Origin of the sequence: Staphylococcus sp. CWZ226, assembly GCF_018986355.1 — a bacterium.
In the GTDB taxonomy this organism is placed as follows: Bacteria; Bacillota; Bacilli; order Staphylococcales; family Staphylococcaceae; genus Staphylococcus; species Staphylococcus simulans.
The window spans coordinates 1-115,343 of sequence record NZ_JAHMSB010000007.1; the positions used below are offsets into that span (position 1 = coordinate 1).

Consider the following 115,343-nt stretch of genomic DNA (forward strand, 5'->3'; position numbering starts at 1 on the left):
GCTTACATAAGAGTCCGTGAGGACTTCTATTATAAAGATTTTTATACATATTTTCGAAAATTTCATAAAAAAAATAAACTACCGTTACACTTTTTCAAGTTATAACGGTAGTTTGTCTACGGTCTGAAGCTAAGTAAGTGACAGCTTACTTAGCTCTTTATATCGCATTTATATAATATAACAGTATCACAATACAAGTCGATAAAAATATAAAATAATTTTTACATATTAATATGGGCGTCAGTTTGAACATATGGTTAAAATAGCTTCGAAGTGGTAAAACTCAATGCGTTAAGTTTCTTTATTGAATCTTAAGTTGATAAAATTGGGATGTAACATTTTTGGAATACTGAATAATTTTTTGTTTGTGAAGGTAAGAGAGATGGAGGAATGGAAATGAGCAAAAAATTTATTAACGCATCAATCTATAAACATGATGATGCCTCTGAAATCTTAGTAGAGAACGGCAAGTTTGTGGCGTTCGGTAATGATTTAGGCGATGCTGATGAAGTCATCGATTTACAAGGGCGTTTAGTGCTACCACCTTATGTAGATTCACACTTGCATTTAGATTACTACTTTACAGGACAAGATCCTAAAATCAAAAACGAATCAGGTACGCTATTTGAAGCGATTGATTTATGGAATGATTATAAAAAAGGTACGACAAAAGAAGAAATGAAAGCACGTATGCGTAAAGCAGTCAATGATGTCGCAAGTTACGGAACACAATATATCCATGCACAAACAGACTGTACAGACCCTAACTTAACAGGGATTAAAGCGGCAATTGAAGTCAGAGACGAATTGAAAGACAATATCACGATTCAAGTGGTCGCATTCCCACAAAATGGTATGTATTCATTCGAAGAAGACGGTAAAACAGGTCGCGACTTAGTAGAAGAAGCATTGAAACTAGGTGCTGACTGTGTCGGAGGTATTCCACATAACGAATGGAGTCCTGAAGACGGTGCAGAATCAGTGAAAGAAATCGTACGTCTTGCGATTAAATATGACAAATTGATTGATGTACACTGTGATGAAACAGATGATGCAGAAGCACGTTATCTTGAACAATTGAACGCAGAAGCAATGAAACAAGGCTATGGCCCTTATACGACAGCTTCTCACACTTGTTCATTCGGTTCAGCAGATGATGCGTATGCATTCCGTATGATGGGCTTATTCCGTCAATCTGGCTTGAACTTTGTTTCATGCCCAACAGAGAACTTATTCTTACAAGGACGTCAAGATACGTATCCTAAACGCCGTGGTTTAACACGCGTAAAAGAATTTGTAGATAACGACATTAACGTCGCATTTGGTCAAGACTCTATCGTAGACCTATGGTATCCAGCAGGTTCAGGTAACTTGATGAATATTTTAGATAACGGTCTGCATGCGACACAATTAATGCGTGAACAAGACTTCCCACGCAACTTTGATTTAATCACTTACAACGGTGCACAATTAATGCGCATTGAAGATGAATACGGTTTAGATGAAGGTAAACCTGCTAACTTTATCGTAGTAGATGCGCCAACAGTATTTGAAGCACAAAGACGTCGCTCAGACTGCCTAGCGTCTGTACGTCATGGTGAATACTTGTTCAAGAAAGCATTACCTAAATATGAAACAGAACTAGATGTTACACGTAAAACAAAATAGATTCGAAAAAATGAGCGGAACCTGTGAGATTCCGCTCATTTTTACATATAGAATGATTATTTACGTCGTTTCACAATAATATAGATGATTGCAGTCAGTAATATGACACCGCCAATCATGACAAGCGCACCTAAAATCAAAGTACCCCAGTGCGTTACTGGCTCAACTTCAACAGAAGGTGCATGATAACCTTTAAGGAATTTTCTAGGATAGTCTACTTTTAATTGTTCATCTTCAATAATTTTCAAGTCATATTTAGCTTTGTCTTTAGGCACCAGATCATATAAATCTTTTTTTACTTCATACGTCTTACCATCAATTTCATGTTCACCTTTAGAGATAACTTTACGGTATTCATAGTTTTTGAAAGCTTCTTCCGTTAAAGCATTCGCAAGCTTTTGGCGTGCATGTTTCGCAGCTTCATTAGGATAAGGTTGTACATTCATAACGACTGTGTTGATACGTAGTTCTTTTTGTTTGGCTGTTAATACTAAATTGTAGCCATTTTCACTCGTACCTGTTTTTAGACCGTCAGCATTTACAATTTTTAATGCATCTGGACCATGCGGTAACGATAAGTTTGTATTTTTTAGTGTTTTACCATACTGTTTGTCGGTTTCTAACTTTGAGTAATTGAGTACCTCAGGATACTGTTTCAAGATTGCTTGAGAAAGTATTGCCATGTCTTGTGCTGTACTTTGAGAAGTTGTTTCACTTTTATAAGCCTTTGGGATAAATTGATGAATCAATTGGTTATTCGCACCACTTGGATTAGTAAAATGTGTATGATGCATCCCTAATTGTTTCGCTTTGTGGTTCATGCGGTCTGTGAATTTAGAAATATCACCATCCACATGGTGTGCAAGTACTAATGTCGCAGCGTTACTAGACTCTAACATGGCTTGTTTCAACAATTGGTCTACAGTATAGGTTTGTTTAGTTTTTAAAGGAAATGTCGTCAAATTCGGGAGTTGAGACATTTGTTCATAAGTCGGTGTGATTTTAACTTTATCTGACAGGTGAGCGTCACCTTGTTTGATGTCTTCTAATATTAAGTATATGGTCATCAACTTTGTGGTAGAAGCAGGGTCGATGTTACGTGTGCCGTGATAATCATACAAAATTTGTCCCTGTTCGGTAGTCACATAGGCACTTTTAGGATCAAACTGTTTTTGAATCGTTTGATGGTTTTCTTTCGCAACGTCTATTGGCGTCTGTTCAGCGTGAGCGGTAGGTGCAATCAGTATATTCATTAAGAACATAACTGACACAATGATGCTTATAACTCTTTTCACAATGTATGGCCATCCTTTTATAAGATAATATACTCTTACGTTACTATAAGAGAATACTGTATTCAACAAGATTTAAATAAGATTTATTAATAAAGCATAAACTTAATAAAACTACACTTCTAACTCTTTTATAAACAAGTCAAGAAGTGTAGTTAATATGATGATTAACCTAAAGTATAGAACGGATTATCCGAAACATTCGGACCGCCTTTTAAAATCGCACGGTTTAATTCAATGACTTCACCATTATGGTTTAACGTAAATTCACCTTTAATAATAATTTGGTTATCTTTGCCGATTGAGATTTCTGTGTGTTCGTGATGTTCATTTGGTTTACCGTCTTTACGATGATATTCCAACGCACCGCTTGGACAACGTTCTACGACTTCTGCGATTTGATCAGCTGTCGCATTCGCAGGGTCAATCCAAGGGCGTTTCTTTGTATCAAAAACTTGTGGTAATCCTTTCACACATTCAGCTGCATGGATACAACGCGCAGGTTCAAAAGAGACATCAATTGTTTCACTAGTATAAGTCTTTCTCATTTTATCACTCCTCATATTATGCCAAATACTTAAGTTCAATATAGCACACAAATAAGTTGTTTAAAATTAATATAACCCGTTATACTATTAATAATAACAATCAGTATTGTAAGATAAGTTAATATTCTTGCTTTTAAGAGGTGCACAAGGTAATATCGAATTAATAAAAAGAGGGAAGTGATTTCAATGACAGAAGTAAAACACGGACACAATAAATTTTATGTAGGCCAAGATGAAAATAACTATCAAGCACAGATGACATATGTCCCAACAGGTCCAGACTTATTTATTATTGATCATACAGAAGTATCAGAAGCATTACGCGGCCAACGTGTAGGCTATGCGATGGTAGAAGCAGCAGTCAATTATGCGAGAGAAAATAATATGAAAATCGTTCCATTATGTCCATTTGCGAAAAGTGTCTTTGATAAAACACCAGAATATGCGGATGTATTAAAGAGCTAACACATTCTATACACACGACTTATGATAACAAGCAGACTTCTTCTTTAGAGAGGTCTGTTTTTTTGTCTTAATCATTGAATATAAAAAAATGAAAGCGTCGACATTTTGAGTAAACCAGTTTATGATATGGATGAGAATGATAAATGGGTTTACTAATTTATGTAAAGGACTGAACAACAATGAACAACAACTTAGTATTTAATACCTTAGTATTTCAAGCAAAAATTAACAGTGGTTTGAAGCAAGTTGAACTTTTTGATGATATTTTATCTTTAGGTTTCAACAAAATTGAACCTAGAAGAGAGTACTTCGTAGACATCGACAAAGAAATTCCTGAGATGCGCAAAGCAGCAGAAAGTAAAAACATTACGTTATTTTATAGCGTGCCCGACTATATATTTTTAGATGACGGTGAATTAAACCCTAAAATTTTCGAATATTTTGAAGAAGCTAAACGTCTTAATGTGGTTAATGTAAAGATGTCGATTGGAAATTATCGACATTTTAGTCAATTAAAACAACTGAATTTTATTAATGATCAACCATTTAACTTTACGGTTGAAAATGATCAAACACAACAGTCAGGAACGATTAATAAGATTAATCAATTCTTACAAGATGCTAAAAAAGCTAAATTAAATATAGGTTATACATTTGATTTGGGTAATTTCCGATATGTTCAAGAAAGTGAAGTTGATGCGGCTGACATACTAGGATCATATGTTACTTATATTCACTTGAAAAACCTAGCAGAACAAAATGGTAACTTTATCGTTACATCCTTAGATAAAGGTATTATTGATTGGAAATCAGTATTTGAAAAACTACCAACAGGGCTACCAATAGGTCTTGAATATCCTTCAAGCGATGTTAATGAAGTATTAAGAGACAAGCAGTCAATTGAAGTGTTAGAAAATGAAAGAAAGTAGCGATAGTTGCTGAAAAGTTTGCTTATGCAAGTATGAGTTCATCACAATCGCATTCTTTACATGCAAAACATCATTGATATTTCAAAAGACAAATAAAAGCTGAGACAAAGTATGCTTTAATACATGTCTCAGCTTTTCATTTATTTATTATAGCTTTTCAATATGTCCTTGAATGACGCTCGCATGTCCTGTGTGTGCAGTACCTTCTTTACGTTCAATATCTCGTTTTTCTAGACTATGGATTTTAACAGGAAGGTCTTCAAGATAACCTTTGATTTCATCTACTTCATAAAGCATGGCTTTGTTTGGTGGGCCACCTGTTTTATTTTCGAGTTGTTCTGTTGAATAAAGTTCAAAGTAACTATGACCTTCTGATTTTAAAGGTTTGATTAAGTTATTGAACATCCCGCGTTTACCTTCTGGAGGAACATGTCCGAAGATATTCACGCTATAATCATAGGCATTTTCTGCAGTTAAATCAGACGCAGTGATATCACCATAGTTCGCATCGACTGTAACACCTGCTTCTTCCGCAAGTTTTAATTCTTTCTCAATGCCGACTTTAGATAAATCATACGTTGTGACATCATAGCCTAATGTCGCAAGATAAACTGCGTTACGTCCTTCACCTTCAGCTAACATCAATACTTTCTTTGGTGTATCTACTTTTTCTAAAAAGACGCTTTTAACATATTGATTCGCTTCTTTACCATAAATATATGTGTCGTAATCAAATTTTTCATCCCAATGATTCATGGTGATGCCTCCTCTCTTTAACCTCAGTACTAGTCTAAAAAGATTAAAAGATTTAGGCAATCAAAACGAACTGAGTGTTCATTTATCTATCTCAGAAATAAAATTTATGAAAAGTTAAAGTTGTAGTCTGTGTTTTTTAATACCGAAATGGTTTAAAGTAACTTTTTTAGTTGTTTTTAATTATCTTTTTTCACATTAAAAAAGATAATACGAAAAATTTTGTTATATTTTTAATGTACCATGTTATAATTTATGAGGAATAGAGGTGAGGGATATGAGGAAGAACATCCTGTGGTTGTTTCCTGTAGTGATACTAGGATGGTTTTGGAAACGTCTCTTAAAACAACGCCATCAAGCATTTTCAGAAGTGGATATTGAAACACCTGAAGATGTAAAAGAGACGCAAGGGATGAATGATGAAGAAATTTAGTTGAAGGGAGTCATCTAAATAGTGCTTGAAAAAATCAGATATAAATTAACTAGACAATTTATGATTCGTGACATTATTAAAGAACTAGGGACTATTATTTTTAAATGCAGTCACGAAAATTTCATCTATTTTAATACACGCAACTTTTCGATTACTTTAGACGAACAAGAAATTACGTTCGACATCTTATCACATCAAAAAAATGAATTAATCGTCGCAATTAAAAGCGACTTTATTACACATGCTGAACCTGCACAAACGATAAAATTCTATTACGGTCAAAAAGCCCTATGGCTGACACGTGCACCGGAATTAAGACGTACATACTATATGGATCACGGTATTTTCGAACTGATTGTTAATCAATCTATTACGATTAAACCAGTTAAAACAGGCTTCAAGTTTGTGAACGAAGCTTTACCTATCGCGTTAACAAGCGCAGGTCCTGACACAATTGAAGTTTCGAGTTCAACACCCATAGACAGTGTGTTTTTAATTAACGATCAAAATATGAAAGTACTAGATCTTAGAGATAACAAGATTAACTACACGTATATCCAAGATCGTTTGAAAAAAGAAAATTATAAAGTACATGTGATACAAGGGACGACGATGTATCCAGCTAAAATTGAATCTCCAGAAGTCGTGCATCATTACTTTATGGAATATGACTGGACGGATGAACAACTCTCGATTGATCGTATGTATTACGCAGTAGACCAAGTTTATATGACACAGTTAATGAACACAGAAGACATCAACCTGTCATTCTTCATCAAAGGCAGCTTTGATGAGACGGATAAAATCCGAGTAGGTTTAATTGATGTCGATTACGAAAACGCAGTTTACTTACCAACACAAGTGATGATGGGTAATAAAGTCACAGTTAAATTAGCTTTAGATCATTTAGAAACAACGATTAAGAAGAAATTATTTATTGAGATTAATGGTCATTGTTATTTACTACAAGGTAAAACAAGACCGTTTGATGCCTTACATCAAATCGATCATGAAATTTACCAGCTTCAAATCCGCAATCGATACGGTTTAACCATTACACACCGTAAACCTAAATTTAAATTAGGGATTAATCAAGTGGCAGAAGAGAGTTTGAATATGTACTTCCAGCCACATCCGCTATATCAACATTGCAGATATTATTTAACCTTTGAAGAACGTATCTCAGGCAATCAATATCATTTACCGATTGCGAGAGGCGTTTATGATATCTCAATTGATTATGACCAATTGAATACGCTATTGACTGAAAATAAATCGATTATCGATGTCTTCATCACAATTTATGATGAAGATACATTAATCAGAAAAGAAAAAATCAAATACCGTCAAGGGGTCTATAAGAAAGACGGCATCCATACGTTAAAAACAGTAGAAGAGAATGGTCTCACGACGTTCTTTATGTTGACATTGACGCCATTTAAAAACATTAAATTTGAAACGTTTACGATGACAGAACGTCAACTTCAAATTTTAAATAACCATAATCATAAAGATCCGAATATCTGGATGGTCGGAGAACGTACGGATACAGCACAAGAAAGCGGCATTCAGCTCTTTGAGTGGCTCTATGAACATGCGGAAGCGGATGTTTATTACGTCATTGATGGCGAATCTAAAGACTATGAAAAAATCAAAGATATGGAGAATGTCTTAGTCTTTGGTTCAGATGAACATTTACGTATCGCCCCACAAGCGAAAGTGGTCATGAGTACACATGATATTGAAAATATTATGCCATATAAAGCAGCACCACAATTCTTCGGTTATGATGAAACGATTAAAATCTTCTTACAACACGGAGTTCTCGGTAGAAAGAATGTCGAATATCATAAGAAGTTCTATGATGACCCATTCGATTTATTCAATGTCTCTAGCCATCATGAGAAATACGATATCGTAGTTGATGAAATGGGCTATGAACCTGAAGAAATCGCAGTGACTGGCTTAGCACGTTATGATAGATTGCCGCTAGAACCTAAACCACAAATGAAGAAAGTCTTAATTATGCCGACATGGCGTGATTGGTTGAACAGTAATGAAGCCTTTGAAAAAAGTGAATACTTAAGACGTTATATCAGTTTCTTGAACAATCCTGAATTAAAAACTTTAAGTGAACAATATGGTGTAGAAATCAACTTCTACCCGCACTATAGAGCACAACAATTCTTCCAAGATTACTTAAGTGAACGTGAATTGAAACATGTGAACTTTATAGAGCTTGGGACGAAAACTGTTCAAGACTTATTGATTGAACATGATTTACTGATTACAGACTTCAGTACAGTCAGCACGGACTTTAACTATATGGATAAACCTGTGATTTTCTATCACTTTGATGTGAACAAGTTCTTTAGAAAAGGCATTCTAAGACCGATTAATGAAACCTTTATCGGTGATATTACGTATTCAGAAAATGAATTAATCAGTAAAATTACCGACAAAGTAAAACACAATGAACCGCAACACTATGACCGCAGCTTGATTTTCGACCATATCGATCATCAGAACTGTGCACGTATCTATCACAGTATTTGCGAGGAACTTAAAAAACAAGACGCTCAAAATGCGAGTCATATAAAATCATAGTATTTTAAACAACAGCCTGTATTGTATGTCGCAATATAGGCTGTTTGTATTGAATTGAACTCTACAAACGAAATCAGAGATGATATGATGAAAGAGATAAAAAGGTGGCACATTTGCGTAAGCGAGTCTGTCAACGTAAGGGGATTAAGCACTCATGAAGAAAGTTTCAATTAAAGATGTCGCAAAAGAAGCAGGTGTATCCTTAACAACGGTTTCGCACATTTTAAATCATAAACAAGAACGCTTTTCGCAAGCGACAATTGATAAAGTGTTAACAGCTAAAGATAAATTAGGTTATATTCCAAATAAAAATGCTCAACAATTAAGAGGACATACGATTAAATTAATCGGGGTTTTAGTCCCCAGTTTAACGAACCCTTTCTTCTCAGCGATTATGCAGAGTATGGAACAACATAAGCCGGACTATGTGGATTTATTCTTCTTAAGTACTTCAGGTGACCATCTAGAACATAACATCAAGCATTTAGTTGAAAGAGGCATGGACGGTTTAGTCATTGCGCGATTAATCGATCAACCTGAAAGTATGAACAATTATTTAGAGAGACACAATGTTCCTTATGTCGTGTTAGACCAAAGTGAAGATAATGGATATACCGATATCATCCGAACAGATGAACAGACAGGCGGTGCTTTAGCGGCAGCACATCTTATTGATTTAAATCATCAACATATTGCCATTGTACAACCGTATGAAATGATGTCGAATATGCAGGCACGTGTGAAAGGTTTTGAAGATTATTGCGAATCCCATGATGTTCAAAAACCGTTGAAGATAGAAACAGAACTATCACCTTCAGGCGGTAAACAAATCGTTGATCAAATCATCGACAGTCAAGTGACTGCGGTTTTTGCGATTAACGATGAAATGGCCATCGGAATCATACGAGGTCTAAAAGAACGTGGTAAAGCTGTACCTGAAGAGATTTCAGTCGTAGGTTATGACAACATCAGTTTTTCACAATATATGACACCGGCATTAACGACAGTAGCCCAACCCATTGCGTTAATTGGGGAAACAGCACTGAGATTAATCGTGAAGAAAATTACGGAGACTGATCAAGGGGTTGAACGTATTGAATTGCCGAATGAACTCGTGGTCAGAGAAACAACACAACAATTAAATCAATAATCATCCATCAAAGACGGGGCGCTTATTCCTTGATAAGTGTACTCGTTTTTTATTGTGTCGAAAATCTTAAATCTATATGAAAACGTATACAAAATAAATGAAAAGTGCTAGTATGTGAGTAAAGTAAAACGTTTTACTAAATCCACTTAGAAAAAAATAGAGGTGTTATTCATGAATCTAGTCGCTTTACTTATTGGTTTAGGTCCATTGCTTGGTTGGGGTTTATTCCCGACGATTGCGTCAAAGTTCGGAGGTAAACCAGTCCATCAAATTATCGGAACGACGGTAGGGACATTAATCTTTGCGTTAGTCTTTGCGGGATTGACAGCCCAACACTTCCCGACAGGTATGAACTTAATGTTTGCGTTGCTTTCTGGGGCAGGTTGGTGTTTCGGCCAAATTTTAACATTCAAAGCCTTTGAACTTATCGGTTCTTCAAGAGCAATGCCAGTCACAACAGCTTTCCAATTGCTTGGTGCTTCATTATGGGGTGTCTTTGCGTTAGGTAACTGGCCAGGACTAAGCAATAAAATTATCGGTTTTGTGGCGTTAATTGTGATTTTAATCGGTGCACGTATGACAGTATGGAGTGAACATCCTGAGGAACAAAACAGCGGTAACTTAAAGAAAGCAGTAGTTATCTTGCTGATTGGTGAAATTGGATATTGGCTATATTCAGCTGCACCACAAGCGACAGATATCGGAGGAAAAGCAGCCTTCTTACCTCAAGCTATGGGTATGGTTCTCGTCGCAGTAATCTATGGTTTAACAATGATGAAGAAAGACAATCCATTTAAGAATAAGATTACATGGCTTCAAATCATTTCAGGTTTCTTCTTCGCATTTGCGGCGTTAACTTACTTAATTTCAGCACAACCAGATATGAACGGTCTTGCGACAGGCTTTATTTTATCTCAAACGTCAGTGGTTCTTGCGACGTTAACAGGTATTTATTTCTTAAATCAACGTAAGACGAAGAAAGAAATGTTGATTACGATGGTTGGTTTAGTGTTAATTTTAGCTGCCGCAACAGTCACAGTCTTTATTAAATAATTTTGGAGGGAATAGAAATGAAGAAAACCCCTGTATTAAATAGTCATGTTTCACAAGCCATTGCGACAATCGGCCACTTTGATTTATTAACCATTAATGATGCGGGTATGCCGATTCCAAATGATGCACGTAGAATTGATTTAGCGGTCACAAAAGAGTTGCCACGCTTTATTGATGTGCTAGAAACAGTCTTAACAGAAATGAAAATTCAAAAAATCTATTTAGCTGAAGAAATTAAAACACATAACCCAGCGCAGCTAAAACAAATTAAAGCACTGTTAGAGGATGATGTAGAGATTGAATTTATTCCACATACAGAAATGAAAGCCTACTTAAGTCATCCATTAAATAAAGGCAATATACGTACAGGTGAAATCACACCATTTTCAAATATTATTTTAGAATCTAATGTGACATTTTAAGCGAGGAGAGATACAGTATGACGAATAAAGTAGTAATTTTAGGTTCAACGAATGTGGATCAGTTCTTAACTGTTGAGCGTTATGCGAAACCTGGTGAAACCTTGCATGTCAAAGAAGGACAAAAGAAATATGGCGGGGGTAAAGGTGCGAATCAAGCGATTGCGACAGCACGTATGAACGCAGATACCACGTTTATTTCAAAAGTCGGTAAAGATGGTTTAGCTGACTTTATGTTTGAAGGTTTCAAAGAAGCAGGAATGAATACCGAGTATATTACAGAATCAGAAACAGCAGATACGGGACAAGCATTTATTACAGTAGATAAAGACGGCAGTAATACCATCTACGTCTATGGCGGTGCGAATATGGATATTACACCTGAAGATGTGGCACAAGCTGAAGCAGTGATTAAAGAAGCGGATTATGTAGTGGCACAATTAGAAGTCCCTATACCGGCGATTATCCGTGCGTTTGAAATTGCGCGTAAGCATGGTATTACAACGATTTTAAATCCAGCACCAGCGAGTGAATTGCCTGAAGAATTATTAGGACTGATAGATGTGATTATTCCGAATGAGTTTGAAGCAGAAATCTTATCTGGTATTCCAGTGACGGATGAAAAATCAATGGCTCAAAACGCAGACTATTTCTTAAGTTTAGGAATTAAAGTCGTATTAATTACTATCGGTGCACAAGGTACGTATTACGCAGTCAAAGGCAACTCTGGCTTAGTCAAAGCATATAAAGTTGATGTTGTGGATACAACAGCAGCCGGAGATACTTTTATCGGCGCATTTGTCAGTGCGTTTGACGTGAAACAAATGAATTTAGAAACTGCGATTGATTTTGCGAATAAAGCAGCATCTTATACAGTTCAAAAAGCAGGGGCGCAAATCTCTATCCCATTCGCAAAAGACATTGAATATTAAACGAATTTCAAAAACCTATCCATATATGCGAGGATAGGTTTTTTTCATTGTCTGAGATTAATCTTATGCATGATGAGGGAGATCCAACTGATTAAAAGCACAGGCAGTAACGTTAAATTCAAAGCTTCGATATTCAAGATATGAAACAGCGTATGGATGTCGACTTCTAATTTAATTCTAGATAATGACTGTGTCATTACTTGATAGAGGGTGAGATAGACTAATAACCATTGGATGAAATATTCAACGACAGTTAAGGTCCATACATCATTGAACCAACGTTTGATGAAATAACGAAGTAAGAAAAATTCAATAATTCCACTTGTTAAAATCATTAAGAGTCCCGTTATGAATAAATCATTACCCAAGTCAATGACAGCACTTATTAATAAGATAATAGATACACCTAGCAGTAAAGCAATAAAAGCGGTAAAGATTAAGAGTGTACTTAAGAGTGCTGTTTGTAGGAATGCGTTTTTCTTTTTACCGAGATTAGCCAAATAATCAATAGCTAAAAACATGATAAGTACTAAGATGATGTTAAATAGCGTCATAGATGTCACGTCCTTTGATTAATGAAGTTAAAAAATAATATTTGCGGTAGATATCCGATTGTGAGAAAATTAAATAGATAAACTATACTAATTATATAATGGAGAACAACTTATGGAAAATCAATTTACACAACATTATAAGGGAAGTTGGCTTAAGTTTTCACTCTTATCCATCTTGATGATGCTAGGTGGCGGGTTGTTTGCGGGGCCTTTTTATTTAATGGTCAGAAATCATCCCCTTCAAGAAGTCATTCTACTTCCTGTCCCATTTATATTTTCAATATTAATTCTCTTTTGGTATGTACATAACAGAGAGCACCTTCCGTTAAGTTCAGTCGGTATTTACCGTACATATGCTTTTAGAAAGCTAGGTATCGGAGGCTTATTCGGCTTTATCGTCTTCTCTGTAGTGATTTTAATTTTAGTGTTATTTGGAAATATTTCAATTGTCGGTAATACGCTGAATCAAACGGTGTTATTAGGTATCGGTTTAGCATTTATTGGATTTTGTATTCAAGCAAGCGCAGAAGAACTTTTGATGCGTGGATATCTCCAAACACGTTTAACACAGCGATATGGTGATCGTTTTGCGATTGTGTGTTCAGCAGTGGTCTTTACCTTACTCCATGGGATGAACCCTAATATTTCCATTGTCGGTGTGACGAATATATTCTTAGTCGGTATTGTCTTGTCTTTAATCTACAGAATCGACGGTACGATTTGGACAGTTGCTGGGTTCCATATTATATGGAACTTCGTACAAGGTTGTATTTATGGGATTAATGTCAGTGGAAATGAACTGAATTTCAGTTTGTTTAAAACGAAATATCATACGGATAACATACTGACTGGCGGTACGATGGGTATCGAAGGCAGTATTATTTTGACAGTGTTGTTTATCGTGCTGATTATTAATTTGGCGAAGCGGCTCAAAGTAAACTTTTAACTTAATACAAATGAAATTAGTCTTTATCATCCTCTTTCATGTGAGTATCTCATTAATGAAAGAGGATTTTTTTATATTTATTTTTAAAAGAAATCCTTTAGTGACAAGGCTTTAAAGCGTATTGATATGAAGCAAATCAAAAAATTTAAAAAAAGTTGAGCTTAGGGGTTTACAAATTTTAAAACACCACTTATAATTTAGTTAAGTTAACTAAACTAATTAAATAAAACAAGGAAAAGGTAGGCGGTTATTATGCTTAAAAATAAATCGAAAAAATTTAAAATAGGAATTACACTTTTAATTATTGGAGCAGCGATGTACGGTGTTGCAGCACTTATTGGATTCTTACCGATTGCGTTAAAACTTAAAGGAATTATTATCGGCAGTGTCTTAGTATTTGGAGAAGTTAATATTTTAGTATCAATCGTATTGCTTGGTAAACAAGTCGTTAAAAAATACAAAAGCAAATTAAACCCGAAAAACTGGTTCAAGAAAAAAGAAACTGTAGTCACAGAAGCAACTGAAGTGAACGTTGAGAACGCAACAGAAGCCCCTTATAATGAAACACAAGCAGATCAAACAACAGTTATTGAATTAAAAACAGTGAAAAAAGGAAGTCGTAAACATGACACAATCAAACCTAACGCAAATTGAACATGTCGCTCAGGAAATCACCAAAATTAACGAAGAGATTGCGATAGAATACATGCAGCAAGAACGAGAGTATTCACATTTTAAATTAAACAATCAGCAACATGTGATTATGACCATCTTAGTAGAAAACCAAGATATGAAACCAAGTGAATTAGCACAACGTTTAGATGTCTCTAAAAGTGCCATCAGCCAACAACTTCAAAAGTTGAAACAAAAAGATTATATCTATCTGTATAAAGATGACCATGATAAACGTTCATCCATCATTGGTCTAGGTGAAAAAGGACTAGAATATAAAGAGAGTATTAATGATTATATTCATGATTTTAGTAAAAAATGCGCAGATACTTTCTCATATGAAGAGCTTGTAGAAATCAGAAACGCATTAATAAAGTTACAAAAAATCATTTAATTTATAGATTCTAAAAGGCAACTTCCAATTGGAGGTTGTCTTTTTTATTGGGGTGATATCTGAAAATTATGAATTCACATTGACAATTCCGACGGTCTCACTATAATTAAAATTATTCAACAACAGGAGGCAGACATCATGAAAACGATAGGTATTTCCGCAAATATATTAACGGATCAAGCAGGAATGTTTCCAGGCTATAAGCGTTGTTATGTCAATCAGGATTATATCCGCTCGATTGTGAAACAAGGCGCTGTGCCGATGGTTATTCCTATAACAGATAACGATGACATTATAGAAGCACAAATCAGACAAGTAGATGCTTTACTCTTAAGCGGGGGACAAGATGTCAGTCCGCAACTTTACAATGAAGACCCGCAAGACAAATTAGGCGAAACGCTACTTTCGAGAGATGTGTTTGATTTTAAATTGATAGAGAAAGCGAAAGAACGTTTTATACCAATTCTAGGGATTTGTCGTGGTGCCCAAGTCTTAAATGTTTTCCACGGTGGTTCTTTATTCCAAGATACGTCGTATCGTCAAATACAATCACTTAGACACTGGCAACCAACGAATCCGACTGAGAAGACACATGAAATCAAAGTCTTTCCGAACACACGTCTAAGTGCGTTATTTCCTGAAGGTCGATTCTATGTGAACTCTTTCCATCACCAAGTCGTTAATCAACTCGCAGAAGGCTTCAGAGTCATGGCACAATCTAATGATGGGGTGATTGAAGCCTTTGAATCAGAATCATATCCATATATGGTCGGTATTCAGTGGCACCCTGAAATGTTGTGGCATGAAAACAGTATGGATGCATTATTTAAAGATTTTGTGGATCAAATTGAAAGAAGATGACAAAAATACTACCTTTTCTAGAAAAATCAGAAGGTAGTATTTTTGTTTCTTTTAAATAGAGTATATTTTTATCTTTTAGAGTTGGTTATCAGTTATACTGAATTAAATATTTAAAAAAGGAGGTTTGAATCATTTTACAAGATAGCGCAATCAAAAGTAAAAAAGACGATAAATTGGGCCTAGATGAACACGTAAGAGATTTTATTGGAAAATATATCAATTCAGGATACAATGGTTCGATATTGTTAAATGGTAAGTGGGGAACCGGTAAAACTAGTTATCTTAATCTAATTCAAGAAAGTGTAAATAAAAATAATAAAAAGGAAAGAGATTTTATTTGGTTAGACTTTTGGGATGAAAGTAATTCGGATGACTTTTATAAATATATTTATCTAAAACTGATGCCTAAAAGATACAGGTTGTATAGCTTAATGCCTTTTATCATAATAATTATAATCGGATTAATACAAACATTAACTATGTATTTAAAAGCAACAACTCTTATACAAAATATTTGGGTATTCGTTTCTGTCGGATTTTATTTAGTTCTAACAGGATTATTCACATATTGGAAAGATAAACTTTCAATGACTCAAATGCTTAGACAAAGAATTTGTAAATATTTAGCCAAAAATAATAATGTAATTTTTATTATAGATGATTTTGACCGTATAGATGAAGGACAAAGAAATGAACTATATAGCAAACTATCAACTATCAACTCATTTGAAAATTCCTTAATTATTGTTGTTGGAGATTACTCTAAAATCGCTGATGAACAAAACATATTTATTCAAAAAATTTTGAATGAAATTACATCGATACCTTATGAAACAAACCCTAACTTTATATGGGAAGTTTTAGAGAGTCGTTTAAATAACATTATTCGACAAGATAATATTAAGCAAAGAGATACATTATTAATTAATGATGTGAAAGATAAATTTATTGAAGACCAACGAACATATAGAGAAGCGAAGCAGTTATTTAATATTTTTAAACATGAGTACGTCGAAAAGAGAAACTGTAAAGTTAATGTTGGAGAAATGATTTATTTATGTTATATTTATATTTTTTATAATAAAGAATATAAATATATTTCTAATAATATCAAAGATGTATATGAATGGAATTTAGAGTCACATAACAATAACAATCCTTCATTAGTAGACTTTTTTGAAAAAAACTGGCTAACTCAACAATATAGTGATATAAGATTTATTTATAATCTTTTCCATCAGAAGCATGATGGACTATTTAAATTTAGATCTATAAAAGAACAAATGCATTTCCCTTTATATCAAATTGAAAGAATAGAGAATTATAGTTCTATAGATTCAGAGTTGGTTTATGAATATTTTGAAAAAACCTTCAGTGAATCGAGAGACATAATAAATAAACTGAATGAAAAAGAGCTAAAAAGTTTTGCAATGATGATAAAAGATAGTTTAGTTCTAGACATAAAAAGTGATGCGAAAGTTTATATAGAGCTATTAAAAAAATTAGCTTATCCCTATTTCTTTATTGAAAAAGAAAAAAGAATGCTGTCATTGCCTTGGCAAGAATCATTACTAAGGAATGTGAGAGATTTACTTGACTTTAATTTTAAGATAAAACCATATCAGCAGTATGAAGAATATATTATTCCATTAGAATGGATAGATGTTTCACAAAAGTTAGAGTTATTAACTTTATTTGTACCACTTCGTGATGAAGATTCTAAAATAAAACAATCTGAATTGTTTGTGAAAACTATTCAAAATAATCATTTTAAAAGTGTTTTTGATTTAAATGTTCCTATTTACATTTATATGTTATATACAGGACACTATAACAATGTAAAGAGTCATATAAACATTGATGAAAAACTTGAAGAGATTTTTGAGTTGGATAATAGTGAGTTTTACCAATTTGTTATAAATAAGTTGGCAGGGAGTACTACTAAATTTACTGAAAATCACACTATTACAACGAAGTATTTGAACTTATCTAATATTGCATATAATAAAATATTCGAAGATAAATTTAGTGAACGCCTATCAGAATTGAATGATAAAAAAAGAGAAGAAATTGAAAATATAATGAAAAGTGAATGGGAAATTTAAACTCTCATCTTTTCTCTATTATTATTGATTAACCTTTTTCATTAGGGTAATTAAAATACAAAATAAGAAAGAGAAAGGAGCGTACACTATGGCGATACGTTGTATATATGTGACACCAGATCATGAAGTTATTGCGACAGACAAAGTTGAAGAAGTGCCAAAAGAAAGTGTGTTTACTTGGTATGATTGTATCCAGCCGACGAAAGAAGAAACGCATTTTCTCGCAACAACATTTGAATTGAATATTCAAGAGATTACAGCTTCTATATATACATTAAGACGGCCGAACCTCTACCATGATGCTCAAAATGATGTTGAACATTTATTGATGCATGCGATAGATGGAAAGGACTTTGAAGCGGAACCATTAGGGATTACGATAGATGGTAATCATGTGATTACGGTTCATGATGCTGAACTTCAAACGGTGACACAGTTGTTTGATGCTGTTAAGACAAATAAAGTAAAACGAGATGCTGGATTAATCGCATTGAAGTTATTGAAGGGGATTGTAGAGTCTTATTTCTCTTATGTCAATGCGATTGAAGATCAGGTGTTTTCTTTTCAATACGAAGAAGAGAATCGTAAACAACGACGTGCATTTATGAAGCAAGTGTATGAGATACGGTCTGAGATTATTAAGTTGAAGCGGATATTACTGCCGATGGAACAAATGGTCAATGCGATTCAGACATTAGATATTTATGACAGCGGTCAAGATAAAGCACGTTTGTATCATCAAATTTATAACCATTTGAAACATCAAAATGCAACATTAGAATCTTGTGAAGCATTGACGGATGATATTAAAGACAATAATCAGTCTTATCACTCAAGTCGTATTAATTCAGTGATTAATGTGCTGACAATTATTTCATCCATCTTCTTCCCGTTATCTTTCTTAGCGGGTTGGTATGGCATGAATTTCACAAACATGCCAGAGCTGCATGGTCAGTACAACTACTTTATTTTCATCGCATTTTCTATCATTATCGTAGTGGTATTGTTGTTAATCTTTAAGAAGAAAAAGTGGTTCTAACTATAAAATGCCTTTGAAGACATCATATTGTCCTCAAAGGCATTTTTAATATTGATAATGGTATCAGTCATTATTTAATCGCTTGATAAATGACGTCATCTACAATGATTTCTACATTATCGTGGTTGTGAAGGATAGACGCAGGTAAATCTTCTGTAGTTTCACCGTTAACGAGTCGTTGTATCGCATCGATTTTCTTATCTCCGAATGCGAGTAAGATAATACGTTTTGCGCGCATGATAGAAGAAAGGCCCATAGACAGTGCTTGTTTCGGTACATCTTCTGAGTGTTTGAAATGGACACTGTTCGCATGCATCGTAGAAGGTGTAAGGTCTACGACTCTTGTTTGGCTATTGAAAGACGTACCGGGTTCGTTGAAACCGATATGACCATTTTCACCGATACCTAAAATTTGGATGTCAGGTTGACCGACAGCTTTAAGCGCATCTTCGTAATGTTTTGCTTCTTGATCTAAGTCTTCAGCTACACCGCTCGGAATATAGATATTGTCTTCATTCCATTGTTCATTTTGGTTAAAGAAACGTTGATGCATGTATGCATAATAGCTATGCAGATCTTTTGGACCTGCACCAACGTATTCATCTAAGTTGAACGTTCTGACACCACTGACATCGACGTGATTCGCATTTAATAAATCTGAGAGTTGAGTATATAAATCTGTCATCGTCGAGCCTGTAGCTAGTCCTAAGACAGCGTCAGGGCGTGCTTTAATTTGTTTCAAGAATTCGATTGCGACATATTGACTGGCAAGTTGTTTATTTCTTAAGTTGTAGAGTTGCATTTCTAATCCTCCAAGTAGTATGACTATTCTTTTACGGCGTTAATAAAACGTTCTGTAATTTGTTTCGGACGTGTAATCGCACCGCCGACAACCGTACAGTGTACACCTAAATCACTGACTGCTTTATACATTTCTGGTGTAATCACATTACCTTCAGCGATGACTTTCGCATTTACTTGATCTAAGACTTCCCTTAAGAAAGCGAAGTTGTTTTCATATAGGATATGACCTTGAGTATAGTCTGTATATCCGCGTAATGTTGTACCTACGTAATCAAAGCCAAGCTCATCCGCATGTTTTGCTTCTTCAATTGTAGAGATATCAGCCATGATTTCAACGTTTGGTGCTTTTTCACGAATATATGCAACAAGTTCTTCTAACGTTTCTTTCGGACGTTCTTGTTTTGTCGCATCTAGCGCGATGACCTCACATTTACTTTCAATCAGTTCATCGACTTCTTTTGAAGTCGCAGTAATATATACTTTTGAACCTGGATAATCTCTTTTAACGATACCGATAACAGGTAACGGTACTTCTTCTTTAATTGCGATGATATCTTCTTTACTGTTTGCGCGAATACCGACTGCACCGGCTTGGTACGCAGCTAGTGCCATTTTTGACATAATAAATGATGAATGTAACGGTTCATCAGGCAAAGCCTGACAAGAAACGATTAAACCTTGTGGTAACATAAGCACACACTCCAAAATATTGTTAATTTGTAAATATAGTAGTTCAAAGGTTGTCGGTTAAGTTACTCATATCATAACACGATGAAATTTATATTCAATTCTTTACTATCGTTTGAAAAAGATTTTCATATATAATAGAGTAAATGTAATACCTTAAGGGGAGTGAAGAGGCATGAAGTTTGAAAATCGTGTTCAACGTAGCCGCCATTTACTGACTAAAATGGATAAGAAGATTATTGAGTTTATCCGTACCAATGAATTAGATGATCGTTTCTCAACGATTAATTCTTTAGCGCATGCGATAAGCACCTCTCCGGCTACTATTACTAGATTTAGTAATAAGTTGGAATATCATAATTTCCAAGATATGAAATTCAATTTGCAACATGAAAAATCAGAGAAAGTTGTGGAGAATGCACCTTTAGTTCAATTGATACACCGTTATCATCAAAATATTATTCAACAAACGGGAGAATTTATCTCAGAAGAGAAGATTAAACGGTTTGCGCATTACTTAAAGACCAGCAGACAAGTCAGTTATGCAGGACTCGGCAGTTCTGGTTTAACTGCGAGTGAGTTTTATTACCGTACGATGCGTATGGGCATTCGAGGTAATGTCTCAACGGATGCGCATCAAATGAAAATTTCAGCTTCATTATTATCTTCACAAGATATGTTTGTCGGTATTTCTAATAGCGGTGAAACTCAAGAGTTGGCAGATGCGGCTAAGATTGCACATGAACAAGGTGCCTTTGTGGCTGTGGTCACTAATTATAAAGGCAGTCTGATTACGAAACATGCAGACTTAGTTTTGATTACTTCTGCGAAGTCTAACGTCAATGATACACGCTTTATTAATACACAAACTGCGACTACATTCTTGATGGACATAATCTGTTACTTATTATTGAACAATGATTATATGAATCAACTTTATCAACGTACACGTCGCACAGTATTAGAGAAAGGTGAAGGCAAGTAAGGCTAACGGTTGTCTGCTGTAAGACATACGGAACACTAAATAAACCGCGTACTATCAAGGGTTTTAAGACATTCTGAGATAGTGCGCGGTTTTTCTTTAACCTTCGGTAATTGCGCCAAATAACGCAGCGTGATTTTCAGTTTTTGTTGTTTGGATAGGTGCGTGTCCATAGTTTGGTGGCAAGAATTGATTGATTTTAGGTTCAATGTATTGGATAAGATTTTCACCTTGTGAAGAGATACCGCCGCCGATTAAAATCAAGCCTGGATCATAAATGATTTGAATTTGAGCGATGCCTTCAGCGACATAAGTTGCCCATTCTTCTAAGATAGCTTGTGCCTGTTTATCATTTGTTTGTGCAAGTTCAAATAACTTCGGTACGTCAGTACCATATTGAAAATCTCGTTCTTGCATCAAAGCTTTGAGGGCTGACGTTGAAGCACGTTGTTCAAACGTTTTTTGATCAGTGTCTCGATATAATAAATAGCCGATTTCATTCGCACGATAACGTGCACCACCATAAACACCTAATTGTTGATTATAAAATGCACCGCCAATGCCTGTGCCTAAAGTTAAACAAAAAATATTATCCTCTTCATAATCATTGAGTGACAATTCTCCAAGTAGGGCTGCATCCACATCATTGTGTACGGTCATTGATGAATATAAGTCTTTTAAAGAACGACGAAAATTCGTACCATCAAAGTTTTTAATAGTTGGACCAGTATAAACAATTTCTCCTAATTCTGAATCGACAACACCTGCACTGGAAATGCCGATATGGGGTTTATTTAGCTTATGTTTAGTGATAAGTTCATGTGCTAATTGATACACTTCATCGATAATCAGTGTCTGCACATTATCGGGTGTTGAGATTTTCTTATAATCTTTAATTTCTTGATTTTCATTGATGAGGGCTGCCTTGATGTTTGTGCCTCCGATATCTATTGCGATCTGGTTCATAAGATGATTCCTCCTCTGCTTCCACTTCATTATATATAGAGCATACTTCAACTAGGAAGTGTAAATCCAATTTTGAAAATTATTTTCATTATTTTGTCCATATTTTGTTACAATCTTTCAAAACCAGTTGTGTAGGGTTATGATAGCGTTTACAATTGAAAGTGTAAATATAGTATAAACAAGGGACATTGTTGGATGTTTAGGATAGCTATTGTGCTATTAATACTTAACTTGGAGGATTTAGATATGGAAGAAAAATTAAAAGGCTTATATGCTGCGTTACTTGTTCCATTTGATGAACAAGGACAAGTGAAAGAAGAAGGCCTCAAACAAATAGCGAGAAACGCGATTGAACATGAAAAATTAGACGGTTTATATGTCAATGGCAGCTCTGGTGAAAACTTCTTAATCAACACAGAACAGAAAAAACAAATCTTCAGACTTGCGAAAGAAGCAGTCGGCGATGATGTGAAATTAATCGCACAAGTAGGCTCATTAGATTTAAATGAAGCGATTGAATTAGGTAAATACGCGACTGAACTTGGTTATGATGCCATTTCAGCAGTAACACCTTTCTATTATCCTTTCTCATTCGAAGAGATTAAACAATATTACTTCGATTTAATCGAAGCAACTCAAAATAATATGATTATTTATGCGATTCCTGATTTAACAGGTGTCAACATCAGTATCGAACAATTCGGTGAGTTGTTCAATCACGAGAAAATTGTTGGTGTGAAATATACTGCGCCAAACTTCTTCTTATTAGAACGTATCAGAAAAGCATATCCAGACAAACTAATCTTATCAGGGTTTGATGAAATGTTAGTTCAAGCTGCGATTTCAGGCGTGGATGGTGCCATCGGTTCTACTTATAATGTGAACGGTGTGCGTGCACGTCAAATCTTCGATTTAGCTAAAGAAGGCAAAATTGATGAAGCTTACCAAATTCAACATGATACAAATGACATTATTGAAGGTGTTTTAAGCATGGGATTATACCCAACACTTAAAGAGATCTTAAAATCACGTGGTATCGACGGCGGTGTGCCGAAACGTCCATTTGCGCCTTTCAATGAATCAAACAGAGAAGCGTTAAATAATCTTATTGATAAATACAACTTGTAATACCGACATAATACGTTAAGGGGTGTTGTTTATGCAACAAGTGGGTTTTGGCACATGGAACTGGGTAGCGGTCATTACCTATCTAGTAGTCATGTTAATAATTGGAGCGTACTTTACTAAGCGCGCAGGTCAAAGCACAGATAGTTTCTTTACAGCCAGTGGACGCCTTCCTTCGTGGGCCATCGGTTTCTCAATCTATGCAACGACGTTAAGTGCGATTACATTTATGTCTACACCAGAAAAAGCATTTTTAACTGACTGGTCGTATATCGCAGGGAATATCGCGATTGTCGCAATTATCCCGGCTTTAATCGCATTCTACGTACCGTTCTTCAAGAAGCTTCGCGTAACGTCAGCTTACGAATATCTTGAAGCACGTTTCGGACCAAGTGTCCGTGTTCTCGGTTCATTACTTTTCGTAGTGTTCCACTTAGGTCGTATCGCAATCGTTATTTACTTACCAACACTTGCGATTACAGCCGTTACAGACATTAATCCTTATTTAGTCGCAAGTTTAGTAGGGATTTTATGTATTCTTTATACTTTCCTCGGCGGTTTCGAAGGGGTGGTATGGAGTGACTTTATCCAAGGTGTTATCCTTTTAGGCGGTGCCCTCATGATTATCGTAATTGGTGCGATGGAAATCAAAGGCGGTTTCGGCACAATTCTTCATGATGCATTAGCTGAGAAAAAGTTATTGAGTGTAGATAACTGGAAGTTGAATACAACAGCGGCAGCCTTGCCGATCATCTTCCTAGGAAACATCTTTAACAACTTACATCAATATACAGCCAGTCAAGATGTAGTACAACGTTATCAAGCATCAGACTCTATTGATGAAACGAAAAAATCATTATGGATTAACGGTTTATTAGCGTTAATCTCAGCGCCGATCTTCTATGGTATGGGTACAATGATGTATTCATTCTATGAACACGAAGCAGCGTTACCACAAGATTTCAACACGTCTTCAGTGGTACCATTCTTTATCTTGACTCAAATGCCGCCATTTGTAGGTGGATTATTAATCGCAGCTATCTTTGCGGCAGCGCAATCTACGATTTCTTCAAGTTTGAACTCGATTTCTGCGTGTATTTCTGAAGATATTAAAGATCGTTTCTTCAGTAAAGGTACAGATAAAGGCAACGTTCGCTTTGCACGTTGGACAATCATTATCGCAGGTTTATTAAGCTATGGTATTGCGATTTACTTAATCGCTGCGGATTCTAACAACTTATGGGATTTATTCTTATTAGTTACTGGATTATTCGGTGTACCTTTAGCAGGTATCTTTGCGGTTGGTATCTTCACAAAACGTGCGAATACATTCGGTGTCTTAGTCGGATTATTCACAGGTGTTATTGTCGCTTACCTATTAAAAGGTATCGGTGGCGCGAACTCACCATTCTATGTATCAATTATTTCATTCTTCATCGCATTCTTATTCGGATACATTGTGAGTCTGTTCGTACCTGCTAAATATACGAAAGATATTACAGGTTTAACAATTTACGACAAAGATAAACCATCTACGTATATTTCCAAAACAAGACAATAAGCTGAAACAATCAAATAGATAAACAAAACAACCTTATATAAACATAAAAAAGTGATGCGTACACAAAGTATGCATCACTTTCTTTCGTTATAACTTAAACTTGAAAGATATTATTAAAGGCTTCAGCCATTGTAGGGTGTGTATAAATATTGTTGGCTAATACTTCTGCTGGGATGTTTTGATCAATCGCTAGTTTAACAAGGTTGATAATTTCCTCAGAGTTACGACAATACAGTGTCGCACCAAGTACTAAACCTGATTGTGCATCTATGACTGCTTTCAACATACCACGTGCATCATTATTTACTTTATGACGTGGGATATTCTTAACCGCAAGATTTGTTTCGTGTACTTCATAACCTGCAGCTTGTGCTTCATCTTTAGTCATACCGACACGAGAGAAAGGTGGGTTAATGAACATAGAATATGGTACCACGCCGCGATTTTCTGTCGTACGTTTACCTTCACCAAAGATATTGTCTTTAATAATTCTGAAGTCATCGAGTGAGATATATGTGAATTGTAAGCCACCAGTAACGTCACCTGCTGCATAAATGTTTGGTACAGCTGTTTGTAGGTGTTCGTTAACTTCTATTTCACCGCGTTTGCCGACTTCGATATCTGTATGGTCTAAACCAAGGTCTGAAGTATTTGGATGACGACCTGTCGCAAGTAAAACAGCATCTGCTTCAAATTCGCCTTGTGATGTATGCACAATTGTACTGCGTTCTTGATCTTCAAAGCGTTGTGTTTCTACATTATAGACAATGTTCACACCATCTTGAATCAAATCTTCTTCAATAAGTTCAACAATTTCACGGTCTTCTTTTGGCAACAATGTATCGTGATGTACAAACATTGTCACTTTAACGCCGAAGCGTGCGAAGAGTGACGCAAATTCTAATGCGATATAACCTGCACCGACAATCACTAAATGTTCAGGTTTAAATGGTAAGTCCATAATTCCTGCAGAATCATAAAGGTGTTTTGAGTCTCCAATACCTTCTATGTTTGGGATAACCGGTGTAGAACCTGTATTGATTAAAATATCTTCAGCAGTTAAGACATCTAATTCTTGTCCTGCTTCATCTAATAATACGATTTCTTTATTAGATTTAAATTGCGCTGTAGCATTAATCACATCAATCCCTGGTGTATCTGCCAACATGTGATAGTTTTTGTTATTTAATGCGTCTACAACTTCACGTTTACGATCAAACGCACTCGCAAAAGAACTGCCTTCTAAACTATCATGTATTAATGTTTTTGACGGAATACATCCGACGTTGATACATGTACCGCCATACATTTTCTGATCTTTCTCTATCATTGCGACGGCTTTACCTTCACTCGCCGCAAACTTAGCTAACGTTTTACCTGCTTTACCAAATCCAATAATCACTAAATCATAATGTGTCATGAAATTTTCCTCCAAATTCTTAAATTGCTGTTAATGTTTCACGTAAAACTTCTTCAATTGTGAAACCACGATAATACTGCATCAGCAGTTCGTGTTCCTTCGCATGATGTTTAGCCATAGTATTCCCGATTTTTCGAGAAATCTCACAATGACTGGCAGAATTTCCTGTAAAAAGACGACCTTGTGTCCGTTCAGCAGTAAATAATTGAAACAAATCTGCTAAATCAGCTTTGGCTGTTTTAACATTAGCTTGATAGCCACCATATTTACCGCGAACTGTATCAATATAGCCTTGTTCCACTAACTTTCCTGTCACACGCCGTAATTGTACGGGATTAATACAAACTAACTCAGACAAAGCTTTACTTGAGAAACGTTCATCTGCATGTTTCGTTAAGAAAGCCAGCACATGTACCGCAATATTAAATTCTAAGTTCACCGTGTTCACCTTCTTAATGTAACTATTATAATTACATTTAACAATATTTTGAGAGAAAAATAAACAGTTTTGCTCATAATGGTTTATCAATGGGGTAAGACAGGTAATTATTCATAATAATAAAGTGAGTTATTTGATAAATAACATAGAAGATTGTGTAATGGACAAAGATTGTCCACTTATAACTGTATATTGAACTGTAGGAGATGGTAAACATGGATAAATCAACAAGAGTCTTGAATATCTTCACACGTTTGTTGAATGGGGAAACAGTTAGAAAATCAGATCTCTCTGATTTTGGGAATGTTAGTACGAAGTCGATTCAAAGGGATATTAGAACGATTAATGATTTTTTCTATGAAAGTGAATATTGGAATAATAGAAATACTGAGGTAGTACATAAAAAGGGCGGTTATGAATTAGTCACGCATTCTAACAGTTTAAGTGGTTTAGCACTGTTAGGGCTTATGGTAAAAATTAAAAGCTTAACGCCTATCTTGCATGTAGATGTGTATAACTTATTCAGAAGAGAAATACAGGGCATGCGTATTGAAGATAGAAAAGTTTTAAGTGAAATGTTGGATCATTTTAATAATCGAGATGAAACATTTCCAGGTGAAACTCTAATGTTAATCGAAAAAGCGATTAGTCAAAAATACTTAGTATGGATGAAATTCAAAGGACGTAATATTGAAGTGAAACCATTATCAACGATGTACATGCATTATGACTATTGGTTTACTTATGAATATGAAAAAACAGTTTATACCGAGCGCGTTCGTCTGATTGAAAATTTTATGGTTTCCAATCATAAGTTTGATGAAGTCAAAAGCAAAGAACTCGTCACGGTTGAAATTGATGAATCGAAAATGGCGTTGTTCCGCCAACAATATAAGATTGTCGAGGTGCTAGACCGTACACAGGATGGAAAAATCATAGTGAAAGTCGCTTGTACGGAATTAGATGCATACTATATTGCTTATCAAATGGCACCTTTAGCACGCATTTTAGAACCTCAAAAGTACATTGATAGCTTTATTGAGCGTATTAATCAAATCAAAAGTTGCTATGAGTAAACAAAAACAAAGCTAAGTAAACGGTAAGCAAGAAAGTTTAATAAAATGAAGATTTAAAAGTTATTATTTTGGAAAAACAAAAAAGATTGCATTACTGGACAATAATTGACCACCTAGATGTGTATAGTAAGATTTATTAAGTTTTTATTAGGATTGATTGAAGTATACAGAAAGGTGGAACATTGATGAATTTACAAGAAAAAAGTTTTATTGAATCACAAATCGCAAGCAAAGCAAAACAACCTGCGATTGCTTATGTATTATGGTTTTTCTTTGGAAGCTTAGGAGGACACCGTTTCTATTTCGGTAAAACGGGATCAGCTATTGGGATGATTGCATTAACATTATTAACAGCTTGGTTTACATTTGGTATTCCAACATTGATTTGGGTGATTGTGGATGCGTTCTTAATTCCAGGTTGGGTTGAAGCAGATAAAACAAGAGTAAGAAGAGAAGCAGAGAACGAAATACAATTGATGCAAGGTAGCCATTCATAAGTTATCTTTTATGGACAAGACAGCTACATAAAAGAAAAAAATAGAGTCAGTAGACGAATACCCCCTTACACACGATAGAGTAAGGGGGTGTTTTTATATAAGTATGCTTGAAGAAAGACTCCATACTTGAATAACTAAATTGTTATTTTAGTGCGATGTAATCTTTCTTCAATGACATCAATACGCATTTCGATAATATCTTTTTCTGCTTTAAGTACTTTAAGGTGTGCTTCTAAAACATCTGAAATCTGTGCTTTATTCTCGTTAAGTTGTTCAACGTAATACTTAATTTTCTTGAGTGGCATATTGAGTAAACTTAAGCATTGAATTAAGCTGATAATTTCTATGTCTGTTTCAGAATATACACGTTGATTATTTGCATTTCTTTCAATATTCAACAATAAACCATGCTTTTCATAATAACGCAATTTACTCTTAGAGATATGTTTCATCTCAGAAACTTCTTGAATGGAGTACTTTTTCAAACAAATCACTTCCCTTAAACCATAGTTTAACCTGTAGTCTATTGTATAGAAAATATATATGAGGTGAAAGTATGGAAAACTTTACTGATATTCTAAATAGTAGAAAGTCTGTAAAAGGGTTCGATCCGGAGTTTAAAATTTCAAAAGAAGAAATGAATGAGATATTGGAAAAAGCTGCGACAGCACCTTCTTCAGTGAATATGCAGCCATGGAGAGTTGCTGTGGTTGAAAGTGATGAAGCTAAAGCGAAATTAAGACCACTCGTTCAATTCAATACGAACCAGAACGACACATCCTCTGCGATGCTCGTTATCTTTGGCGACTTGCAATGCTATGAGAATGCAGAATATATCTATGATAGTGCAGTTGAAAAAGGTATGATGCCACAAGAAGTCAGAGACCAAATCCTGCCACTCGCAAAGAACGGTTATAAAAGTTTAACGCGAGAACAAATGAGTGACATTGTCAAAATCGATAGTAGTTTAATGGCTATGCAATTGATGTTAATTGCGAAACAACATGGTTATGATACGAATCCGATTGGTGGATTTGAAGCGGATCAAATTGGTGAAGCCCTAGGCTATCCATTAGAACGTTATGTACCTGTAATGATCATCGCAATTGGTAAACAAGCTAAAGCACCACGTGATTCATTTAGAATGCCAAATGAAAAATTTGTTGAGTTCCAATAAGAAGTATAAGCTGTCAGTGTAAAAACTGGCAGTTTTTTGTTATGTATGATCTATATAAAAGGAAGCGGATCAACCATTGGTCGATCCATTGCTTCCCATCATGCTATGTTCGTAAGACATGATGAACAGTTGCAACGAAGACATCTTTTGAATAAAAGTGCCTTTTATTGCCTCTGGGAGAGAAAGGCTTGATAACACCATCCTCTATCCACTCTTCGAGCAGACCTTGAGGATAGCCAGCCTCCACCAATTCGTCTTCGTCAGTAATAAGTTGATCCCAAGCGAAATTAATATCCTCAAGATCTACTGCACTATCAGAAGCTTCAAATTGTTCCACTATATCACCCTTTCTGCATCGATATAAGTATGGATTATAGGGCTTAGCGGAAGAGGCCTGTTTGCACAAATCTCTCCAATATACGGATACCCATTTTTATTATTATTAATTTGAAAATAACCTTTTCATTTAAAATTCTACTTATAATTATATTGTTTTAGTTTTGAAATAAGGTTTGACTAGTGTGGCTATTTCTTCAACTTTAGTTGTATAATCCTCATCATTTTTAGTAACTGATTCAATAACAATACCTAGAACTGCACTCGTTAAGAAAACTAAGATAGTTTGAACTGAGATGTTGTGCATTTGTAAGTAAGCATGATTAAGTTTAGGCTCTACTAGTTCAGTAATGACAGAACCTAGTCGTGTAAGAAATAGATTAGAGACTGGACTTTTATAAAGTTTTATAAAAACAACCTTATTTTTATGAATAAAGTTAAAGCCATTCAGTATGCCTTGTTTGAAGTTTTCAGGCGTACTTTCTGAAGCGGCTTGGCGCATTGCTTGGGTATAGTCATTCATAATTTCATCTATCACTTCAAATTTGTCTGAAAAATGATTGTAGAATGTACGTCTACTAATACTTGTTTGTTCACAAATCATAGTTACAGTGATGGTTTCAAAAGAGTGTGTATCTAAGAGGCCTAATAAAGTAGATTTAATTTGTTCCATTGTATACTTTGTTCTTTTATCCATGTTTATCCTCTTTCTGCACAAATTGTATATAAGTGTGCAGAACTTTCGAGTAAAGTTCTGCTTTAGAATTCATTCCCTCATATAACCAGTCTATAGTTGAGATTACAAGTTTTCATTATAACGTAATTTCAAAAGAAAAAGGGAGGAATTCATAATGAAAGTAGCCGTTTGGTATGGCGAAAAAGATATTAGAGTTCAAGAGAGACAATTAAAAGAAATGAGCAGTGATGATGTCAAAGTGAAAGTAGCTTGGGCAGGTATTTGCGGTTCAGACTTGCACGCATATTTGCATCCAGACTCAGTACCGATGGAGAGAGGGACTGTGCTTGGACATGAATTTTCAGGTGTAGTAGAAGAAGTAGGTTCAGATGTTACAGAGCTTAAAAAAGGCGATCGTGTTTGTATTTATCCGATGATGTTCGAAGATCAAGAGAATGCATTATATGAACGCTTTGTTACTTTAGATGCGGTTGGTGCACAGATTGATGGAGGATTTGCTGAATATACAATCATTCCACAGAATTCTGTATTCAAAGTACCAGAAGAGTTATCATTAGAACGAGCAGCATTGGTAGAGCCGGCATCTGTTGCGTATCAAGCTGTTAAAGATGCTGGAATTAAAGAAGGGGATATTGTGACTGTCTATGGTGCTGGGCCAATCGGTCTGTTCTCTATTGCGGCCGCAAAAGCACAAGGCGCAAAGCAAGTAATCGCAATTGATATTGCTGAAGAACGTTTGAAAATAGCTGAAGCAATGGGTGCAGATACAACGATTGATTCTACAAAAACAAATCCAGTAGAGGCCATTAGAAAAATGTATCCAGAAGGTGCAGATGTAAGTATAGAAGCAGCCGGTGTGGCAGATACATTTACACAATCTATTCAATCTACACGTGTAAGAGGCACAGTCATGATTGTAAGTTTCCACACGCAAAGTTTAGAATTCAATGTACCGCAAAACTTATTGTTTACGGGTGTAAATATTATGGGTTCTGTTGGATATGGTAATGACACATACAATCAAGTTATGAATGAATTAGCTTCCGGTGCATTAGCGTCAGAACCTATCATTACTAGTAAAATCACTTTAGACCATATTAAAGAAGATGGTTTTGAAAAATTGATTCAAGATAAGTCGCAAGAAAAAATCTTAATCCAACTCAATACGATAGACTAAGTTCCTATTTATATAGTAATAAGTTCAAAGGAGGATGAGCATGTAATGCTTGTGCTCCTTTTTAATTAGTCTAAAATAATACATAAACGTTCAATAAAGAGGAAGGATCAAACAAATGAAAATAGGAGTCATTTCAGATTTACATATCGATCGCCCTTCTGATTATACTGAAGCACAATATACAGAACATTTAGCGCAGCTTGTTAAACAAGAACAATTAGATTTGTTAGTGATTGCTGGAGATATTTCGAATGATCATCAACAATCGTATATCTTCATCCAACAAATGGAAGTATTAACAGGTATAGATGTACGTTTTATTCCGGGCAATCATGATTATTGGTCAACAGATGGCACGTCTACACAAGTGATTCATGATTTCTTTATGAGTAAGCCGGAACAATTGATGAGCAATCCTTACATTATTAATGATGAATGGGCAATTGTCGGAAATAGCGGTTGGTATGACTATAGTTATGCAAATCCTAAATATAGCCTGGATTATTTAGAGCGCAGACGCTTTAAAGGTGCAACGTGGCAAGATAAAGTTCATGTTGATTGGGGAATGCCGGATAGAGAAGTATCTCGTAAAGCTGCTGAACTGGCAGAAGCGGATATGAAAAAGGTTCAAGGTAGAAATATTATTTTGATTACACATGTGGTGACGGATCCTAGTTTTAAAGTGCCGATGCCGCATCGTATTTTTGATTACTTCAACGCATTTATCGGAACTTCTGACTTTATGAAGTTATATCAAGACTATCCCATATGCTATAGTTTGATGGGACATGTTCATTTCAGAGGAAGTATCACAAAGGATAATATCCATTATAGTTGTGTTTCATTAGGCTACTTCAGAGAGTGGCGGACAAAAGATATTGATAAAGAAATGCGTCATGCATTACAGGTGATAGAAATATAAAGGAGATTATCATCATGAATGAACTGTTGTGTTTCATATGGAATATTTTAAAAATCATTGTGTTTGGTGTGTATTTTATAGTAGCAGTTGGAGCAATGCTGAAGTTGTATCTGAAATTGATAGATTTTTATAAGACGCATTTAAGTCGAGTATTTCTTGGAAGAGAAAATAGTGATAGTACAAGATGGTTGGTTTTAATTATTTCTATTACTTTAGCGTTTCTTTCCTTTATCTTAATGACATATATTATTGCGAAAGTTATAGGTAGTGGCGTACTTTTCCTATTCTTTTTAGCTGGTTTGTATTTTATATTTCGATATTATCAACAAAGTAAAGAAAACAATAAGAGTATGTAGTTAGTGTGATAGAGGAAGGAAGAGAAGCGGTTTTGAAATTGAAAATGTAAGGTAAATCCAGGGGTTATAAGGCTTTTGCGCACAAGAATCATTATTAAAATATCCGGAAATCAAGGGTTTCAAACATTTCAATATAGTAATAAAGAGATAACAAAGGAAAAGAAGAACGACGTTTTAACCCCGTCTTCACAGTACTTACAAGGTAGTAATATTTCAGTAACTATATTACATGCAAAATACATTTGTTTACAAAACAATTATACGCCTTTATTTAGTGTACTTCCCGTGTTACCTTTAGTCTTGTAATTTTGATTGAGAGAAAAACGAAAAACGTATTAACGAATCAATAAAATTTTTAAGGACGGGAGTTTACATGATGAATAAATTAGTAACAGCTACTATTGTAGGTTTGGGAGTTTCTTCAGTAGGATTTATCAGTCACCACGCAGACGCAGCTGAAAATAACCAAGTTGCACCGCAACAAACACAACAAGCACAACAGACAGCAGATCAGACTAAAGGTTATTCATATGGATCATACTTCACGAAAGATACACAAGGTAATTACCACCACACATTAGATGGCAATTGGGACCAATCAATGTTTGATAATAAAGAATATCAATTCACTATCGTAGATGAAGCAGGGGCAACACACTATTTCTATTTCCCACAAAGTTTATTAAACCCTAGCTACCAATACGATGACAATAACTATTCAGCAAATGCATCAAATTCAGATGTTCAAGCAAATGGTTATGACGTAAATGAAGCACCATCAGCAGAAGATATCGCAAACAATCCAAACAAAGCTTCAGAAAATAACGCAACTTATAACAACAATACATCAAACGCACAATACGAAAACACATATAACCAATCACAAGATAATACAACATATGCACCTGCACAAAACGCTACATCTGATGCAGGTACAGCACAAAATGTTGAAGCTACACAAGCACCAGCACCACAAACAACACAAGCTAATGCTGCAGCTCAAGGACAACAAGGCGGCGGTTCAACACAAGGTTCTGACCAAGCAGCACAAACATCTGGTGACAGTGCACCTTCTAACCAAGCAGACGGTGCAACAGCACAAGATGCAGGTTGGTTAACTAAACATCCTAAAATCCAACCATATGGTCAATATCACGGTGGCGGCGCTCACTATGGTGTAGACTATGGTATGCCTGAAAACACACCTGTTTACTCATTAACAGACGGTACAGTAACACAAGCTGGCTGGAGTAACTATGGTGGCGGTAACCAAGTTACAATCCAAGAGAAAAACAGCAATAACTATCAATGGTATATGCACATGAACAGCTTAAATGTACAACAAGGACAAGATGTTAGCGCTGGTGACCAAATCGGTTTATCAGGTAGCACTGGTAACTCAACTGCACCACACTTACACTTCCAACGCATGCAAGGTGGCGTAGGTAACCAATACAGTGTGAACCCAGACAGCTACATCAACAGCAGAGCATAATTATTAACTTATAGTTCGATATCATTAATCATATTTTATAACCTTTTCACGTTATCTCTGAAGCTTATTCGGAGATAACGTTTTTTATTTGTTTTAAATGAAAATACCCGACTTTAATGATTAGAATATTCAAAATACTATATGTTGTGGTAAACTATATATAATTGTAAGCGTTTGCTGACAGTTAAATTACAAACAAAAGGGGACACATCATGAATTTAGCATTATTAGGTTTTGTAATGATCATTGTCTTTATGGCTCTGATTATGAGTAGAAAAATGTCAGCGCTGGTAGCACTTATCGTGGTACCAGTAGTATTCGGATTAATCGGGGGATTTTACTCTAGTTTAGGAAAGGATATCATTGCGGGAATTACGACTGTTGCGCCAACTGGAATTATGTTGGTTTTCGCGATTCTCTATTTTGGGGTTATGATTGATGCTGGATTATTCAATCCAATTATCAGTGTGATTATGAAAGGGGTTAAGGGAGACCCTGTAAAGATTACAATCGGAACAGTCGCCTTAGCATCTATTGTTGCGTTAGATGGGGACGGTACTACTACATTTATTATTACTGTTACAGCGATGTTGCCGTTGTATAAGAAAATGGGTATGAATCCATATATTTTATCAACGCTTGCGCTATTAGCTATCGGTGTGATGAATATGACGCCGTGGGGTGGACCGACAGCACGTGCTATTTCAGCACTTCAGTTAACAACGGAGGAAGTATTCACACCTGTTATTCCAGTGATGGTCGCAGGGATTCTCTTTGCGTTTGTGGCTGCTTATATCTTGGGGAAGAGAGAGCGCAAACGTATTGGTATTAAGAACCATTTATCACTCACTTTAGAAGAAATGCATATTTCAAATGACAAAGATGAAGATGAACTTGCATTATTACGACCAAAATTAACAATTATTAACGCTGCTTTGACAATTACCTTATTAGTGGCATTGATTACAGATTTCTTACCGATTCCTGTACTCTTTATGCTTGGCTTTGCGTTAGCGTTAATTATTAACTATCCTCAACTAAAAGTACAATCCAATCTTATTAAACGCCACGCAGGAAACGTACTTGCGGTAGTGAGTTTAGTTTTTGCGTCAGGTGTATTTACGGGAGTTATGAGTGGGACGAAAATGGTAGACCATATGGCAAGTGCTTTAGTACATATTGTGCCAGATGCGATGGGGAATCATTTCGCATTGATCACTGCCGTGCTCAGTATGCCGTTCACTTACTTTATGGCGAATGATCCATTCTATTATGGTATCTTGCCTATTCTTGCAGAATCTGCACAACAATTCGGTGTTTCTAAAGCAATGATGGCGAGAGCGTCTATCTTAGGACAACCAGTTCATGTCTTAAGTCCTTTGTATGCGGCAGGTTACTTGCTTGTAGGTATGCTTGGTATAGATTATGGAACGAACCAAAAGGTTGTTTTAAAATGGGCAATCGGTTCTTCGGTATGTATGATTATTGTGGCAGGTATTATTGGGGTTATCGCATTCTAATTTCATAAATAAGTTTCTATGTTTTACGTGAAACTTTGAAGTACTTCAGGATAACTGAGGTACTTTTTTAGTTTTCTTTAACAACTTTACAGTTTCTTAAAACGTTTTATGTAGAAAATTATCAAAGTTTTAAATATAATTGAATTGTGAAAAAGATTTATCGGAGGAAGGAATATGGGGAAATACTGTACAACATGTAAAAATGCGTTACAGTCTAGTGAAGCTTTTTGTACTCAATGTGGTACACCTAGTCAATTTTCTCGTTCGGAGGTCATACATCAACAAAAAGATTATGGCAGAATTAAAACTTTCGTTTGGTGTAGTGTACTCGTATTAGTATTCTTAGCTCTGGTCGCTGGACTATTCTATGGTGTGTTGGCATTTTGGTCGAATCAAGTTGGTAAAGCACAACCTAGAGCGTCACATTTACCACCTACGCATAAAGTAGAGATTGATGTGAACTCACCAATGTTCAGTCAAGGTTACATGCATGCGCCTAATACAGAGGGGTATGAAGGTTTTGAAATAGGGGAAACCAAAAGTGCGATAGAGAGAGAATATGGTCGTGCAGAAGGTGCTAAAACAATTGATGGCAAGAAAGCTGAATTATATGGCAATATTGGTGTCAGTTATAATTCAAACAATCAAGTCAGTCATGTGTTTGTAGTACCTGGAAAAATGACAAAAGATGACTTCACAGATTTTCATAATGGACCTGATGAAATTTCAAATGGCAATTGGTATTACGATACAGATAAAGCCAACGGCTTTTCAATCAAAGTCTATACTTCAAAAAATGATATAGAAGCCATTGAAAACATCATGCAGAGATAGATTCAAAACAGTAGAAGTACGAAATAGTACATAAGATAAAGCGCCTGAACAAAAAGTTCATGGCGCTTTTTTAGCATCAAAGGTCAGACTGACGTTTGTCTGAAGTAAGAGATGCGGACGTCTTATAAACCTTGTAGTTATGCATTTTCACTAATATATTCGCAGACCTTATCGATTTGTTCGGAGAAAGATCCGTCGAATTTGTTTTCAAAGAATGCGCTGCCGATTGTGAATGCCCAAGGGTTCACTTTTTTAATCAAGTCCAGTTTTTCAAAGCTGTCGATACTTCCAGCAACACAAACAGGATAATCGGTTTGAGTGACAAATTGTTTAATTAATTCTGGTGGATTTTCAATGTGACGATAACCTAATAAATCAAAGCCATACACACCTGATTGAATATAACGTTCAGCTTGCTCTTTCATTTCTTGAAGTGTGCCTTTAAGTATAGAAGAGCGTTCTGAAATATGGCCGACAAACGGCATATATTTAATATTATGTTTTTGGCAAAACTGATTCACTGATTCGAAGTAAACAGTACCCATTAAAATATCACAGTTACAATCTAATGCTAACTGTGCCCCTTTGATACATTCAGGTTCTGTATATTCAACAACTTCAAGAATAGTTGTCTTATTATGTTGTTTCATAAATCTAAACAGTTCTATCATTTGTGCTTTAGGTAATCCACTATCTTTAAATCCCCAATAATTGGCTTTAGTATGTTTGCATGCCTCAAATATTTCATGTGCATTTTCAACTGTATAATCGTTGTGTGTCAACATCACAATCAACTCACTCTTCCCCAATTCCCATCAGCTCCCTCGGTTTTTGTTTCAATCAGATTAACACAATATATTAACTATTACAATTTATTTTTTGGTTTTTAAGACATTACAAACTGTAAAAATATATAATTCAGTTGTTAACATTAATATTGCGTTGACTTTGATATGTCATTCACTTACACTAATCCATATAATTATTTTTAATTTATTAAATTGAGTAGATTTATTTAACCTGAGAATAGGATGTGACATCTTCGTGTTTAACTTTATATTTCCAAATGCATACGTAGATAATGTGTTTATGATTAATTATGAGAAAATTCAAAAATTAGGGTTTAAAGCTTTGATTTTTGACATCGATAGCACTTTAGTACCGCATGGTGCTGATACAACTGCTGAAGTTGATCAGTTATTTAAACATATTCATGAACTAGGCTTAAAAACATTATTGCTGTCTAATAATAGCGATGAACGTATAAAAGACTTCAATAGAAATATTCAAACGTTGTACATACCTATGGCTAATAAACCTAATAAAGCGAATTACTTAAAGGCAGTTAAAATGTTAGGTGTTGAGAAATCTGAAGTTTTATTGATTGGAGATCAAATGTTCACAGATGTTTTAGGTGCTAACCTATGTGGCATTCAAAGCATTTTAGTGAAGTATTTGTTGCACGAAGGTGAAACTAAGATTGGTAAGAAGAGACGCGTTGAACAAGTATTGTTAGGTCTATATAACTTAAATCATTATTATCCAAAAAGAATTACAGACATCATTAAAGAGGAGACGAAACCTATGCCCAAGAAACGAAAATTATTAAGTGAGATTCATCCTGTCTTTTATGCACTAGCTGAGAAAAAAGGGATTTTAAAACGTAATATTGATGACGCACGCGGACATAAAAAGTTTTCAAAAGAAAAAGAAGAGGCATTACTGCCCAATGTAGTTTCTTACAATGCATCTAACTTAATTAAAACAGGGCGAGGTATTGATCCTGTCTTACAAGAAAACAAAGCCTATAATATTGATTTGGCTGCTTCTAAAATCGATAAAATTGTCGTACATCCAGGAGAAGAATTCTCATTTTGGAAACTCGTAGGCAAAATTAATAAACAAAATGGTTACAGAGATGGTCGTGTGATTATCAATAATAAAATTCAAGCTGGCATGGGTGGTGGCCTATGTAACTTAGCTAACTCTATTCATTTGCTTATTTTGCATAGCCCATTAACTATTACAGAATTCCATAATCATTCTGATGCTTTGGCACCAGATCCAGGTAAACGTGTTCCGTTTGCGACAGGTACATCTATTTCATATAACTATGTAGATTACCGATTCAAAAATAAAACAAACCAAGATGTTCAACTGCATTTATGGTGTGCAGATAAGAAACTTCATGCAGAGTTAAGAAGTGAGGAAATATTCCCTTGGGAATACAGATTAGTAGAAGAAGACCATCATTTTGCTAAAGAAGGCGATAAGTACTATAGAATCTCTAAAATTTATAAAGAGACAGTTGATAAACAAACATCTAAAGTGCTTAAAAAAGAATTAGTTTTAGATAACCATTCAGAAGTTCTATTTGATTATGATTTGATTCCTCAAGATCAAATTAGAAATGCTTAATGTATAAAATTATATAAAGTATAAGATAAAAAAGTTCCACTTATCTTATCGCAAGTGGAACTTTTTTATCTATATGAAACCCATTTGGGTGTTATGCAAATTGTGATATTAATCGATTCATTAGTATTGTGATTATTTTTTACGTTTGATACCGATTTGACGACCAAGTTCTTTAGGTTGGTCTAATCCTTCTTTATCTACTAGTTCAGCATCTTGTTCAATATTTTGTGCGATGTCTTCAGGGAAGGGTGCTGGGCGACCTGAGTTTGTATCAATGCCCATTAACATGACTTCGTATGTGGCACATACATCTTGTGCTTGATCATACAGTGTCATGAATGCATGAAGACGTTTCGCATCATGATCGACAAGTTGTACAGTCACCGTCAAATTTTCATCTTTGTTAACTTCTTTTTGATACGTTTCATGATTTTCTAAAGTGAAGACTGTGTAATGACGGCGCTCGATTTCAGTTTCGCTTAAACCTAAGTAAGCGAGATATGCATCTGTCGCATTACTGAAGACGCGGTTGTATTCTGCGTCATTCATATGATTATTATGATCGAGCCATTCGTCTTTTACTGTCACTTGATACGTAAAGAGTTGTGTCATGAATTTATACCCCCTGTGATTGAGGTTGACGTTTCTTCATACCTGGTGTTTCAGTTGGCCAATATTCTTGTGCAAGTTTTTTCACTTTCACTAAGAATTCATTACGTTTTTGGTCAAGTTCTGACATTGTGTAACCTTGTGAACTTGTTTCGCATCCTTCTACAACTGCGTTGTATAAATCAGTTGTTAATTCTGGCGCAACTAATTTAGTCCAAGGTTTCTTAAGTGCTGGACCGAATTGTTTCAACATGTGACGCATACCGCCATTACCACCAGCTAAGTGGAATGTCATGAATGGACCATATTGTGCGTAGCGTAAGCCTGCTGCGTGAGTGAAGGCTTTATCTACTTCTTCAGTAGTTGCGATACCTTCATTAACGATGTGTAATGATTCACGCCATAAAGCTTCCATAAGACGGTCCGCAATGTGTCCTTCGATTTCGTTACGGACATGTAAGACGTCCATACCGATACCTTCATAAAGTTCTTCAGCTTTTACAACTGTGTCTTCTGCAGTTTCTTTACCTGGTACAATTTCAACTAATGGTAAGATATAAACAGGATGGAAAGGATGTGCTACAACTAAACGCTCTGGATGTTTTAATCCTTCTTGCAGTTCAGTTGGCATAATACCTGAAGTACTTGAACCGATAATTGCGTCAGGACGTGCATAAGTGTCGATTTCTTTTAAGACACTTGCTTTGATTTCTTCAACTTCTGGTACATTTTCTTGAATCAAGTCTGCATCTTTCACAGCTTCATCTAAGTGTGGTGTGAAAGTCAGATTATCTAAAGATGCACCTTCTGCTAATCCCATTTCTTCAGCGTATGGCCAATTTTGTTTGATTTGTGCCATCATTGCTTCTTGTGCGCCTTCACCTGGGTCAGTTGCGATCACTTCGTGACCATGCGCAAGCATGCGAGTGATCCAACCACTGCCGATAACGCCTGTTCCTACTACTGCAAATTTCATTTTAATTGTCTCCTTTTGGCTGAGTTAAATTGTATTTTTCACGCGCTTCTTGCGGTGTCATAGGTTCCATATCTAAACCTTTTAAGATTTCTACTGCTTTTTCTACTAGTTCTTCGTTTGTCGCTTTAACACCTTTTGATAAATAGATGTTATCTTCTAAGCCGACACGTACGTTGCCGCCGCGTTTCGCAGCTTCTTCTACTGTTGGCAACTGCATTTTACCGATACCGAATGCTGACCAATGAGCATTTTCTGGTAAACGTGTTTTGAAGTATTCAATCGTTTCTGCATCATTGTCTGCACCCCATGGAATACCTAGGCAGAATTGATACATTGGTTCACCTTCGATTAAACCTTCAGAAACTAATTGGTTCGCAAAACGGATATGACCGCTATCGAAACATTCTAATTCAGGTTTTACACCTGCATCTTTGATTAATTGTGCTTGACGGCGTAACCAATCTGTCGGACTGATATAAACCATATCTCCGAAGTTGACACTACCGCAGTCTAGTGTACAAATTTCTGGTAATAATTCTCCTACTGGCTCATGACGTTCATCTGGTGTTTGGATATCTGAACCTTCTCCGGCTTGGTAAGGGTTCTGCATATCTGGGAGGAAGTCGCCACCGCCGCCTGCAGTAATATTAATCACAATATCTTCATCTGCTTCACGGATTAAACGTACTGCTTCTCTATATAATTCAACATCATGGCTTACGCCACCTGTTTCTGGATCTCTTGCATGAATATGTGCCACTGTTGCGCCTGCACGTGCACATTTAATTGCGGCATCCGCAATCTCTTCAGGTGTTACGGGTACATGTTTATTTTTTTCTGTTGTGTCGCCAGCGCCTGTAATTGCTGCTGTTAACATTACTTTTTTCATGAACTATTTATCCCTCCGAGTTTCAGTTATTTTTTTCAACGGTTGTTAGTGTACCAACTGGACGGTTTTATTTCAACCCCTTTGTTTAAGAAAAATAAAAAAAGAGAGTCTCTTTTTTGTAAGAGCCTCTCATGACAAGGGTTGTACCTCTATTTATTTACTGCTTAATTCTTTTAAGCGATCTAAGACAGCTTCTCGCATGTCTTCGTCGATAGATGTTAAACCGAAAATTTCAGATAGCCATAAGCCATCTACAGCTAAACGATAAATCGTCGCATCCACTGCGTCTAAACCATCCGATTCAATATGATTTTGCCAATCTTGGTAGGTTTCTTGTAGGGGACCGAGTAAATTACGATCATTACCTTGTGCTGCTAGAATGGCAGAAGTCACAGCTTTGTTTTCTTTACGATGTTCACGTGTTGCCTCAATAAAGGCATGTAGCCATTTACTTTCTTTTTCGTTATCAATATAATGATTAACATTTTCTTTATAAAGCTCATTCGCATGGTCCACTAGACCTTGAATTAAGGCTTGTTTGGTATTGAAGTGATAGAGGAGTCCGCCTTTACTCACTTCTGCACGTTGTGCCACGGCATCAAGTGTTAAGGCACTGACACCTTGTTCATTCACAATATCGGCTGCTGCTCGTAATAACATCTCTCGCTTTTGATTCTTAGCCATTATTTCACCACTTTCTATATAGCTAGGTAGTTTTAACGCTTCACTATTAATTTTAGCGTAAAACTTCACAGAAACAAGTTTAACCCTGAGTTATTGATTTAAATAGGGGGTTACACCTATATGGACGCTTATTTTATACCCTGATACCTATATGTATAAATAAAAAACCAAGCTCTATATCAGAACTTGGCATCTATTTAAAAGATTAATTGAATGACTGCGATGATTATTAATATACTGATAATCCATTTTTGAACGACACTTGGTAATTTCTTACCAATCATTAAACCAATCGGTGCGAAGATAATACTACCAATGACTAAAGGAATCGCATCTGCGATAGGAATAAAGCCTTGGAAGAGTTTAATCACAAAGGAACCGATAGATGAGATAAATGCGATTACGATACTGTTTGCGACGACGGTATTCATCGGTAATTTAAAGAATACGAGCAAGACTGGAATAATCATGAACGAGCCACCTGCACCAACAATACCAGAAATGGCCCCGATACCAATGCCGAATAAGATGAGTAACATACGGTTTAAGTGTGGTGTGCCTTCTTGCGGTTTCACTTTAATGAATAATAACACCAACGCAAGAATTGCGACCACGATATAAACAATATTTACTGCAGTCGTACTGAACCATTGTGTAAAGAAAGCACCGACTGTACTCCCAATTAGTGTGCTAGCACCCATGTACAGTACGAGTTTTAATGAGAATTCTGGATTGCTTTTCGCTTTAATCGAACCGCTGAGTGTACTGAAGAATACTTGGCTGGATGCGAGTCCTGAAGCGAGATAAGGCGTGTAAGTATGAAGGCCTAAAAGGCTCGGAATGATTAGAATAGCGGGATAGATAATAATTGCGCCACCTATACCGACCATTCCAGAAACTAAACCGCCAAATACCCCGATAAGGAGCATCGTAATTAAAGTCACGATATCCATTATTTACTTTTCACAAGCAAGTTGATTGCTTCTTCAATTAAGGCTTGTGAATCTTCGTTATTATCTTCTGCTGCTTTAACGCATTCTACTAAATTTTCGCTGACAATTACTGCCATTAAGCGTTGTAATGCGCTTTTAGAAGAACTTAATTGTGTAATAACATCCTTACAATCTTTATCTTCTTCCATCATTTTCACGACGCCATTCAATTGTCCTTGTAAACGTTTAATACGATTAATCATTTTTTGATCATAATTCATTCATAATACCCCCATATTAAGACTGAGTAGTTTTATTGTAGTTGGAAAAAGAATTTTTGTCAAATACCCCATAGGGCATTTGACATTTATCCTGAAAGGCTTTAAGATACCCCTATAGGTATTTTTGAAAGGGAGGCAACACGGGAGTATATGAAAACACAACACATTAATGAATTCAGTAATCAAGATTTTGAACGTTTAGCAAAAGATGGACAATTAATCGATGTCAGAACACCTGAAGAATACGCAGACGGGCACATTAAAGGTGCGGAATTATATCCAGTCGATCAAATAGAACAGTTCGATAAGAAGAAAGATAAAACGTACTATATTTATTGTAGAAGCGGTAAACGCAGTCTAAAAGCTGCAGAGTATCTAGACAAACAAGGTTATGACGTTGTAAATCTAGATGGCGGTTATGTGGCTTATAGTGAAGGTGACGATAATACAGAAGTTAAAGAAAGTACAGAAACGAAAGTAAAAGATAACCGCAAACAATTAAACTACAGTGGCTTACAATGTCCTGGTCCTATCATGAACTTAAGCCAAGAAATGAAACAACTTAAACCAGGTGATCAAGTTGAAGCAACAGTTACTGACCCAGGTTTCTACAGTGACATTCAAAGCTGGGTGAAACAAACAGGTAATACCCTAGTACGTATTAACCAAGATGACGAAAAAGTCACAGCAATTATTCAAAAAGAAGAACCAAAAGCAATGGAAGTTTCACATTCCGCAAACGGTACAACAATCGTGTTATTTAGCGGAGAGCTTGATAAAGCATTAGCTGCGTTGATTATCGCAAATGGTGCGAAAGCAGCAGGTCGTGACGTCTCAATCTTCTTCACATTCTGGGGATTAAATGCGTTGAAGAAAGAAAATCCAGCGAACGTGAAGAAAAAAGGTATCGCAAAAATGTTCGATATGATGTTGCCGAAAACACCAGTGAAAATGCCGTTATCTAAAATGAATATGTTCGGCTTAGGCAACTTAATGATGCGTTATGTCATGAAAAAGAAAAATGTGGATTCTCTTCCAGCATTGTTAGATAAAGCAATCGAACAAGATATTAAATTGATTGCCTGCACAATGAGTATGGATGTCATGGGCATTGAAAAAGAAGAATTACGTGACGAAGTGTCATACGGCGGTGTAGGAAGCTATATCGGTGACACACAAAACGCAAGCCATAACTTATTTATCTAAAGAGAGACAAAACACAAATAAGTAAAGGAGTTTTAGAATGTTTTTCAAACAATTTTATGATAATAAATTATCACAAGCCTCTTATTTAATCGGTTGTCAACGTACAGGAGAAGCAATGATTATCGATCCAGTACGTGACTTATCTAAATATATTGAAGTCGCAGATGATGAAGGCTTCACAATTACTAAAGCAGCTGAAACACACATTCACGCTGACTTCGCATCAGGTATCCGTGATGCAGCTGAACGCTTAAACGCACAAGTGTATGTCTCAGCTGAAGGCGGAGAACAATTCGGCTACAAAAATATGCCTGAAAACACAACATTTGTGAAAGACCATGATCATATTGATGTAGGTAACATTGATATTGAAGTGTTATTCACACCAGGTCATACACCAGAAAGTATCAGTTTCTTACTCACTGATAAAGGCGGTGGCTCTTCAGTACCGATGGGTCTCTTTACTGGTGACTTCATCTTCGTAGGCGATATCGGTCGTCCAGACCTATTAGAAAAAGCAGCACAAGTTGAAGGCACAACTGAAAAAGGTGCGAAACAAATGTATGATTCTATTCAATCAGTGAGTGAATTACCAGACTATATCCAAATCTGGCCCGGTCATGGTGCAGGCAGTCCTTGTGGTAAATCACTAGGTGCTGTCCCAACATCTACACTCGGTTATGAACGTGTAAACAACTGGGCATTCAATGTGAATGATAAAGAAGCATTCGTGAAACAGCTCACTTCAGAACAACCTGATCCACCACATCATTTCGGTCATATGAAATATATCAACCAAATGGGAACAGACTTATATACACCATATGATGTATATCCAAGTCTTGACTCAGACCGTCTTGCATTCGACGTACGTTCACGCTCAGCGTATCATGGTGGTCATGAATACGGCACAATCAATATTCCATTCGATAAAGGCTTCATTAACCAAATCGGTTGGTATCTTGACTACGACAAAGACATCGATTTAATCGGTGACCGCGACTTAGTACAACAAGCAGCTTACCAACTTCAATTAATCGGTTATGATCGTGTCGCAGGTTATCGATTACCGAAATACGATGTCATGACACCTTCTGTACACAGTGCAGACATGACAGGTAAAGAAGAAAATGTATTAGACGTACGTACAAATGATGAATGGGATGCAGGTCACCTTGACCAAGCGAAACACATCAAACACGGTAAATTACTAGATGCGGATGTTCCATTTGATAAAGACGCGCCAATCTATGTACATTGCCAATCAGGTGTACGTAGTTCAATCGCAGTCGGCGTCTTAGAAAATAAAGGCTTCACAAATGTGATTAATGTAAGAGAAGGTTACCAAGCAATTCCAGATTCTCTTAAAAAATAAGTAATCATTGCATAGGTAAAATCCAGTCTAACCGAGCACTCGTTTAAGGGTGTTCGGTTTTTTTATATTTTGAGATGTCTAAGAAGTCATCTTGTGTGAATCAAGCAATATAAAAAAGAGAGCTGCACTTATTGTTAAGTGATAGTTCTCCTTTTACATTTATTCAACTATATTTTAATCATTATAAGAATCACTAGTAGAGGTTAGAAGGTTGGTCCTTTGGTTATTTCGATACGCCAGTCATTTCCTGTGCCAATATGATAGAGTTTAGAAAATGAATTTTGGTTGACCGCAACGCCTATATTAACGAGTGAGTTAATGTAAACTAAAGGTTCACCAATGTTGACGTCCGCAAAAGAACGTACGAATTTCATGATGTTTTGATAGACTTTGTTTTCACGGTTATAAATGGTCACAATCAGGTTATCTCCATGGTGTATATCATTCTCTTTAAAGTAAGAAAGTGGAATGTTGGTCCATAGAGAGCCGAAGCGGATATCTAAGACATCAATATAACCGATGAGTGTATCGCCTTCTTGTCTAGAATCGTTGATTGGAAGTTGTTTGATTGAGTCTAAATCAATAGACTGGCCTAAATCTTCAAATTCAATTTGACCGGCAGCTAAGCGTGCACCATTATAGGCATAAATATCACGACCATGGAAAGTATGACTTTCTTCAGAATGCGGTAAACGACTTTTGACTTCATCTATCGCAATGACTGATTCAATGCCTTCATAATGCAGTATATGTGTCAGTGAACCGTTATCTGGTGTAATGATATAGTGACCTGTTTTGGTCAAGCAGGCAATACTTCTGCGATCACTGCCTACACCAGGGTCAACGACAGAAACAAAGACTGTGCCTTTTGGCCAGTATTTCACAGTCTGGTAGAGACGATAGGAAGCCACCCAAATATCATAAGGTGAAATGTCATGTGTTAAATCACTGATGAAGATATTGTCACTGACCATACGTGCAACACCTTTCATTGCGCTGACTGCACCGTCTTCTATACCAAAATCTGATTGTAAAATTAAGTTGTTACTCATCTTTATTCTCTCCTCTAATGTGTGATTCTTCAGATGACGGACTTATTATTTAAAAAATCTGAAAACTTTAAACGTATGCCTATATTATGCCCTTTTCATATGAAAGTCAATATCCTTTTAAAATACTAGGAATTCAATATAAAAATACGCTTAGTATTTAAATTTTCTCAGCTTTAAAACTGAGGAGGCGTTTAACTTTAATTGGTAATATTATTTTTAGTAGTACGTATAGGCTCAATAAAAAATCGATGAAAACACTTAAGGTTTTCACCGACTTTTTATTTGAGACTTGATTTATTACTTGTTTTTTAACTAGTTTACATATCGCCGATAGATAAATATTTCGTTTCTAAATATGGCTGAATACCTTCAATGCCGCCTTCTCTGCCATAACCACTTTCTTTCATACCACCGAATGGGGCATGTGCAGCAGAAGGGCCGCCATCGTTCCATCCAATAACACCGTAATCTAGATTATTATAGATGTAGAAACCAGTTTTATAATTATTAGTAAAGAAATAAGCAGCTAAACCGAATTCAGTGTCATTCGCCATTTTGATTGCGTCATCTAAATCAGCATAAGCCATAACAGGCGCTACAGGACCAAATGTTTCTTTATGCATAATTTCCATATCTTGATTCGCATTTGAAATGACGACTGGTTTTAAGAAATTGCCGCCTAGTGATTCAATTTCATCCAATGAACGAGATAATTGTCCGCCTTTAGCTTCTGCATCTTTAATTTGATGAACGACTTTATCTACTCCATCTTGGTTAATTAATGGGCCAACGTCTACTCCTTTATCTAAACCGTTACCTACTTTTAATTCGTGTACTTTTTGTATTAATTTATCTACATACGTATCGACAATATCCTCATGTACATAAATACGGTTGGCACAAATACATGTTTGACCGGCGTTTCTGAATTTAGTTGCGATTGTTTGATCGACTGCATCATCAATATTTGCGTCTTTGTGCACAATTACGGGTGCTAGACCACCGAGTTCCATAGTGACATTCTTAACAGAACTAGCAGCGCCTTCAATCAATTTCTTGCCGACAGGTGTAGAACCTGTAAAGGTAATCTTTTGAATGATTGGACTTTCAGTAAAAATACGTCCAGCATCTTTACCAGATATAATAACGTATTGAATAGCATCTTTTGGGATGCCTGCTTCATGTGCTAGTTCTACTAAACGAATTGTAGTCAGTGGTGTTTGTACCGCTGGTTTACATACAATCGTACAACCTGCAGCTAAAGCAGGTGCCATTTTACGAGTAATCATAGCTGCAGGGAAGTTCCAAGGTGTAATCGCACCGACAACTCCGACTGGGAAAGATTGAACAATGATCTTTTTTGATGCGGAATTTGCTGGAATAGTACGTCCATATAGACGTTTTGCTTCTTCTGCATACCAATCAACGTAGGAACGTGCATAATCAACTTCACCTAGAGCTTCTTTTAAAGGCTTACCGCCTTCTTTTGTAATCAGTTCAGCGAGTTCCTCTTTATGTTCATCAATTAATTTTGACCAAGCCCATAGTTTCTCAGAACGTGTGTGGGCATCTACTTCACGCCAAGATAGAAAGGCATCATGTGCTTTTTCTATTTGTTTATTCACTGTAGCTTCATCCGTATACTCAAGTGTTTCAATCACTTCATTCGTTGCTGGGTTCAAAACTTCTAATTTTGTCATTTTCTATCACCTTATTTTTCCTTTTTTGTATATAATATAAAATCGCTGCAATTCCATACCAAACAAAGACAATTAGCCATTCAGAAGGCCATATTAATGAAGATGGCATTCCTGGCAAGTAAATAATGATGAACGATAAACTTAAAATAATTGCGATGACACCTATTGCTTTACCATTCTTGATTTTATAAGGTCGTTTTAAATCTGGTGCTGCTTTTCTTAACTTTAAGAAAGAGAGTGCAACCAATAAATAACCAATTACTACTCCAATACCCCCAGCGTCTACAATCCACACTAAAGCTGGATAAAAATAATAGGGTGATTTACTTAGGCGCATTCCCCCAAACATTGCCACCAAGTTTAAGAATCAGTTATATGATTTTACCTAAACTATTGGAAAACAATAGAATTTGTAAACACCCTCAGAAAAGCCGACAAATGATTAAAATTGAAAAATTCATGTTCCAATATAAACAAAATAAAAAAGCTATCAATCCGGAAAAGATGATAGCTTCTTCTTTTTATTAAAAGAATTAGTAGTGCTTCGATTTCGTAGTGCTTCGATCTTGCACTAAAACTTTTAAAAGTTATTTTATTTGCGATGTAACATAGGCTTTGAAGCTTTCAGCTTCATCTTGTTTGAAATCAGTTAATTTAAATGTGCCAATTTCAAATGTCAGACTTAATGTGTCTTCTGTGAGTTCAATCGCTTTAATTTCATTGTATGCGATGTTGCGATAATAGAACTCTCCAGCCATATCTACGTTTAAAATCAAACGTTCATTCGTGGCGATGTAAGCTGCTTCAAAGATTTTAATTTCACCGTTCATTGGATAACCCATTTTGCCTAATACTGAAGCTTGTTGTGACTCGGTTGGAAATAGGTCATTTGGGTTCACTTTATCTAATATCATAAATAAGCTACCTCTTCTTTATATATTGCCTAGGAAATAATCGGCTTAGTCTTCAGCATTTAAATCAATACTGTTAATGTCGATACCCATTGCTTTTGCGACACCTTTACCATACTCAGGATCTGCTTTATAGCAATGACGGATATGACGTTCTTTTACTTCTAATGTTACACCTTCCATTTCATTTGCTGTGTTTTGGAAGATGCGTTCTTGTTGTTCAGGAGTTTGTAATCTGAACAATTTACCTGGTTGTTCGAAGTAGTTGTCGTCATCTTCACGGTAGTCGTATTCATAAGCTGGACCATCTACGACATCCATTGGTGGACGTTTGTAACCTGGTTGGCTTTCCATTGCGCCTGTGCTGTTAGGGTAGTAATGTGTTTTACCGCCTTGGTTGCCGTCTAAGAAGCGACCTTGACCATCACGTGCGAATGGACATAAGTTTTCAACACCTACACCTTTAGGTTGGTTGACTGGGATTTGCCAGTGGTTAACACCTAAACGGTAACGTTGAGCATCTCCATAAGAGAATAAGCGACCTTGCAACATTTTGTCTGGTGAGAAGTCGATACCAGGTACAATATTAGTTGGTGCGAATGCTGCTTGTTCAACATCCATGAAGTAGTTGTCAGGGTTGCGGTTTAATTCGAACTCACCGACTTCAATTAATGGATATTCATCTTTAAACCAAACTTTAGTTAGGTCGAATGGATTATCTTTGTGGTTACGTGCTTGTTCTTCTGTCATAACTTGGATGTACATTTTCCATTTAGGGAAGTTGCCTTCTTCGATAGCTTCGAATAAGTCACGTTGAGATGATTCACGATCTTTCGCAATCACTTGTTCTGCTTCTTCTGGTGAGAAGTTTTCAATACCTTGTTGTGTACGGAAGTGGAATTTCACCCATACACGTTCGTTATCTTTATTTAATAAAGAATACGTATGTGAGCCGAAACCGTGCATGTGTCTATAGCCACGAGGAATACCACGGTCAGACATTAAGATTGTCACTTGATGTAATGCTTCAGGTAATGAAGTCCAGAAGTCCCAGTTGTTTTGTGCACTGCGCATGTTTGTACGTGGGTCACGTTTCACTGCGTGGTTTAAACTTGGGAATAATTTAGGATCTCTGAAGAAGAATACAGGTGTATTGTTACCTACAAGGTCCCAGTTACCTTCATCTGTATAGAATTTTAATGCGAAGCCACGGATGTCACGTTCAGCATCAGCTGCACCGCGTTCACCAGCTACTGTAGAGAAACGTGCAAACATAGGTGTTTGTTTGCCGACTTCTGCGAAGATGCTCGCATCTGTGTATTGTGTAATATCATTAGTTACTGTAAATGTCCCGAATGCACCTGAACCTTTAGCGTGCATACGTCGTTCAGGGATAACTTCACGATCAAAGTGTGCTAATAATTCTAAGAAATATACGTCTTGCATTAGTAATGGACCACGTGGACCAGCTGTTGCTGAATTTTCACGATCTCCTACGGGATGGCCGAAAAGACCTGTTAATTTTGATTTGTCTTTACTCATATTCAACTCTCCTTATTTAGAATGATTCTAATCTATCTACATTGATTGTAGCATGACGCATTAAAAAACTGTTAAAGAATAGCACTCGTTCTTTGAAAAAATTAATAACTGTTCTTGAAGAATTTGTGAACTCTTTATAAAAGTCGTTTCAATGAATTAAAACGGAGTACAATATAAATGTAAGCATTAAATCAAGGAGGGTTTTAAAATGACTTATAATTTTGAAGACCAAGGTAACAAACCAGTAGTAGATAATATCGAAGGTATGACATTGGAAAATGAAAACTATCGTACTACCATTTGGACTGGTTCAAATATTCAAGTTACATTAATGACAATTCAACCAGGAGATGACATCGGTTTAGAAATCCACCATGGTATTGAACAATTCCTACGTGTTGAACAAGGTAAAGGTTTATGCCAAATGGGTCCAACAGAAGACAATTTGAATTTCGAAAAAGAAGTCAACCCTGACGATGCGATTATCGTTCCTGCAGATACATGGCATAACGTCACAAACAAAGGTGACGAACCATTAAAACTTTACTCAATCTACGGTGGTCCAGACCATAAATTCGGTACTGTACACAAAACACACCAAGATGCAGAAAATGATCCGAACGAACATTAATAACACACATCATCATATATGAGGAAAACGACATTTCTTGAAAGAGGAGTGTCGTTTTTTAAATTGAAAGAAAGAGTAATATATACTCAATATAAAAAGGCAGGAAGACTGTGCTCCCTACCTTAACTGGATATACCTATTATTTTATTATGCTTGGTCACCATTTAATCTTACTAAGATTTTAGCTTGTGATTTGTCGCTGACTAATTTTTCAAATCCAGATTCAACGATATCTTCTAATTCGATTTCATCTGTAACGACTGGTTTAACATTTAAGTTGCCTTCGCTGATTAAATCGATCGTTTGTTGGAAAGTAGTTGGTGTGTAAGCAATTGTTGATGTTAATTTCACACCTGTGTTTGTTAATTGCATTGGATCAAATTGTACTGGATGACTGAAAATAGATACGATAACGACTGTGCCACGTGGGCGTGTCATAGAAATAGATTGCGCTAATGTAGCAGCTACACCAGCAACTTCAAATGTGACATCTACACCATTTTCAGTGTGTTCGCGAACGAATTCTACCGGATTTACTTCACCAGAGTTTACTGCGTAAGTAGCACCGACTTCTTTAGCTTTTGCTAAGCGTTCGTCAGATAAGTCGAATACAAAAATCTTACTTGCTCCAGCAGCTTTTGCCGCGATGACATTTAATAAACCAATTGGTCCTGCACCGATAACTGCTACTGTATCACCAAATAACAATTCGCCTTCTTTAACGGCTTGTACAGCTACTGCCGTAGGCTCTACTAAAGCACCTTCTTTAGCTGATACGTTATCAGGTAAACGGTATACATTACCTTCAGGTGCATTAGTGTAGTATGCGAAACCACCATCTGCACCTAGACCGATAAATGAATAGCCATCATATAAATCGATGTTTTCTTCTTTTTCGTGTTTAGAAACAGTAGGGTTAACTACTACACGATCACCTTTTTTATATTCAGTAACTTCACTACCTACTTCTTCGACTATACCTGAAAATTCATGACCCAAAGTAACAGGTGCTTTTTGACCTAATAACGGATCTGGCTCATCGACCGCGATAAATACAGGTCCTTCTAAATATTCATGTAAATCTGTTCCACAAATACCTGTCCAAGATACTTTAACGCGTACCTCATCGTCTTTTAATGGTCTGATTTCACGTTCCTCAACACGTACATCTTTTTGTCCGTACCATACAGCTGCTTTCATAAAATAAAACGCTCCCTTTCTATAATTCCAATAGGTTAATTGATTGGAATTGTTGTGAATATCTTGATGCTGGGTAACTTGTCTAAAGCCTTGTGACGCTTGGATGAAATGGCTTTCTTTAACATAATTATATCGCTAATTTATGCGTGGAACAATGTTTTTTGGTTAGATTGATATTAAGTTGAAATAGTGCGTGAAAGCGTAACGTTTAATACAATTTAAGGTAAAAAGTTGAATTGAATATTTAATGATATAGCAGTGTATGTTTTTATCAACTATAATAAAGATAACAATAAACGTGAGGGGAAAAGCGTTATGAAGTACTGTACAAACTGTGGGAAACCTTTAGCACCAGATGAACACTATTGCACAAATTGCGGTAAAGAAAACAGAGATTATCATGAATTTTCACGTACTGAAATTCTACACGAGCGTACATCAGTTTCACCTTGGAAAGTCATCGGTTGGAGTCTGTTAGGCTTAGTTATCTTAGCTTTAATCATAGGCGGCGCTTATCTTGCTTTTTATTTCTATAGCGGAGGTTCAGGAAACCATCAACAAAGCGCAAATAGTCATGAACAAGCTAAACATCATAACTTGCCAGACACAGATAAAATCTCAGTCAATGTGAATTCAACGGAGTTTAGTCAAAACTTTATGAAATCATCGAATACGCATGGCTATAAAGGCTTTGAAATTGGTCAATCTAAATCAGATGTACAAAGTACATTCGGTAAACCAGAAGGTACAAAAGAAGTTCGTGGAAACAAAGTTGAATTATATGGCGATATGGGTGTCAGCTATGATAATGACAATAAAATTGATCATGTCTTTGTGATTCCATCTCATATGTCTGAAACTGAGTTTACAAGTTTTCATAACGCACCCGATATAGACCATGGAAGTATATGGTATTACGATACGCTGAAAGATAATGGATTCAGTATTAAGGTATATACAAAAGACAATATGATTGAAGCCATTGAAAATATTCCGCAGATTTAATTTAAAGCGACATTTCTTAAAAAGGAATGTCGTTTTTTAATTTGAATTTCGAGAATGAAAGAGAGTTTGATAGTATAAAGATAAATCTATCGTTATGTATTGAGGAGTTGCTGAAATGAAACAGAAAGTATTAAACCTCATGGGGACACGTATTACCCTACAAATTGAACATCCTAAAGCGGAAGTACTATTAAACCATGCTGAAGAGATGTTGAAAGACTATGAAAAACGCTTTAGCGCAAATGATGATAAATCAGATTTAATGCATGTAAATCAAAATGCAGGCATTAAACCTGTACAAGTAGATGAAGATTTATTTGAATTGATTGCACAAGCACATGCGGTCAGTCTGTCTTCTGATTCTAAGTTCAATCTGACGATTGGGCCATTAGTTAAATTATGGAAAATTGGTTTTAAAGATGCTCAATTACCAAATGAATCTGACATTCAAGAGCGTTTACAAAAAATCCAACCAGAAAATGTAGTATTAGATCATGAAGCATATACAGTTTATTTAAAAGTGCCAGGGATGGAAATTGATCTAGGTGCCATTGCGAAAGGTTACTTTGCGGATCGATTAAAAGATTACTTTGTCTCACAAGGTGTACAAACAGGCATTATTGATTTAGGTGGTAATGTCTTAACGATTGGTCATCCTATAAATAAAGATAAGTGGACAGTAGGGATTCAACAACCTGATTCTGAACGTGGAGGATTAGTAGGTGTAGTAGAAATCGCAGGTCAATCTGTGGTGACTTCTGGTATCTATGAACGTTATTTCTATAAAGGTGACAAGCTGTATCACCATATTTTAGATTCAAAAACGGGCTATCCAGTAGAAGGGGGCATTGCTAGTATAACGATTGTTTCTGATCAATCTATTGATGGAGAGATTTGGACAACCGTATGTTTTGCGATGTCGATTAATCAAGCGATTGCGGTGTTGAATGAAATTCCTGGTATTGAAGCGGTGATTATCAGTAAAGATGGTGAAGTCTTCACAACACAACGCATGACGCACCTTACATTAATTTAATATAATCACATGGTGATTCGATGCTTAAATCACCATGTGAATTAATAAAGATACTAAAATAAGTGATTGTAAAAATAGTTTAAATTTATCTTGTTAACTATTTCACAAACTTTCTTTCTATGTTATACTTTCAGTGAATCAAAGGTAAATATAAAAAATGAATCACTTGATACGCGTTAACTTCTCATATGCTAGATATGAGAAAAAATTTTGCGGTATCATGTGAAAATATTCACAAAGGAGAAGAGGGTATGACAAAGTCATTATTTGAAAAGGTTAAATTAGCTTCAGGAGCTGAATTAGATAATAGGATTACAATGGCACCTATGACCATCCAATCAGCTTACTTTGATGGATCAGTAACGGCAGAGATGATTGATTACTATAAACACCGCTCTGGTAAAGTGGGTGCGATTATTGTAGAAAGTTGTTTCGTAATGGACAACGGCCGTGGCTTCCCAGGTGCTATCGGTATAGATACAGATGAAAAGATTCCAGGTTTAAAACGTTTAGCAGATGCGATTCACGAAAATGGATCTAAAGCAATTTTACAGCTATATCACGCAGGGAGAATGGCTGATCCTAAATTAAACGGGGGTGCGACTCCGATTTCAGCGAGTCCGGTTGCGGCGCTTCGTCCAAATGCGGCAGTACCTCGTGAAATGACAGCATTACAAGTTGAAGATATGATTCACCAATTCGGTGAAGCCACAAGAAGAGCAATTGAAGCGGGCTATGATGGTGTTGAAATTCATGGTGCGAACACATACCTCTTACAACAATTCTTCTCACCTCACAGTAACCGTAGAACAGATGAGTGGGGCGGAAGCAGACAAAAACGTACGAATTTCCCAATGGCTGTCTTGAAAGAAGTACAAAAAGCAGCAAAAGATAATGGAGCTGAAAACTTCATTATTGGTTACCGTTTCTCACCAGAAGAATTAGAAGAACCAGGTATCCGTTTTGACGATACAATGTATCTTTTAAATACTTTAGCAGAAGCACATCCAGATTACTTCCATATTTCTGCGAACAGCTATAAACGTACATCTATTGTAGATACAGCGGATAAAGAACCATTAATTTCAAAATATTTAAAACTTCAAAGCGATACGTTAGCTGACATTCCAATTATGGGTGTAGGTAGTATTGGTCAACGTGAAGATGCTGAAGAAGCATTAGAACTTGGATACGATTTAGTCAGCGTAGGTAAAGCTTATTTAGTTGAACCACATTGGGCTGAAAAGATTGAAAAGAATGAAAAAGTTGAAGATTTCGTAGATATTCATGATCAACGTTTATTACACATTCCATCTCCATTATGGAAAGTAATGGACTTCATGATTGTCGATAAAGAAGAAGAGCAACGTAAATATGAACGCTTAAAAGCGTTACAAAATAAAAAGGTTAAATATAACCCAGGTACGTATGAAGTCTTCGCACAAGGACACAATGCGAACTTACCAATGAAAGTTGTGTTCTCTGAAGATGAAATCGTGTCTATTGAAGTAGATGACAGTAATGAATCAGAAGGTATCGCAAACCCGGCGTTTGAACGTTTACCAAATGAAATCATTAATGGTCAAACACTGAACGTAGATGTGATTTCTGGTGCGACAGTGACGTGTGAAGCGGTTATTGAAGGTGTGGCAGAAGCGATTAAACAAGCAGGCGAAAATCCAGACATCTTACGTGCGCGTCCAAAACCAGTTGTAGAATGGTCAGACGAAACTATCGAAGAAACAACAGATGTTGTAGTCATCGGTACAGGTGGTGCTGGTTTAAGTGCAGCAGCTTCAGTCTTAGAACAAGGCAAAGAAGTGATTATGCTTGAGAAATTCGCAGCTATTGGTGGTAACACAATCCGTACAGGTGGCCAAGTAAACGCACCTGAACCTTCATGGCAAAATACATTCCCATCATTACATGGTGAACAAGAAACATTAGAAGCATTAATGAACCATGATGAAAATGATATTGAAGAAGAATACCTTGAAGACTTCCGTACATTGAAACAACAAATCAAAGAATATTTAGAAACACAAAAAGAAGGACAAGATTACTTGTTCGACTCTATTGAATTGCACCGTATCCAAACGTACCTTGGCGGACGTCGTGCGGATAGAAACGGTAAAGTCATCACAGGTCAATATGACTTAGTTAAAACATTAACAGACAATGTCTTAGAATCAGTGAAATGGTTAACTGAAAAAGGCGTACACTTCGATAGAACAATTGTAGATATGCCTGTAGGTGCTTTATGGAGACGTGGACATAAACCAATGAAAGCTCAAGGTTTAGAGTTCATTGAATCACTAAGTGACTATGTTCGTAAGAACCATGGTCAAATCATGACTGAAACAACAGCGGATCGTCTGATTAAAGAAGACGGTAAAATTGTCGGTGTAGAAGCAACGAAACATAATGGTGCGAAAGTTAGAATCCATACACGTTATGGTGTGGTTATCGCCGCAGGCGGATTCGGTGCGAATACACAAATGATTCAACAATATAACACATATTGGGATAACATTCCTGATGATATTAAAACAACAAACTCACCAGCAATCACAGGTGACGGTATTAAATTAGGTGTTCAAGTAGGTGCTGACTTAGTCGGCATGGGCTTCTCACAAATGATGCCGATTTCTGACCCTAAAACAGGTGCATTATTCACAGGCTTAATTGTGACACCATCTAACTTCGTCTTCGTCAACAAAGACGGTGACCGTTTCGTCAACGAATTTGAAAGCCGTGACGTCTTATCTAAAGCAGCATTAGACCAAAAAGATGGCTTGTTCTACATCATTGCTGATGAAAATATTAAAGAACTTGCGATGAACACATCTCAAGAAAAAATTGATAAAGAAATTGAAGAAAAAGTGCTTTATAAAGCAGATACGCTTGAAGATTTAGCAAGACAATTAAATATGGATCCAGACCACTTTGTGAAAACAATTGAACGTTATAACGACTTCGTGGATAAAGGTCATGATGATGACTTCAGTAAGAACGCATTCGATCTTAAGATTGAACGCGCACCGTTCTACGCTACACCACGTAAACCAGCAGTTCACCATACAATGGGCGGTCTGAAAATCGATACAACTGCACAAGTCATTGATATCGATAACAACCCAATCAAAGGTTTATACGCAGCAGGTGAAGTTGCGGGCGGTATCCACGCGGGTAACCGTTTAGGTGGTAACGCACTTGCGGATATCTTCACTTATGGTCGTATCGCAGGTCAAAGCATTATTAAAAATCACTAAATGAGGAGGAACAAGTAATGGCACAAAATAAGAAACAACATCAAGCATTTAAACCGGGTACACAGCTCATCGTTGCGATTATCTTATCCATCCTCACGTATTGGTTATTCGCGCAATCCTTCTTGAACATCGCACCGCATGTTCAAAAAGATTACAACATTGATATGACTGTCGTGAATATTGCAGTAAGTTTAACTTCACTATTCACAGGTATCTTCATTGTTGTAGCAGGTGGCTTAGCGGATAAGCTAGGTCGTGTGAAAATGACACGTGTCGGAATTATCTTGAGTATTGTCGGATCTATTTCCGTCATTATCTCAAGCATTCCTGCACTGTTGATTATCGGCCGTGTCTTACAAGGTTTATCAGCCGCATGTTTAATGCCGGCAACGATTGCGATTATTAATCAGTTCTATCATGACGAAGAACGTCAAAAAGCGTTAAGTTTCTGGTCATTCGGATCATATGGCGGAACAGGTATCGCGTCATTCTTCGCAGGACTTGTCGCAACATTCTTTGGATGGAAGTGGATTTTCGTATTATCAATTATCCTATCATTCGTCGCACTCTACTTATTTAGAGGAGTTCCAGAATCAAAAGAGCCTGGCGCTAAAAATATGAAGTTCGACGTTGTAGGGATTACTATCTTCTTAATTATGATGTTAAGTATCAACGTAGTTACAACACAAGGAACAAGATTAGGTTGGTTGAACCCGATTACTTTAACACTCGATGCGATTTTCGTTATTTCAGTCTTTGTCTTCTACTTCTATGAAAGACAAAAACATCAACCGTTTATCGACTTCAGTGTATTCTCTAATAAAACGTATATCGGTACTGTATCAGCGAACTTCTTGTTAAACACAGTTATCGGATCACTCGCATTATTTAATATCTACGCACAAGCAGGATTAGGTTTCTCTGGATTAAAAGCAGGTTTCGTCACAATCACTTACTTAATCGGAAGCTTATCTATGATTCGTATTGGTGAACGTTACTTACAACGTAAAGGACCAAGATTCCCAATGCTTGCAGGACCGATTTCTATCGCAGTAGGTATACTGCTTATCTCAACAGTATTCTTACCAGACGTAGTTTATATCATCGTTTCAGTCATCGGATTCTTATTCATTGGACTCGGACTTGGTTTCTTCGCGACACCAGTTCTTGATACAGCATTAACAAGTGTTCCAGCTGAAAAAGTAGGGGTTGCCTCAGGTATCATCAAAATGTCATCAACACTCGGTGCCGCATTCGGTATCGCAATCCTGACAACAGTCTACTCATCACTCGCACCAAACCATACACCAGAATTCTCAGCAGGTATTGCCTTTGTTGTAGGTGCAGCCGTAATGCTTAGCGCATTCGTCGCATCCTTTGTGACAATACCGAAAGGAAAAATGGAGAAACAATAAAATAATATGACACAAGAACTGCTAATCTAAACAGATTAGCGGTTCTTTTTTAATGCGAATAACTCAGTATATTCTATACAGCCGTCATACTCACCTCAGACAAGCGTGAGACTGCCTTGTGCACCAATCAATAAGTGTTTGATAACACACACAAAATCATGGCTTAACAAAATCTTAAAAAAGATTGTTTAATGGACATCTCTTGTCCTCATTATTTGCCATAATTAAATGAATTGAACGAAATTTATTTATACTTTAATAATACTGAAACACAGAGAAGAGGAGATTTTAATGACAAACAATGAACAAGATAATTTAAGACAATCTATTGAAGCTTTACAAGATTTTTGGAGTAATCACGAAAACTATGATATTAGAGAGAAAGCAAGAGAATATATTGATTTATATCAGTCTAACGGAAATAGTGATCACTTCTCTTGGGTACATCCAGAAGATGCGCCTTATGTTAATGCAAATATATGTAAAGCGATACGTTGGGGTATTCCTAATCAAATTATAGGAGATATTGAAAAAGCTAAGTTTGTAATTGGTTTAATCAATCCAGGAACACAAATAAGTACATTAGCTGGGAATCAATGTGACAATATTACTGAATATGTTACAGCAGAACAAGCAGAAGAAAACAATACAGGAGTAAATAATGTTCACTTTGAATCAAAAGAATATAGTGAAAATCCTGACTTCTATTTAGAACATGTTATTTCAAATGAAAACATTATGTCACAAGAGTTAAAAAAGTTATACAAAATTTTTAAACAAGACTCTAGTGCGTTCTTTAGTACAAATAATAATGGAGAGATTGTTTACGATAAAAAGATGATAGAGAAAGTTGCATATTATCTTTTTGCTTATTATTCCAAAGCTTTTTCGGAAGAAGGTAAGTATAAAAGTGCTATACAAAACGCTATAGACTATTATTATAACTTGTTTGAAAAAATAGAAAGATCTAAAGTTATCGTCAATGAAAAGAGTTTGAATTATGATGTTGAACAAGCATTTAATCAGGCAGTTGAGAGTATGTTAATTTGTAATGTCGAGGTATTTCCTTATCGTTCAAATGGAAGTGGGGATATAAAAATAAAGGGTGGAGAGAATAAAAAGGATTTAAGTGTTCTTATTAGCAATAGTTATATATCGGATTTGGTGATAGAAAAATTGATGCATGACAAAAGTACAGTAGCAATCTTTAGAAGTTTCTCTACTCTTTGGGAAAGGCCTCTAAAAAATGGTATGGAGAAGAGAAATCTGCTATTAGAAGACTATAAAGATACTTCAATTTTTCGATTGAAAAATGATCAAAATGCAGGTTTTTCTAAAGGTAATATTATAATATATGGTAGTTCATCTAAGGAATCTCAAAATAAGGTTGATACAGTAGTTGATGACCTTTTAGAAGAGTTGAAAATGCAACCATTTGTAGATGAGTTAAATGAGATTATCGAAGAAAATAGCTAGAAGTATTGAGTGAGTTTTAGTATCTCTGAAATTGGCTGAAATAAACAGTTGCCGATTGATGTGACCTATATTACATGTATAAGTCATAATAGAATATATTATTTTAGAAAGTAATGAAAAGCTGCATGCCTTTAATTTCAAGGTCATGCAGCTTTAATAGTTCTATAAAGTTATTTTCCGTAACCAGAGTCGATTTCTTCGCCATCTTCATCATATTTAGTGACGTATTTGTCTGGTTCAATGATGTAAGATCCGGCAAGGTCACCGTCTTTATCTGTGAATGAGAATCCCCAGTCGTCTCCATCTTTTTCTGGTTCTTTATATGTGTAAGTGTCTGTATCAAGAGTGCTGCCTTCGAATGATTCTACAACGTCGATGACGTTTTCACGTGTGACTTTTTCGTCTGAGCTTTCGTCATCATCGTCATCTTTGCTCATTTCTTTTTCTAATGCTTTATCGATTTGTTTATCAATAGCATCGTCATCGAAAGAAAGTTTTACTGTTTCTGGACTTTCTGAATCACCTTCGAATTTCACTACTTGTTTGTCTGAAGTGAAGTTCTTACCTTCAACATCAGCTACTGCGTAGACTTCAACTTTCTCATCTGGCGGATATGGACCATAATCAGTAGAAGAGTCGAAGTCATGTGGTTTGTTGTTGATGTAGAGTGTTGTATCTTCTTCGTTAATACTGTAATTATCTAACTCAACATTGAATTTGATTTGATCAAAGTTTGAGTGAGCAAGACTAGAATGTTGTGATGCATAGATTTGAAGTTGTCCTTTATAGTCTTTGTCGTTAACTTTCTTCGTAGCTTTTAACTCATAAAGACCAAGTGGGAACGAGCCGATATGACCATTACTATCTACTTTGTGTTTCTTGCCTTCGTATTTATAAGTAATTGTGCCACCGTCTGAAATATCATCCATACTAATAGAGTAGTTTGGAATATCAAATTTATAATCATCAAAGAAGAGCCATTTCTTTCCATCTTGGTCGATGTTCATAATTGTTTCGCTATCATATTTAACAGTATCACTGTACTTATGATTACGTTTCATGCTTTCGCCTTTTTCCTTAACTTCATTACCGACGGTTTTATAAAGTTTTCCACCTTCTAAGATATCAAGAAAAGCTTTAGCCTCATCTTTACTTAGCTTTTTACCGTCTGACGTGACATACTTTTTAACTTTATTTGGGTCTTTATCTTTAATCGCGTCTGCGACTTGATCTGCTTGATGTGTGACACTTGCTTGTTGTTTACCAACAAAGAAGAGTATCAGTAAAACAATAATGATTGCGGCAATAATACCGATGATTACCCACATCTTTTTAGATTGTGGTTGGCGTGGTGCTGAGTGATAGTTTTGATTAGAGCGCTTAGGTGTCTGATTCGTGGGTGTTCCGCATTGTGGGCAAACTTTCTGTCCCTCTTTAAGTTTGTGTCCGCAATTACGACAGAACTTCACTAGAAACCACCTCCAAATCTAAATAAGTCTTCAAGCATACTTCCAAAGATATCTACAAATGTATTTCGAAGCATTTCACCGTAGATTGATAGTACGATAAATTGAACTACAATATAGATGATGATACCGAAGAATACTGGAATGCGTAATGTATGGTAGCTAGAGTATTTCGTGATGAGATAAACAGCTGATGCATAGAAGCTGACAATTCCTAGTAATAATAAGAATGATCCTATTGAATAGATTTCGCCTCTTAGTAACAGTAATCCTAAAATGAAGAAAATGAATGAGAAAGTATTAATGAATACAAAGTCAGACAGAATCTTCGCAAAGCTGATGTTATCTTTAACTACTAGGCGTGTCACACCAGCAAGTAATCCATAAGAAATAATTAAGAATAACAGAATACCGAAGAATGATTTTGTGACAATACCTGATTTCGTAACGCCATATCCAATGTAGTTAACTTCGCTTGGAACGAAGATAGCTAAAACAATCAGTGTCAAAATTAAAAATACTGCAGAGAGTATGCCGATAAATTTAAGTGAGAAAGATTTAGTACCTGCAATCACACTGTCGTGTGATTTGAAGAGTTGTGAAAAGAAACTCGTCCCTTCGTGTTTAATTTCATTCGCATGTTGATTAAATTTTTCTTTGTCGAAACTAGGTTGTTGATTAGAGTGTGTTGGTTCATTTTCATTGTGGTTATGTAATGCTTGAGATGATTCTGATTCAGTAGAATTTTGTGAGGAAACAGCTGATACTTTAGTTAAATCGATTCCGCATTCTCCGCAGAAACGATCGTCTTGTTCAACAGGTGCTCCGCATTTTGGACATTTCATGTTAATCCCCCTTAACTTTTAATTAAATATAAAAAATAATACACAACATTTTGTGTGATTAATGTCATAGTAGCACACTCATTTTTCAATATCTATAACACAATTAAAGTTATTGAAATAATTTTCAAAAAAGACAAAAAATGTACTATAAATTCAAATAACAAGATGTATAATTGAAGTACATTATCAAGTTGTGAAAACTGTAAAGGTGATAGTTTGTACTTAAAATAACGGCATCTATGTCATCTGAATATAGAAAGGAGTTTAACTTTGAAGTACTGTACAAATTGTGGAAAAAAATTAGAACCTGATGAACTATTCTGCACAAACTGCGGCGCAAAAGTGCCACAAAAAGACAGGCGTGATGCAGCACAATCAAAACCTACAAACGAAACACACAGCATACAGTCATCTAAAAAGAAATTATCAAAAGGTTGGATTATCGTGATTAGTCTTATTATCCTCGTTTTGGTTGCTGCGTTGATTTTCGCTATCTCTCACTTTATGAGTATCCGTGAAGATAACGACAAAAAAGCCGCACAAAACGATACAACACAAGAACAAGCAACAACATCAAAACAAGAAACAAAAACAGTTAAAGTTGAAGTAAACTCAGATGACTTTAGCGCTAACTTTATGAACGCAGATAACTCTTCAGGTTATAAAGGATTCCATATTGGAGATACTAAGAAAACGATTGAAAAGAAATATGGAGAACCAGAAGAAAGTCTAGATATTAACGGTCATGACGCTAATAAATATGGCAATATTGCCGTAAGTTATGACAATGACAACAAAGTAGATCATGTCTTCGTTGTTCCTTCTAACGTCACAACAAGAGAGTTCACCGACTTCCATAACGTACCAAATGAAAAACGTGGCGATACTTGGTACTACGACAAAAACAAAGACAATGACTATACCATCAAAGTCTATACAAATGGACAATACATTAAAGCTATTGAAAACATTGATCAAATATAAATAAAAGGAGTTTAGAGTGCTATTCAAGCAAGGCTAAACTCCTTTCTATATTAAACAAATAGTTCGATATAGTTTAGAGGATTTAAAATAATGTGAATCTGGGGGTAGAAAAATTGAAAGATAAAGACACTTTATTGAGAAGTTTAAATATTCTTGTGGAATCTTTAGGAAATAAAAAGAAAAATATTCAAGATTTAACTGCTATAAATATACTTTTAATAGGGTTTTTATTGATGCTGTTTTTATTAAGTACTTTTTTAGTGCCTCTCTCTCCTATAATTGACATTTTAGTACTTTTTGTTATAGCGTTTGGAATAAATTTTGGAAATATTATTCAAGGTAAAAATGAGTTGTTTATCCCTGGAAAACCAATCGAAGTAAAATTTGTATCTTTAATAAATGATGTCCAAAACCTACTGTTATATACTTATGGAAAACTGATATTAGTAGTAATTATCATGACAGTTTTAACGACAATACTCATGCTGATTTTAAAACCGATAACTCAAAAAAGATTTTTTATCACGATATTTAATATTAACTTGTTGGCTTTAATAATTGTTATTGTAGCTGTCTATAAAGTTGTATTGGGCCCTCTTTTATTAGGATTAGTTTTGTTGTCTATTATATTGATTTTTCAGCCAGTTGGGACAGGAAAATATTATAAAATTTTAAAAAGACTATATTATCTGTTGATAACAAATTCAGGATTTAAAGTGAGACCAACACCTTTGAAAATAACGCTGCTAATTTTAGTAATCTTAACGATTGTAACAATCTGTCATATATACTTGCCAATGGTGTCAAAAGTAATACCTATAACACTTTCATTATCAATAATAATATTGGTTGGTAGTGAAAGCCTAAAAAAAGAAGTGCATAAATTAACAGTTAAATTATTATTTTACCTGCTAATTATTCCGGTTATTATCTTTAGTAAATCTACTGAATCAATATCAATTGAAAGTATACTTTTGGCAACAATTGCAATATATTTTAGTATTGAACGTATAATTACAATCGCTAAGAAAATAGAAAACGAATTACGAGAGCATAATGTTCATTTTAATATGAACGAGTATGAAGATGAATACGAAAAAGAAAAGCTTATAAAAGAGTTGGTTCCTGTAGCACATCTTGAACATGTAGCGCTAAAAGAAGATGAATTTGTTAGCCAACTTGTAAAATATTTTCATGTAAGAGATGAGGTTGCCGTTAATAAGTTAATAGATATGTACAGAAAAAATAACGTTTATAGTCATTACGATGACTTAATTACATCTTTCTTATTTATTTTAAATTATTCTGATGTTGACAAGAAAGAACAATATAAATTTTTGAAAGGCAATTTAAAATTTGAAAATCAAAATCTAGTTCTTATAGACATTATTGAAAAGTACTTTTTCTTATGGGATGAATTTGAAACAAATAAAAATTATAAAGAGATGTTTGAAGTGTTAGAAAGTTATTATGCCTTACTTTCGGAGGAAGCTTTAGAAAAGTTAAAAGAAGTAAAAAAGAAGCTTCAGAAAAAAAAGAAATCTAAACCCAATTCAGTTGAATAACAATATCATTGAATAATTCGTACACATCATACTATAAAGTCCTCTAAAATAGGAAGTTTTTATAGTATGATTGATGTAAATAAAGGATGAATAAATGTTGGATAGAGTGGAGGGAGACTATGTCATACCAGAGTGAACATGCTTTAGAAGAAGAAGTAATGCAGCAACTTAACAACTTAGGTTATGAACGTGTAAAGATTCATAATACAGAACAGTTAGAAAATAACTTTCGCCAGATTCTGAATGAACGTAATGCTGATCGGTTAATGGGCGAACCGTTATCAGATACAGAGTTTAAACGATTAATGGTAGATATTTCGGATAAATCGGTATTTGATAGTGCGATGAAATTACGAGATAAATATGAATTAGTCAGAGACGACAGTACTATCGCTTATTTGGAGTTCTTCAATAAAGAAAAATGGTGTCAAAATAAGTTTCAAGTGACCAACCAAGTCACTGTTAAAGATAAACATAAAAGCCGTTATGATGTGACGATTCTAATTAACGGTTTACCATTGGTTCAAATTGAATTGAAGCGAAGCGGTGTTGCAATTACTGAAGCCTTTAACCAAGTTGAGCGTTATCAACGCTATAACTATACGGGCTTATTTAAGTACATACAAATATTGGTTATCAGTAATAAATTACAGACACGCTATCTTGCGAATAGTGATAAGCAATTATTGAAGAGTCATATGTTCTATTGGACAGATAAAGAAAATGAGCGTATTACACACTTACGTGATTTCATTGATGATTTCTTAGAACCATGTCAAATTGCTAAAATGATCAGTCGCTATATGGTTATCAATCAAACTGAAGGTATCTTGATGGCCTTGCGGCCATATCAAGTTTATGCCGTGGAAGAAATTTTAAACCAAGCAACTGAAACAAATAATAATGGTTATATTTGGCATACAACCGGAAGTGGTAAAACACTGACATCATTTAAAGTCAGTCAGTTGCTTGCTGAAAAAGATGATATCAAAAAAGTGATTTTCTTAGTTGACCGTCAAGATTTAGACAGTCAAACCATATCAGAATTTAATAAATTCGATAAGGGATCCGTAGATACGACAGAAAATACGAGAACCTTATTAAAACAACTCGGCTCAGACGAAAATAAACTCATTGTAACGACAATGCAGAAAATGGCTAAGGCTGTTAACTCTGGTAATAAAGTAATGGATCGTTATGAGACAGATAAAGTCATCTTTATTATTGATGAATGTCATCGTTCGCAATTCGGGAGTATGCATGGTGATGTAAAGAAACACTTTAAAAATGCACAATACTTTGGTTTTACAGGTACACCACGCTTTGAAGTAAATAAAAGCCAAGATGGCCGCAGTACAGCTGATATCTTTGGTCGTTGCTTACATCATTACTTAATTAAAGATGCTATTAGAGATAATAACGTACTGGGCTTCTCAGTAGACTATGTTAAAGTTGCGCATCTTAAAAAGCATATGAATGATGGAGAAGTTAAAGATATTGATAGACCAGAATATTATGGCTATAAAGAGCGTCATGAAATCATAGTAGATGATATTATCGAAAACTATAAAAAGAAAACATACGATGGTAAATACACATCAATCTTCACAGTAGATAGTATCGAAAGAGCAATGGAATATTTCCGTGTATTTAAAGAGAAAGAAGAAGCGGGAGAACACAACCTGAAAGTATCATCTATTTTCACAAGTTCTGATCCAAATGAGGACACGAAAGAAAAAGAAGACCATGTTTATGTGCGTGACGAATTAGAATATGTCATGAAAGATTATAACCAAAAGTTCGATACTAACTTTGATACCTATAACTATGCAGGTTATTTCTCAGATGTTTCTAAACGTATGAAGAAAGTGATTCCAGGTGAAAAGATAGATATCTTAATTGTGGTTAATATCTTCTTAACTGGTTTTGACAGTAAGTTATTAAATACATTATACGTAGATAGAAACTTATATCACCATGGCTTAATTCAAGCATTCTCAAGAACTAACCGTGTTGAAAAAGAAACAAAGCCATATGGGAATATCGTATGCTATCGTAACTTGAAAGCGAACACTGATAAAGCAATAGAAATATTCTCTAAAACAGATAATACAGATGTAGTGTTAAGCCCGCCTTATCACGTGTTATTACAACGTTTCCAAAAAGCGTTAGCTGCAGTTTATGATATAGCGCCGCTAGCGGAAACGATTCAACAATTAGAACGTGATGAAGACAAAGAAAAATTTGTTAAAGCATTTAGAGACTTAACATTCCTATTAGTCAAAATTAAACCATTCCCAGAATTCGAGTTTACGTTAGATGAAATCGGTATTGATCATCAGGAATATGAGGATTATCTCGGTCAATATAAAGAAATCTATCGACAAGTACAACTACGAAAACAACAAAGAGAAGAAAATGCTGGGGAAAAAGCGTCTATTTTAGAAGATATCGATTTCTCAATTGAATTGATGCGTAATGATGTTATCAATGTGGATTACATTTTAGACTTGCTTGCACGTATTAACTTGAAAGATAAAAAAGCACAACAAGAAGATACAGATGAAATACGCAAGTTACTCGATAAAGCAGATGATGAACACTTAAGATTAAAATCTGACTTAATTCGTGAATTCTTAGATGATATCATCCCAACATTAAGCGTAGACGCAGATATCAGAGAAATGTACTATCGTTTTGAAGAACGTAAAAAAAGAGAAGAAATTAAATCATTCGCAGTTGCTAAAGCGTTCTCCGCTAAACTGTTAGAGCGCTTCATCAATGAATACGAATATAGCGGACAAATCAATAAATCAGAAATAGATAAAGAAACAAAAGGCAGTTTGTTATTACGAAACAAAACAGTGAACCAAATCGCTACATTTATCAAAAACACAGTCAATAAATTTACAAGCATAAGCTAGATATCAAAAGCAGACCTGACAATAAGAGGTCTGCTTTTTCATGTAATAAAAATGTATTAAAAGAGAAAGATAGCAAGTGCCGGATAGATAATAAAAAGGTTAAACAAGTTTAAAAAAGTACTCACATAAAAATAATTATTAATTCTATCATCTCTATTAAAACGAACACTTAACACAAGCGAAGCAGCTAACAAAGCTAAAGTAAATGTGAGAAATAATGTAATAATATTTGGGCCCATTCTGAAACATGATCAGTAAAAACAGAAATGCTAATCAAACCGATTAAAAGAAGATAATTCAGTATATTGATAATCCACACAATAGCTTTCAAATGCACACGACCTTTCATGATGTAATAAAAGCAAGTAGAACTTCACACACTCAAATTAGAAAATATTATTAATATAAATGTAGCATATAAAAAGAAAATCAGTTAAAACTTAGGTGAATTGTAAAAAGCTATGACGATTTTAAAGAATAGACATTTTAGGGTATAATGAGAACAAACGTTTGTATTTCAGCTTTACTATACGAGATAAATGAGCTATATTTAATGTAGTAATGAAAAAATACATAATAGTGAGGTGGATATCATTAATTTTATAGAGGATTATCGAAGCGGTTCATTATTAAACCGATTAAAGACAGTTGGTAAGGCAGAAGGTATCTGTCGCATTGTTTATGATCAAAGTATGATGAATGATGACTTAGGATACTATCTTTCAGAATCACACCAACCTACAACCTTATATTTGAAAGAAGATAATAATGCGACCTATGTCTATAAAAATCAGATTGTAGTTAATATGATGAATGCTGAATGTGTGTTAATCAGTCACAAGCATTCAGGTGCGCTCTTACCTTATAACTATACGCAGATAGAGATAGATAGAAATAAGATTTATCCAGCGTATTTTGTTTATTGGTTTAACGAATCACCGGAATCATTAAAACAACTGAATCTGTTTAGACAAGGCGGAAGTTTAGTTAAGAAAATTACTGCTAAACAACTTCAACAAATGAAAATCACTTTACCACCTTACAAAAGACAAAAATTAATAGGTGACATTGCAGAAAAAAGAAGACGACTTAAATATTTAAAACAAAAACGTGAAAAGCTAATGGATAGTTATTTAAAAGAAACATTACTCAGGGGGAATCATTAATGTCAACGACTGAAAAACAACGTCAACAAACAGCTGAATTACAAAAGAAACTATGGGATATTGCGAATGACTTACGCGGTAATATGGATGCGAGTGAATTCAGAAATTATATCCTTGGTTTAATCTTCTATCGCTTCTTATCTGAAAAAACTGAAGAACAAGTAGATATCTTGCTTAGAGAAGATGATATTACATACGAAGAGGCATGGGAAAACGATGAATATCGTGAAGTGCTTAAAGACGCTTTAACAGACCGTATTGGTTTCTTTGTGAAACCTGAATTCTTATTTAGTAAGTTTGTGAAAGATGCACGTAATAATCAATTTGAATTAGACAAACTAGCTGAAGCAATTCAAGAAGTAGAGAAGTCTACCCAAGGTGAAGATAGTCATGATGATTTTATTAACTTATTTGATGACATGGATTTAAGATCTTCAAGACTAGGAAGAACATTTAAAGAAAAATCAGATTTAATCGCAAAAGTAGTAAAAAATATTGCGGAATTACCATTTATGCATGATGACATTGAAATCGATATGTTAGGTGATGCATATGAATACTTAATAGGACAATTTGCAGCGACTGCAGGTAAGAAAGCAGGAGAGTTCTATACGCCACAACAAGTGTCTAAGATTTTAGCTAAGATAGTCACAACTGGTAAGACTGACTTACGTAGTGTATATGACCCAACATGTGGATCCGGTTCATTATTATTACGTGTTGGACGCGAAGCTAATGTGCGTAATTATTATGGACAAGAGTTCAATAGTACGACGTTCAACTTAGCACGAATGAACATGTTACTCCATGATGTGAACTATACACGTTTCCAAATTGAAAACGGAGATACATTGGAAAATCCAGCTGCGAATAAAGAGAAGTTTGAAGCGGTTGTGGCTAACCCGCCATATAGTGCTAAATGGAGTGCGGATAAAAAGTTCTTAGATGATGAGCGTTTCAGTAGCTATGGTAAATTAGCACCTAAATCTAAGGCGGATTTTGCGTTTATTCAACATATGATTTATCACTTAGATGATAAAGGTACAATGGCTGTTGTCTTACCGCATGGTGTGTTATTCCGTGGTGCAGCTGAAGGTACGATTCGTCGTTACTTAATTGAAGAGAAAAACTATTTAGACGCAGTTATTGGTTTACCAGCGAACTTATTCTTCGGTACAAGTATTCCAACAGCGATCTTAGTTTTCAAAAAATGTCGTCAATCAGATGATGATGTCTTATTCATTGACGCATCTCAATCATTTGAAAAAGGTAAAAACCAAAATCATCTTTCAGATAAAGATGTAGATAAAATTGTAGACACATACAGAAATAGAGAAGAAATAGATAAATTCAGTCACAAAGCTACCCTTGAAGAAATCGAAGAAAACGACTATAACCTAAACATTCCACGTTACGTTGATACATTCGAAGAAGAAGAACCTGTAGACTTAGATCAAGTCCAAAAAGATATCGCAGACATCGATAAAGAAATAGCCCAACTCGAAGAAGAAATCAACGGCTACTTAAAAGAATTGGGAGTGTATAAACATGAGTAAGCAAAACCAACACAAACCAAATGTTCCTGAACTACGCTTTCCTGAGTTTAGTGGAGAGTGGGAGGAAAAGAAAGTAAAGGAAGAATTTAAAGTTGTATCTGGTTCAACACCATTGCGTTCAAAAAGAGAATATTTTGATGACAACGGTATACCGTGGATTAAGACTATGGATTTAAACAATTCTGAGATAAATGCAGTTTCAGAACGAATTTCTAAAATGGCTCTCAACGAGTTGAACTTAAAAGTATTACCTAAAAACACAATTTTAATTGCAATGTATGGGGGTTTTAATCAAATAGGAAGAACGGGTTTATTAACATTTGAGTCAACAATTAATCAAGCTATATCAGCTTTATTGGATATAAAACAAAAACACAACTCATATTTCTTTCAATATTACTTCAATCATAATGTAAATAAATGGAGACGATATGCTGCAAGTAGTAGAAAAGACCCCAATATCACAAAAAAAGATATTGAAAGTTTTAAAATTGTTTTCCCTTCATATAATGAACAAAAAAGAATTGGTGATTTCTTTAGCAAACTAGATCGACAAATTGAACTGGAAGAAAAGAAATTAGCATTGTTAGAAGAACAGAAGAAGGGTTATATGCAAAAGATTTTCTCTCAAGAATTACGATTTAAAGATGAAAATGGGAATGAATATCCTGAGTGGGAAGAGAAAAGATTAGGAGAAATTGCAAAAATAACAAGAGGTTTAACTTATAAACCATCAGATGTTCGATGTAATGGAGTAAGAGTTTTAAGATCCTCCAACATAATTAACAATAAATTTTACATGCACCATGATGATGTTTTTGTTGATGACAAAATAGTGAAAATACCATTTGTAAATAATGGAGACATATTAATAACAGCAGCTAACGGTAGCCCGAGATTAGTTGGAAAACATGCATTAATCAATAAGTTGAGTAATAACAGTGTAGCTGGTGGATTTATGTATACTTTGAAGGCAGAAAACACTAAATTTATACAAACATGGATGTATACAACAGAGTATCAACGAATTATTACTAAAGTTCAAGGTGGAAATGGATCAATAGGTAACTTGTCTAAGAAAGATTTAGAAACAGGATTAATAACAGTCCCAAGCACTGAAGAACAAGTGAAAATAGGTAGTTTTTTTGAAAAAATAGATGGAATTATTTTGAAAAATCTCCAAAAAACACAGCGGATGCAAGATATGAAAAAATCACTTTTACAACAAATCTATTTATAACTGTTAAGAAAAAGCTTAATGGTAAATAATAATAAATTCTATAATGTGATAAAAATATACTTTTGTAAAATATTTTGTATTCAGAATGTAAAATGAAGCTTTAATGAATTTCTATAACAAAGGTGTGTGAAATTAATTGGCCTATCTTCAAGATAATAAATTATTTTTGGAGATGTTGAAGTTTCTTTTGCCTGTAATTTTTGCGGTTATAGCAAGTGTATATAATTATTTTATAGCAAATAGAAATTCAATAGATAACTTTAATAACATATTGTCAGAATCTGTTTTTAAGCTAGCACTGTACTTACCTCTTCTATATATGCTATCTCAAATACAGATTGTAACGGTTACGATGATAATTGCACTTGGAATATATTTTTCCGAATTTATATATATATTGTGTAAAAATAAAAGCTTCAAGATTGTAAACTTAGATAACAACTATTATAGATTACTTAAGGAAAATAAAGGATATATAAAAGTACAAGGCCTCAAGGAAGTTTATGAAGAGTACTCTACTTTCAATTCGAGTGTTAATTCGGATGTTTTAAAAAATAGTAAAAAGGAAGAATTAGAATTTAATAAAGTAGAACATTCAATCATTCATTTGAAAGAAGGAGATAGATTAAAATATTATGCTTATTATTTGAATAGAAACGTTAAGAATAATAGAAAAGTTAAATTTAAATGGTATAATAAATTTATATTTATAGTATTGTTCGTAATTGTATACTATTTAAAAGATGCTTCTTTTTTACAATTTATCAAGGAATTATTACCATCTTTATTGACTAGCTTTTTCATTGTTATCATGGTCATTAATGCTAAAAATATTAATGTGGTAAGGTATCACAACAAGCTCCATATTATAAGTACTATTAAGCAATTGAACGAAAAAGAAAAGTATGAGTGACATTTTTAGGAGTATCGATTTAATAAACGCTGAATATATTTCAGCGTTTTTTGCTGTGCAATTTTTCGGATTTTTCCATGCAATAGATTGCACATCTATACAGTTAAGAAATCGCTTACAATAAAGATATAGGGAGGCTATTAACTTGTTGAGTAATAGACAAATGAATATGTTGCGTCTTCTGATTGAAGAAGATGAGTATAAAACGATTGTGGAGTTAGCTGAACGGTTTGATGTATCTCAACGTACTATCCAATATGATTTGGAAGGTATTGAAGATCATGCAAATCGTTTTAATTATCGTGTGTATCGTAATAAATCATCAGGTGTGAAGGTTGAAGCATTAGATAATTATTTGTTGGATGATGCTTCTCATACATTATGTGTGCATTATACAAAAGAAGAACGTGTTTTAAATATTACTTTGAAATTATTTGAGTCTGAAACACCGATTTCTTCTAATACATTGGCTGAAATGGTTAATGTTTCTAGAAGAACAATCGTTGAAGACTTAAAGGTCGTTCAAGAATGGTTAAATGCTTACCACTTGGAGTTAAACTACATTAAGAATAAAGGTTTTAACATTCAGGGACATGAAGAAGATTACCGTAAAGCATATGCGCATCAGGTTCGTGCTTATTTTCGTAATGCTGTTCCTTTTGCACGTTCTGGATTGTTTTCTGAAGATGAACTCATGAGAGTGAGACAAACTGTAGTAGATACTTTGAAGAATGAACATTATCACTTAGTACAATCAGCGACCGACGGTCTGATCTATCATGTGTTAATTGCCTTGCAACGTTTAAAGGAAGACTTCTCTTTTGATATTCCAGAAGATGAAGTTAAACGATTGTCTCAAACATCTCAATATGAAATTGCTACAAAGATGAAAGAGAACTTAGAAGAAGAATTTGAAATCGAGTTTCCAAAATCAGAAGCCATTTTTATTACATTACATTTATTAGGTTCAAAAGTTTCAGATGATGATAACCCAGGAAATAATTCTGAATTACAAACGTGGGTCACAGAGTTAATTAAACAAGTCAGCATCATATTATGTATCGATTTAACAAACGATCATAAGCTACTCAACAACTTAATGATCCATATGAAGCCAGCAATACATCGTTTGAAGTTTGATATGACTCAAAAGAATCCATTAAAAGACGAAATATATCAACGCTATCCAAATATTGTAGAAGCGATAGAAAATCATATCGATATCTTGGAAGAAGCGCTTCACATCACCTTCTCCCAAGACGAACTCGCCTTCATCGCGATTCACTTCGCATCTAGCATTGAGCGCGTCTCAACACACGACAACAACAAAATTAAAGTCGTTCTACTATGCGGTTCAGGTATCGGCACCTCCCAGCTACTCAAAAGTAAACTCGCCAATACTTATCCAGAACTAGACATCGCAGATGCGTACTCAGTTTATCAAATTAACGAACAACAACTATTAAACGAAAAAGTAGATTACATCATCTCTACAGTTTCTTTTAATATCGACAGCATTCCAGTCATCCACGTGGATCCATTCCTAAACAAAAATTCACGAGATAAACTGAATCACATGATTAATCAAGCAAGAGAACAACGCATAGCGATGATGAACGAGATGGGTGACGACTTACGTGCTTTACTACCAAAGCATCGTATTTCAATAAATAATGAGTCATTAAACAAATCACAAGCGATTGATGTCTCAGTTCAATCACTTGTTGAAGACGACATTGTAAAGCCAGCATATGCGAAAGAAATTAAAATGCAGTTTGAAAAATTCGGTTCATACATGGTGATTAGTCCACATATCGCATTGATACATGCGAGTACAGAACAAGTGATACAAGGTGCAGGGTTTGCGCTGACCTACTTTAAGCATGGTATTACATTTGGAAATCCAAATCATGACCCAGTGCATGTAGTTATTACCTTAGCGACGAAATCACCTAAGGTTCATTTAAAAGCATTAGGACAACTTAGTGAATTACTGATGAACAAAGATTCTCAAGCAGCATTTCTAAAAGGAAACGTAAGTGAAATAAATGAATATATTAACCAAGTGAGTATGAAAGGGGAGTAACACGTGGCACTCGACATTTTGACTAAAGATAAAATCAAAGTGCAAGACCAAGTTCCAGACTGGTCTCAAGCTATTACTGAAGCAGCACAACCTTTGTTAGAACAAGATTACATCGAGACAGGCTATATAGACGCGATGATTGACAGCGTTAAAGAATTTGGACCTTACATTGTGATTGCGCCAGAGATTGCGATTGCGCATGCGAGACCAGAAGATAATGTGAATAAAGTAGGTTTAAGCCTACTGAAGTTAAATGAATCTATCAATTTTGCTGAAGATAGTCACTACGCCTCATTAATCTTTGTATTAAGTGCGACAGATAATACATCACACTTAAATGTCTTACAAAGTTTAGCAGGTCTCTTAGGTAATAAAGAAGTTGTAAATCAATTATTAGCATCAAAAAATAGCGACGAAATTATCGAAATTATAAAGGAGAATGATTAAGATGAAAATTTTAGTAGTATGCGGACACGGATTAGGTAGTAGTTTCATGGTAGAAATGAACGCACAAGAGGCGTTAAGAAATATTAATGCACCATCAGATATTGAAGTTGAACACAGTGACATTATGACAGCTAGCCCTGATATGGCTGACTTATTTATCTGCGGCCGTGACTTAGAAGAAAACGCAGAACGTTTAGGTAACGTGTTAGTACTGGATAACATTCTTGATAAAGATGAATTACAAGAAAAATTAGAAGCTAAATTAAAAGAAGATAACCTTATCTAATTGAAGGGGAGGGATAAGCCATGCAAGCGATCTTAGATTTTATTGTCGATATACTCAGTCAACCTGCAATTCTTGTTGCGCTTATTGCACTGGTAGGTTTAATTGTTCAAAAGAAATCCGCTTCACAAATTACTACAGGTACAATTAAGACAATTTTAGGTTTCTTAATCTTAAGTGCTGGTGCAGATGTTGTAGTAAAATCATTAGAACCATTCGGTAAGATTTTCCAACATGCTTTTGGTGTACAAGGGGTCGTACCAAATAACGAAGCGATTATTTCATTAGCATTAAAAGACTATGGTACAACAGCTGCATTAATCATGGTATGTGGTATGTTAGTGAACATCTTAATTGCACGTTTCACTAACTTGAAATACATTTTCTTAACAGGTCACCATACATTCTATATGGCAGCATTCTTAGCAATCTTACTTACAGTAGGTCATATTAAAGGTTCATTAACAGTAATTATTGGGGCTATCATTTTAGGTTTAATTATGGCAGTCTTCCCAGCATTGCTTCAACCGACAATGCGTAAGATTACAGGTAATGATCAAGTCGCATTAGGACACTTTGGTTCTATTAGTTACTGGGCAGCAGGTGCTGTAGGTAAATTGTTTAGTGGTAAATCTAAATCAACGGAAGATATTAAATTCCCTAAAGGGTTAAGTTTCTTACGTGAAAGTACTATCAGTATTTCATTAACAATGATTGCATTGTACATTATCGCTTGTCTGTTTGCGGGACCTGGTTATGTACATAGTGAAATCAGTGATGGTCAAAGCTTTATTGTATTCTCATTAATCCAAGGTGTAACATTCGCAGCAGGTGTATTCATCATCTTAACTGGTGTACGTTTAATCTTGGCTGAAATTGTACCTGCATTCAAAGGAATTTCAGAGAAATTGGTACCGAACTCTAAACCAGCTTTAGACTGTCCGATTGTCTTCCCATATGCACAAAACGCAGTATTAATTGGGTTCTTCGTAAGTTTCATCACTGGTGTATTAGGTATGTTCATCATGTTCCTAATTGGTGGTGTAGTTATCTTACCAGGTGTAGTTCCTCACTTCTTCTTAGGTGCTACAGCAGGTGTATTCGGTAACGCACGAGGTGGTATTAAAGGTGCAGTTGCAGGGGCAGTCATTAATGGTTTATTAATCACATTCTTACCATTACTGTTCTTACCGTTCCTAGGAGATTTAGGCGTAGCTGCAACAACATTCTCAGATACAGACTTCTTAGTTGTAGGTATTGTCTTTGGTAATATCGTTAAATTCTTAGGGCTAATTGGCGCTATCATTGCGATTGTAGTCATTGGTGCTGCAGCATTTATCTTACAAGGTAGAGCAAATAAAAAAGCGGAAAGCAAATAACATAATTTTAAGAACCAGCTATTCAGAGTAGAGTAGCTGGTTCTTTATATTTAATAATAAATAGAGAGCCCTTAGAAAACGGAAAAAGAAAGAATAAAAAATGACAAACAAGATATATTTAATATTATTATAAAATAATATGATATTTTGATAATGAGTACATAATAAGGTTTTATAAATATTACTAACGAGGAAGATATTTATGTTGAGGTTCTTATTGCTGTTGGTTGTAGTAAGTTTGATCTATGTGGTTGTTAAGTACCTGTATATAGTTGTTTCCAAATTTTTGAAACATTATCCGTATACTAAGGATAACTATATAGTTAAAAACATCCTTCTTGTTTCTGACACGAAGTATAGCTTTATCGATTTCATTATTATTATGACTTTAGTTTATCTGGCTTTTTATAGTAACTTTTTCAAAATTACATAGATTTAATTCAACTTTCTTTAGTATAATAAAGTGGTTGTTATAACCAAATCAAATAGGGACGGTGCAGCATGAGAGAACAAGCAAGTTTTGGTCAGTGTTTCGGGTTATTTTGGAAAAACTATTTTAATTTTAAAGGATGTACATCAAGGCAAGAATATTGGTACACGATCGCATGGGTAGCTATCTTAACTACACCAATTACAATAGGTGGCTTTTTCAGTTTTCTAGGGTATGTCTCTGGAATGATGTATTTTGCGGGAATGGCAGGTATGTTCATTCTGACAATGTTTACGTTTATTCTTTCTTTTGTCTTATTTATTCCTTTACTTTCTTTATTAGTAAGACGATTTCATGATAATGGAAAATCAATGTTCATCCCGATTCTTTTTGTGGTTATGTCAATGACTATTCCATATCTTCCGGATTTAACATTCAATCAGTTTGGTACAGGTCATCCAAACTTTATTACAGTAATTATGCTTATTATTCATATTTCATTTATACCGGTTACACTTGGATTAGGTATCTATTGCTTTGTAATTACATTGTTACCAAGCAAAGTTGTGAATAATAAATATCGTAAAGATAAAGTTGAACCAAAGCCTGAAGAGAAACAAGAAGTTAAGTCATTTTCAAAGACGTTATAAAACAAGAAATCCACCTCAAATGCTTCTTAAAAGTGATGGAGGTGGATTTTATTTACGATATTTTTAATTTTTCAAATGCCATAATATAAATGTTTTCTTGGTTTAGGAATTGTTCAATCTTTGCTTGTTCTTTATCATTTACTGGTTTATTGTCTTTTTTATCATATTAAAGTTGTAAATTGTTACTATTTTCTTAAAAATAAATTTTGAAATTGAATATAACTGACATCACTGATTATACTATTGTTTTGTCTATGAAGTTTTTTGAACTTTGAATCGAGATCTTTTTGCATTGTGTTTAAAGCATCAGTATTAATAAGAAGATTTTGGTTGATATCTTTCATAAAAGTCATTTGGATCTCGTGTTGTGCCTTTATTTCTTTTTGGTATTCCGTTATTTTTTCTTTAGTTCTTTCTATAGAGTTAAATATAATGTTTAAATTTTCTTGTGTTTCAGCATGTCTGCTTTCTTCACGGGCCCATATAATAGCTTCTTGCCAATTTCTGGCGTATCCATCTTTTAGTGCTTTAATTATTAAAAATAAAGATTGCTTATCAATAAATGAAGATGGAATATAGGATTTTAATATATTTAAGTAACTGTTAGTCATGATGTCATACTCTTTAGTTTTATCTTTTATTTTTTGTTCAAACAAGCGATGATTTTCTATTATTAACTTTTCTTGTTTATCGATACCTAACCTTTGTTTAAGAGAGGTATCTGAAAAAAAGTCGTATGTTTTATTTTTATCTTTATTGATATCGGGTTTTACATTGTAATTATCTTTGGTAAAAAAGATAACATGTTGTAAAGATAAAATAATCAACCCGACTGCCAATGAAACAATTAATGAAACAAAGTAATAATAGTATGTTGAAAGTGTAGAAGTGAATGAACTAAAAATAGCTTCTCTATATAAATATGCAGTAAATACAGGGATACAGAAACTAAAAAACAAACAAATCATACGTATGAAATCTCTTCTAATGTCATCTGTTATTTTAGAAGACATTATTATAGTTGAGATAGCAATGACGTTAGCTATGCTGATAATCAATCCATGCTTTGCGATATCTGATTGAACAGCACTAAAATCGAAAATTAAGTATAATATCATAAAAGAAATAAATATACTTGTAATATACATGAGTACAAATACCAACTGTTTTGGTAGACTAAGATGTTCTTTGACAGCGTCTACTTCGCTTTTAGTTTGAGCTGCCATATATTCTCTATACAGCTCTGTTTTTTTCGAATTATAAACGTTGTCTAAATTGGTTAGTAATTCTTGTTTTTGAGTATTGTTTTTGAGTAATAATTCGTGCTGTTCTTTTTTGAATATATTATTTTCACTAGATAACTTTAAATAAGATAGAAGTAAGTCTAGTAATTCTATGCGGCTTAACTTATTTAATACCTCTATCTTGTCCTTTTGCTTATTATTTTCATTAAATTCATAGATATTATTGTAGTTGTTGTTCATAAGATGACTCCTCCGATCAAATCATGACAGCAACATTTACTTCTATTTTTTGGAAATGCATAGCGGTCAATATATTAATATGTATTATTTTACTACAAAAATATGACGGTGTTCAGTTTAATTTTTAAAATATTGTTTTTATCGGTGGTTATCAGTCTGTTGTTTCTTGTTTGTTATTAGTTACTGTCATATTTTTAGTATTAAGTTCTTTTTAACGGATGATATCAAGTTACTAAACGCTCTTTAATTCACGACAAAGCTACTGATCTCCTTTGGTTTTAAATACAAGGAACATAATTAAGGTAACCACTAAAGGAAGTAGGAAGGCATCAGCTAAGTCCACCTTTCTGTCGAAGATAAACATCATCGAGTTGTAAATAATCAAGGCTAGTATGTAGAATAGTATGAATCTCACAATCCCTTTCATAGAATCACCTCTCAAAAGTTCTTGTTATTTAATAATTATAACAAACAATAATAATTTGTTTTAGTGATGATTTTAAAGGTATATAAAATCATTGGTTAACTCACTGTTTTTACATGACTTATAGTAAAATAAAAAAGAAAACTATCAAGATATACATAAGGGTGAGACGTGAAAATGGCTGATATTAAATTATTTGATGTGAATGGTGACGATGTAAGGGAATTAACAGGGCAATCAGTGACAATTGAGAAGGAACTTCAAACGATGATTGAGAATCATTTGGAGACTTTTTTAGGAGTTAAATTTCTCGCAAGTGAGTATACAACAGGAAAAAGACATGGCGGACGTATAGATACATTAGGCATTGATGAAAATAATGTACCTGTGATTATTGAATATAAACGTACGACTAATGAAAATGTGATTAACCAAGGCTTATTTTATTTAGATTGGTTGCTTGATCATAAAGGTGAATTTCAAATGAAAGTAATGCAACAACTAGGTAGAACAGCATCTGAAGAGATTGATTGGTCGAATCCACGTTTGGTTTGTATCGCTGGTAACTTTACTAAGTATGATGAACATGCGGTGCAATTGATTGATCGTAATATTGAGTTATATCGATACAGCTATTATGATAATCGTTATTTATTATTAGAACTTGTAAATGTGAATACACCACAAGTGAAACCAGCTGTACAATCGACAAGTCATCATAAAGAGAGACATAAAAGCTTGTTTTTAATAAATATCGAGTTAGCTTCAGATGAACTAACACAGTTATATGATGATTTATATAACTATGTTATGAGTTTAGGGGATGACGTGCAGTTTAAAGCGCAAAAGTTCTATGGTGCATTCAAACGTATTAAAAATTTTGTGTGTGTTGAAATGTTGCCGAAGAAAGGTATTATTCTTATGTATGTCAGAATAGACACGACAGATATAGAATGGGAAGCAGGATTTAGTAAAGATATGACACATATTGGTCATTACGGAACTGGTAATGTCGCCTTAACACTTAGAAATAAAAAAGATTTAGAGAAGGCTAAGGCATTCATTGAAGCGAGTTATAAGAATAACTAGTTGATGGTACGTATATTAGTGATGTACATGTGTTAAAATGATAGGCAATTGATAGTAGGATGGAACTGTTGATGATTCAGCAGTTCTCTTTTTTAATAGGGTAAGAAAAATTGATTTTTTTCAAAAAAAGTAATGACAGCCCTTACAAACTCAATTATAATAAAAGTGGTTATAACCAGAGGTGATAAAAATGAATAACTCTAAAGCTCCGTTATACTTCCAAGTGTATGAAGATATAAAGACTCGGATTGTAAACGGTGAATATGAGGAAGGAACAAAATTACCATCTGAAAGAAAATTATGTGATTTGTATGATGTGAGTCGTATTACGATTCGTGAGTCACTGGATCGTTTGGAACAGGAACAAATGATCAGACGTGAACATGGAAAGGGCTCGATTGTACTAGGAAATCATTATACACAAGTGTTAAACAGTCTTTATAGTTTCAAAGATGAGATTGAGAAGAATGGAAAGCAGGCAAGTACGAAAGTAATCAGTATGGAACGTATTGATGCGACGCCATTCTTACAAGAGAAAATGGGCTTAAAATCATTTCACTCAGTGTACCGTTTAATACGTTTAAGGCTCGCAAATGACCAGCCGATGATTTATGAAATTACATATTTACCAGTAAGATTATGTGAAGGGTTGGATAAATTCGATTTTAACCATCACTCACTCTATGAAACATTAGATCAGTATTATGATATTCAGATTGATAATGCATATGAAAGTTTAAGTGCGATTAAATTGAATAAGAGTATTGCGGATTTATTGAATGAAAGCATTAACGCAAGTTGTATGTTCATTGAACGTGTCAGTTACGTTAAAGGTGAAATCATTGAGTATACGCAATCTTATGCAGGTGGTAATAATTACAAATACACAGTGCAGCTGCTTTAAGCTCTGTGTATTCATAATACAACTGGTTATGACAACATAACAACATAGTAGGAGGTAGAATCATTTTGAAGACAACAGATACTTATAGAGAAATACAACAACAACCTTCTGTGTGGAAGAAAACTTTCGATATTGTGAATGATGTTTCAGCGGATTTCAAACGATTCATTGAAGCCATTGAACATAATGAATCGACTGACAAGCTTAAAGTTATTTTCACTGGCGCAGGTTCAAGTGCATATGTCGGCGACATTGCGCGTTTGGCCGTGGATAATAATAAATTCCCGAAATGGAGCTTTGAATCTGTACCGACAACACACTTTGTGACAAATCCGGGCACATATATCGACGATGCAACAACATACTTAGTGGTTTCCTTCGCAAGATCAGGTAACAGCCCTGAAACGCAAGGCACAGTAGAATTATTTAACCAATTGTCACAACACGTTTATCACATTTTCATCACAAACAATAAAGATGGCTTCTTAGGACGTTACGCAGATACTGAGAATGCATTCAAAGTTATCTTGCCAGATGAAACGAATGATAAATCACTCGCAATGACATCAAGTTTCTCAACGATGTTATTGGCAGCTTGCTTATTATTCAGTTCAGAAGAAATCGATGAAGCTTACTTTAAACGTGTCGAACAGAACTTCAGTTGGATTGATGCACATGCAAGAGAAGTTGCAGCGCAACCGTTCAAGAAAATTTTTTATGCCGGCACAGGCATGCAAGGTGAGTTGACCAAAGAAGTCAGCTTGAAACTAAACGAGTTGACTGCAGGAGCGATTGAAATTGCGAAAGAAACTACACTTGGATTCAGACACGGTCCTAAAGCTGGTTTGAATGACAATGCATTATTCATCATGTTGAGAGGCGCAAATGACTATCAACGTCGTTATGAAGCAGATGTGATTCATGAGATCGATATGCCAGAACGTAACTATCAAATCTTAGTGTTAGACGGTAAAACAAGTGATGATGCATTCACATTTACTTTCCCAAATGCTGAACATGACAGTGATTTAGAGTTGACGCTTGCGTATTTGATTTTCGGACAGTTATTAGCGTTTTATAAATCTGTTCAATTAGGATTGAATCCAGATAATCCAAGTCCAAATGGATTTATCAACCGTGTCGTTAAAGGTGTCACGATTTATCCATTTGAAGCTTAAGACACAATATTCAAGGAGGCGAGCTTGTTGAGTAAATTCACAGTGGAAGAAGAATTTATGTTAGATGGAAAGCCTTTGAAGATTTTGTCAGGTGCGATTCATTATTTCAGAGTGTTGCCTGAAGACTGGGAACATTCTTTGTACAACTTGAAAGCCTTGGGCTTTAATGCCGTTGAGACATATGTACCGTGGAATTTTCACGAAACCGTTGAAGGTGAGTTCGACTTTTCTGGGACGAAAGATATTAAACGTTTCATTCATACGGCTGAAGCTATTGGTCTTTATGTCATCATCAGACCTTCTCCATACATTTGTGCAGAATGGGAATTCGGTGGTTTGCCAGCGTGGTTGTTAACAAAACCAAACTTACGTGTGCGTTCGCGTGATCCGCAATTCTTAGAGTATGTGGAGCGTTATTACGACCGCTTATTTGAAATCTTAACGCCGCTTCAAATCGACCATCACGGTCCCATCCTCATGATGCAAGTCGAAAATGAATACGGCTCTTATGGTGAAGACAAGACCTACCTCAGTGCACTCGCCCGCATGATGCGAGACCGCGGTGTAACAGTACCGCTATTCACGTCAGACGGCTCATGGCAACAATGTCTAGAGGCCGGCAGTCTCGCTGAAGCAGACATCATACCGACAGGCAACTTCGGTTCGAAATCCCAAAAGCGTTTAGACAACCTGCACAAGTTCCATCAACAATTCGGCAAAACGTGGCCGTTAATGAGTATGGAATTTTGGGATGGCTGGTTCAACCGCTGGGGCGACCGCATTATTACACGTCAAAGCGATGAATTGATTGATGAAATCGGTGAAGTATTAAAACGCGGTTCCATTAATCTCTACATGTTTCATGGCGGCACGAACTTCGGATTTTGGAATGGTTGTTCTGCACGAGGACGTATCGATTTACCACAAGTGACATCTTATGATTACGATGCGCCTTTAGATGAAGCAGGCAATCCAACCGTGAAGTACTACAAAATTCAACAGCTGGTACACAAGCTTCATCCAGAAATTCAACAAACAACACCGAAAGTGAAACCGTTGATGGCTAAAGAGCATATCACGCTAACTGATAAAGTCAGCTTGTTTAACATCCTAGACGACATCAGCCATCACAGCGAAAGCTTCTATCCAGAATCTATGGAGACTGCTGGAACAGGCTATGGTTACATGGTTTATCGTACACAGTTGAAACGAGCGACTAGACAAGAGTATTTAAGAATCGTGGATGCGAGAGACCGTGTCCAATTGTTCTTAGACAATGAAAAAGTTTATACCGCCTATCAAGAAGAAATCGGTGACAAGTTTGAAGTGGCATTAAAACAACCTGTCGTTCAAGCAGATGTGTTAGTCGAACATATGGGACGTGTCAATTATGGTTATAAACTCGTCGCACCGACACAACGTAAAGGTCTTGGTCAAGGTTTGATGCAAGATCTGCACTTTGTACAACAATGGGAACAATTCGATATTGATTTTGACTTGTTAGAAGACAAGCACTTTGAACAAGCATGGGAAGCAGACCAACCAAGTTTCTACAGATATCAATTTGACATAGAAACACCTGAAAGTACTTACTTAGATGTAAGCGGTTTCGGTAAAGGCGTTGTATTAGTGAACGGTTTTAACATAGGTCGTTACTGGAACATAGGCCCGACACTTTCTTTGTATATCCCAGGTGCATTATTGAAACAAGGTCAAAATGAAATCATTATTTTCGAAACAGAAGGACAGTACTCAGAGGAAATCCGCTTATTACAAGCACCTCAATATATAGCCTCAAAACGTAAGGAGAGAACATCATGATTATAGCAAACAGAATTGACGGCCGTTTAATTCACGGTCAAGTCGCAAACTTATGGGCAACGAAACTGAATATCACACGTTTTATGGTAATTGATGATGAAGTCGCTCAAAGCACAATTGACAAGCAAGGCTTGAAATTAGCAACACCTGCTGGTGTGCGTTTAAGTGTCTTGCCTGTAGCAAAAGCAGCTGAAAATATTTTAGCAGGCAGATACGATTCACAACGCTTAATGGTCATTGCGAAGAAACCGGATCGTTTCTTAGAACTGATCAATCAAGGTGTTGACCTTGATGTATTAAACGTAGGTAATATGTCTCAAACAGATGAAACAAAGTCTATTACCCGTTCTATCAATGTAACGGATAAAGATATTAACGACTTTAAAGCAATTCAACAAAAAGGCGTTAAGATAACTGCTCAAATGGTTCCAAACGATAAAGCAGAAGATTTTATGACATTAATTAAGGGATAGTCAGGAGTGAAGACAACATGGAAATACTTTGGTGGCAGATTTTATTATTAACCTTGTATGCAGGGTATCAAATCCTAGATGAAATCCAAATTTATTCATCTTTAAGCCAACCTGTATTTGCGGGATTAATCGCCGGTTTGATTATGGGCGATGTGACAACAGAGTTGATTATCGGCGGTAGTATGCAATTAACGATTTTAGGTGTAGGGACATTCGGGGGTGCATCAAGAATTGATGCCAACTCTGGTACCTTACTTGCGGTCGCATTCTCAGTAGCACTTGGAATGAACCCGCAACAAGCTTTAGCAACATTGGCCGTGCCAGTTGCGAGCTTAATGATTCAAACAGATATCTTAGCACGTTTTGCTAACACATTCTTTGCGCATAGAATCGATGCGAAAATCGAATCATTTGATTACAAAGCAATTGAAAGAAACTATTTATACGGTATGATCCCTTGGTCATTATCAAGAATGATTCCAGTATTCTTAGCATTAGCTTTTGGTGGCGGCGTAGTTAAAGCCGTTGTAAATTACTTGAACTCAGATTTGAAATGGTTAGGTGATGGTTTAACTGTTGCCGGTGCCGTTTTACCAGCTGTAGGTTTCGCAATCCTTTTACGTTATCTACCTATTAAAAAACACTTCCCATACTTCATTTTAGGTTTCGTATTAACAGCATTATTCGTAACTGTATTTGATGGTATGACTGGACTTGGTACAGCAGTAGCTGGCTTAGATAAACACTTCGGTATTAAATTCACTGGTTTATCAATGTTAGGTATCGCATTGATCGGTTTCGCGTTTGCGGCAATTGAATACAAACGTACATCAGAAAGCCGTCCAGTACCGCAGTATGGTGGCGCAGCTCAGAATAATAACAGCGAAGGAGAGATTGAGGATGACGAACTCTAATAATCAAAACGGCACATCTTATAAATTAACCAAAAAAGATTTTAATCAAATCAATCGCCGTAGCTTATTTGCCTATCAATTAGGGTGGAACTATGAACGTATGCAAGCCTTTGGTTATTTGTATACTATCCTTCCGCAATTAAGAAAGATTTATGGCGACGGCACACCAGAACTTAAAGAAATGATGAAAACTCATACACAATTCTTTAACACAAGTAACTTCTTCAATACCATCATCATGGGTATTGATATCGCAATGGAAGAGAAAGAAAAAGTAAAAGCTAAAGACTCAGTACAAGGTTTGAAAGTTGGTTTAATGGGACCATTCGCCGCAATCGGTGACTCAATCTTTGCCTCATTAATCCCGACAATCTTCGGTGCCTTAGCTGCCAACATGGCAATCAACGGTAACCCGATCGGCGCATTTATCTGGTTAGCAGCTCAAATCGCCGTTATGGTATTCAGATGGAAACAATTAGAATTCGCGTATAAAGAAGGGGTATCCCTTGTTACGACAATGCAACACAGACTTGAGAACTTAACGAACGCAGCTACATTGCTCGGGGTCTTCACGGTCGGAGCTCTCGTCGCCACGATGATTAAAGTGAAGTTCGCTTGGATGCCGCACATCGGTAAATTGACAATTGATGTTCAAAACAATATCGATATGATCTTACCTAAATTATTACCACTTGGTATCGTATTAGCGATTTACTGGTTACTTGGACGCAATAAAATGAGTTCAACTAAAGCCATCTTTATCGTATTAGTTGTATCAATTATCTTATCTGCATTAGGCATTATCGGTAAAGCTTAATTCAAAGGTGGAAACAAAGAGATGAAAAAATTAATATTAATCAGTCATGGCGCATTTTGTGAAGGTTTAAAAGAAAGTGCAGAAATGATTTTAGGTGAACAACCTGATATCGTTCCTGTCCCGTTATTACCAGAAGAAAGTGCAGAGGACTTCCAAGCAAAATTACTTGCGGAAATGGCCAAAGAAGACGGCTTTACAGTCTTTGCGGATTTAATGGGCGGGACACCTGCCAATGTTGCGGCTAAATTATTAATGCAAGGTCAGCAGTTTGATTTATATGCTGGTATGAACTTGCCAATGATTGTCGCATATGTAAATGGTGAACTCTTAGGAGAAGCACAAGATATCGTTGGAAAAACGAAAGAGTATATTGTGAAAGTAAACGATTTATTATTATAGATTACGAATAAGAAGGTAGAAACATGTCAGAATATGTAATTAGCAACGCTAAGATTTACAGTGAAGATCAAGTGATTGAATCAGGATATGTCCATATTAAAGACGGTAAAATTGAAGCAGTCGAAAGTGGTGTGTATACAGGTCCGCTTACTCAACATGATGCGGAAGGTAAAATCTTACTTCCAGGATTTATAGATATTCATATCCACGGTGGATATGGCAATGATGCGATGGATGCGTCTGTTGAAGGGTTGCAACACTTAGCTGAGAATTTACTAAGCGAAGGGACTACTTCTTTCTTAGCGACAACAATGACACAATCTGAAGAAAATATTAATAAAGCGTTAGAATCAATTGTTGCGTATAAAGCAACACAAAACAGCTATAATGCTGCGGAAATTGTCGGTATCCATTTAGAAGGACCGTTTATTTCAGAACATAAAATCGGTGCACAAAATCCAGCCTACGTGCAACAACCAAGTGTTGAGAAACTGAAACATTTCCAAGAAACAGCAGATCATAATATCAAAATTCTCACTTTCGCTCCCGAAGTGGAAGGTGCTGATGTTATGTTAGAAGCATTTAAAGATGAGATTATCTTCTCTATCGGCCATACGACAGCAGACTTCGACCAAGTCAATGCCGCTGTAGCCAAAGGCGCAAAACACATTACTCATCTATACAATGCAGGTACACCATTCTTACACCGTGCCCCTGGTGATTTCGGTGCTGCCTGGACGAATGATGATTTAAGTACAGAATTGATTGTAGACGGTGTACACTCTCATCCGGCATCTATTAAAATTGCCTATAAAATGAAAGGCAATGAACACTTTTATGTGATTACAGATGCGATGCGCGCGAAAGGTATGTCAGAAGGCGAATACGACCTTGGCGGCCAAACTGTCGTAGTGAAAGGAAAAGAAGCAAGATTAAAAACAGGTTCTCTTGCGGGTAGTATATTAAGAATGAATCAAGGACTTAAAAACTTACTTGATTTTACAGGTGACACTTTAGAAAACGCATGGAGAACAACGAGTTTGAACCAAGCGAAAGCACTCAAAATAGATAATCAAAAAGGCAGTATCAAACCAGGCAAAGATGCAGACCTCATTTTAGTAGATGAAGACATCAACGTTCTGACTGCCATTAAAAAAGGAAAAATCCATGCCTTTAGTTAAAAAATAATCCAATAAAACCCCAACCCCCTAGTGAATATAAGATGATTCATCAACAATCATCACAGTACCCGGTTCCTAAGTAGTCATAGGAGCCGGGTTTATTGTATTTTGTAAATGTAAGCCTTTACATTTATACTAGGATACATTAAAATAAGAATCAGTTTTAACTTAAACGTTTAAGGAAGTAATCAATATGAACAATAATCCAACACTTCACGACGTCGCAAAAGCAGCAGGTGTTTCTGTAGCGACTGTTTCAAATGTGATGAATGGTAAAAAAGGACAAGTCAGCGAAAAAACGAAAGCGAAAGTAGAAGCAGCTGTTGAGTCGCTAGGTTATCAACCAAATACGTATGCCCGTCAGTTAAAAAGCGGCCAGAGTAACTTAGTTGCCTTTATTGTCCCTGACCAAAACCCATTCTTTACGGATATTTTAAACGGTTTAACTACAGTGTGTTTAGAACACAACTTGCAAGTGATTGTGATTTCGTCAGAAGAAAGTGAACAAAGACAAAACGAACTGATAGATTTATTTGTGAAGCAACGTGTCAATGCGATTGTGTTAGCACCTGTTTCGTCGCACCTGACATTAAAAGATGAATGGAAAAAGACACCGATTGTGACAGTAGACAGAACGATAGAAGCGAGTGATGTGCCAAGTGTCACAGTGAATAACCAGGCAGCGGGTTACCAAGCAACTAAACACTTATTGGACTTAGGCCACACGTCTATTGCGATTTTATTGGCAAATCCTAATATCAGTACAACTACCCATAGACAAGCAGGATATGAACAAGCGTTAATGGATAACCAGTTAACAGTTGATGCGCGTTTAATGAGTTTTAGTGATGATAAATTGGGGACTGAGGCTCAGATAAGAAGCGGGTATCTTGCGACTAAGCAATGGCTGACTTCAAAAGATGCGCCAAGTGCGTTAATCGCAACGAACTATTTATTGATGATCGGTGCGTTACAAGCCTTTAAAGAACTGGATATTCAAATCGGCAAAGACATTTCAATTATCGGTTTTGATAATAGTCATTGGAACGAAATATATTCACCAGCCATTACGGTCGTAGAACAACCAGCAAGTAAACTCGGTGAATGTGCAGCACAACTAATCATTGAAATGAACAACGATGAACCTGCAACTTCGGTAGAGTTATCGACGCATTTAGCCATAAGAGCATCGTGCGCTAAGAAAAATGAACGCTAGTTCGTTCTTTTTTCTTAACGTCAAACTTAAACGTTTAAGTTAGTTATAAATGAGGGGGAAATCTATAATGACGATAGAGAAAAATAGAAAGTTATGGATGGGAATACCGACAGTTGTATTCTTAGGTATTATCGCAATCTTTATTTTTATGACAGGAGACGGTATTGAACAAGCCTTCTTGTCTAAATACATCGTAGACATTGGATTCAGCAAAAGCCAAGCATCATTAGTCTTTGCGGTATATGGTGTGATGGTAGTAGTAGGTTCATGGTTAGCGGCAGTCTTATCTGACGTATATGGACCAAGAAAAGTAATGACAAGCGGTGTTGTATTATGGATTGTCTTCCATGTACTCTTCTTGACGTTTGGTTTGCAAGTTGAAAATTACAACATGATGTTATTGATGTACGGTATCAGAGGTATCGCATATCCATTATTCTTATACGGTTTCTTAGTATGGGTGACATACATTACAAATAAAGCACGTCTTGCGACTGCAATCGGTTGGTTCTGGGCGATGTTCTCAGTAGGTATGGGTGTCGTAGGTTCATACTTACCAAGTTTTACAATTCCATATATGGGCTTCATGGGAACACTATGGCTATCTATCGTATGGATTATGATTGGCGGTATTATTGCTTATATCGCAGTAGGTAAAGACAATGTGAAACCTAACGCAGATTTAGCAGTAAGTGATCGTTATAAGAAGGTGCTTAAAGATATCGGTGTGGTTTATAAGAACCCTGAAATTATTAAAGTATTCATTGTAAGAATTATTAACCAACTATCACTCTTTGGATTAGTGATTATCTTCCCAGTTTTATTTACAGATGAAATCGGCTTTACGATGCAACAATGGTTATGGATCTGGGGTACAATGCACGTCACTTGTATTGTTGGTGACGTATTCTGGGGTATTACTGCAGACAAAATCGGTTGGAAACGCCAAGTCATGTGGTTCGGTTGTGTCGGTTGCGGTATCACAACACTGACATTCTATTACTTACCGATGATTAGCGGAGACGTATTCTTGATCGGCGTATTATGTGCTGTATTATTTGGTATTACACAATCAGCATTCATTCCGATTTTCGCGATTTTCACAGCGTTAGAACCAAATCATATTGGTGCAACATTATCTTCACATAACTTAGCAGCTGGTTTAAGTAACTTCTTACCATCTGTGATTGCGACAGTATTATTACCAGTCTTCAATGAAATCGGTGTGGTATGGGCATTCGCATTATTATACTTCTTTGGTGCTGTATTGACGTACTTCATCAAAGTACATCAACCAGGATTAAAAGAAAAACCACGTAAAGTAATCCAACCTAAACCGGATAATGTAAATATTTAAAAAGGCAGATGAAACATATTGAAACCACTTGTTTTAGGTATAGATTTAGGAACAAGCTCAGTTAAAGTGATTGCGGTTGACCAACAAGGTTCGATTGTGACATCAAGCAGTGAACCTATCAGTATTTCACAACCGCAAAATGGTTATAGTGAACAAAACCCAGATGAATGGGTACAAGCAACAAAACAAGCAATTCAAACACTGACAGATCAGTTAGACGACAGTCAGTACCAAATAGAAGGCATGTCTTTCTCAGGCCAAATGCATGGCTTAGTGTTATTAGACAAAGACAATCATCCTATTCGCCCGGCAATCTTATGGAACGATACTAGAAATACTGAACAATGTGATGAAATTAAAGCACAGTTCGGAGATAAATTACTGGGCAATCCTATTCTAGAAGGCTTCACGTTACCAAAATTATTATGGGTGAAAGCACATGAACCACAACACTTTGAGAAAGCTGAAACATTTATTCTTCCAAAGGATTATGCCAGATATGCATTAACTGGCAAGGTTCAAATGGAGAAATCTGATGCATCCGGTACACTGCTTTACAACAGTGAAAGTGAAGCGTGGGATAAAGAAACAAGCACGTACTATGAGATTAAACATTTACTTCCAGAACTCGTTAATTCAACAGATGTAGTGGGTGAAGTAACTGAAACAATAGCGCAAGAATTAAACTTACCAACTTCAACAAAAGTGATTGCGGGTGGCGCTGACAATGCATGTGGTGCACTCGGTGCCGGTATTATCGGTGAAGGAGATGCGATGTGCAGTATCGGTACGTCTGGTGTAGTACTTGTTTGTCAGAAAGACTATAGTGATTATCAAAATAATATTCATTATTTTAAACATGTCACACCGGATATCTCTTATGCGATGGGGGTTACGCTTGCTGCAGGCTTCAGTTTAGACTGGTATAAACGTAATTTCTATGCAGAACAAAGCTTTGAAGACATTACGAAAGATGCGGAAAGTTCATCACCAGGTGCGAATGGTTTAGTATTCACGCCTTACTTAATGGGAGAACGTACACCGCATGGCGATGCAAAAATTAGAGGCAGCTTTATCGGTATCAGTGGTAAACAAACACGTGTAGATTTCTCACGTGCAGTGATTGAAGGCATCACGTATTCGCTTTATGAATCATTAGATTATATCAGACAGTTTTATCCAGCGATCCACACCATCACTTCAATTGGCGGCGGCGCTAAAAGTGATTTCTGGTTACAACTTCAAGCAGATGTCTTCAACTTAGAAGTTAAGAAATTAAAACACGAAGAAGGACCAAGTATGGGCGCAGCAATTCTAGCTGCATATGGTGTTGGTTGGTTCGATTCATTAAAAGACTGTGTTGAAACCTTTATTCAATACGACACGACATTCAAACCACATACACAAAAACATAAAATTTATGAACGTTACTTCAAAGTGTATCAAGACGTTTATCAAAATACGAAACAGATGACAGCGGATCTGTTATCAATTCAACAAAATCACGGGGGTTATACAGATGACAAATAATATTCCTGAAACAATGCAGATAGCTTTATTAAATAAACCATTTGATATTGAAATCAAAGAAGTCGATGTACCTAAATTAGGACCGAAGGAAGTCTTAGTTAAAATGATGGCAGTGGGTGTTTGCGGTTCTGACGTCCATTACTATGAACATGGTAAAATCGGTGATTTCATTGTCAAAGAACCATTAATCTTAGGTCACGAATGTGCCGGTATGGTTGCGGCAGTTGGTGAAGATGTGACGAAGTTTTCAGTAGGTGACAGAGTCGCAGTAGAGCCAGGTGTACCATGTGGTAAATGTGAACAATGTCAAAAAGGGCAATACAACTTATGCCAAGATGTTGAGTTTCTAGCAACACCACCGATTGATGGTGCATTCGCACAGTACATTGCACATCCAGAAGACTTCTTATTCCCAATTCCAGATTCATTATCTTATGAACAAGCATCATTAAACGAACCATTTTCAGTAGGTATTCAAGCTTGTAAACGTGCAGGAGTTCAACCAGGTTCAACAGTCGTAATTACAGGTATGGGTCCAGTTGGTTTAATGGCGGTTGTGGCAGCTAAAGCATTTGGTGCGACACGTATCATCGTGACTGACTTAGCAGATATTCGTTTAGAAGAAGCGTTAAAACTTGGTGCGACTGAAACAATTAATATCTCTAAAGAAAATCCAGTAAAACGTATCCAAGAAATTACAAATGGTAAAGGTGCAGACTATGCCTTTGAAACAGCAGGTCATCCAGCAGCACTACAATCAGCTGTACAATCTCTAGCAGTAGGCGGCAGCTTATCTATCGTTGGCCTACCACAACAAGAGGAAATTGCCTTAAACATTCCATTCATTGGTAACCGTGAATTAAATATTTATGGTGTCTTCCGTTACGCAAACACTTATCCAATGGGTATTGAAATGTTAAACAATACAGACGCAGATTTAGACTCAATGTTTACAGATTCATATGAACTTAAAGATACAAAAGCAGCATTAGAAAGAGCACTCAACAACAAACAAGGTTCATTAAAAGTGATGGTTTATCCTAACGGTTTCTTAGACTAATATAAAGATCAAATAGCCTCGTCCAAAAAAGCGGACGAGGCTATTTTTATAACTATCTGTCTTCATCATTATTCTTAACAAAAAACCTTAATATTACTGCCAACACTAATAATACTATAGTTACAACAGCTTTAATGAATGTGCTGATAGGCAAGAATAAAACAATCAAAATTATAACGAATCCTATGAGATAAAGTGTTTCTTTCTTTTTGGTATTCAAGTGGTATTCACCTCAGTAGTTTTATTTTTCAAAGATAGGTGCACAGGCGCCTACAATTGTTGCGATACCGAAGAAATCTAATAAAGCTTCTTTAACATCTGGTCCAGCCGCTTTTGCAGCTTGTGCTGCGGCGTTCTTAACAGCGCTTTGTTTACTATGACCAAGTTTTCTTAACTGTTTATATGCTCCAGACATCTTCTTAACAAACGTTAATGTGCCCCCGGCAGCTTTTAAAGCAGACTTTACTTTTGCGATTTTAGCAGGTGTAAAATTAGTGACAAGTGCATATCCTATTGCTCCTGTACAAGCTGCATAATTACTGACACTTGCTCCGTAAGTTTGAACACCTACTTCTTGTTCATTTAAGTAGTTTTCAATTGCGGGTTTTCCTTCATTAATAACAGAGTCTGGCATGTGTTCAATAGCAGATAATGTCCTAGTTAAACCTTCCATATCTAATTCTTCATTAGTATAAAAGCTTGAGGATTCGTTTTCACTAGATATTTGTTCAACAGCATCTATATAAGTTTGACTTGTTACACTGAATAATACAGTTAAAGCAGAAAGTGAGAAAGCAACTTTTTTAAAATTCATGGTTAGGCCTCCGTTTATTAGCAAACATCCCTAACATCCCATTCCAATAATATCACTTAAATAATAACAATATATATATTTAATATTTATTCAATAAAAATTAACATAAATATATAATGTAAATATCGACTTTTAACATAAAAAATTGAAGGAGTAGTAAGAATTGTTGTCAGTTAGCAGAGAGAGCCAGCTACTTTATTAGAAATCATTATATTATAGGGCATGAACCTTTAATAGAAATGCTAAATTTTCAAACTGAAACATTATTTCTTGTTTTTTTGTAAATAATATATCAAAACGTTTGATATTGTGTAATACTAAAAAAGAAGATTAGTGTTTAGGAGATGGTATAAATGGTAGAAATTATTTCAGCAATCATCGGGGCTATTACAACATGTGTCATTACAATTTATGGTATTAATTTGCAGTTTGAAAAACAAAAGCGAGAACAAGAAGTGGCTTATAGAAATGATTTAGTCAGTATGCTAGATATTTTGGTGTTTCAAGTAGCCAAAATAAGAAATAACCAACTTACATTTGATATGTCGAATTTAAATAGACAAACGACTAATGAAATATTAAGTGAGGTTGCAGATGATTATAATGCGTATGATATGCATCTACAAAACTTGGTCTTAATGATGAGTCATCATATAGACGAATCTAATAAAGATATACAAGAAATTATGAAAATTAATCAAGATTTAGTTGATAAATATAGAAAATTTGATAAGAGTGCCAAAATATATAAAAATCAATACGATCAACCAAGCTGCGACAAAAATATAGTTGTAAGATCAAAAATCAATTTAGATGTAACTGTTGGAGAGTTCATTGATGGTATAACTAAATTTGGTTTAGAGCGATATAGTCATAAGCTTTATAGACCTGCATTGATAAAGGTATTAGATAAAAATGATGGCGATAAATATAAGAAATATAACGCAAAGAAATATGATAAAGAATAAAAACTGATAACATAAAAAATACCGTATAAAGTTTTCACTTTTTAAGTGTCTGCTTTATACGGTGTTTTTCAAAATGTTAAATCATTGCCTTTCATTTACTCTGCTTTCTTCCGCTTCTTCACCATCTTCATTATCAATGGATATGTTAATGAAAGTACTGTCATAATCGTCAACACAATACTGATCGGTGACCCGAAGAAAATATCGAACACATTATTATTGCTGGTAATTAAGCTTTTACGGAAGTTCTGTTCCATATCTGATCCGACAATAGCTGCCAAGATGAGCGGAGCCATCGGGAAGTCTAAAAGTTTTAAACCTAAACCTAATAAACCAAAGATTAATAAAATATAGAAATCTACAACACTATAACCTAAAGTGTATGTACCTAAGTAAGCTAACACTAAAATAATTGGATAAAGTACTTTAGGCGGTGTACGTAAAATCTTAAGTAACACACCTATGAGTGCGATGTTGATAATCACTAAGAAAATATTACCGATAAACATACTGTTAATAAGTGTCCAAATGGTTTCTGGTTCATTTTCAAAAAGTAAGGGACCAGGTTGTAAACCTAACATAATAACTGCACCTAAAATAACAGCGGTTGTTCCTGAACCAGGTACACCCATCGTAAGTAATGGAATCAGTGCACCGACTGAAGCAGCGTTGTTAGACGCCTCAGGTGCCGCAACCCCTTCAATCGCACCTTTACCAAAGTCTTTACCATTCTTGTTCACTTGCCGCTCAGTAGAGTAACTCAACATAGAAGCGATAGAACCACCAGCACCTGGTAAGACACCGATAACGAATCCAATTGGGCTTTGTCTTAACATAGTCCACCATGTCCGCTTCCAATCCGTCTTCGTCAACTTCATTGATCCTAATTTCGCATCAGGCGGCTTCAATGCTTCTAGATGCATATAGTTATACAGCACTTCTGCCACCGCATAGACACCGATAATCACAACTAAGAAGTTAATCCCTTCACTTAGGTGTGGAATATCGAAGGTGAAGCGGTAAACGCTTGTTTGTAAATCGACGCCGACTGTACTGACCATGAGTCCAATCGCAGTAGCGATAAAACCTTTGACCATTTTACCAATAGATAATGAGACAATCGTCGATAATGTAAATAAGAATAATACAAAGTATTCACGTGGTCCGAATTGAAGCGAGAAATCTGATAGCGGTTTGGCGAGTACAATAAACCCGACAACTGCCACAATACCACCGATGAGTGAAGCGACTGCGGAAATCGTTAAAGCTTTGCCCGCTTCCCCATTTTTAGTCATAGGATATCCATCGAAAGTAGCCGCAATCGCAGAACCATCACCTGGTGTATTCAGTAAAATAGAACTACGCGATCCCCCATACATCGCGCCATAATAAATCGCAATCATTAAAATCAAGGCACTGACAGGTTCCATACCGAATGTCACAGGAATTAACACTGCGACTGCGGTCGCTGGACCTAACCCCGGCAGCATGCCTACAATTGTCCCTAAAAATCCGCCGATTAACACCCATAATAAATTCATAGGATGAAAGGCAGTTGTGAGACCTTCTAAGAACGTATTGATATCTCCCATATTGCTCCCCCTTGTCTTATGGTAAACTCACATCTAATAATTGAGAGAAGGTATACCATGTAATCCCTGAAAATACGAGCGCCACAATGATATTTTGAAGCCAGTGTTTCACCCCATTGATTAAAAACAAGACGCCTCCTAAGAAGAGGATTGTTGAAATCAAGAAACCTAAGCGTTCAAAAATCAATGCGTAAATAATAATCATTACTACTGTTGCGCCTAAGCGTATTAAGGTTTTCTTTTGAAGTAACAAGTCTAGAATTTCAAAATGCTCATGTCTTTTTTTATATTCTTGGAAGAAATAAATTACACTCATCACAATCAATAACACTGAAATGAGTAGCGGAAAGTACATTGGACTGTTTGGATCACCAATGCGTGAACGTTGTACATTCAGCGTTAAAACTAAATAGATGATGCCTAATAAAGTAAGTAAAATAGGCGGCATTAAACGAGCCATACAATTCCCCCTTAGAAACCAGCATCTTTAATCAGCTGATCATATTTTTTGCGTTGCTCTTTTAAGAATTTTTCAGATTCAGCACTATCTTTGTAGAAGTTATCCCAATCATTGTTTTTACGTAATTCTTGCCATTGTTTAGAATGTACGACTTTACGCATGGTCTTATCCCAATAAGCACGTTCTTCTTTTGTCATATCTTTCGTCCCCATGACACCGCGCCAATGAGGGAACACCATATCGACACCTTGTTCTTGCCAAGTCGGCACATCCTTAATGCCTTCAAGTCGTTCATCAGATGACACTGCTAACATTTTCAGTTTATGTACTTGATGTTGCTCTTTAACTTCTGATACTGCTGTAGAAGCGACATCTACATGACCGCCAAGTAGGGCAGTTTGTAAATCTCCGCCACTCTTATACACTAAGAAATCAAGTTTATCGACATCTACACCGTATTGTTTCGCTGCTTGTACGAATGCAAGGTGGTCGTTATTTCCTAAACCAGGTGCGACACCGATTGTCAGTGATTTCGGATCTTTCTTGAGCTTTTCCATCACTTCTTTACCAGAGTTCAAATTAGATTTATTTGATGCGGTTAAACTAATCCATTCAGTTGCCAGAATCGCAATAGGAGTGAAGTCATCATCTCCAAGGTCACTTAACCCTAATTCTTTATTAGACAGTAATAGACTTGAGTTAATGGCGATTGTATTTGGTGAACGTGATTTTAAGTATTGCCAACCGACTTCACCGCCGCCTCCAGGCTTATTCACAACTGTAATGTTTTGATTTGTCAGCTTTTCATCTAACATGACTTTCTGAATTGCGCGTGCAGTGGTGTCCCAGCCACCGCCTGGTGAAGCGGGTGCTATAATCTCAACAGTTTCATCAGGAAACGTATTGGATTTTGCGGTTTTCTTATCATCAGATTTACCGCAGCTCGCTAAAATAACTGTCATGGCTAACACGAAGTACCCCAATCTTCGCATAAAAATCCCCCTTTGTTTAAAAATATTCAATTTTACGATAATTTATCACAATTTTCAAAATTTAACAATGATTGTTAGATGTAATTATTATATAAATAACTAAGGGTATAAATTATAAAATATATATTGGAATCTGTGAAAATAAATGAAAACTTGAGGTTATCATCTTTAAGTGTCTGTAAGGCTGATATTAAATTCTCAAAATGTTTCGTAATAAAAATTAAATAATGATGTAAATGTTTTTAATGATGAATTGTGATTATGTTCTGTTTATGGTTTAATGAAACAAACGCTTATATGAAACAAGCGGGAAGGGGATTATTAATTTCACATGAAAACCAGGAAAGAAAAACATAGAAATATAGTTTATTTCACTTCGGTAGGGATTATCCTGCTGGCGACTTTAGTTGCGGGCATTTTCCCGAAACTATTCGGAAAATATGCGCAGAGTACGTATGATGTCATCGCAGGGGCATTTGGATGGCTCTTCTTAGTCATTATTGTCGTACTGGATATTTTCTTAATCGCATTAGCCGTTTCACGATACGGCCGCTTCAAACTCGGCGCAGATGACTCTGAACCAGAATTCTCATTCATGTCTTGGATTGGGATGTTATTCTCAGCAGGACTTGGTGTTGGGATTGTCTTCTGGGGTGTAGCAGAACCGCTGACACACTTCTTACATGCGCCGTTCCCAGGTGTTAAAGATCAATCTGCAGAATCTGCACGTTTAGCTATGGGTTATACCTTCTTCCACTGGGGCATCTCACAATGGTCTATCTTCGCAATGGCAGGTTTAACAGTAGCGTACTTCCAATTCCGTAAGAAACGTAACGGATTAATTTCTACAGCTATGGAACCGGTCTTTGGCGAGGCTTATCCAAGACCTTTACGTAACTTGATTGATATTCTCGCAATTATCGCGACAGTGATGGGGATTGCGACATCTATCGGTTTAGGTATTATGCAAATCAGTGGTGGATTAAATCATGTCTTTGATGTACCGAATACAAATGTGACTAAAGTTGCGATTACAGTCATTATGGTATGTATCTTCTTAGGATCAGCACTTACAGGTTTAAACCGAGGTGTTAAATGGTTGAGTAATATCAATATCGGACTTGGGGCAATCTTATTGATATTTATCTTAATCTTTGGTGATTTAAAATTCGTGTTAGAATCTTATACACTTGCGATTTCAGATTACTTAACACACTTTATTCAATATAGTTTACGTATCAATCCATACACAGGTGATAACAGTTGGGTTCAACAATGGACAGTCTTCTACTGGGCATGGGTCATTGCTTGGTCACCATTTATCGGTGGTTTCGTTGCCCGTGTATCACGTGGACGTACAATTCGTGAATTCGTCATTGGTGTATTAATCATTCCACCATTAATTTCATTCACTTGGATTGCTGGATTTGGTGGTACGGCATTAAAAATTGCATTAACACAAAATACAGGTATCGAGAAAATTGTGGATAAAGACTACTCAGTCGCATTATTCGAGTTGTTGAAACAATTCCCAATTTCAGATATCACAAGTATTCTAGCCATTGCCTTAATCTTTATCTTTATTGTGACAAGTGCTGACTCTACAACACACATTGTCGCAAGTATGGCGACAGGCGGGGTTGATAACCCTAACGTAAAAGATAAAGTTATTTGGGGCTTATTAATCGGTGCGATTTCAGTCACAATGACTATCGCAGGTGGTTTAACAAGTTTACAAACTGCTTCACTTGTGACAGGCTTACCATTCTCTATCATCCTAGTGTTGATGATCTTTGCGATTATGGGTGCCTTACGTCGAGAACCGACAAAACACTTCCAGATGTCATATATTGATGACGAAAAAGACTTCTCTATTCCATTAGAGAAACGTGAGAAAGAAATTCAAAAAGAACAAGAAGCGCAAGAACAAGCGCGACAAGAAGAACAAGAGAACCAACATAAAGAAGATTAAAATATCGAGATAAAGTGATAGCCGCTTCGCACGATGGGTGTGTGAAGCGGCTATTATTTATTGTATAATTTAAATAACTATTACATATGATAATTAAAAGAGCATTCACATAATCAGAAAGAAGTGTATGCTTAATCAGGTGAAAGGAATTAGAGAAAGAGAGAAGTACAACAATGATTAAAACGTTAAAAATCATCGCTTTTATTTTTTCAATTAGTTATTTAACCCTATTTATTACCAAGTTTGTTTACCAACCCATTTTAAGTGAAAAGATTGAAGGTTTCGCAGCACTAATTATTATTACACTGCTACTGGTAATTGCGGTAAGTGAGAAATTAAGTAAAAAAGACAAAGCATAAAACGTTTCGCGACATCACGAGGCGTTTTATGCTTTGTGTTTATTCCGATAGTGACTGATCCCATAAGTAATTAATATCACCCATAATAAAATATCAAAAGGATGAAGTAATGCCTGAAGGACAGACTTATGTTCAATAAAAATACTATCAAGTATCTTAAAGATTTGAAGTAGAATCATCGCAATAATGACATAATACAAAGGCTTTCGCTTAACTGTACAGTAAATAATGAAGCTTAAGACAACTATGGGAATAAGGATAACGCTCAATGTATAAATCATATGTTATGCATACCTTTCTTTATCTAAACGTATAAATAGCGTCGTATTTGATTTATGAATACAATCACATACTCAGATATTTAACTTAGACACATACTGTCATCTTCATAAAAATATTTGTAAAAATTGCAAGTACATTTACATGTAAGTGCATTGAATTTGGTTATAAAAATAAAGAATTTTATTATGTCATAATGTAAAGTAGATTGAGCCATAATATAATAAATGCATGAGAAAGTTGAATAGATGGTGGCAAATCTAATTTAAAGGAGGTGATGCCTATGGTATCGCTGAATTTAGAAAGGAAATGCTTTATGAGTGTATTTGAAGCTATAAGTATAATGATTGCGTTCTGTGATTTGCAGTTCACAATTCTAGTATTTATCTTTTTGTACATTTCTAATAGAAAAAAATAAACCATCTACAAACTTTGACAAGTCAGATGGTTTATTTTTTAACCTTCAATGTGTCACCGTCTTTTAACGGGCTCAAAGAGTCGTGTGATAGCACGGCTCTTTTTTTAATACACTTATATTATCGCACAACACGCATAAGAAGTACAACTGAAATAGTATTGCTACTGGCATTTGGTGAATTTATACTAAATCTAGTCTCTACTATTACGAAATTTGTTGAAAAAAGAGATAAAAAATAAGCCATCTTTCTGCTTTGACTAAGGAAATGGCTTATTTTAAAAATTTTCTATGTCACCGTCTTTTAACGGGCTCAAAGAGTGTACTAGCACGATTATTTTATAACATAAATTTATTATAAAAACAATAATAAACAGTGTGTAACAACTATTTCTAGCTAAACATTTCACAATCTTGTGACAAATAAAGAAATGTGGTTCAATTAAGAAAACGCTTTCATAAAGTTGTCACATCTTGAACTACAGGGAGAGAGATAGAAAAAGGGGGATTGTGAAATGATTACGTTTATTATTTCTATCATTTTACTAATTATTGGTTATTTCACTTATGGAAAGTACATTGATAAGATGTTTGGACCGAAAACAGGGAGACCGACACCAGCACATCATCAACGAGATAATGTTGACTTTGTACCGATGAAGACATCGTCTAACTCGTTAATTCAATTACTGAATATTGCTGGGGTAGGTCCAATCTTCGGACCAATTATGGGGGCATTGTATGGACCGGTCGCATTTTTATGGATTGTTTTAGGATGTATTTTCGCAGGAGCCGTTCATGATTATTTAACAGGTATGATTTCTATTCGAAACAAAGGGGCTCATCTACCTGAACTTGCGAGTAAATTCTTAGGGAAGGTCATGAAGCACTTCGTTAATATCTTCTCGATTTTATTGTTGCTGCTTACGGGAACAGTATTCGTGACGAGTCCAGCGTTATTGCTTCATAACATGATGGACGGTCGTATTGCGTTAGGTATTATTATCTTCGTTATTTTTGTTTACTACATTCTTTCAACGATTTTGCCGATTGATAAAATTATTGGACGTGTTTATCCAGTCTTTGGAGCGTTATTGTTAATCAGTGCGGTCGCAATGGGCTTTCGTTTAATTCAAACAGGCGCACCGATTCCAGAGTTAAGTTTAAAAAATATGCACCCTGACGGCGCACCGATTTTCCCACTGTTATTCTTTACGATTACATGTGGCGCATTATCAGGTTTCCATGCGACACAAACACCGATTATTTCACGTACTGCGAACAATGAAAAGAATGGCCGCTTTATCTTCTATGGCATGATGGTTGCAGAAGGGGTTATCGCGATGATCTGGGCAGCAGCAGGTATGAGTTTATTTAATGGTTATCAAGGCTTGCAAGGAGTGCTTGCGAAAGGGGAAGCAGCACTTGTTGTGAGTGAGGCATCTCACTTATTGCTTGGTTCTGTTTTAGGTACAATTGCGGTGTTAGGTGTGATTGTCTTACCTATCACAAGTGGTGATACATCATTTAGAAGTGCACGTATGATTATTGCGGATTACTTGAATGTCAATCAACGTTCTCTAGTTAAACGTATTATCGTTGCAGCACCGCTGTGTATTATCAGTTTCGGCTTAACACAAATTGATTTCACAATTCTATGGCGCTACTTCTCATGGGCAAACCAAACAACAGCAGTGGTTGCATTATGGGTCGGCGCAATGTATCTGTTGCTAGCTAAGAAGAACTTCTGGGTAGCAGCTGTACCAGCGACATTCATGACTTGGAATATCTTTGTCTATATCTTAAGTCAGAAGATTGGTTTCGGTTTAAATTTAACGCTTAGCTATTATTTAGGTGCTGTATTAACATTAATTTGGATTGCTTATTTCATTTATCAATACAAGAAAGTGACAGCAGGTGTGAAATTTGAGTTAGATCATCCAATCGTGTCACAGCGAGATGCGGCAGTCTAACAAGGTGTCTTAAATAGATTAGTTCAACCCGTACTCTTCGAAGGTGCGGGTTTTTAAGTTGTACTAAAATAATGTATTCACTTTAGACACTTAAGCAATATTTATATACATTTAGGAAATTTTAAACGCCATTGCATTACCTTATGGTAGAGTGATGAACGTAAGGAAGGTGACTTAAAATGGCACAGTATAAAGAGACAGTTCCCTACCAAAAAGAACGTGTGATGAATGGTTATGTATTATTGTTATTTAGTATCATAATTATCATGAATCGTTTACTTACTTATGCATTAACAGAAGATCTTAAACAAACCTTACTGTCTTATTTCTTTTTCATTCAAATAATGTGTTTAGTTACATATACCGCAATTTTGTTTAGGTTGAAGGATAAGAAAGAAATACGAGGGTTATGGTAATATTTATCTTTTTGTACATTTCTAATAGAAAAAATAAACCATCTACAAACTTTGACAAGTCAGATGGTTTATTTTTTAACCTTCAATGTGTCACTGTCTTTGAAACGGTCTCTAAAGCATCGTGTACCAGCACGGTGTTTTTATTTTCATCTATATTATGACACAATTTAAATATAGACATAAAAAAAGATGGGTACTGAATACCCATCGTGTTTTGAATAATTATTGGTGGACAGTTTCTTTAAAGTTTTCTAAACGGCGTTCTTTTTCCTCATCACTGAGATTGTGTTTCGCTACATAGCGATTACGTTCGTGCTCTGCACATTCTTTACAGCAAGCACCTAAATAACGGTGTTCGTTTTCTTCTGAAACTAAGATTTGTTTATTACATTCAGGGTTACTGCAGTTGATATAACGTTCGCATGGTGTACCATCGAACCATTCTTTGCCAATCACTGTTTTTTCTACTTGGTTAACGTCTACACTGATACGTTCATCGAAGACGTACATTTTACCGTCCCATAATTCACCTTGTGTTTCAGGGTCTTTACCGTACGTTGCGATACCGCCTTCTAATTGTGCAACATCTTCAAAGCCTTCTTTAAGTAAGAAGCCTGAGAATTTTTCACAACGGATACCGCCGGTACAATAAGTGACAATTTTCTTATCCATGAACATATCTTTATTGTCTCTGATCCATTGCGGTAAATCACGGAAACGTGTAATGTTTGGACGAACTGCGCCACGGAAATGACCTAAATCAAACTCATAGTCATTACGTGCGTCTAAGACGATAGTGTCTTCATCATCTAATGCTTCTCTGAATTCTTTAGGTGATAAATATTTACCTGTTGTCTCACGTGGATCAATATCATGTTCTAAATCAAGTGCTACGATTTCATGTCTTGGACGTACATGCATTTTCTTAAATGCATGACCTTCTGCTTCATCAATCTTGAATGTGATATCTTTGAAGCGTTCATCTGCACGCATATGTGCAATATAAGCGTCTGTGTCTTCTTTTGTTCCTGATAACGTACCATTAATCCCTTCAGTAGAGACTAAAATACGGCCTTTTAAATTGTGTGCTTTACAGAACTCTAAGTGTTCTGCCGCATACGTTTCTGGGTCATCTATAGTGACATATTTATAATATAACAATACTCTATAATCCATATTATGATACTCCTCAATCTTTCTATCTATTTCTCATTATAAAGGAAAAAGCTAAAACCTAAATGATGCATTAGACCTATTTTTTTACCGATAAGCATTATTTTCCACTGTAATAGCTTAACAAATCATTGTAAATATGCAATAAGTTTGTTTATAAACTTAATATTGAATGCACTAAAATAGGGTGAATAAAGCAAGAATTCTCATATACAAAGTCCTTGGAAGCTAAGTTACATTTGTTTTTCACACAAACGGGTATAATAACTATATATAGAACTTTAAATGAGGTGAGATACTTGGCAGAGATTAAACATGGCAACAATAAATTTTATGTTGGTGATGAAACGAAACCAGATGCAGAAATGGATTATACAATGAACGACGATGTGATGACGATTACGCATACAGGTGTAGATCCAAGCTTACGTGGACAAGGTGTAGGTAATCAATTAGTCCATGCCGGTTTAGAGTATGCGAAAGAAAATAACTTAAAAATTGATGCACAATGCTGGTTCGCAAAAGCATTTATTGAAAATACAGATGACAAAGATATTTTGGTAAATAAATAATAATGAGTGTATAAAAGAGGCGCGTTAGTCTGAGGACTAGCGCGCTTGTTTTATGTGTTAAAGATGTGTTTTGTATAACGGAAATAGACCCACACGATTACACATCCCGCAAAGATGATTTCAATCATCGCAAGGATTCCAAGCATTTCCTGGGAAATACCAGGGAGGTCTAATTGTGTATAAAGATGATACGTTGAGGCAGCAGTAACAGCCCACGGGAAAGTCAGTGCAGCATATGCGGGTTTGAATCGTTTCTCAATGATTTGAGGCAAGAAGATAACTGAGAACACAAATAGAAATTGCGCAATGACGAATTAAAACAGAATATAGCTGACTGATAAACTTTCAGTATAAGATAGATATGCATTTAAACATAAGGACGCAGGTGCACTAATAATGACTGCCATCGGTAATTGATCTTTCGGATAATAATGCCACATTCTTTCAAGTAAAATAAACGCTAAAAGAATCCAGAATAAGACTGAACTGAAATCTATCGCAAAGATACCGATTTTAGCGTAAAACGATGAAGCCGTCTCACCAATCACGCCGATACCGACAAACATTACAAACCAACTCGTATTTGGATATGTGCGGTGCTTTATAATGAAATAAAGGATAAACCAAATCATTAAAATAATATGTAGCAATACAGCACCTATCCAGAAACTTGTGAGTATTAGGTTATCAATATGGAATTGTGATTTTAAAATTGAAGCGAGTGTCATGAAACCCATAGGTAATGCAGGCATAATCGCAAAAGTATTACTGTCCTTTAATTCTAAGCCTAATGCTTTCGGAAAGCGTATCAACTTAATAAAAAATAAAACCAAGCAAATACTACCTAGAGTAGTTGCTAATAAACCTAGCCAAGCTAAGTGGATTTGAAATAAAATGTGACTAAAAGTAAATGTACCTAAAGCTAAACCGCAAATCGCGGCAGGTACGTTTTGAATCATGGATTTAAACATATATGTAGCCTGCCTATTCTCTCTCTTTGTATGTTCAAAGTATAGCACTGCTTATATGATTAAGAAACAGAGTGAAATGTAGATGATTTGAAAAGATAACAAAATAGAGAGAACCTTTTGAGTCCTCTCTATTGAGATTAATGTCCTTGCCCTTGTGGTTGTTGCGCAGGTTGGGCTGGTTTTTGTTGTTGAACAGGTTGTGGCTCTGGTTGCGGTTTCGATTGTGCTTGTTGGGGTTGTGGTTTTGATTCTGGATGTGATCCGCCACCTTCGCCAGGTTTATATTCTTTTGTTTCTTCTTTTTCTTGTTTAGGTTCAGGTTTTTCTTCAGGTTGAGGTGCTTGATAGATATGTACAGTTGATTGTTGGACCTCATGATGTACTTGTTCCTCTACCACAGGTTCTTCTGGCGCTTCTTGCTTATGTTCTTTTTTCTCTTTTTTCTCAGTTTTCTTCTCTTTTTGTTTTTCTTTATTTTCATAGTATTTCGCAGCATCTACTTGATCGCTGCTGTGATGCTTATATTTATCATAAGCAATCATTCCAGTGACAATGACAGCTGTCACAAGCAATGCAGTGACAACGACTGATAGAATACGTTTGATAGCTTGAAACATGATGTTGGCTCCCTATATCTATAGTTTTATCTTGGTGCTTGATGTATATCTTCATTCTAAGTTTATAGAATTGCCTTACGCTTTTCCACTCTTTTTATATTAAATGAACGTTACAATATTAAAATGAATAGAGATTAAGTAGATATTTGTCATTGTTAAATCATTCGTTGTGTTTAGAAAGAGAAGTTAGTGGTATAACTTTTATACCAACTTATTTGAAAGTGAGGAGATAGTATGGCAGAGATTAAACACGGACACAATAAATTCTATGTAGGCGATTCAGAAGAAAATTCAGATGCAGAAATGACATATGTACCGACAGGCAAAGATAAAATTATTATCGATTATACAGGTGTAGATGAAAGTTTACGTGGACAAGGTATTGCGAAGCAGTTAGTTGAAGCGGGTGTGAATTATGCACGAGAAAATGATATTAAAATTTTAGCCACTTGCCCATTCGCTAAACAAGTATTAGAAGAGACACCGGAGTATCATGACGTCTTACTAAAAGGTTAGTCTTAGGTATGTCTTAAAACTCCTGTAATGACAAGGGTTAGTGTGTTTGAGGTAAGTGTAAAGAAGCGCTGAGATATGACATCCCAGCGCTTCTTTTTAATGTAGTTTCACCTTGATTCCAGTCGGTGAATATTATATATAATCTTTAGATTTTCTAACTTAAATTTCTTCTAACTGGCTTTCGATTTGTTCGCGTTTGTGTTCTAAGAAGTCAGGTAATGCGAGTTTGCTGCCTAGATCTTTAACATCTGTGTCGACCGTAAAACCAGGTGCTTCTGTTGCGAATTCATATAAAATTTTGTTGTTACGATAGTAGATAGATTTAAAGAAATAACGGTCAATAATACCTGAAGTACTGCCAGGCAATTGTTCTAATTTATCTAATAATGTTTCTAAAGCTTCATCAGTTGGTACACTCACTGCAATATGATGTACATAACCACGTCCAGGTTTTACACTTTGACCTTGTTCTTCAACTAAGACAAAGTCTGTATAACGTCCACTAGGATTTAATGTATAGACATTATCATCGCCAAAGTGTGCGTGATAACCTAATGTGTTGGTTAGAAAGTCGATAGTAGGTTGTAAATTGCGTAAATGTAATTCTACAGGTCCCATTCCTAAAATTTGAAATTCTTGAGGTACATCTGTATAAGGATTCGCATGCCAAGCGTTAGGAACTGCGTTGTCGCCATTGACCATGAGTATTAGTTTTAAGCCGTCAGGATCTTCAAAAGCTAATGCTTGTTGTCTAAGGTATGTGATAGCTTCTGTTTCAACTTGATTCTCGTTCAGACGTTCTTTGAAATAACCTAATGCTGCTTCATTAGGTACGAGTAATACTAATCGTTCAATACTATTGGTACCTGAATGATGTTTTCCTAACATTTTCATTTCAAAGAAAGTTAACAAAGTACCTGGTGCACCTGTTTCATCCCCATAGAATAAGTGGTACATCGATGGATTATCTTGGTTCACAGATTTTTCAATTAGGCGTAAACCTAAGACTTCTGTATAAAATTGTTTATTTTCACGCGCATCTTTTGTGTACATTGAGATATGATGATGTCCTGTAATCAGCGTCACACTATCCCTCCTATCTATCTAGTATACTTTTTATACCTATATCATAACCGTTCCATTAACATAAAGAAAGTTTTATGTTTCTTTGTATAAATTTACCCCAACTTTTGACAAAACACGCAAACCTTAAGTTTTTGCTTTGAGGATAATCGCGTTATCGGGCATAATAGAAGCAAATACCTAAGAGAAATAGATGGGGTGAAACGATGAACTTGGTGAAAATATCGCTGCTGATTGCGTTAATGTGCTTGTTAGCATTGATTGAAATGATAGTCGCATCAACCATAGGACTAAACTATATCGTGGCTGTACTCATCACGATAGTTATGGTGGTATGCATCGTATTAATCATACTCGAGATATTTAAAGGTAGAAGGAAACAATAGATAGCTAAAGAGGAGCCTGATCCAGCCAGTTTGCGTATGCATCCGTCTAGATCAGGTTATTTTTTATGGGAAAATAGCGAAAACACTCGTACATGTAACAGTGTTATGTTACATTATGATTAGGAGGATAATTATGAAAGAACAATTAATCAGCAAAAAAGACTTATTAACAGAATGTGGCATTACTTACGGCCAATTGTATCGTTGGAAACGTAAACACTTAATTCCAGATGAATGGTTCATTCGTAAATCTACTTTTACAGGTCAAGAAACGTTCTTACCTAAAGCCAAAGTCATTAAAAGAATCGAAGATATTCAACGTTATAAACATGACTATGTCTTAGATGATATGGTCAAAATGTTCGCAGATGACGGTTATGAACCAGAAATTGAATACAAAGATAATGACACTTTGATTCAATCATGGGCAGGTTTCTTTTATCGCGAAGTCGGTAAAGTCTTGTTAGAACAATATCCGCAAGATCAAGCGGTTTATGTGGGTACTATTTTAGATGAAGTAGTAACACGCAGTATTGTCTCAATGGAAGAAGCACAAGATTTACAGGCGTTTTTACTAGAATATAGTGAAAATGATAAAGAAGCAGAATTATATATCTGCCGTAAATTCGGAATCACGTTTTATTTGCTGGTTGAACAAAATACGCCGATTAAAATCGATGATAGTGTAAGAGTCTTAGAAACAATTAACATCCAAAACCTATTTAAGAAAGAAGTGTAAACATCATGAGTCAGTCCATCAAAGGCATGGGTAAGAAGCAATTAGAAGACAGTGAATATGACGCGATTACTTTATTGGGAGAAGTTCAATTTCCATTTGAAACCAGTGTTAATAACATTAAAATGACGGGTGAAATTACCGCATCAGACCAAGTCAATGTAAACAAAATCAAACTGATAGGTAATTTCACTGGTCGTAAAAATGTACATGTAACAACAGCTTCTATTATCGGTGAAGTTGAAGTAGAAGAAGATTTAACATTTGAATTACTTAAAGTGACAGGAACTGTTGATGTCAAAGGTCATTTAAACGGTAAAAGATTAAAACTTCTCGGGGTACTTGAAACAGAAGGTAATTGCGAAATAGATGAACTTGAAATCGATGGTCAAGTTAAAGTCGAAGGAATGTTGAATGCAGATACTGTTGACGTACATGTGCGACAAGATAGTTATGTTCGCGAAATTGGGGGCAATGTGATTCACATACGCAAACACGATGGAGAAAAGAAGAAGTTTAAATTTATAACTGTCATGACTTCTCAGTCAGATTCTGCATACTTAACTGCTGAGGTTATTGAAGGGGATCGTATAGAAGTCGACCGTGTTAAAGCGAAAGTCATTCGTGGAGATCATATTATCTTACACGAAGATGTGGAAGTTGAAACGATTGAATATACAAAGACCTTAGAATGCGCTCAAGCAGCACAAATCGGTAAAATTACGAAACTATAAATTGTATTTTTAGACGTATTTTCTCTTAAAATATCAGAATAATTAGATTGTTGTTACTATTGTTTTAATTTTGTGCTAAAATTAATCTTTATTCTTAAGCTAATCGTTGAAAAACGGTTAGTTTTTTATATACAGGGGGGAATATTATGGGATTTTCTGCTGAACCAATTTTAATTTGGTTCGTCATTGGTTATGGGGTATTGATGGTTGCATTAGGTTTTGTGTATTCAAAGAAAGTAGAGAGTAATGAGGACTTTATTCTCGCAGGTAAAACACTCGGGCCAGTCGTATTAATGGGGACATTACTTGCGACATGGGTCGGTAGTGGTTCTGTCACAGGCGGTCAAAACTCGCTGGCTTATAGTTTTGGATTATGGCCGGCAGTCGGTTATGCGATTCCGAGTATCATCGGAATAGGGACAATTTTTATTATTAGTTCGAAGGTCAGAAACTATGGAAAATATACTGTAGCTGAGATATTAGAGATGAAATATGGAAAGGTCGCAAGTTACTTTGCGGCAGTCATTATCATTTTGGCGTTTGTAGGGATTGTCTCGTATCAATATCAAGGACTTGGCTATGTATTACATGTTTCAACAGGTATTTCAGTAGAACTCGGCACTATTATTGCGGCAGTGATTATTATTTTACTTGCGACTATGGGCGGTTTGATGTCAGTCGCACCAACAGATGCGTTAAGTGCATTCTTAATTACAATTGCGTTGATTATCGCAGTACCTGTCGCAATTGCGGTCGGTGGCGGCTGGGATACTATTTTGTCGAATGTACCGAAAACACATTTGAAACCAATGGGAACATTAACTTTTGTTCAAATTTTAGGTTTCTATATTCCAATGTTGTTCTTACTGTTAGGTGATCAGAATATTTATCAACGACTGGCGTCATCTCGTGATAATAAAGTGACACGTATCGGTACGATTGGGTGGATTGTCGGTTTATTAATCGTGACACCACTTATTTCATTGCTCGCATTTATTTCTCGTTCGATTTTCCCAAAAATTGAACCAGGAATGGCTTTGATTGCGTTAACGAGTCAATTGCCGATTGTGATTGGCGGTGTGCTCATTGCAGCACTTACTGCGTTTATTACTACTACAGGAAATTCATATTTATTATCTGCTGCGACAAGTGTCATTTATGACTTGTTCGGGGATAACTTTAAGTATAAGCATGAAAATAAGATGTTATTGATGACAAGAATTCTTGTACCGATTTTAGGTGTGATCGCATTCTTATTAACAATGTACTTCCCATCAGTGTTATCTGTTCAAATGTACGCTTATACCGTATACGGTGCAGGAATTACACCGGCATTATTAGCAGTGTTTATTTATCCGAAAGTCACGAAAGCAGGAGGTCTTGCTTCAATGGCAGTCGGTTTAGTAACAACACTGACTTGGGAACTTGGTTTTGTTCAAAGTACAGGTATTAACTCTGCGTTAATTTCTGTGCCGCTGGCGATTATTGTGTTAGTAGTTGTGACATTATTTACTTCTAAAGGAGGCAACCAACGTGAACTTGAAACAACGTCTTGATGCGTTTAGAGAAACGATGAAACAACAAGACATCGATTTAAGTATTGTAATGAATTTTGAGAATCAAATGTATTTTACTGGCTTTAAAGCTGTCATTTATTCGCGTCCGATTATTTTATTTATTTCCCAGGAAAACATTGAAGTAATTGCGCCGAAACTAGAAGAAGCGCATTTCAGAGATAAAACGGGTATTCAAGATATCTATACGTATACTGAAATTCCAGTCACAGATGATGTTCCGACGCATTATCAAACAGTCTTTAATGACTTATTAGAAAAATATCAAAATGTCTCAACGATTGGGATTGAAACAGGCTTCTTACCCACACAATTTTATTTAGATATTGTGAGTCATAACTTTAAAGTGAAAGATATCGGTCAAGCATTAGTAGAACAACGAACTTATAAATATGAAGATGAACAACAAGCTATTAGAGAGAGTGGAGAAATTGTCAGTCAAGCCGTGGCGCAAACGATTGAACATGCGAAAGCAGGTTTGACTGAAATGGATATCGATAACTTTGGAAACAGTTATTTATTCGACACGATTTCTCAAAACTATCCAGATGCGGAATTTGGATTTTTTGTAATGTCACCTTCAGGTATCAAACGTTCTACAATGCCACATACATTCTCTAATACGAAACAAATTCAACAAGGTGATGTGATTGTACATAGCCGTCAATTAGAGTTGAATGGATATCGTGCAGAATGTGAACGAACTTTCTTTGTTGGCGAGCCTACTGATGAACAGCGCCATGCATTTGAAGCGATGGTTGAAGCGCATAAAGCTGCGTTAGACTTTATTGAAGTGGGTGTAACCGCAAATGCGGTCGATCAAGTCGCAAGAACAATTCTTGAAGCGGAAGGTTATGGTGACTATATCAGCCATAGAACAGGTCATGGTATAGGTATTGGACAACATGAAGAACCCTCATTGCGCTTTGATAATGAGCTAGAGTTAAAAGAAGGCATGGTCTTTTGTGTAGAACCAGGTATTTATATTCCAGGCGTCGGCGGCTTCAGACATTCTGATACGGTTATCTTGAAAAAAGAAGGAACAGAAGTTGTCACAAACTATCCGCATGACTTAGAAGATTTGATTAAATAAACAATGCATAATTAAAAACCTGTGCTATCGTGTGATGGCACAGGTTTTTCAAGTTTCAATGATTATTTGCTTCGTTCTCGTAATAATAGACCAAGTAATGAAAATGAAAAGACCGCAAAGACAATGTTCATAATAGATAATACTTCAATAATGACGATGTCTTTACCTAAACGTTCAAACGCTCTGTTTTGAAGTTCTTGGTCTGTTGTGAAGCTGTCTTCACTAATACGTGGGTCTTCAGTTAAATCTTCTTTCATTCTTTGTTTTACAAAAGGCATTGTAACATCCTCCTTTGTTAGTAGTTACATTCCCTTTTGATAACCAGACAAAACTTTACTTATTGAATCGCTTCTTTATTTAATGCAC

111 protein-coding genes (1 of these 111 running past the window's edge) are annotated in these 115,343 nt (G+C 35.6%); 72 read left to right on the forward strand and 39 right to left on the reverse strand.

What is annotated here, in order from left to right; translation table 11 throughout:
• The first annotated feature begins 396 nt into the window (after positions 1–396).
• Positions 397–1,668: an amidohydrolase family protein gene (locus KRR19_RS07030; protein ID WP_216733557.1), complete on the forward strand. Its 1,272-nt coding sequence runs from the start codon at positions 397–399 to the stop codon at positions 1,666–1,668.
• A gap of 56 nt (positions 1,669–1,724) precedes the next feature.
• On the opposite strand, the gene pbp4 is transcribed toward KRR19_RS07030, so the two are convergent.
• Both pbp4 and KRR19_RS07040 read right to left on the reverse strand, forming a co-directional pair.
• A complete protein-coding gene (gene pbp4 / locus KRR19_RS07035; protein ID WP_070684416.1) occupies positions 1,725–2,963 on the reverse strand; it encodes a penicillin-binding protein PBP4 in 1,239 nt (412 codons plus the stop codon).
• Between the two features lie 164 nt (positions 2,964–3,127).
• Positions 3,128–3,508, reverse strand: coding sequence for a (4Fe-4S)-binding protein (locus tag KRR19_RS07040; RefSeq protein ID WP_002480240.1), 381 nt, complete (start codon positions 3,506–3,508; stop codon positions 3,128–3,130).
• Positions 3,509–3,694: 186 nt separating this feature from the next.
• On the opposite strand from KRR19_RS07040, the gene KRR19_RS07045 reads away from it, so the two are divergent.
• Both KRR19_RS07045 and KRR19_RS07050 read left to right on the forward strand, forming a co-directional pair.
• Complete coding sequence (locus tag KRR19_RS07045; RefSeq protein ID WP_002480239.1) at positions 3,695–3,973, forward strand: GNAT family N-acetyltransferase; 279 nt, start codon at positions 3,695–3,697, stop codon at positions 3,971–3,973.
• Between the two features lie 179 nt (positions 3,974–4,152).
• Positions 4,153–4,902, forward strand: a complete 750-nt coding sequence (locus KRR19_RS07050; protein WP_002480238.1) for a sugar phosphate isomerase/epimerase family protein — start codon at positions 4,153–4,155, stop codon at positions 4,900–4,902.
• Between the two features lie 147 nt (positions 4,903–5,049).
• Here the strand turns inward: KRR19_RS07050 and KRR19_RS07055 are convergent, their stop codons facing one another.
• Entirely contained in the window at positions 5,050–5,658 is a 609-nt protein-coding gene (locus tag KRR19_RS07055; RefSeq protein ID WP_002480237.1) for a class I SAM-dependent methyltransferase, read from the reverse strand.
• A 274-nt stretch (positions 5,659–5,932) separates the two neighbouring features.
• On the opposite strand from KRR19_RS07055, the gene KRR19_RS07060 reads away from it, so the two are divergent.
• The 6 genes from KRR19_RS07060 (at position 5,933) to rbsK (ending at position 12,249) form a co-directional block, all read left to right on the forward strand.
• The gene (locus tag KRR19_RS07060) at positions 5,933–6,088 is read left to right on the forward strand and encodes a hypothetical protein (RefSeq protein WP_002480236.1); all 156 of its coding nucleotides are present in this window, start codon (positions 5,933–5,935) and stop codon (positions 6,086–6,088) included.
• A gap of 21 nt (positions 6,089–6,109) precedes the next feature.
• Positions 6,110–8,695, forward strand: coding sequence for a CDP-glycerol glycerophosphotransferase family protein (locus KRR19_RS07065; RefSeq protein ID WP_002480235.1), 2,586 nt, complete (start codon positions 6,110–6,112; stop codon positions 8,693–8,695).
• A gap of 154 nt (positions 8,696–8,849) precedes the next feature.
• Positions 8,850–9,845 carry a ribose utilization transcriptional repressor RbsR gene (gene rbsR, locus KRR19_RS07070; RefSeq protein WP_002480234.1) on the forward strand — a complete coding sequence of 332 codons (996 nt, stop codon included), beginning with the start codon at positions 8,850–8,852 and terminating at the stop codon, positions 9,843–9,845.
• Positions 9,846–10,016: 171 nt separating this feature from the next.
• Complete coding sequence (rbsU, locus tag KRR19_RS07075; RefSeq protein WP_002480233.1) at positions 10,017–10,898, forward strand: ribose/proton symporter RbsU; 882 nt, start codon at positions 10,017–10,019, stop codon at positions 10,896–10,898.
• Positions 10,899–10,915: 17 nt separating this feature from the next.
• Positions 10,916–11,320, forward strand: a complete 405-nt coding sequence (gene rbsD / locus KRR19_RS07080) for a D-ribose pyranase (RefSeq protein WP_023014834.1) — start codon at positions 10,916–10,918, stop codon at positions 11,318–11,320.
• A 17-nt stretch (positions 11,321–11,337) separates the two neighbouring features.
• Positions 11,338–12,249, forward strand: coding sequence for a ribokinase (rbsK, locus tag KRR19_RS07085; protein WP_002480231.1), 912 nt, complete (start codon positions 11,338–11,340; stop codon positions 12,247–12,249).
• Positions 12,250–12,293: 44 nt separating this feature from the next.
• On the opposite strand, the gene KRR19_RS07090 is transcribed toward rbsK, so the two are convergent.
• Positions 12,294–12,803, reverse strand: coding sequence for an SA1002 family membrane protein (locus KRR19_RS07090; protein ID WP_002480230.1), 510 nt, complete (start codon positions 12,801–12,803; stop codon positions 12,294–12,296).
• A gap of 112 nt (positions 12,804–12,915) precedes the next feature.
• On the opposite strand from KRR19_RS07090, the gene KRR19_RS07095 reads away from it, so the two are divergent.
• The 6 genes from KRR19_RS07095 to KRR19_RS07120 all read left to right on the forward strand — a co-directional run bounded on the left by KRR19_RS07095 (position 12,916) and on the right by KRR19_RS07120 (position 18,820).
• A complete protein-coding gene (locus tag KRR19_RS07095; protein ID WP_002480229.1) occupies positions 12,916–13,749 on the forward strand; it encodes a CPBP family intramembrane glutamic endopeptidase in 834 nt (277 codons plus the stop codon).
• A gap of 252 nt (positions 13,750–14,001) precedes the next feature.
• On the forward strand, positions 14,002–14,403 hold the full coding sequence (locus tag KRR19_RS07100; RefSeq protein ID WP_002480228.1) for a transporter suffix domain-containing protein: 402 nt from the start codon (positions 14,002–14,004) through the stop codon (positions 14,401–14,403).
• Entirely contained in the window at positions 14,375–14,815 is a 441-nt protein-coding gene (locus KRR19_RS07105) for a MarR family winged helix-turn-helix transcriptional regulator (protein WP_002480227.1), read from the forward strand. The genes KRR19_RS07100 and KRR19_RS07105 overlap by 29 nt, the downstream gene beginning before the upstream one ends.
• Positions 14,816–14,953: 138 nt before the next feature.
• On the forward strand, positions 14,954–15,676 hold the full coding sequence (locus KRR19_RS07110; RefSeq protein ID WP_002480226.1) for a gamma-glutamyl-gamma-aminobutyrate hydrolase family protein: 723 nt from the start codon (positions 14,954–14,956) through the stop codon (positions 15,674–15,676).
• 173 nt (positions 15,677–15,849) lie between these two features.
• Positions 15,850–17,781, forward strand: a complete 1,932-nt coding sequence (locus KRR19_RS07115; RefSeq protein WP_023014830.1) for a P-loop NTPase fold protein — start codon at positions 15,850–15,852, stop codon at positions 17,779–17,781.
• 88 nt (positions 17,782–17,869) lie between these two features.
• Positions 17,870–18,820, forward strand: a complete 951-nt coding sequence (locus KRR19_RS07120) for a CorA family divalent cation transporter (protein ID WP_002480223.1) — start codon at positions 17,870–17,872, stop codon at positions 18,818–18,820.
• A gap of 70 nt (positions 18,821–18,890) precedes the next feature.
• Here KRR19_RS07120 and nagB read toward each other — a convergent pair whose 3' ends face one another.
• Both nagB and KRR19_RS07130 read right to left on the reverse strand, forming a co-directional pair.
• A complete protein-coding gene (nagB, locus tag KRR19_RS07125) occupies positions 18,891–19,622 on the reverse strand; it encodes a glucosamine-6-phosphate deaminase (RefSeq protein ID WP_002480222.1) in 732 nt (243 codons plus the stop codon).
• Between the two features lie 23 nt (positions 19,623–19,645).
• Positions 19,646–20,314, reverse strand: a complete 669-nt coding sequence (locus KRR19_RS07130) for an N-acetylmannosamine-6-phosphate 2-epimerase (protein WP_002480221.1) — start codon at positions 20,312–20,314, stop codon at positions 19,646–19,648.
• A gap of 172 nt (positions 20,315–20,486) precedes the next feature.
• Here KRR19_RS07130 and KRR19_RS07135 point away from each other — a divergent pair, with 172 nt between their 5' ends.
• A complete protein-coding gene (locus KRR19_RS07135) occupies positions 20,487–21,296 on the forward strand; it encodes a MurR/RpiR family transcriptional regulator (protein WP_070684420.1) in 810 nt (269 codons plus the stop codon).
• A 96-nt stretch (positions 21,297–21,392) separates the two neighbouring features.
• On the opposite strand, the gene KRR19_RS07140 is transcribed toward KRR19_RS07135, so the two are convergent.
• A complete protein-coding gene (locus KRR19_RS07140; RefSeq protein WP_002480219.1) occupies positions 21,393–22,259 on the reverse strand; it encodes an ROK family protein in 867 nt (288 codons plus the stop codon).
• 246 nt (positions 22,260–22,505) lie between these two features.
• Between KRR19_RS07140 and KRR19_RS07145 the strand changes: the two genes are divergently transcribed.
• Together KRR19_RS07145 and KRR19_RS07150 are read left to right on the forward strand one after the other, a co-directional pair.
• Complete coding sequence (locus tag KRR19_RS07145; RefSeq protein ID WP_002480218.1) at positions 22,506–23,387, forward strand: N-acetylneuraminate lyase; 882 nt, start codon at positions 22,506–22,508, stop codon at positions 23,385–23,387.
• A gap of 31 nt (positions 23,388–23,418) precedes the next feature.
• Positions 23,419–24,945 carry a sodium:solute symporter family protein gene (locus KRR19_RS07150; protein WP_002480217.1) on the forward strand — a complete coding sequence of 509 codons (1,527 nt, stop codon included), beginning with the start codon at positions 23,419–23,421 and terminating at the stop codon, positions 24,943–24,945.
• Positions 24,946–25,039: 94 nt separating this feature from the next.
• On the opposite strand, the gene merA is transcribed toward KRR19_RS07150, so the two are convergent.
• Positions 25,040–26,365, reverse strand: a complete 1,326-nt coding sequence (gene merA, locus KRR19_RS07155; RefSeq protein WP_002480216.1) for a hypothiocyanous acid reductase MerA — start codon at positions 26,363–26,365, stop codon at positions 25,040–25,042.
• Between the two features lie 19 nt (positions 26,366–26,384).
• Positions 26,385–26,804: a redox-sensitive transcriptional regulator HypR gene (gene hypR / locus KRR19_RS07160; RefSeq protein WP_002480215.1), complete on the reverse strand. Its 420-nt coding sequence runs from the start codon at positions 26,802–26,804 to the stop codon at positions 26,385–26,387.
• Between the two features lie 215 nt (positions 26,805–27,019).
• Between hypR and KRR19_RS07165 the strand changes: the two genes are divergently transcribed.
• Together KRR19_RS07165 and KRR19_RS07170 are read left to right on the forward strand one after the other, a co-directional pair.
• Positions 27,020–27,880: a WYL domain-containing transcriptional regulator gene (locus KRR19_RS07165; protein ID WP_002480214.1), complete on the forward strand. Its 861-nt coding sequence runs from the start codon at positions 27,020–27,022 to the stop codon at positions 27,878–27,880.
• 185 nt (positions 27,881–28,065) lie between these two features.
• A complete protein-coding gene (locus tag KRR19_RS07170; RefSeq protein ID WP_002480213.1) occupies positions 28,066–28,377 on the forward strand; it encodes a TM2 domain-containing protein in 312 nt (103 codons plus the stop codon).
• Between the two features lie 134 nt (positions 28,378–28,511).
• Here the strand turns inward: KRR19_RS07170 and KRR19_RS07175 are convergent, their stop codons facing one another.
• On the reverse strand, positions 28,512–28,862 hold the full coding sequence (locus KRR19_RS07175; protein WP_002480212.1) for a MerR family transcriptional regulator: 351 nt from the start codon (positions 28,860–28,862) through the stop codon (positions 28,512–28,514).
• Positions 28,863–28,933: 71 nt separating this feature from the next.
• On the opposite strand from KRR19_RS07175, the gene KRR19_RS07180 reads away from it, so the two are divergent.
• Positions 28,934–29,554: a nitroreductase family protein gene (locus KRR19_RS07180; RefSeq protein WP_002480211.1), complete on the forward strand. Its 621-nt coding sequence runs from the start codon at positions 28,934–28,936 to the stop codon at positions 29,552–29,554.
• A 103-nt stretch (positions 29,555–29,657) separates the two neighbouring features.
• On the opposite strand, the gene KRR19_RS07185 is transcribed toward KRR19_RS07180, so the two are convergent.
• Both KRR19_RS07185 and KRR19_RS07190 read right to left on the reverse strand, forming a co-directional pair.
• Positions 29,658–29,891, reverse strand: coding sequence for a hypothetical protein (locus KRR19_RS07185; RefSeq protein WP_002480210.1), 234 nt, complete (start codon positions 29,889–29,891; stop codon positions 29,658–29,660).
• Positions 29,892–30,038: 147 nt separating this feature from the next.
• Positions 30,039–30,587: a TetR/AcrR family transcriptional regulator gene (locus KRR19_RS07190; RefSeq protein ID WP_002480209.1), complete on the reverse strand. Its 549-nt coding sequence runs from the start codon at positions 30,585–30,587 to the stop codon at positions 30,039–30,041.
• A gap of 154 nt (positions 30,588–30,741) precedes the next feature.
• Between KRR19_RS07190 and KRR19_RS07195 the strand changes: the two genes are divergently transcribed.
• The 6 genes from KRR19_RS07195 to KRR19_RS07220 all read left to right on the forward strand — a co-directional run bounded on the left by KRR19_RS07195 (position 30,742) and on the right by KRR19_RS07220 (position 36,891).
• On the forward strand, positions 30,742–31,764 hold the full coding sequence (locus KRR19_RS07195) for a zinc-binding dehydrogenase (RefSeq protein ID WP_216733558.1): 1,023 nt from the start codon (positions 30,742–30,744) through the stop codon (positions 31,762–31,764).
• Positions 31,765–31,879: 115 nt separating this feature from the next.
• Positions 31,880–32,686, forward strand: coding sequence for a metallophosphoesterase (locus tag KRR19_RS07200; RefSeq protein WP_002480207.1), 807 nt, complete (start codon positions 31,880–31,882; stop codon positions 32,684–32,686).
• Positions 32,687–32,700: 14 nt separating this feature from the next.
• Positions 32,701–33,042, forward strand: coding sequence for a hypothetical protein (locus tag KRR19_RS07205; RefSeq protein WP_216733559.1), 342 nt, complete (start codon positions 32,701–32,703; stop codon positions 33,040–33,042).
• 373 nt (positions 33,043–33,415) lie between these two features.
• Entirely contained in the window at positions 33,416–34,537 is a 1,122-nt protein-coding gene (locus KRR19_RS07210; RefSeq protein WP_002480205.1) for a M23 family metallopeptidase, read from the forward strand.
• Between the two features lie 212 nt (positions 34,538–34,749).
• The gene (locus KRR19_RS07215; RefSeq protein ID WP_002480204.1) at positions 34,750–36,057 is read left to right on the forward strand and encodes a CitMHS family transporter; all 1,308 of its coding nucleotides are present in this window, start codon (positions 34,750–34,752) and stop codon (positions 36,055–36,057) included.
• Positions 36,058–36,231: 174 nt separating this feature from the next.
• The gene (locus KRR19_RS07220) at positions 36,232–36,891 is read left to right on the forward strand and encodes a hypothetical protein (protein WP_002480203.1); all 660 of its coding nucleotides are present in this window, start codon (positions 36,232–36,234) and stop codon (positions 36,889–36,891) included.
• Between the two features lie 137 nt (positions 36,892–37,028).
• Here the strand turns inward: KRR19_RS07220 and KRR19_RS07225 are convergent, their stop codons facing one another.
• The gene (locus KRR19_RS07225; protein WP_216733560.1) at positions 37,029–37,700 is read right to left on the reverse strand and encodes a hypothetical protein; all 672 of its coding nucleotides are present in this window, start codon (positions 37,698–37,700) and stop codon (positions 37,029–37,031) included.
• A gap of 235 nt (positions 37,701–37,935) precedes the next feature.
• Here KRR19_RS07225 and KRR19_RS07230 point away from each other — a divergent pair, with 235 nt between their 5' ends.
• On the forward strand, positions 37,936–39,309 hold the full coding sequence (locus tag KRR19_RS07230; RefSeq protein WP_002480201.1) for a YqeG family HAD IIIA-type phosphatase: 1,374 nt from the start codon (positions 37,936–37,938) through the stop codon (positions 39,307–39,309).
• A gap of 132 nt (positions 39,310–39,441) precedes the next feature.
• Here KRR19_RS07230 and KRR19_RS07235 read toward each other — a convergent pair whose 3' ends face one another.
• From KRR19_RS07235 to cstR, 6 genes are all read right to left on the reverse strand, one after another.
• Complete coding sequence (locus KRR19_RS07235) at positions 39,442–39,921, reverse strand: thioesterase family protein (RefSeq protein ID WP_002480200.1); 480 nt, start codon at positions 39,919–39,921, stop codon at positions 39,442–39,444.
• A 4-nt stretch (positions 39,922–39,925) separates the two neighbouring features.
• Positions 39,926–40,894 carry a 3-hydroxyacyl-CoA dehydrogenase NAD-binding domain-containing protein gene (locus KRR19_RS07240; protein WP_002480199.1) on the reverse strand — a complete coding sequence of 323 codons (969 nt, stop codon included), beginning with the start codon at positions 40,892–40,894 and terminating at the stop codon, positions 39,926–39,928.
• 1 nt (position 40,895) lies between these two features.
• Complete coding sequence (locus tag KRR19_RS07245) at positions 40,896–41,783, reverse strand: beta-keto acid cleavage family enzyme (protein WP_002480198.1); 888 nt, start codon at positions 41,781–41,783, stop codon at positions 40,896–40,898.
• 153 nt (positions 41,784–41,936) lie between these two features.
• On the reverse strand, positions 41,937–42,467 hold the full coding sequence (locus KRR19_RS07250) for a TetR/AcrR family transcriptional regulator (protein WP_023014808.1): 531 nt from the start codon (positions 42,465–42,467) through the stop codon (positions 41,937–41,939).
• A 197-nt stretch (positions 42,468–42,664) separates the two neighbouring features.
• Positions 42,665–43,420: a sulfite exporter TauE/SafE family protein gene (locus tag KRR19_RS07255; RefSeq protein WP_002480196.1), complete on the reverse strand. Its 756-nt coding sequence runs from the start codon at positions 43,418–43,420 to the stop codon at positions 42,665–42,667.
• Positions 43,420–43,680 carry a persulfide-sensing transcriptional repressor CstR gene (gene cstR / locus KRR19_RS07260; RefSeq protein ID WP_002480195.1) on the reverse strand — a complete coding sequence of 87 codons (261 nt, stop codon included), beginning with the start codon at positions 43,678–43,680 and terminating at the stop codon, positions 43,420–43,422. The genes KRR19_RS07255 and cstR overlap by 1 nt, the downstream gene beginning before the upstream one ends.
• Before the next feature lie 150 nt (positions 43,681–43,830).
• Here cstR and KRR19_RS07265 point away from each other — a divergent pair, with 150 nt between their 5' ends.
• Together KRR19_RS07265 and cstB are read left to right on the forward strand one after the other, a co-directional pair.
• Positions 43,831–44,886, forward strand: coding sequence for a DsrE/DsrF/DrsH-like family protein (locus KRR19_RS07265; RefSeq protein ID WP_002480194.1), 1,056 nt, complete (start codon positions 43,831–43,833; stop codon positions 44,884–44,886).
• A gap of 37 nt (positions 44,887–44,923) precedes the next feature.
• On the forward strand, positions 44,924–46,261 hold the full coding sequence (gene cstB / locus KRR19_RS07270; protein ID WP_002480193.1) for a persulfide dioxygenase-sulfurtransferase CstB: 1,338 nt from the start codon (positions 44,924–44,926) through the stop codon (positions 46,259–46,261).
• Positions 46,262–46,464: 203 nt separating this feature from the next.
• Here cstB and KRR19_RS07275 read toward each other — a convergent pair whose 3' ends face one another.
• From KRR19_RS07275 to KRR19_RS07295, 5 genes are all read right to left on the reverse strand, one after another.
• Positions 46,465–47,313: an SAM hydrolase/SAM-dependent halogenase family protein gene (locus KRR19_RS07275; protein ID WP_002480192.1), complete on the reverse strand. Its 849-nt coding sequence runs from the start codon at positions 47,311–47,313 to the stop codon at positions 46,465–46,467.
• A 317-nt stretch (positions 47,314–47,630) separates the two neighbouring features.
• Complete coding sequence (locus KRR19_RS07280) at positions 47,631–49,013, reverse strand: NAD-dependent succinate-semialdehyde dehydrogenase (protein WP_002480191.1); 1,383 nt, start codon at positions 49,011–49,013, stop codon at positions 47,631–47,633.
• Positions 48,976–49,362, reverse strand: a complete 387-nt coding sequence (locus KRR19_RS07285) for an APC family permease (protein WP_483316485.1) — start codon at positions 49,360–49,362, stop codon at positions 48,976–48,978. The genes KRR19_RS07280 and KRR19_RS07285 overlap by 38 nt, the downstream gene beginning before the upstream one ends.
• 238 nt (positions 49,363–49,600) lie before the next feature.
• Positions 49,601–49,927 (reverse strand): hypothetical protein, encoded by a 327-nt coding sequence (locus KRR19_RS07290; RefSeq protein WP_002480189.1) that lies wholly within the window; start codon positions 49,925–49,927, stop codon positions 49,601–49,603.
• 45 nt (positions 49,928–49,972) lie between these two features.
• A complete protein-coding gene (locus KRR19_RS07295) occupies positions 49,973–51,466 on the reverse strand; it encodes a catalase (protein WP_002480188.1) in 1,494 nt (497 codons plus the stop codon).
• Between the two features lie 208 nt (positions 51,467–51,674).
• On the opposite strand from KRR19_RS07295, the gene KRR19_RS07300 reads away from it, so the two are divergent.
• Positions 51,675–52,097 carry a cupin domain-containing protein gene (locus tag KRR19_RS07300; protein WP_002480187.1) on the forward strand — a complete coding sequence of 141 codons (423 nt, stop codon included), beginning with the start codon at positions 51,675–51,677 and terminating at the stop codon, positions 52,095–52,097.
• 147 nt (positions 52,098–52,244) lie between these two features.
• Here KRR19_RS07300 and KRR19_RS07305 read toward each other — a convergent pair whose 3' ends face one another.
• The gene (locus KRR19_RS07305) at positions 52,245–53,297 is read right to left on the reverse strand and encodes a 2,3-butanediol dehydrogenase (RefSeq protein ID WP_070468887.1); all 1,053 of its coding nucleotides are present in this window, start codon (positions 53,295–53,297) and stop codon (positions 52,245–52,247) included.
• Positions 53,298–53,612: 315 nt separating this feature from the next.
• Between KRR19_RS07305 and KRR19_RS07310 the strand changes: the two genes are divergently transcribed.
• From KRR19_RS07310 to KRR19_RS07330, 5 genes are all read left to right on the forward strand, one after another.
• Positions 53,613–54,302, forward strand: a complete 690-nt coding sequence (locus tag KRR19_RS07310; protein ID WP_002480185.1) for a zinc-ribbon domain-containing protein — start codon at positions 53,613–53,615, stop codon at positions 54,300–54,302.
• 115 nt (positions 54,303–54,417) lie between these two features.
• A complete protein-coding gene (locus KRR19_RS07315; protein ID WP_002480184.1) occupies positions 54,418–55,338 on the forward strand; it encodes an FAD:protein FMN transferase in 921 nt (306 codons plus the stop codon).
• A 251-nt stretch (positions 55,339–55,589) separates the two neighbouring features.
• Complete coding sequence (locus KRR19_RS07320; protein WP_002480183.1) at positions 55,590–58,610, forward strand: NADH-dependent flavin oxidoreductase; 3,021 nt, start codon at positions 55,590–55,592, stop codon at positions 58,608–58,610.
• A 17-nt stretch (positions 58,611–58,627) separates the two neighbouring features.
• Positions 58,628–60,025, forward strand: a complete 1,398-nt coding sequence (locus KRR19_RS07325; protein WP_002480182.1) for an MFS transporter — start codon at positions 58,628–58,630, stop codon at positions 60,023–60,025.
• A 291-nt stretch (positions 60,026–60,316) separates the two neighbouring features.
• Positions 60,317–61,501 (forward strand): hypothetical protein, encoded by a 1,185-nt coding sequence (locus KRR19_RS07330; RefSeq protein WP_002480181.1) that lies wholly within the window; start codon positions 60,317–60,319, stop codon positions 61,499–61,501.
• Between the two features lie 170 nt (positions 61,502–61,671).
• Here KRR19_RS07330 and KRR19_RS07335 read toward each other — a convergent pair whose 3' ends face one another.
• A complete protein-coding gene (locus tag KRR19_RS07335; RefSeq protein ID WP_002480180.1) occupies positions 61,672–62,970 on the reverse strand; it encodes a TcaA second domain-containing protein in 1,299 nt (432 codons plus the stop codon).
• Entirely contained in the window at positions 62,970–63,812 is an 843-nt protein-coding gene (locus tag KRR19_RS07340; protein ID WP_002480179.1) for a zinc ribbon domain-containing protein, read from the reverse strand. The genes KRR19_RS07335 and KRR19_RS07340 overlap by 1 nt, the downstream gene beginning before the upstream one ends.
• A 270-nt stretch (positions 63,813–64,082) precedes the next feature.
• Here KRR19_RS07340 and KRR19_RS07345 point away from each other — a divergent pair, with 270 nt between their 5' ends.
• The 12 genes from KRR19_RS07345 (at position 64,083) to KRR19_RS07400 (ending at position 79,435) form a co-directional block, all read left to right on the forward strand.
• Positions 64,083–64,796, forward strand: coding sequence for a zinc ribbon domain-containing protein (locus KRR19_RS07345; protein WP_002480178.1), 714 nt, complete (start codon positions 64,083–64,085; stop codon positions 64,794–64,796).
• A 113-nt stretch (positions 64,797–64,909) separates the two neighbouring features.
• Positions 64,910–66,361, forward strand: a complete 1,452-nt coding sequence (locus tag KRR19_RS07350) for a hypothetical protein (RefSeq protein WP_037556120.1) — start codon at positions 64,910–64,912, stop codon at positions 66,359–66,361.
• A gap of 119 nt (positions 66,362–66,480) precedes the next feature.
• Positions 66,481–69,285 carry a type I restriction endonuclease subunit R gene (locus KRR19_RS07355; RefSeq protein WP_002480176.1) on the forward strand — a complete coding sequence of 935 codons (2,805 nt, stop codon included), beginning with the start codon at positions 66,481–66,483 and terminating at the stop codon, positions 69,283–69,285.
• Between the two features lie 584 nt (positions 69,286–69,869).
• The gene (locus KRR19_RS07360) at positions 69,870–70,451 is read left to right on the forward strand and encodes a restriction endonuclease subunit S (RefSeq protein WP_002480175.1); all 582 of its coding nucleotides are present in this window, start codon (positions 69,870–69,872) and stop codon (positions 70,449–70,451) included.
• Positions 70,451–72,007: a type I restriction-modification system subunit M gene (locus KRR19_RS07365; protein WP_216733561.1), complete on the forward strand. Its 1,557-nt coding sequence runs from the start codon at positions 70,451–70,453 to the stop codon at positions 72,005–72,007. The genes KRR19_RS07360 and KRR19_RS07365 overlap by 1 nt, the downstream gene beginning before the upstream one ends.
• Positions 72,000–73,247 carry a restriction endonuclease subunit S gene (locus KRR19_RS07370; protein ID WP_002480173.1) on the forward strand — a complete coding sequence of 416 codons (1,248 nt, stop codon included), beginning with the start codon at positions 72,000–72,002 and terminating at the stop codon, positions 73,245–73,247. The genes KRR19_RS07365 and KRR19_RS07370 overlap by 8 nt, the downstream gene beginning before the upstream one ends.
• 136 nt (positions 73,248–73,383) lie before the next feature.
• Positions 73,384–74,160: a hypothetical protein gene (locus KRR19_RS07375; protein WP_037556117.1), complete on the forward strand. Its 777-nt coding sequence runs from the start codon at positions 73,384–73,386 to the stop codon at positions 74,158–74,160.
• Positions 74,161–74,305: 145 nt separating this feature from the next.
• Positions 74,306–76,246 carry a BglG family transcription antiterminator gene (locus KRR19_RS07380; protein ID WP_002480171.1) on the forward strand — a complete coding sequence of 647 codons (1,941 nt, stop codon included), beginning with the start codon at positions 74,306–74,308 and terminating at the stop codon, positions 76,244–76,246.
• Between the two features lie 3 nt (positions 76,247–76,249).
• Positions 76,250–76,693: a PTS sugar transporter subunit IIA gene (locus KRR19_RS07385; protein WP_002480170.1), complete on the forward strand. Its 444-nt coding sequence runs from the start codon at positions 76,250–76,252 to the stop codon at positions 76,691–76,693.
• 1 nt (position 76,694) lies between these two features.
• Positions 76,695–76,979: a PTS sugar transporter subunit IIB gene (locus KRR19_RS07390; RefSeq protein WP_002480169.1), complete on the forward strand. Its 285-nt coding sequence runs from the start codon at positions 76,695–76,697 to the stop codon at positions 76,977–76,979.
• 20 nt (positions 76,980–76,999) lie between these two features.
• On the forward strand, positions 77,000–78,355 hold the full coding sequence (locus KRR19_RS07395) for a PTS ascorbate transporter subunit IIC (protein ID WP_002480168.1): 1,356 nt from the start codon (positions 77,000–77,002) through the stop codon (positions 78,353–78,355).
• A gap of 501 nt (positions 78,356–78,856) precedes the next feature.
• Positions 78,857–79,435 (forward strand): DUF805 domain-containing protein, encoded by a 579-nt coding sequence (locus KRR19_RS07400; RefSeq protein WP_002480166.1) that lies wholly within the window; start codon positions 78,857–78,859, stop codon positions 79,433–79,435.
• 185 nt (positions 79,436–79,620) lie between these two features.
• Here the strand turns inward: KRR19_RS07400 and KRR19_RS07405 are convergent, their stop codons facing one another.
• On the reverse strand, positions 79,621–80,919 hold the full coding sequence (locus KRR19_RS07405) for a UbiA prenyltransferase family protein (protein ID WP_002480165.1): 1,299 nt from the start codon (positions 80,917–80,919) through the stop codon (positions 79,621–79,623).
• Positions 80,920–81,520: 601 nt separating this feature from the next.
• On the opposite strand from KRR19_RS07405, the gene KRR19_RS07410 reads away from it, so the two are divergent.
• The 13 genes from KRR19_RS07410 (at position 81,521) to KRR19_RS07470 (ending at position 95,282) form a co-directional block, all read left to right on the forward strand.
• Positions 81,521–82,432, forward strand: a complete 912-nt coding sequence (locus KRR19_RS07410; protein ID WP_216733562.1) for a DUF5655 domain-containing protein — start codon at positions 81,521–81,523, stop codon at positions 82,430–82,432.
• Positions 82,433–82,622: 190 nt separating this feature from the next.
• The gene (locus KRR19_RS07415) at positions 82,623–83,336 is read left to right on the forward strand and encodes a GntR family transcriptional regulator (protein ID WP_002480162.1); all 714 of its coding nucleotides are present in this window, start codon (positions 82,623–82,625) and stop codon (positions 83,334–83,336) included.
• A gap of 62 nt (positions 83,337–83,398) precedes the next feature.
• On the forward strand, positions 83,399–84,514 hold the full coding sequence (locus KRR19_RS07420) for an SIS domain-containing protein (protein WP_037556115.1): 1,116 nt from the start codon (positions 83,399–83,401) through the stop codon (positions 84,512–84,514).
• 27 nt (positions 84,515–84,541) lie between these two features.
• The gene (locus KRR19_RS07425; RefSeq protein WP_002480160.1) at positions 84,542–86,335 is read left to right on the forward strand and encodes a glycoside hydrolase family 35 protein; all 1,794 of its coding nucleotides are present in this window, start codon (positions 84,542–84,544) and stop codon (positions 86,333–86,335) included.
• The gene (locus KRR19_RS07430; RefSeq protein ID WP_031262332.1) at positions 86,329–86,808 is read left to right on the forward strand and encodes a PTS sugar transporter subunit IIB; all 480 of its coding nucleotides are present in this window, start codon (positions 86,329–86,331) and stop codon (positions 86,806–86,808) included. The genes KRR19_RS07425 and KRR19_RS07430 overlap by 7 nt, the downstream gene beginning before the upstream one ends.
• A 17-nt stretch (positions 86,809–86,825) precedes the next feature.
• Entirely contained in the window at positions 86,826–87,722 is an 897-nt protein-coding gene (locus KRR19_RS07435) for a PTS mannose/fructose/sorbose/N-acetylgalactosamine transporter subunit IIC (protein WP_216733563.1), read from the forward strand.
• Complete coding sequence (locus KRR19_RS07440; RefSeq protein ID WP_216733564.1) at positions 87,709–88,539, forward strand: PTS system mannose/fructose/sorbose family transporter subunit IID; 831 nt, start codon at positions 87,709–87,711, stop codon at positions 88,537–88,539. Before KRR19_RS07435 ends, KRR19_RS07440 begins: the two co-directional genes overlap by 14 nt.
• 21 nt (positions 88,540–88,560) lie before the next feature.
• Positions 88,561–88,938 carry a PTS sugar transporter subunit IIA gene (locus KRR19_RS07445; protein WP_002480156.1) on the forward strand — a complete coding sequence of 126 codons (378 nt, stop codon included), beginning with the start codon at positions 88,561–88,563 and terminating at the stop codon, positions 88,936–88,938.
• 23 nt (positions 88,939–88,961) lie between these two features.
• A complete protein-coding gene (gene nagA, locus KRR19_RS07450) occupies positions 88,962–90,119 on the forward strand; it encodes an N-acetylglucosamine-6-phosphate deacetylase (RefSeq protein ID WP_070684264.1) in 1,158 nt (385 codons plus the stop codon).
• Between the two features lie 193 nt (positions 90,120–90,312).
• Positions 90,313–91,335 carry a LacI family DNA-binding transcriptional regulator gene (locus KRR19_RS07455; protein WP_216733565.1) on the forward strand — a complete coding sequence of 341 codons (1,023 nt, stop codon included), beginning with the start codon at positions 90,313–90,315 and terminating at the stop codon, positions 91,333–91,335.
• 67 nt (positions 91,336–91,402) lie between these two features.
• Positions 91,403–92,692 carry an MFS transporter gene (locus tag KRR19_RS07460; protein WP_216733566.1) on the forward strand — a complete coding sequence of 430 codons (1,290 nt, stop codon included), beginning with the start codon at positions 91,403–91,405 and terminating at the stop codon, positions 92,690–92,692.
• 15 nt (positions 92,693–92,707) lie between these two features.
• Complete coding sequence (gene xylB, locus KRR19_RS07465; RefSeq protein WP_180363384.1) at positions 92,708–94,222, forward strand: xylulokinase; 1,515 nt, start codon at positions 92,708–92,710, stop codon at positions 94,220–94,222.
• Complete coding sequence (locus KRR19_RS07470; protein ID WP_002480151.1) at positions 94,212–95,282, forward strand: NAD(P)-dependent alcohol dehydrogenase; 1,071 nt, start codon at positions 94,212–94,214, stop codon at positions 95,280–95,282. The genes xylB and KRR19_RS07470 overlap by 11 nt, the downstream gene beginning before the upstream one ends.
• Positions 95,283–95,523: 241 nt before the next feature.
• Here KRR19_RS07470 and KRR19_RS07475 read toward each other — a convergent pair whose 3' ends face one another.
• Positions 95,524–96,096 (reverse strand): hypothetical protein, encoded by a 573-nt coding sequence (locus tag KRR19_RS07475; RefSeq protein ID WP_216733567.1) that lies wholly within the window; start codon positions 96,094–96,096, stop codon positions 95,524–95,526.
• A 353-nt stretch (positions 96,097–96,449) separates the two neighbouring features.
• Here KRR19_RS07475 and KRR19_RS07480 point away from each other — a divergent pair, with 353 nt between their 5' ends.
• Positions 96,450–97,064 carry a hypothetical protein gene (locus tag KRR19_RS07480; RefSeq protein WP_002480149.1) on the forward strand — a complete coding sequence of 205 codons (615 nt, stop codon included), beginning with the start codon at positions 96,450–96,452 and terminating at the stop codon, positions 97,062–97,064.
• A 95-nt stretch (positions 97,065–97,159) separates the two neighbouring features.
• Here KRR19_RS07480 and KRR19_RS07485 read toward each other — a convergent pair whose 3' ends face one another.
• From KRR19_RS07485 to KRR19_RS07495, 3 genes are read right to left on the reverse strand one after another with little or no spacing between them, the layout of a single operon-like run.
• A complete protein-coding gene (locus KRR19_RS07485; RefSeq protein ID WP_002480148.1) occupies positions 97,160–98,656 on the reverse strand; it encodes a tripartite tricarboxylate transporter permease in 1,497 nt (498 codons plus the stop codon).
• Positions 98,657–98,672: 16 nt separating this feature from the next.
• On the reverse strand, positions 98,673–99,116 hold the full coding sequence (locus KRR19_RS07490; RefSeq protein WP_002480147.1) for a tripartite tricarboxylate transporter TctB family protein: 444 nt from the start codon (positions 99,114–99,116) through the stop codon (positions 98,673–98,675).
• An 11-nt stretch (positions 99,117–99,127) separates the two neighbouring features.
• Positions 99,128–100,108 (reverse strand): tripartite tricarboxylate transporter substrate binding protein, encoded by a 981-nt coding sequence (locus KRR19_RS07495; RefSeq protein WP_002480146.1) that lies wholly within the window; start codon positions 100,106–100,108, stop codon positions 99,128–99,130.
• A 331-nt stretch (positions 100,109–100,439) separates the two neighbouring features.
• On the opposite strand from KRR19_RS07495, the gene KRR19_RS07500 reads away from it, so the two are divergent.
• The 4 genes from KRR19_RS07500 (at position 100,440) to KRR19_RS07515 (ending at position 105,522) form a co-directional block, all read left to right on the forward strand.
• Positions 100,440–102,080, forward strand: a complete 1,641-nt coding sequence (locus KRR19_RS07500) for a BCCT family transporter (RefSeq protein ID WP_002480145.1) — start codon at positions 100,440–100,442, stop codon at positions 102,078–102,080.
• A gap of 173 nt (positions 102,081–102,253) precedes the next feature.
• Positions 102,254–102,439: a hypothetical protein gene (locus tag KRR19_RS07505; protein ID WP_002480144.1), complete on the forward strand. Its 186-nt coding sequence runs from the start codon at positions 102,254–102,256 to the stop codon at positions 102,437–102,439.
• Positions 102,440–103,648: 1,209 nt separating this feature from the next.
• Positions 103,649–105,106, forward strand: coding sequence for a carbon starvation CstA family protein (locus KRR19_RS07510; protein ID WP_216733568.1), 1,458 nt, complete (start codon positions 103,649–103,651; stop codon positions 105,104–105,106).
• Between the two features lie 179 nt (positions 105,107–105,285).
• Positions 105,286–105,522: a hypothetical protein gene (locus tag KRR19_RS07515; RefSeq protein ID WP_002480142.1), complete on the forward strand. Its 237-nt coding sequence runs from the start codon at positions 105,286–105,288 to the stop codon at positions 105,520–105,522.
• Between the two features lie 222 nt (positions 105,523–105,744).
• Here KRR19_RS07515 and trhO read toward each other — a convergent pair whose 3' ends face one another.
• Positions 105,745–106,698, reverse strand: coding sequence for an oxygen-dependent tRNA uridine(34) hydroxylase TrhO (trhO, locus tag KRR19_RS07520; protein WP_002480141.1), 954 nt, complete (start codon positions 106,696–106,698; stop codon positions 105,745–105,747).
• A 287-nt stretch (positions 106,699–106,985) separates the two neighbouring features.
• On the opposite strand from trhO, the gene KRR19_RS07525 reads away from it, so the two are divergent.
• Positions 106,986–107,267: a GNAT family N-acetyltransferase gene (locus KRR19_RS07525; protein ID WP_372510741.1), complete on the forward strand. Its 282-nt coding sequence runs from the start codon at positions 106,986–106,988 to the stop codon at positions 107,265–107,267.
• A 50-nt stretch (positions 107,268–107,317) separates the two neighbouring features.
• Here the strand turns inward: KRR19_RS07525 and KRR19_RS12355 are convergent, their stop codons facing one another.
• The 3 genes from KRR19_RS12355 to KRR19_RS07540 all read right to left on the reverse strand — a co-directional run bounded on the left by KRR19_RS12355 (position 107,318) and on the right by KRR19_RS07540 (position 108,855).
• The gene (locus KRR19_RS12355) at positions 107,318–107,539 is read right to left on the reverse strand and encodes a TDT family transporter (RefSeq protein WP_216733569.1); all 222 of its coding nucleotides are present in this window, start codon (positions 107,537–107,539) and stop codon (positions 107,318–107,320) included.
• A gap of 42 nt (positions 107,540–107,581) precedes the next feature.
• Positions 107,582–108,238 carry an SLAC1 family transporter gene (locus KRR19_RS07535; RefSeq protein WP_216733570.1) on the reverse strand — a complete coding sequence of 219 codons (657 nt, stop codon included), beginning with the start codon at positions 108,236–108,238 and terminating at the stop codon, positions 107,582–107,584.
• A gap of 137 nt (positions 108,239–108,375) precedes the next feature.
• On the reverse strand, positions 108,376–108,855 hold the full coding sequence (locus tag KRR19_RS07540) for a hypothetical protein (RefSeq protein WP_002480138.1): 480 nt from the start codon (positions 108,853–108,855) through the stop codon (positions 108,376–108,378).
• 234 nt (positions 108,856–109,089) lie between these two features.
• Between KRR19_RS07540 and KRR19_RS07545 the strand changes: the two genes are divergently transcribed.
• On the forward strand, positions 109,090–109,371 hold the full coding sequence (locus KRR19_RS07545) for a GNAT family N-acetyltransferase (protein ID WP_002480137.1): 282 nt from the start codon (positions 109,090–109,092) through the stop codon (positions 109,369–109,371).
• A gap of 159 nt (positions 109,372–109,530) precedes the next feature.
• On the opposite strand, the gene KRR19_RS07550 is transcribed toward KRR19_RS07545, so the two are convergent.
• Complete coding sequence (locus tag KRR19_RS07550) at positions 109,531–110,424, reverse strand: VOC family protein (protein WP_037556234.1); 894 nt, start codon at positions 110,422–110,424, stop codon at positions 109,531–109,533.
• A gap of 549 nt (positions 110,425–110,973) precedes the next feature.
• Between KRR19_RS07550 and KRR19_RS07555 the strand changes: the two genes are divergently transcribed.
• From KRR19_RS07555 to KRR19_RS07570, 4 genes are all read left to right on the forward strand, one after another.
• Positions 110,974–111,579 (forward strand): DUF4004 family protein, encoded by a 606-nt coding sequence (locus tag KRR19_RS07555; RefSeq protein ID WP_002480135.1) that lies wholly within the window; start codon positions 110,974–110,976, stop codon positions 111,577–111,579.
• Between the two features lie 5 nt (positions 111,580–111,584).
• Entirely contained in the window at positions 111,585–112,310 is a 726-nt protein-coding gene (locus KRR19_RS07560) for a hypothetical protein (RefSeq protein WP_002480134.1), read from the forward strand.
• Positions 112,311–112,456: 146 nt separating this feature from the next.
• Complete coding sequence (locus KRR19_RS07565) at positions 112,457–113,866, forward strand: sodium:solute symporter family protein (RefSeq protein ID WP_002480133.1); 1,410 nt, start codon at positions 112,457–112,459, stop codon at positions 113,864–113,866.
• Complete coding sequence (locus tag KRR19_RS07570; RefSeq protein WP_002480132.1) at positions 113,844–114,977, forward strand: M24 family metallopeptidase; 1,134 nt, start codon at positions 113,844–113,846, stop codon at positions 114,975–114,977. Before KRR19_RS07565 ends, KRR19_RS07570 begins: the two co-directional genes overlap by 23 nt.
• 62 nt (positions 114,978–115,039) lie before the next feature.
• Here KRR19_RS07570 and KRR19_RS07575 read toward each other — a convergent pair whose 3' ends face one another.
• Positions 115,040–115,255, reverse strand: coding sequence for a hypothetical protein (locus KRR19_RS07575; protein WP_002480131.1), 216 nt, complete (start codon positions 115,253–115,255; stop codon positions 115,040–115,042).
• A gap of 59 nt (positions 115,256–115,314) precedes the next feature.
• Positions 115,315–115,343, reverse strand: the end of a protein-coding gene (locus KRR19_RS07580; protein ID WP_002480130.1) for a YbfB/YjiJ family MFS transporter. The gene runs 1,153 nt beyond the window's last position; the window shows 29 of its 1,182 coding nt (coding positions 1,154–1,182); the start codon falls outside the window, past its right edge; it ends in the stop codon at positions 115,315–115,317.

What these genes read in the sequence shown, in the direction of transcription:
- KRR19_RS07130 (WP_002480221.1), bottom strand. Translation starts at nt 20,314, where the DNA reads ATGTTACCACAAGGTTTAATCGTTTCTTGTCAGGCTTTGCCTGATGAA.
- KRR19_RS07460 (WP_216733566.1), top strand. Translation starts at nt 91,403, where the DNA reads ATGACGATAGAGAAAAATAGAAAGTTATGGATGGGAATACCGACAGTT.
- KRR19_RS07315 (WP_002480184.1), top strand. Translation starts at nt 54,418, where the DNA reads ATGAAACAGAAAGTATTAAACCTCATGGGGACACGTATTACCCTACAA.
- KRR19_RS07415 (WP_002480162.1), top strand. Translation starts at nt 82,623, where the DNA reads ATGAATAACTCTAAAGCTCCGTTATACTTCCAAGTGTATGAAGATATA.
- KRR19_RS07540 (WP_002480138.1), bottom strand. Translation starts at nt 108,855, where the DNA reads ATGTTTCAAGCTATCAAACGTATTCTATCAGTCGTTGTCACTGCATTG.
- KRR19_RS07150 (WP_002480217.1), top strand. Translation starts at nt 23,419, where the DNA reads ATGCAACAAGTGGGTTTTGGCACATGGAACTGGGTAGCGGTCATTACC.
- KRR19_RS07485 (WP_002480148.1), bottom strand. Translation starts at nt 98,656, where the DNA reads ATGGGAGATATCAATACGTTCTTAGAAGGTCTCACAACTGCCTTTCAT.
- KRR19_RS07410 (WP_216733562.1), top strand. Translation starts at nt 81,521, where the DNA reads ATGGCTGATATTAAATTATTTGATGTGAATGGTGACGATGTAAGGGAA.
- KRR19_RS07445 (WP_002480156.1), top strand. Translation starts at nt 88,561, where the DNA reads ATGAAAAAATTAATATTAATCAGTCATGGCGCATTTTGTGAAGGTTTA.
- KRR19_RS07325 (WP_002480182.1), top strand. Translation starts at nt 58,628, where the DNA reads ATGGCACAAAATAAGAAACAACATCAAGCATTTAAACCGGGTACACAG.
- KRR19_RS07170 (WP_002480213.1), top strand. Translation starts at nt 28,066, where the DNA reads ATGAATTTACAAGAAAAAAGTTTTATTGAATCACAAATCGCAAGCAAA.
- KRR19_RS07210 (WP_002480205.1), top strand. Translation starts at nt 33,416, where the DNA reads ATGATGAATAAATTAGTAACAGCTACTATTGTAGGTTTGGGAGTTTCT.
- KRR19_RS07180 (WP_002480211.1), top strand. Translation starts at nt 28,934, where the DNA reads ATGGAAAACTTTACTGATATTCTAAATAGTAGAAAGTCTGTAAAAGGG.
- KRR19_RS07505 (WP_002480144.1), top strand. Translation starts at nt 102,254, where the DNA reads ATGATTAAAACGTTAAAAATCATCGCTTTTATTTTTTCAATTAGTTAT.
- KRR19_RS07515 (WP_002480142.1), top strand. Translation starts at nt 105,286, where the DNA reads ATGGCACAGTATAAAGAGACAGTTCCCTACCAAAAAGAACGTGTGATG.
- KRR19_RS07310 (WP_002480185.1), top strand. Translation starts at nt 53,613, where the DNA reads ATGAAGTACTGTACAAACTGTGGGAAACCTTTAGCACCAGATGAACAC.
- rbsK (WP_002480231.1), top strand. Translation starts at nt 11,338, where the DNA reads ATGACGAATAAAGTAGTAATTTTAGGTTCAACGAATGTGGATCAGTTC.
- KRR19_RS07045 (WP_002480239.1), top strand. Translation starts at nt 3,695, where the DNA reads ATGACAGAAGTAAAACACGGACACAATAAATTTTATGTAGGCCAAGAT.
- KRR19_RS07395 (WP_002480168.1), top strand. Translation starts at nt 77,000, where the DNA reads ATGCAAGCGATCTTAGATTTTATTGTCGATATACTCAGTCAACCTGCA.
- KRR19_RS07355 (WP_002480176.1), top strand. Translation starts at nt 66,481, where the DNA reads ATGTCATACCAGAGTGAACATGCTTTAGAAGAAGAAGTAATGCAGCAA.
- KRR19_RS07575 (WP_002480131.1), bottom strand. Translation starts at nt 115,255, where the DNA reads ATGCCTTTTGTAAAACAAAGAATGAAAGAAGATTTAACTGAAGACCCA.
- KRR19_RS07330 (WP_002480181.1), top strand. Translation starts at nt 60,317, where the DNA reads ATGACAAACAATGAACAAGATAATTTAAGACAATCTATTGAAGCTTTA.
- trhO (WP_002480141.1), bottom strand. Translation starts at nt 106,698, where the DNA reads ATGGATTATAGAGTATTGTTATATTATAAATATGTCACTATAGATGAC.
- KRR19_RS07240 (WP_002480199.1), bottom strand. Translation starts at nt 40,894, where the DNA reads ATGAAATTTGCAGTAGTAGGAACAGGCGTTATCGGCAGTGGTTGGATC.
- KRR19_RS07195 (WP_216733558.1), top strand. Translation starts at nt 30,742, where the DNA reads ATGAAAGTAGCCGTTTGGTATGGCGAAAAAGATATTAGAGTTCAAGAG.
- rbsU (WP_002480233.1), top strand. Translation starts at nt 10,017, where the DNA reads ATGAATCTAGTCGCTTTACTTATTGGTTTAGGTCCATTGCTTGGTTGG.
- KRR19_RS07145 (WP_002480218.1), top strand. Translation starts at nt 22,506, where the DNA reads ATGGAAGAAAAATTAAAAGGCTTATATGCTGCGTTACTTGTTCCATTT.
- KRR19_RS07275 (WP_002480192.1), bottom strand. Translation starts at nt 47,313, where the DNA reads ATGAGTAACAACTTAATTTTACAATCAGATTTTGGTATAGAAGACGGT.
- KRR19_RS07135 (WP_070684420.1), top strand. Translation starts at nt 20,487, where the DNA reads ATGAAGTTTGAAAATCGTGTTCAACGTAGCCGCCATTTACTGACTAAA.
- KRR19_RS07255 (WP_002480196.1), bottom strand. Translation starts at nt 43,420, where the DNA reads ATGGATATCGTGACTTTAATTACGATGCTCCTTATCGGGGTATTTGGC.
- KRR19_RS07340 (WP_002480179.1), bottom strand. Translation starts at nt 63,812, where the DNA reads ATGAAATGTCCAAAATGCGGAGCACCTGTTGAACAAGACGATCGTTTC.
- KRR19_RS07455 (WP_216733565.1), top strand. Translation starts at nt 90,313, where the DNA reads ATGAACAATAATCCAACACTTCACGACGTCGCAAAAGCAGCAGGTGTT.
- KRR19_RS07165 (WP_002480214.1), top strand. Translation starts at nt 27,020, where the DNA reads ATGGATAAATCAACAAGAGTCTTGAATATCTTCACACGTTTGTTGAAT.
- KRR19_RS07055 (WP_002480237.1), bottom strand. Translation starts at nt 5,658, where the DNA reads ATGAATCATTGGGATGAAAAATTTGATTACGACACATATATTTATGGT.
- KRR19_RS07365 (WP_216733561.1), top strand. Translation starts at nt 70,451, where the DNA reads ATGTCAACGACTGAAAAACAACGTCAACAAACAGCTGAATTACAAAAG.
- KRR19_RS07390 (WP_002480169.1), top strand. Translation starts at nt 76,695, where the DNA reads ATGAAAATTTTAGTAGTATGCGGACACGGATTAGGTAGTAGTTTCATG.
- KRR19_RS07105 (WP_002480227.1), top strand. Translation starts at nt 14,375, where the DNA reads ATGACACAATCAAACCTAACGCAAATTGAACATGTCGCTCAGGAAATC.
- KRR19_RS07565 (WP_002480133.1), top strand. Translation starts at nt 112,457, where the DNA reads ATGGGATTTTCTGCTGAACCAATTTTAATTTGGTTCGTCATTGGTTAT.
- KRR19_RS07250 (WP_023014808.1), bottom strand. Translation starts at nt 42,467, where the DNA reads ATGGCTAAGAATCAAAAGCGAGAGATGTTATTACGAGCAGCAGCCGAT.
- KRR19_RS07110 (WP_002480226.1), top strand. Translation starts at nt 14,954, where the DNA reads ATGAAAACGATAGGTATTTCCGCAAATATATTAACGGATCAAGCAGGA.
- KRR19_RS07440 (WP_216733564.1), top strand. Translation starts at nt 87,709, where the DNA reads ATGACGAACTCTAATAATCAAAACGGCACATCTTATAAATTAACCAAA.
- KRR19_RS07370 (WP_002480173.1), top strand. Translation starts at nt 72,000, where the DNA reads ATGAGTAAGCAAAACCAACACAAACCAAATGTTCCTGAACTACGCTTT.
- KRR19_RS07190 (WP_002480209.1), bottom strand. Translation starts at nt 30,587, where the DNA reads ATGGATAAAAGAACAAAGTATACAATGGAACAAATTAAATCTACTTTA.
- KRR19_RS07040 (WP_002480240.1), bottom strand. Translation starts at nt 3,508, where the DNA reads ATGAGAAAGACTTATACTAGTGAAACAATTGATGTCTCTTTTGAACCT.
- KRR19_RS07030 (WP_216733557.1), top strand. Translation starts at nt 397, where the DNA reads ATGAGCAAAAAATTTATTAACGCATCAATCTATAAACATGATGATGCC.
- KRR19_RS07060 (WP_002480236.1), top strand. Translation starts at nt 5,933, where the DNA reads ATGAGGAAGAACATCCTGTGGTTGTTTCCTGTAGTGATACTAGGATGG.
- rbsR (WP_002480234.1), top strand. Translation starts at nt 8,850, where the DNA reads ATGAAGAAAGTTTCAATTAAAGATGTCGCAAAAGAAGCAGGTGTATCC.
- KRR19_RS07480 (WP_002480149.1), top strand. Translation starts at nt 96,450, where the DNA reads ATGGTAGAAATTATTTCAGCAATCATCGGGGCTATTACAACATGTGTC.
- cstB (WP_002480193.1), top strand. Translation starts at nt 44,924, where the DNA reads ATGTTTTTCAAACAATTTTATGATAATAAATTATCACAAGCCTCTTAT.
- KRR19_RS07405 (WP_002480165.1), bottom strand. Translation starts at nt 80,919, where the DNA reads ATGAACAACAACTACAATAATATCTATGAATTTAATGAAAATAATAAG.
- KRR19_RS07545 (WP_002480137.1), top strand. Translation starts at nt 109,090, where the DNA reads ATGGCAGAGATTAAACACGGACACAATAAATTCTATGTAGGCGATTCA.
- KRR19_RS07050 (WP_002480238.1), top strand. Translation starts at nt 4,153, where the DNA reads ATGAACAACAACTTAGTATTTAATACCTTAGTATTTCAAGCAAAAATT.
- KRR19_RS07300 (WP_002480187.1), top strand. Translation starts at nt 51,675, where the DNA reads ATGACTTATAATTTTGAAGACCAAGGTAACAAACCAGTAGTAGATAAT.
- KRR19_RS07320 (WP_002480183.1), top strand. Translation starts at nt 55,590, where the DNA reads ATGACAAAGTCATTATTTGAAAAGGTTAAATTAGCTTCAGGAGCTGAA.
- KRR19_RS07285 (WP_483316485.1), bottom strand. Translation starts at nt 49,362, where the DNA reads ATGTTTGGGGGAATGCGCCTAAGTAAATCACCCTATTATTTTTATCCA.
- nagA (WP_070684264.1), top strand. Translation starts at nt 88,962, where the DNA reads ATGTCAGAATATGTAATTAGCAACGCTAAGATTTACAGTGAAGATCAA.
- KRR19_RS07140 (WP_002480219.1), bottom strand. Translation starts at nt 22,259, where the DNA reads ATGAACCAGATCGCAATAGATATCGGAGGCACAAACATCAAGGCAGCC.
- KRR19_RS07560 (WP_002480134.1), top strand. Translation starts at nt 111,585, where the DNA reads ATGAGTCAGTCCATCAAAGGCATGGGTAAGAAGCAATTAGAAGACAGT.
- KRR19_RS07100 (WP_002480228.1), top strand. Translation starts at nt 14,002, where the DNA reads ATGCTTAAAAATAAATCGAAAAAATTTAAAATAGGAATTACACTTTTA.
- KRR19_RS07235 (WP_002480200.1), bottom strand. Translation starts at nt 39,921, where the DNA reads ATGACACAACTCTTTACGTATCAAGTGACAGTAAAAGACGAATGGCTC.
- KRR19_RS07510 (WP_216733568.1), top strand. Translation starts at nt 103,649, where the DNA reads ATGATTACGTTTATTATTTCTATCATTTTACTAATTATTGGTTATTTC.
- KRR19_RS07435 (WP_216733563.1), top strand. Translation starts at nt 86,826, where the DNA reads ATGGAAATACTTTGGTGGCAGATTTTATTATTAACCTTGTATGCAGGG.
- KRR19_RS07265 (WP_002480194.1), top strand. Translation starts at nt 43,831, where the DNA reads ATGAAAACACAACACATTAATGAATTCAGTAATCAAGATTTTGAACGT.
- KRR19_RS07090 (WP_002480230.1), bottom strand. Translation starts at nt 12,803, where the DNA reads ATGACGCTATTTAACATCATCTTAGTACTTATCATGTTTTTAGCTATT.
- KRR19_RS07200 (WP_002480207.1), top strand. Translation starts at nt 31,880, where the DNA reads ATGAAAATAGGAGTCATTTCAGATTTACATATCGATCGCCCTTCTGAT.
- KRR19_RS07535 (WP_216733570.1), bottom strand. Translation starts at nt 108,238, where the DNA reads ATGTTTAAATCCATGATTCAAAACGTACCTGCCGCGATTTGCGGTTTA.
- cstR (WP_002480195.1), bottom strand. Translation starts at nt 43,680, where the DNA reads ATGAATTATGATCAAAAAATGATTAATCGTATTAAACGTTTACAAGGA.
- KRR19_RS07470 (WP_002480151.1), top strand. Translation starts at nt 94,212, where the DNA reads ATGACAAATAATATTCCTGAAACAATGCAGATAGCTTTATTAAATAAA.
- KRR19_RS07280 (WP_002480191.1), bottom strand. Translation starts at nt 49,013, where the DNA reads ATGACAAAATTAGAAGTTTTGAACCCAGCAACGAATGAAGTGATTGAA.
- KRR19_RS07490 (WP_002480147.1), bottom strand. Translation starts at nt 99,116, where the DNA reads ATGGCTCGTTTAATGCCGCCTATTTTACTTACTTTATTAGGCATCATC.
- KRR19_RS07095 (WP_002480229.1), top strand. Translation starts at nt 12,916, where the DNA reads ATGGAAAATCAATTTACACAACATTATAAGGGAAGTTGGCTTAAGTTT.
- KRR19_RS07290 (WP_002480189.1), bottom strand. Translation starts at nt 49,927, where the DNA reads ATGATATTAGATAAAGTGAACCCAAATGACCTATTTCCAACCGAGTCA.
- KRR19_RS07495 (WP_002480146.1), bottom strand. Translation starts at nt 100,108, where the DNA reads ATGCGAAGATTGGGGTACTTCGTGTTAGCCATGACAGTTATTTTAGCG.
- KRR19_RS07245 (WP_002480198.1), bottom strand. Translation starts at nt 41,783, where the DNA reads ATGAAAAAAGTAATGTTAACAGCAGCAATTACAGGCGCTGGCGACACA.
- KRR19_RS07550 (WP_037556234.1), bottom strand. Translation starts at nt 110,424, where the DNA reads ATGTACACAAAAGATGCGCGTGAAAATAAACAATTTTATACAGAAGTC.
- KRR19_RS07220 (WP_002480203.1), top strand. Translation starts at nt 36,232, where the DNA reads ATGGGGAAATACTGTACAACATGTAAAAATGCGTTACAGTCTAGTGAA.
- KRR19_RS07475 (WP_216733567.1), bottom strand. Translation starts at nt 96,096, where the DNA reads ATGAATTTTAAAAAAGTTGCTTTCTCACTTTCTGCTTTAACTGTATTA.
- KRR19_RS07295 (WP_002480188.1), bottom strand. Translation starts at nt 51,466, where the DNA reads ATGAGTAAAGACAAATCAAAATTAACAGGTCTTTTCGGCCATCCCGTA.
- KRR19_RS07120 (WP_002480223.1), top strand. Translation starts at nt 17,870, where the DNA reads ATGGCGATACGTTGTATATATGTGACACCAGATCATGAAGTTATTGCG.
- merA (WP_002480216.1), bottom strand. Translation starts at nt 26,365, where the DNA reads ATGACACATTATGATTTAGTGATTATTGGATTTGGTAAAGCAGGTAAA.
- KRR19_RS07400 (WP_002480166.1), top strand. Translation starts at nt 78,857, where the DNA reads ATGAGAGAACAAGCAAGTTTTGGTCAGTGTTTCGGGTTATTTTGGAAA.
- KRR19_RS07500 (WP_002480145.1), top strand. Translation starts at nt 100,440, where the DNA reads ATGAAAACCAGGAAAGAAAAACATAGAAATATAGTTTATTTCACTTCG.
- nagB (WP_002480222.1), bottom strand. Translation starts at nt 19,622, where the DNA reads ATGCAACTCTACAACTTAAGAAATAAACAACTTGCCAGTCAATATGTC.
- KRR19_RS07205 (WP_216733559.1), top strand. Translation starts at nt 32,701, where the DNA reads ATGAATGAACTGTTGTGTTTCATATGGAATATTTTAAAAATCATTGTG.
- KRR19_RS07555 (WP_002480135.1), top strand. Translation starts at nt 110,974, where the DNA reads ATGAAAGAACAATTAATCAGCAAAAAAGACTTATTAACAGAATGTGGC.
- KRR19_RS07305 (WP_070468887.1), bottom strand. Translation starts at nt 53,297, where the DNA reads ATGAAAGCAGCTGTATGGTACGGACAAAAAGATGTACGTGTTGAGGAA.
- rbsD (WP_023014834.1), top strand. Translation starts at nt 10,916, where the DNA reads ATGAAGAAAACCCCTGTATTAAATAGTCATGTTTCACAAGCCATTGCG.
- KRR19_RS07215 (WP_002480204.1), top strand. Translation starts at nt 34,750, where the DNA reads ATGAATTTAGCATTATTAGGTTTTGTAATGATCATTGTCTTTATGGCT.